This window comes from Blautia sp. MCC269, from assembly GCF_018785655.1.
Taxonomy (GTDB): Bacteria; Bacillota; Clostridia; order Lachnospirales; family Lachnospiraceae; genus Blautia_A.
Window position 1 is genome coordinate 1 of the sequence record NZ_WQQE01000021.1, and the last position, 115,343, is coordinate 115,343.

The following is a 115,343-nucleotide window of genomic DNA, read 5'->3' on the forward strand; positions in this document are numbered from 1 at the left end:
CCCTCCTAATGATATTTATTTTATCATAGAAGAACCTTCTAAACATTATTTTACAGAAAAAGTTTCATACTCTCGCATTTAATGCTCTCTGAACATCCAACGGTTTAATATCTTTCAACTTCATTGAACCAATATAAAAGCCAAATGTTCTTTTGAAATTATTTTTCATCGGTGCAATACTCGTTTCCTTCACCCGGTGTTGCTTTACCTCTGAAAACCATTCTTCAAACCACTCATTCAATGTGATTCTGGTTTTTCTATAATCCAATGTATCCCTGGCATTTTCTTTTGCCTTTTCAAATTCTTCCATCAGTTCATTTAGATCTGTTCCATATAAATTGATTCTAATTCCATTTACAACCGCTCTTGCTTCATATGAACCGTTCTTCTCTCTAACTCCTCTTGGTAATGCTTTTGCCATAATTATTTCCTCCTGAAAAAACTATTTATCTGTTGCTCCTTCAAATTACCATTCATAAACGTGCAAAACAAACATGCAAATTTTTATTTCGTATCCTTGACTTATTGTCTAACCTGTGCCAACAGCCATTTATCCAGTAAGAGCTTATGTGCATAATTGCGATTGCCAATTTTAACAACAAATATTTTTTCATTTTCCTTCATCAATTCTCTGGTTTTCGTCATCCCAAGATTCAAGTAAGCTGCCGTTTCTTCTACATTCAATAGTACCTTTTCTTGCTCCATATACTACCCTCACACTTTCTTCTTTCCTATATAATAGTCATATCCTTTTCTGACATTGCAAAACATACATATATCCTTATATCGCTGTTCTGGATTCACTCGCCGGATATAATGTCCCGGCACATCATAAAAATTGCCTGCACATACTCTGCACAGGCTCACGACTAACGGTATTTCAATTATCTTCGGTATCCCGGTACTTCTCCGGATTGCTTTATTGATTTTCTCCATTTCAGTGCGGTCTAAGGTACACACATAATTTTCCAACCGTCTTTTATCTAAAGTTCTAAGCTGCTCCAACAGCACTACAGAATCCTTTTCCAAACCTTCCATTTCCGGGACTGCAATGTGTGTCGGCAGTTTCATTTTTTCTTTACTAGTAATTGCTGCCACGATCACTGTCGGACTGTATTTATTTCCTATATTATTCTGAATCACCAGCACCGGACGATAACCGCCCTGTTCACTTCCAAATACAGGATCAAGGTCGGCGTGATAAATATCCCCACGCCTGACGTTTCTATCTTCCATCTTTGCTTTATCTCCTCTCGTCTTTCTAACTGTTGTTATCCCTAAATATGTAAAATACAAGCCTATTTGTCCCCGACGCCCCGACTTGTAATTGGGAAATCATCAGACGGCTGACTGCTAATCAGCTCCACAGGATTTTATCTAAAATAGATATATGGGATTAGGAGTTTTCCTCTCCAGGGATCTCCTGAAGCTGCCCTCACTTGTTGCGGTATCAAAGAAATATTTTGTATACACGACTTTATGACCGGACAGGAGTATCATTATGCCTGTTGTCTGTCATCGCCCTGCCAGAAGCAATCTGACAGTTATAACCAGATATTTTTCGCTCAACAGTCCGGGTAATACAAACTGAAACCAAAAGGAAGTATACGGGTGGGATTTCGCTGTCTTTACCCAATCCGTGTTATGGCGTATCTGTTAATGTGGCTTACGCTCATCACGATAACAACAGGAATGTGCCTGATGAATGTATATGAATTTGTCAAGGTTCTTCCCGCTCCCCAGTCTTTTCGTGACAAAAGAAGAAACAGGTGGATCAGAATATTTCTCTTTCCACCTGTTTCCTCACTTAAACGCTATTTTTCAACCCACTATCTCAAAATCTTTTTCAAATTTCTGATTGCTGCTTTTACAGACTTTGCTACCATCTGAAAAGAGCAGCCTTCTTCCTGTGCAATCTGCTCATAATTCTTATCTTCAAAATAATACTTCATCAATCGTCTTCTCTGAATTTCCGACAACTGCTGAATTGCACTATGTAAACGTTCCGCTTCCAGTTTATTCAGAACAGTATCCTCTACACCTTCCTCTTTCTGAAATACCCGTTCATATAAACTGGAATCCCAGATTTCTGACTGTTCCAAATGCCTGTCCACAATATTCATATGCGACACGTCCTGCAATTCAAACGTATTAAAAGCCTCATATACATTCTTTCCTATTTCCAAATCCTTGTACTCTTTTTCACCATTGCGAAATGAAACATAATATTTTCCGTCCTTCTCATAGATTTCATATGGGTTGTATTTATCTTTTCTTCTTTTTGGCTGTCTGCCTTCCATGTCCTTTCCTCCGATCTGAATTTTTTTGAATTCAGATCAGTAGGCGGGGCACGAATACGAACAATCGCCCTTATTTTGAATTGTTCATTCCCAATATTTAGGTAACAAAAAACGCCCTGACAGATTTCACTCCTATGGACGCATTTAATTCGATATTTTATTACCCTGGATTCATTATTGGCTCTTACCCTAGTTTCAATTCCAACATTTACTAATAAAATTGTTGAGATTTTTTTAATTGAATACCTTCTGTTGAACAGAATTTTTTAGCTGAACTCTTGCTAAGAACCATATTTTCTCCGGTTAGATTCCGGAAAAGAAAATAAGCATACAAATACTGCTCTTTCGGAATCTGTTTTTTTTAACCGAAAGAGATTTGTATGCTTTCTCATTCATTGGGTAATACCCTGTGTTTTTTCTAATGTTACACCCTTTTCACTTTTCAAATTTAGGGTAATACACTAAGTTTATGGAGGTATATAAACATGGATATTCCCAAAACATTATTTGCCACTTTAGTAAAACAAGGGCGTATGGAAATGCATTTAACACAAGAAGCTCTTGCTGAAAAACTCGGAATATCGGCGGCTTATCTTGGAGACCTCGAACGCCATAAAGGCGGTCCCAGTCTGGAATTATTTTGTAAAACCATGCAGACTTTAAATATTTCTGCTGATGACTACGTTTATCCAAATCAGAATAAAAATAATTCTACATATGATCAGATTCTTCGGCTCTTAAATCAGTGCAATGATTATCAGTTACAGGTAATTCTTGCAACTACGACAGCTCTGCTAGATTCTAATCCTTTTATTTCTAACGTAGACACTACTAATGATACAAAATAAAACTTGTAAAATACCGATAAATAGCTGATAATTACCGATATTTAAAATTAGTGGAATAAATACTATTACCATATGTTAAAAACAGTTATGCTATATCATTACAACTTGATATAACATAACTGTTTCTTCTTTACGAACATCCTTTTATCTATCAAATACTACATTTTCCTCCACGACACACTTAATTGCTTTTCATCTCGCTAATTATTTTTTCCATATCCGTCGATTTTTTCAAGAGTCCTAAACCAGCCAATAACTGAATACAATCTACATATCCTTGACAATATGCCCTTTGTTCTGACACAAACGCTTCTTCTTCCAAAATTTCTCCATATTGCTTCAACTTCTCCCTGTCCTCATAACTTATATGATCGAGAAGTTTATTCACCTTTTCTTTTTCCATTTTCTTCTTCAACTGAATATTTGCAAGTTCTTGGAAATAGATATAACTTTCTCTGTTTATATTCTCACAACGCAACTGGTTCAAAAAAGAGGATATTTCATTCCAAATATCATTTTCCATAAAAATTTCTCCTGCTTTTTTTGGTATCTTTACTTATTATGCCCAATTTTATATTCCATCATTTCATCAATTCACCATTAAATTTATATCCCATACCCCATACATTTAAAATGTATCTTGGTTTTGCAGAATCTGGCTCAATCTTTTTTCTGATTCTCCGAATTATGCCCATAACATTATCTTCTGCCCCATAATATGGTTCTTTCCACACCTGTGTATATATTTGTTCCTTTGAAAATATCCGTCCTGGATTTTTTGCCAGCAAATATAATATTTCAAATTCATAATTCGTCAATTGAACCAGCTCACCATTACTTTCTACAGAACGATATTCCGCATTTATTTTTAATGCTCCGTAATCAAGTACCCTATTTTGTTTACCAGGCATCTCAGAGTATTTTTTAGCAGACAGAAAATGTAATAATTCATTTAATTTTTCTTCCTCATTTTCATCAAATGTTACAACAACTACCCTTCCCATTTTATAAAAACCTTTCATATTTCAAATCTTACAAGTGTAATTTTTATCTATTATTACATCTGTAAGATTTAAAGTCAAGTTTTTATTTCGTTGACAGAATAACCTTTTAAGATATATAATATTTTTATTACATATGTAAGATTTGGAGGAATATCACATGAGCAATCTGCCTCAAATTTCAGAAGCTGAATTTGAAGTTATGAAAATCGTTTGGAAATACGCACCAATCAGCACCAATGAAATTACTGAAAAATTAACACAAATTTCCAGTTGGAGTCCTAAAACAATTCAGACATTGATTAAACGTCTCGTTTCTAAAAAAGCACTAACCTATGAAAAACAAAGCCGGGTTTTTGTCTATACTCCATTGGTCAAGGAAGACGAATATATTCGACAGGAAAGTAATTCTTTTTTAAAGCGATATTATAATGGTAATATCACTTCTATGCTTGCCTCTTACATTGAGGATGATAAATTGTCTGAAGAAGACATTGCCAGCTTACGGAATCTTCTTTCCAATCATTAACCATGGGAGGAGCATATTTTGATATATTTTAGTTTTCGATTTTTACTCTGTAATGCCATCATTTGTATTTTTTTAGGTAGTTTACTGGGATTAAAAAATTTATTGCAAAGGCAATTATCCGCACGTATGCAATATAATCTTTCGATTATATTTCTTGCCGTTCTAATTGTTCCCTTTTTACCAATAAGCTCTGCCCCATCTTCTATATCGTGGAGCCATTTGCTGACAGCCAGTTCAAGTACCAATGGTGACATTCAAACCACTTTTCTTTCTGGTAATGGTTATAATTTGGATAAAATAAATGATTTTGCTGTCTCTGTCAGCACCCAAATACCAACTTTTATTCACACATTACTTGTATTTTTCTGGAGTATCGGTATATTCATAATGTTTTTTCTTCTCTACCGCTCAGTAAAACAAGTAAAAGCCTTATATAGTTCTGCTTTACCTCTTCAAAATGAAGAACTAAACGCTCTTTATATAGAATGTTTAAACGAAGTGAACAGCAAGCATACCATTCCGATTTATAGTACAGCATTTTTGAAATCTCCTGTTTTGGCTGGTTTCCTGCATCCTCGCATTTATCTTCCAATTCACTTGATTTCAGATTTTAACGCTGGAACTATAAGCTCAACTGATATTCGATATATGCTTCTTCATGAACTGCAGCACTACAAGCATAAAGATATTCTAATTGGATATTTGATAAATACAGTAAATGTTTTCTACTGGTTCAATCCCCTAATCTGGTATTTTCTAAAAAGAATACGGCAGGAACGGGAACTTGCCTGCGACAGTGCTGTATTACAATTATTGAAAGAAACAGAATACAAGTCATATGGAAATACACTGATTAACTTTGCCGAAACAATAGCTCTGTCTCCATTCCCTCTTACTATGGGAATCAGTGGAAATATAAAACAGTTAAAAGGACGCATTTTAAATATTGCATCATTCCACCAACCTACTTTTAAACAAAAAATTCGTGGATATCTTATATGCATATTCGTCTCTACTATCATCATTGGATGCATTCCCATACTTTCTGTTTATGCTTCTGATCAGACTGGCTATCATTTTGACACAACCAAAAAGAATATTACTCAGCTAAATCTTTCTTCCAATTTTGGGGATTACACCGGAAGTTTTGTTTTATATAATCAATCTGCTGATAAATGGAATATTTATAATATGGATCATGCTTCCACACGTGTATCACCGAATTCGACTTATAAAATATATGATGCATTACTTGGCTTGGAATCTGGAATTATTACACCAGAACATTCCACTTTCACATGGAATGGAGAACCATATCCTTTTAATTCATGGGAGGCCGATCAAGATTTAACCTCGGCTATACATAATTCCGTAAACTGGTATTTTCAGGCAATTGATTCACAGGCAGGTTTTGAAGCCGTAAGAACATTTTTACAGACAATAAACTATGGGAATCAGAATACTGGAACAAATCTAAATCTCTATTGGACAGATTTCTCTCTGAAGATATCACCCATAGAACAGGTGGAATTGTTACAGGATTTCTATCAAAATAATTTTCATTTTGACAGTAAAAATATCCAGGCAGTAAAAAAAGCCCTGCTGCTTTCCACTACTTCTTCCGGTTCTCTTTACGGGAAAACAGGAACCGGGCGTGTCAATGGTAAAGATGTCAATGGCTGGTTTATCGGATACATTGAAACAGCGAATAATACTTACTACTTCGCAACAAATATTCAATCCTCTTCTGGTGCAACTGGAAGTCAGGCTACCGAAATAACAGAATCTGTACTTTCTAATCTTGGTATTTGGAAATAAATAAAGAGAACTGATAGCATAATTTCCTGTTATCAGTTCTCTTTATTTCATTCTTCTCTACTGATCAATTCTGCAAATTACCTAACCGGTACTGATACCTCGGTATATTATCAATACCATTATCTAAAATCCTGTTTCCAACATACTGAATCGTTCCATCATCCTGAATTTTCATCGTAAGTTCGTGTGTAATAACAGCATCATTACATACAACAGAATCACATACTGCATGAATTGTCAAAACAATGGTTCCATCTTCATTATGCCTGACTTCTGTTACTTCCGGTAAAGACAAGGCAAAATGTGTTGGTGAATAATTACCACATCCCAATCGTTCCCAGATAAACATATTACTTTGTTCATCGTAGACCGCCCATTCTTTCAATTCTTCTTTTGTAACAGGAAGATATGTCATAATTACATTTTCGAACTCTTCTGCTGGAATTCCCACAACCTCTTTTTCTGCAGTAAATTTTTCTCCATATTTCATTTGATAAAAATATTCATAAAGTCCATTATAATCCAACCCCTGCATATCCTCCGCATTCCAGTTTGAACATAACAGATTGTTTCCCTGATAGCCGAACGTACTCACATATTTTTTTGAATATTCCCGACACTCCTCACTCAAAGGCTTTACCCGGATAATACAACTTCCATCTACAATCTCTGTCACTTCCGGTGGTTCAGGTACGCATAATTCATAACAGAAATTCCCATTTTCAGTATATGCCCATTCTTTTATTTTTGATAGCGATATGTATGTAAGTACAGGCTCTGTATCCTCACTCCAGATCATTTTTGCGGACATCACACTCATTTCTTTTCCATCATAACTATATTCTTTTCTGGTAATTCCACCATCTGTATCTGCTTCATATAAAATTACACTTCCTTTTTCTTCTTGTTCTGCAGATTTAAAAAATTGTTCCATCTTCTGATAATTATCCATAACAGAATAATGATCGGAACCAATGACCGGATTCCCATTTTGTTTGATAATTTCTTTCATCCGATTCATCATTTGCTCAGCAGTATTCTGATCTGCTTCTTGTATTCCATTATATTCAGAATAAATATCTCGGATAATGCCCATAATTTCTTCACAATCGTTCACAGCTTCCTTTTTCTTGTCTTCATCGATTGGTAGATTATATCCCTTATCCGGATTTTCCATGGTAGTGTTTTTTTGATTCTTCTCATTTTTTACATCTGTGCTGTTTAACGATATCTTACTTTCACAGGAAGTCAGAATCATTCCTATACAAAGTACTAACAAAATACTTTTTCTTTTCATATTGCCCCCTAATTATTACTGTAATTCTCTTCCCACTCTTCTTCTGTTAACCTTGGCATATACCACCCTGCATTTGCATTTTGATCTGACCTGATTACCTTATTTGATAAATACTGGAAACTTCCGTCTTCCATAGGTTTTATCATCAATTCACTGGTGATTGCCTGATCTAACATTCTGATTTCCCATACTGCTTCTATCGTAAGTTTTAATGTTCCATCTTGTAATTTTTCATATGAGATAACTTCCGGATATGGCTCATATGGGAATTCACAATCATATAACCCTCGCGGTCTGTATCTAAAAGTTCTATTATCAGAGTTATAAAAAGTTCCTTTTTCAATCTCGCTATTACTAAATGGTAAATAGGTCTTTATAACCTCTTCAAACTCATCTTTTGGAACTTCATATTCTGCTCCACCATAATTTGCTTCATATGGAACTTGCTTTCCATATTTCATATAATACATTTTTTCATAAAGATCATAAAAATCAAGTTCCGTATAATTCTGGTTATCCCAATTTGTAATCAACAGATTATTAAGTGCATACCCCAACGGCATAACATATTTTCGATTCAATTCCCGGCATGTTTTATCTAATGGCTGCACTCTGAATCCAGTTTCACCCGGTGCTCCATCAAATCCCGGTGGGTGATATTCCTCCAGAAACAAGTATCCTTTTTCTGTATATTTCCACTCATATGCTTCATATTCATCATAATAATTAGCCTGTGGGCTATTATCCTTCCATTTAACCTGACATAATCGAACATTTATCTTTCCATTCATTGACTCTAAATGATATTGTATAATTTCCCCTTCATCAAATACAACAACAATATCTACTGCTGCCTGTTCTTCTTTCTCTGCTGTTTTGCAAAAATCTTCTACTTTTTCACGATTGACCATATCAATCTGATTATCACAATCTACTGCCGCATATCCTTTTTCTTCCAGACAATTGATAATTTTTCTTTTCACCTTTAATGTATTTAACTCCGACTTCTCCTTCATATAAACAGACCGAAAACTTTGCGCTGTTTTTTTTACTTCTGCATTCATTTCAGATTCTACGGTTTCTTTCTTTTCTTCTTTTTCCGTAATTCGATTTTGTCCGCACCCTGTAAAAACAATAAGAACTATCAATATCATCGCAAATATCTTACATGTGTAATAATTTCCCATAAAATTTTTTTTATTCTTCAAAATACTCATCCAATACTGTTGCATCTTTTTTAACAACATAACCACTTCCACCGATTCCTTTCACATTCTCAACCATACTGATAAGAAGAATTGGTTTGTCCACGCTTTTATCTGCCGTAAACACCGAAAACCACCCGATTTCTTTGCCAGAAGTATCTTCTTTCGTTGCCTTCAACTCGGCTGTCCCTGTTTTTCCAGCCAGCAAAATATCGTCACGATGTGCAGCATATCCGGTTCCTTCCGGATCATTTACAACACCTTCCACCCCTTGCATAATTTCTTCTACATTTTCTTTGCTAAACGCATTTTCTATCCATGTTTCACCGGATGCTTCTTCTTTGTATTTCAAATACGGTTTTATCATATTCCCTTCATTTAAAAATGAAGTATAAATACTTGCCAGATGTAATGGATTTACAAGAATCTGACCTTGCCCATAACCACTATCTGCCAATTGTATTTCTGTTTCTATTTTATCTGTATTGGAATATGTTGATTCCTGCATCGCAATCTCAAACGGCATATTCTGATTAAATCCTATTTCATTTAAAGTATTCATAAAATTCTCACTACCAATTTTAAGAGCTGCCTTTGCAAAATAAATATTATCAGAATAGATAATTGCATTTTTCATAATAACCGGTTCATATTCATGAAGTGTTGTCACTTGATAAGATCCCCAAGACGAATCTTTCTGCCATGCCAAACCTTCTTTTCCAAAATCTTCTTTTGGATCTATGCTTTCCGTTTTTAACCCAATTCCTGCCACAACTGGTTTAAATGTTGAGCCAGGACACCATATTTGACGAAAACGATTATATAATGGCTTCTTTTCATCTTCGTTTAATGATGTCCATTTCTCTGATGATAAGCCCCGTATAAATTCATTATTATCATAAGATGGGGTACTTACCAAAGCCAATACTTCTCCCGTATAAGGATTCATTGCGACAGAACACCCCGGATCTTCTTTAAACTGCTCGTATAATGATTTTTGCAAATCGGAATCTATCGTTAATCTTATATCCATACCATCTTCTTTAAAAATACTTGCAAGAACCTCTTTTACTTCCCCATCACTATCCAAAATCTTTATATCACAACCATCTTTTCCTTTTAATTGCTTTTCGTATAACTTTTCCACCCCAGATCTTCCGATCACACTTTCAACTGAATATCCTTCCCCTGGATGATTTTCCAAATCTTCTGCTGTTACAGACTGTACATAACCAATTAAATGAGCTGCTGCTTCCCCTAACTCATAGGTTCTAACTTCCACATCTGATAGCATAACCCCTGGAATTTCCAAAAGTTTATTCTGACAATCCTGCTCCTCAAGTGTCTTTTCTTCTGGCTGTATTTTCATTAAATCTATTTCTTCTACTTTCGGAATAGTTTCAATTGGTACAAAAGAATCTTCTTTTACCCACTTTGCTGTGAGTTTGTTATTTATTGTTTCTACATCTATCTCTAATAACTCCGCTATTTTTTTAATAGATACATTCCTGTCTTCCAGCTTTCCCGGTATAATGCCAACTGATGTTGCTACTCCTTTTCCTGCAAGCATTTTACCATCTCGGTCTAATATTTCTCCTCTCTCCGCTTTTGATGTAGTAACACTTATTTTATCATCACTCTCTAAATCTGGAAAAATCAGGCTATCCTGCCATACTAATTTATATCCCTGTTTCGTCTTCTTCAGTTCCGCCATATTGTCAAATTGTATTGTTCCGGCAATTGTATTACATGATGTTTCATACGAAAGCGTAACTGTATCTGCTTTTTTCTCTTTCACAGCTATATGACTGATTTTAATGTCACTGACCTCTATTCCTTCGTATATCTTAGAATTTCGTTGTATGTATTCTTCTTTTGTCAGATAAACTTTTTCATCTGAATCTATCATAGTATACATTACTTCATATTCCTTTTTTTCAATATGGTTCATATATTCCATAAGTGTGTCTTCTGGTGATTCCGTTATCGTCCTTTTTAATAAAACACCTCCTGAAACAGCAATTACTGTTATAGCTACTATCAGCCAAAAAATCTTACAAGTGTAAGATTTTTGGATATTTTGCTTTTTCCGTCTTCTTTTCATAGATATTCCTTTCTTCTAATTTTTTTGTTTCTTAAATCTTACACTTGTAATATTTAAAAGTCAAGTCTATTTTCAGGAATTGTATACTCCAGATTCACCATTAGACTATCACACTTTTTCTCCTGCCTTTTAATATGCCGGAACACCATATCCATAGATGTTACTGCTTCCAATACTGTAACTTCGTCTTGCCACTTTATCTCCACTGTTGCCTTCAATGGTATTTACGGTTCCTCCACTGACACTCTCTACAATTCCAACGTGGTCAATCGTTCCATTATTTCCCCAGTCAAAGAAAATAATATCTCCTGCCACCGGGGTATAACTTCCGTCACGGAACCTACCTTTGCTTTCAAACCACTTCACACCGTCCGAACAAAGAGAAAATTTCGGAATGACTCCACTCTGAATATAACCGCTCTGGTCTGCACACCAGGACACAAAGCAGGCACACCACTCTACCCTGCCTCCAAATCCATACCATCTCCAATAAGTCGTTCCGCCTTTTCCTTCCTGCGATGCTGCCACCTGAACGATTGCCTGATTGCCGATACCTGTCGGGATTCTTCCAAATGCATAATACTGAAGCACATGTGGTACATACTGCTTGTCCCCATAACTGCTCCACCCCATTCTCTGTGCCATCATATCAGAAAATTCTGCTGCATTGGCAAGGGTATATCCACCTCTAGCTTTCGCCCATTCCAGATATCCATTTCCATAATTGTAGCTTTGCAATGCCAGTTTAATATTTTCCATATCCAGAGGATTTTTTACTCCTGCACGTTCCAGACAGCTTTTTATTTCCTGCACTCCGCAAGAAATCGAATACTCCGGATCTGTGATTCCATTCGGCTGTTTGGGATATTTTGTATTAAAACTGCCCTCTGAACACTGCATCGGGTCAAGTCCTCTCCCACCGGATTCCTGCATCATAATCGCTTTAATCAATTCCACATATTCACCAATTCCATATTGGTTTGCATACTGCCGAATTAGTGGCTCATATGCTTCTACTTCTGCACTGACAGAAGAAACCGTACTGGAATTATCCCCGCCTGTCATGCAAAGAAATCCACCAAATAAAATGACGATAATCAATATCACCACTGCAATCCAACCGCCTGCGGTCAATCCACTTAACAATGCTTTTATAGCTTCCATCAACGCTTTTATTGCATGTGTTACTGCCTTTGCTGTCGTTTTCACTGCAATCTTTGTATTCTGTGCTGTCTGTCTTGCTGCCTGCACTGCTTTTTCTGCTTTTTTCATGGAATAATGCATTGCCCGGACAGAAACATTTGCTGTCTGCTCCGATGTCTTAATACTGGTCTTTGCCGTCTGTTCTGCAGTCTTGACCGCTTTTCCAGAGGTCTTGATAGTACCTTTTCCAGTATTCTTTACAACCTGTTCCGATGCTCTCCCGGTCTTGATGGTTCTTTTATCCCGTTCAATGGTCTTAATTTTTTTGACAGCAAGTTCTTTTCCCTGCTCCTGTGCCGTTTCTCCGCCTGAAGGCGGTACTGGTCGAATTTCTTCTTTCGGCTGGTAAACTGTTTCTTCGCCTGTCGAAGAAACAGAAGCTTTCTCTTTCTTCCGTTCAATAATCTTTCCTGCCTGTCTGCGTACCTGATGCCCTGTTTCGTGAAAGATGCGGTCAGCATACTTGCTGGCCGCATCTTCTGCATAACCTACCGGATTATTCTCTCTATCACTAGATTTCTCCGTCGATTGCATGATATTTTCTTTTGTTCTGACATAGGACTGCTTAACATGGTCTGTCACTGTAACTGTCTTATCTAATACTTTAATATCCTTATGGACTTGGCGTGTTTTTATCTTACGATCCATCGCTTTTCTCCATTTGAATCTTTATCTAGCGTTCATGATTAGTTTCTTTTTTGCTCACCTGTGGCAGTTCCCGGCAGTATTCCGGGTATTTCATGCGGATTGCTTCATAAAAATATGATGCATAGCCACAATCGAACATCTCGTATGGGGTAGACAGACTTTCTTCTCCCTTCTCCACATATCCATTCCACAAGTTGAAAGCCAGTCTGGTCAATCGTGCCGAACCGCCTGTCTGCCACCCTTCATGCAATGCTTCTGGTTTAATCAAACGCTCTTTAAAATCAAACATGCGATCAACATGATTTCTGGTATCTTCAGAAATTCCCACACAATAGAAAAATGAACTGTAATAACTGTCGTGCTTTCCGCATTTAGCTAACATCTGATAAAAAAACTTTTCGTGTTCCTTTGATGAAAATCTGATTTCTGACATATTTGGCTCCTTTTCCGGCACTAAAAAACGCCACAAATTGTGACGATTTTCAGTGCCTTGCTTTTCATTATTCAAAATATTTTTAATTTTACATTCTTCCCCGGTTGATACTGTCCTCTCCCGGCTTTGTGGTCATCAGTTTATACAACCTTGTATTGGTTGGGAATCTATTGACGAACGGTACAAGCGAACTTCCATATTTCACCAGACCACAACCGGCATCTGCATTTGTGATATATCCCATTTGCTCTGTAGAAATATTCAAAAGTGTCGCCAACTTTGCTCTGTCCGGCTCTGCCTGATTAAGCATCACGATATACTCACTGTTGGAAATCATCGTACTTGCAAGAACAGAATCTAACAGATATTCCACGTTCTGTGTGATTGCTGTCGGGAATGCATTACGCTTACGAAATCTTCGCCATGCAGAGTTAAAAAATGCTCCGGAATACTCATTTTCAAATACTACATGAAACTCGTCTAAAAAAATATGGGTTCGCTTTCCCTGTTTCCAGTTCTCCGTTACCCGGTTCAACATTGCATCAGTGATTACCAGAAGTCCCATGGTCTTTAACTGTTTTCCTAAATCCAGAATGTCGTATACCATGATACGGTTATTCACATCAACATTACTTTCATGTGCAAATGCGTCCAGACTTCCATTGGTAAATAATTCTGATACCAGTGCCAAATCCTGTGCTTCCGGTTCTTCCTGTTCTAAAAATTTTTCACGCAACACCCGCAAAGTCGGCACTGCTCCGCCATGCTGATATTCCTCATAAACTTCTCCCACACATCGGTCAATAATGGAACGTTCCTTTGCATTGATTCCTTTTTTATCCAACTGTTCAAACAGAGATAAAATAAACTGTGACTTCTCAATCACTGGATCACCGCCATCTCCATATCCGTCTACCATATCCATTGCATTGATATGGTCCCGGCTTCCTGCAGCAATGCGAACCACTTCTCCGCCCATTGCTTCAACTAATGATGCATACTCTCGCTCTGGATCACAAATCAGGATATCGTCCTGCGTTGCCAGTGCCAGGAATACAATCTGCATTTTTGCATTAAAGGATTTTCCACTTCCCGGCACACCCAAAAGAAATGAGTTTGGATTCAACAGTTTTTCTTTATTACACATGATTAAGTTATGGGAGATTGCATTTTCTCCACAATAGATACCTCCTGCGTCCATAATCTCCTGCACCCGGAATGGCATCAACACTGCTACACTCTCCGAAGTCAGTGTGCGGACTGCCGGAATCTTCCGGTGTCCGATGGGTAGTGCTGTATTCAGTCCGTCCATCTGCTGAAATTTCAGAACAGAAAACTGGCATAACTTTTTCCGTCCGATTGTCAGAAGTGTTTCCGTATCTGCATCAAGCTGTTTTTTCGATTCTGCCGTATGCACCATAGTCAGTATACCGAACATCATACGCTGGTCACGTGTGGTTAAATCGTCCATGAACTCTTTACTTTCTTTTCTCTGCTGTTCCAAATCATAAGGAATCACTGCGGAAAAGTTATTGTTGGCATTTTGGCGTCGTTGCCAGTTTGTTATATTAGTCTCCACACCTAACAAACGTTTTTCCACTTCCTGTACTGCTTCATCAGTCGGAACCGGAATCACATCAATGCTCAACATCAGATTTCGATTCATGTCGGTCAGTTCTGCTATCATATCGTCTTTGATGTAAGAAGCATACTCACGAAGAAAAAGTACTCTTCCATAACGATCTCCCATGCGGAAATAATCTTTTTCAAATTCAAAGGTATCCGGACAGATATAATCTTTGAAGCTGTGTCCTTTTCTCATATTCTCCTGAATATCAAAATGGAAACCAGATTCTTCTCCTGTACGGTAAAAATCATGCAGAATCCGTAACTTATCTTCTCCATTTATCTCTACACATTTGGAACCCAATCTTGCAAAATGACTGTTCAGCTCTGTTGTCACTCGTGCAAAATACGTTCTGGCTTCTTCGATTGTTTTCTTATAGCAGGATACTGTCACATATTTTTCCTGCACCATGCTGTTGGAACTGGTTGCCTTATCTAAAAGCATGTTGTTGTACTCTTTCCGATATAAATCCAGTCCGTCCTCCTGCATCGGAATCAGAATTGCTTTTTCAAAATCCACCTTATTCAAGCGGCGATTATTGATCGTTATTTTTGTTGTTCCACCGCAATCGAAAGAATTTAATAAATCCATATATTCCAGGAACATGGTTTCCTTATCTACTTTGCTTGCCACCGCATAGTTGATATCCGTAAATTTATAAGTACGTGCAAATTTATTTCTCCCGATTTTAAATATCCCATCAGACCAGATAGTCTCGATGGGAATTACCTGCTGTACGCTTCTTGGAATTACAAATTTTTCTTTATCCTGCTTGAAAATATTACTCAGCGTTTTTATCATTCTTCTTGCGTCCCTCCTTCTTCAGACTTTCTTTCTCATATTTTTTAATGATTGGTTCTACCGCATCAAAATAAAGATTTTCTGACCGGAACACCAGTTTTTTCGGCATCAGGATTTCTGATTTTATCCATGCCCAGATAAACTGCTCCGCTGTCATTCCATGATATTTTACAAACCCGAACACTACACATGGGGCAGCTCCCAGTACACAAATCCAACTCACTGTTTCCATACTCATGTATGGGTGAAGCAAAAAATAAAGCCCAACGGCAACCCCGCAGGCTAATCCTGAAAAGATAAACTGTCTCAGGGACAATCCGAAAAAGATTGCCTCTGTGTAATCCCTGATTTCCTTGTTAATTTTTACTTCCAAAACGATACACCTCCAAATCGCACATTTGTTATATTTTTCCTGTTCTGTTACACTTTGGGTAAATGAAAGGGGGACTGACCTATGCCAATCACTGTTATGATTTCACTTGTTGTTACCGTTGCTCTATTCCTGATTTCTCTGCTGTTTCGGATTGCTGCCAGATTAAATCTGACCTTACCGCTGTTATACTTCCTTGCTGTTTCCACGATTCTGAATCCATGGGCAGCAAGCCATGAGAAACTAGCATTTGCAATCCTCTATCTGCTGACTGCCTTTTCTGTTCTTAGCTGGATTTCTGCTCTACGACGCAAGTGGCAGGAACATCAATACTACAAAGCTATGAAAGACGATATGTCCTTCCAGATTTCTCGTGCCAGACAAAGAGGGATTCCTTTAGATTCTGTCCATTTTGATTCTCAGGGGAATATGCGGTATAACAATAGCAACAATATTGTAGAATAAATTTTAAGGATGCTTTCGGGCGTCCTTTTTACAATCCCATCATTTCCCTCACTACCCTGTCTGACATCTTCACCGCACCGACCAGTACCAACATATTAAAAATCAATTCTCCAATATAGCTCCACACCATAGTCACTGCCGCTGCATTTGGATCGACTACTGGCGGTGATGATGCAAATAGTGAAAAAATAATGCAGGCAAGTACCACGATTGCTCCCTCCAGACACACTGCTGCATAGGATTTCAAGAAACTTCTTCCAATATTTTGGCTCGGCTCTCCCGCAAAGGAAGATAACGGAATCGGTGCAATTGCTGTATATAGGAATAATCGAAAAAATCTTCCATATACACTCATAATCATAATGAAGCTCAGAACTGTAATAAAAAGTCCACCGATCAACGTCACCGCCCATAGAGGAATACTTTCAAAAAATCCACAATCTTCTACCGCTTCTATGATTTCGTCCGGTAAAACGGTATCTTCTGTACTTCCAAATCCTGCGGTCTGCATAATTGTACTGGTCACTCCTTGTATGATATTGAATAATGCCATCATCAGCTCCAGTCCATACGTGACTACGCCTTTTGCAATCGCAAAACGGATAAATATTTTTAATGCATGTTCCGGTCTTTTTACCTCTGTAAAACTTCCACAAGTCTTGACCACTCCGACTACAAAGAAAAGCACTAACAAAGCATAGCCGATTGCCTGCAATGCTCCATGGATCTGCACAATCACCTGCCAGATACCGCCACCTTTAAAAGTTTCCGGTGACTGTGTGAGTATCTGCCATATTTCCGCAAGTTTACTGTTCCAGGTATCCAGGGCATTTTGCAAGTTCTGTACTACCCAGTTATCTGACACTTTCTAAACACCTCCTGTCTTAGCCGGGTCGGTGCGGCTCCTTTCGGGCCTGCACCGTCCCATTTTCTTGTTTTCTTCTTAACCTGTAATCAGATTCAGGATTTCTTTTGCAAATGTAATGATTACACCGCCTGCTAACGTTAAAAATCCGTTTGCTCTCTGGCTTGGATCATGAGATTTCAGTGATAAACCAACCTGCACAATTCCAAATCCTAATAAAATCATTCCGATAGCACGAATCAATCCAAAAATAAATGTGGACAGATTATTGATAACGGTCAGTGGATCGTCTGCCGCAAATACGGTACTTGCTCCTGCTGTCATAAACAGTACCATTGCAATATACACTGCCATGGCACGTTTCATTTTTGCTGTCATTGGCAGCTTCTTCGTTACTTTTGTGGTTTCTTTCTTCTCCTGCTTCTTTCGCATATCTAACTTCATTTTTGATAGCCTCCTATATATTTTTCTTGGATTTACTGATATTTCTGTATGATTTCTTCCAGATCTCCATCGGATAATAATTCGTAATCTTCCGATTCCAGTGAATCGTCTGTAAGTTCACCTTCTAAACTGTCTCCCAATGAGATACTTGCCACCGCCCGGCCAACCATACCATGCAGATATGGTTTCCCGTTTCCGTCAGTCGTAAGTCCCACATTGGGATGCTTTAAAATATCGAATTTCTCGTCTAAAATTGGTCTTTCTCCACGAATAAAAAGAATCGCATATCGGTTATCCAACATGCGAACTTCATCGGGTGTCATCAGCTCCCGCCCTGTATTCTGATAATTGGTGGAATAGTTCCCGGAATGTCCTGTTGACTTTCCATAGGTGTTCGTGTCAATCGTTGCCTTGCCAAGAAGTTCGCTGACATATTTATGTGTTCCCTGCTCATTGCCGCCTAAATATAAAAATTCATCACAATTTCCCATAATGCTTTCCCACTGCTTTTCGAACAATGCCTTTAACTGTGCCAGATTCTGCAAAATAATACTGACTGACACTTCTCTGGAACGCATAACGGACAGAATCTTATCAAAGTCATCAGGCAGTGAAACATTTGCAAATTCGTCCATGAGGAAATGCACATGAACTGGAAGTCTTCCACCATATTTATGGTCTGCCAGATAGAACAACTGCTGAAATAACTGGGTATATAAAATTGACACCAGAAAGTTGTAACTGGTGTCGTTGTCCGGGATTAACGCAAATAAAGCCACTTTCCGCTCTCCCAGTGATGGCAGGTCTAAATCATCTGTTGCAGTCAGTGCTGCCAGACTGGATAAGTTGAATTTCTCAAGTCTTGCGGCTAATGTGATTTGAATGGATTTTAATGTCTTGGCACTACCAGAGTGATAATCTTTGTAATACTTTACTGCGATATGTTCCGGGTTCTTCATTTCCAACCGCTCAAACAATTCATCAAGCGGTGACTGGTACTGGTCATCGTCCTCTCTGACTTCTCCGGCACGAAGCATTTCCATTACCATCGGGAAATTCTGCTCCTCCTCTGGTGCTTCATATCTCAGATAGAAAATCAGTGCCAGTAACAACATGGAAGCTGCGGTATCCCAAAACGGATCGTTTGACTGACTGCCTTTTGGTGTAGTCGCTTTGAACAGGTTCGTCACCAGTCTCTGCACATCGTTATCATCCTTCAGATATACAAACGGGTTATAGCAATGGCTCTTTTCCATATTGATCAGGTCAAGCACTCTTACCTCATATCCTTTTTCTTCCAGAAGATACCCAGTGTCCCGCAAGTTCTCTCCTTTTGGATCTAAAACCACAAAAGAGGTATTCGCCTGCATCAGATTCGGCTTTGCAAAAAATCTGGTCTTTCCTGAACCGGAACCGCCAATCACAACCGTCAATACATTTCGCAAATGTTTCCGCATATTGTAGCTGATTCGTACATGCATGGTCAGCAACTTATTTTTTGTAAATCGCTTCTCCCTGTATCTGCGATTGATTTTTTTCACATTTCCCCATTTTGCAGACCCATGTTCTTCACCTCGTCGGTAATGTTTCTTGGTAGAAATATAAATCCCGATTCCCATGCCGTAAGACAGCAAAAAAATAAGGACAGTTTTTACACTGTCCCAACATAACTGAATCGAAAACGGATGATTCATTGCTCCCGGGACTCCTTCCAGAATCCCCATAAGACCAGACGAAAGATAAGGTGCGACAAGTAACGCAAACCAGATAACCGGGATAATTCCAATTACCGCCAGTATCAGACTGCTCTGCTCATCATCGTTCTTCATGGCTTCTGCGTCCTCGCTTTTCCTTCTCCGGCGGTACTTCGATTTTCTCAATGACTTTCATTAAAACATCATCGACAAGCTCCGTATCTTTTCCCTCTTTCAGCATCTGATTCCGCTTGTCCTTCAGGGAATGGAACACTACGCCGCTCTCATATTTGTCCAGTTCTAATGTAATCGTATCACTGCTCATTTTGCATTCTCCTTTCCCGAATTTTTCTAGCGTGCTTCTTTTCTATGTTCTCCTCTGGATTTCTGTTCTTTCTTTTCAGGCTCTGGATTTTCTTTCTTATCTTTCACCTTTTCAGAACTGTCTTGTCCGTTTTTTTCAGTCTCTGACTGTCGGTAAGTTGCATTCCGATTCTGATCCAGTACCTTTGCCATTCTTGCAGAAATTGCATTCGCTGCATCTCTGGCTCTGGAAAGTTCCACTCTCACTTCCTGAGTCTCCATTTTTTCAAAAAACTCTGGTGCATGTAAAAAATTATATCGACTGGTATCCATTCCATATTTTTTACACAACATATAAGACGCACACGATACATGAAATGCATCTTCATTTTTATCATAGTGTGGATTTCCATCCGCATATCCGGCAAATACCAATTCCGGCACAAGATTCTGAAAGATTTCCTGTGCACTCATCCCTTTTCTTACATAAATACAACCTTCTTCCGGTTTAAAAAATGCTCCTTTTTCATCCGGCATCTGTTCTGGTTCTGCTGCAACAATATTTACCGGAGGGGTACTGACTAACGCCCGGATTAAATCATGTTCTTCATATTCTGACTTTTGAATTGTTGTATCGGACATTGTAGTCTGAGAAATATCATATAGCTTTTTCGCATTATAATAATTTCCAACTGTACCATCTTCACGCTTATATGTTTTTCCTGGCTCTAAAATCAGAACTGGATTCTGTCGCTCCATACGTTTTAAATAAAATCCATGATCTCTCCAGTATCCATAGTCACCTAATTTCTGTGCATCTGGTCTTTGTGCCAGAATCAGAAGTGCATTATTGGTAGTATATCGATCAAAGGTACTCTGTACATCCAGATACTTCTGCAGCATTTTCCCATCCGTTGCCACTTGTGCGGTTACCTGCTCTGACAACTCATAGCAGCGATTCCTGTTAATTCTGCTTTCTGCAATAAATGCCTGTACCTTTTCATCCTGTGGTACAGCCGATGCATTTAATAAAGAATCAAAACTATTATCCATAAAATTTACCTCTCTTTCCCTTTCCTTGGTTTTCGTTTCTGTTGTGACTGCTGGTGGAGAATCTGATTCCGGTCTTTATTTCCCTGATTTCTCACCGGATCATTTCTATTCTCACGCTGCTCCGCTTCTTTCTTCCTTGCATTCTGTATTTCCCGAAGTTCCTTTCTGACCGATGGTTTCTCTGGTTTTTCCGGGGTAAATAACTTAGAAGTACCCTCTGCGGTTTTCTCTTGCTTCTTTGAGGTAGGCTCGGACAGACGGGATTTGGTCGTCTTTGCCAAAGAGGGGTTTTGCTCCTTCCCCTCTTTCTTTTCCGGCTCTCCCAAAAGCTCATCCATAAGCTGATCCTCCTTGGATTTCTGCGGATAATCTTTCTCCGGTTCTGCCTGTCCCTGTTTTTCCTGCTGAACCTGTACTTTTTCCGGCTTCTTTTCCTGCTTCTCTGATTTTCCGGCTTTTGCTTTTTCTGCACGTGTCCGCTCAATTTCCGTCTTAATCTTCGCTGCTTCTGTTACAGATGCAAACTGGAATCTATCTACGATACGGTTGATTCTTGGTGCATCTTCTTCCTTTACAATCACATCTACCAGTCCGTCACTGCTTCCTTTGGGATTTCGGACTGCACAGTACAACACACCATATCGTTTTGCTTCCTGAACAAATTGTTTCAGATCACTTTCTTTCACTGAAAATACCGTCAGTGGTCTACCTGATTTGACCAGTGTTTCAAGTCTTACTCTGCCTTTTGTCTTTTTCTTCTCTTTTAAGACTGCATACAGCATCACTGCCAGATGCTTCGCTCCTGTGCCACTGATCTTCAATGCTGCTTCACCGACTTCCAACGACATTCGTACCACCTGATCAGCGGCTTCGCCTGATGTGTTCATGGCTTTGTTCCTCCTTCTTCTCTTTTTCTTCCCGCACCATCTTAAATTTTTCTTCGATTACCTTGGAACGTGCGGCGATTCCATCACAAAGTGCTGCCTCCTTTCTGAGCGTTCCAATTTTCTCTGTCAGAACTTTTATCTGCTCCTTCATTTCCTGTATTTCTTCTTCCGGTCTGTCTGCCCGGATCTTATAACGCAGGTGCTTCCGCTCCTCCACACACTGCTCCATTTTCTTCTGCAAACTTTCTTTCAACAAAAAAAGCTGCTCCGCAGTATCAATGTGATAATGGCAGAGCAGCTTCGCCTCTTTTGAAATGGTATTCAGTTTTAACAAATCCTCCCGGAACAATACATGCACCTGTTTGGCAGATATTGACAGGCGGTTCTTCGGCAGGATTCCTAAAAGATAACAGTAGTGCAGATACAATCCCCGAAGCCCTCTGATTTTTCTTGTCTGCTTAAAGTTGCCGGATACCTGAATCCGGTAATACTTCCCAACTGAAATTTTCTTCTCGGCAGGTAATTCATTTTCTTCCAGAATCCGAACCCGGATTGCTTCCAGCGAATAATTCTCTCCAAAGTTCCGCTTTAGCTTCAGACCTCGCTCTCGCCCTTCCGGACGAATAGTGATGTCTTTTCCAAACTTAAACGAGTATCCTTTTTCCCGCAAATAAAAAAAGAACTGTTTTTCAGTCCTCGCTTTTCGGATTGCTTCATCAACATCTGCTTTTACCATACTATGATAACTTGGCTTCCCTTGCTGCTCCGCCTGCCACTCGGCATAATGTTTTCCTTTTCCCTGTTCCGGCTGCCCGACAACCGATAACTGATATTCTTTACATAAACGGTCCGACACCATTCGCATATCCCGGTAATCCTGATTTGTCCTGTGGTATCTTTTCCCGTCAAGGAATGAAACTGAGTTCACCACAAAATGATTGTGCAGATGGTTCGCCTTATCCAAATGAGTCGCAATCAATACCTGATACTGACTGCCCCACAATTCTTCTGCCATCTTCTTTCCAATCTCATGTGCCATTGCCGGACTACATTCTCCCGGTGCAAAAGACTGGTATCCATGGAACGCTACAATCCCGCCTTCCTTTCCAAAACGCTTTTTGACTGCAATCATTTCTTCTCTGGCGGTTGTCGGTGCACAATTAAGTCCCGATACATACTGTTCCATCAGTTCTTCCGCTTCTCCGACAAGTTCCATTTCCATTGATTTAGATTGTCTCAGTCTGGTCTTTTCTGCATTCACCGCATAGGTAATCACATCATTAAGTCCTTGTAATTGCCCAGTTTCACTTTCTGAAATCAGTTCTTGGCTCGTCTGTTCTTTGGTCTTATCTGGATTTTCCGCATAATTGATTACTTTTCCAATCCAACCTTTGATGCTCCAGATTGATGTCACTGCCATGATTCGTTTTTCTCCGGAAGTATTACTGCTTCTGTAATCTTACGGACCGCTTCATTGAACTTCCACACTTCCTGATCGTAACGCTGCACATCTACCACATTTAACACATGTGCTTTCTGTGCAATCTGATTTAAGTTATTTCCAATCTTATGAAGTTCCCGCATCATGGAATAATAATTTGGTGGCGGTGCGTCTCTTGGAACAACACCGGAAATCAACTGTCTCAGGTAAGCTTCCCGGTTCAGTCCACTTTTCTTTACTTTCTTATCCAATACCTCTGCTTCTTTTTTGTTCAATCGAAAAAGGATTGCTACATTACGTTTTCTCAACGCTCCATCTCCTTTACTTTCTGTATAGAATCTGGTTCCTGGCGAATCTGGTGTTTTTCTTTATCGTAGCTGTAAACTCTGTCTGAAAGGACTTCCTGCCGTTCCACTTCATTTTTATTTACTTCCCGTACCATTTCACCAAGCATTTTCGGTTCCATCTCTCCATTATCCGGAACGATCAGAACTTCATGCACAGATGACGGTAACACATAAAATCCTTCTGGAAAAAGCTGTTCCAATTTATTTAAAACTTCTGGCTACGTGATCATAGATGCCCCATATTGCTTTTCTACATTCGTAAGTGCATACAACATATCATGTGAACGAAATCCAAAATCAACATTTTCATCTAATAAATTCGTTGCATGTCCTTCTTCATTAAAAATACTCAACAACATTTCGTCCATTGACTGAAGAATCGGTATATTTACAGGCTGTGTATTTACTCTTGCCTGCCGAAATATTTCCTTTGCATCCACATTCCACATCTCAAGATCTTCATTTTTCACCTTCATAGTCGCTTTTCCATCGTTAGACTCTACCGGGAAATCCACATAACAGATAGCCGACAGATCTTCGATATTTTCATGAGGCATTTCCTGTAACATTCGTTTGTTTGCCTGGGTGTTTACAAGCATCACTGCCAGATGTTCCTTCACTGAATCATAATCCATTGGGTTGATACCGTTGTGCACAAACGGAGCATTGCCTGCTTCTTCCATGCATTTTGCAATTTCATTCATCACTTTCTCAACAGGTTCACCTAGACGTATTTCATTGAAAAACGGCTCTACATAAACAACTGGACACACATTTTCTTCCTGTAGTCTTACCTGTACTCCTACCATCTGGACTCCATTATTTTTATTCATCTGCATTACCTGAAATTCTGCATTCTCATATTTAGCTGGGAGAAAATTCCGAATGTCTTTTGCTACACCTTCCGCAAATACCTTTTCTGCTATCATCTCTTTTACAATCATTTCTTCTGTTCTCCCTTCTTCTTGTTCATTTTCTTTAAATATTCCTGATACCGTCTTTCTGCTTTCTTCTTGTCTTTCATTGATACTTCAACCTGCATCTTGTATCTCCTTTCTTTTTGTCTACCGAATCTTGTTAATCTGCAACAAGCACATCAACACTACTCCTATAATGCCACCTACTAATACTCCACAAATAAACTTCAACATTGTTACTTTCTCCTTTTTCATTTTCTGAGGGTTTCAGGGATTCTCCCTGACAAGCTGCCGCAGACTGCCAGACAGGAAACCTGTGTGGCAATCCAAAGGCGTTGCTTGCTGGTATTTTGTATTCTTCTGCACCCGTCTCACGGTTCCGGGTATCAGAAGATTTACTTGCCGAAAAAGCACTTGCTTTTTTTATTCTTTCAGTTCACAAATCCCGCAAGTTTCACACAAGTATTCACACTTTGTGCATCGTACATTTTCATCAGTTGCCATACATTCTTCACTTGCCGGACAATACTTTTGACAACTTTCACACTGCTCCGTACAGCTTTCTTCTGACACTTTTTCAGCAATAATTCCAAGTAATTCACTCTGTTCTTTTTCCTCTTTCAACTGTGTTTCCAGAAAAATCTTCAACAGATCTTCGCTGTCTACATCGTCTTCCATCATCAAAATCAGTTCTTTCTTATACACAACCTTCAGCTCATATCTTGCAATTTTCATATCTTTTTTCACCTTCTATCTCTCATATTTTTCATGACCAGACATACTCTTTTTCGTGTTTTTTTCTCGCTTTGTAATTGCCAGATTTAACTTGATGCAGAGCAGATCGTTGTAATCTTTTCCTTGTTTTGGCGGTATATCTTTTACCTGATATTGCTTCGGAAGGACTGTAGAAATTGCTTTTGTGGCAAGTCTTCCAATACGGTCATTGTCCAAATGCAGAACGATTGTCTTCACCTCTGGATGCATTTTTAATGTCCTGGCCAACGCTGCTGGTACTTTACTTTTTTCAATTTCTTTTGCTGGCTGATAGACACCTGCCAGTGACAATAAATGTTCTATTCTCCACTCCTTCCCATCCAATTTCAACAATGTCGCATAAGATAACAAATCAATGGCTGACTCAAATAGATGTACCGTATCACATGATTTTTCTGTGAAAATGGAAAAAGAATAGTTCTTATCACTTCCATTTGCTTCTCCGATAAAACTGGTTCCGATTCCCCTAATAGCTGCATATTTCGGATTATCTTTCTCATCCATCCCTACAAACACCGCGTTGTGATGAAATGCACTTTCATAAACTCTTCCGGACTCTAAGCAAAACTGAATGATTTCCTTATCAATCCCTCGTCCTGAAAGATACGCAATCACTTTTTGATCATCTTGATTTTTCTTTGGCAACAGTAACTGTTTCTCCATCGGAACATTCTCAGATACAGAAAGAGGCGGCTGAATATTTGCCCGTTCTGCAAGCAATTCAACCGCCTCTAAAAAACTGTATCCTCTTACTTTAATCAGATAATCCAGTGCTGATCTGCCACCGGTTCTCTGACTCCACCACATCCATTTCCCATTTGATATTTTCAAACTGTCGTGTGTTCTGGTAGTGTAGGTGTTACCGGAAAAGTGAACTAATTCGTATGGTTCATAATTTTTCAGGTATGTGAGCAAGTCCATCCGCTTGACCTCTTGCACAACTGATGGTGGTATATATGGCATAATTTTCATCTCCTTTCCTGCCTTGGATTGATATTATTGGGGATAATATCCGGGCATGAAAATAGCCAGGTGATTCCTTGGGGTGGAACCATCTGGCTATGTAATATTTTGTTTATAAGAATTTATTCAAATTCAATGTTACGAATTTCAACAAATTCATTGGAATTTTTTGTAAGTTCCATCCACTCAAGTACATTATTATTCCTCTCTCCCTTTTTATAATACTCACTGACAATCACACAAATTTCCCTTCTACAATTCAACTTATGTCGAGCTTCTTTTTCAAAATCTTCAACCCCAATTGTAGTATCCTTCATTAATCTTGGTAAATTTATAAATAACAGCTTAGTTTCCCTTTCTACAATAATGTTATTCACTACAAGCGCATATAATAACCATAACACTGGCATTACATTACTGATTTCGGTATTAATTATTCTATATATAGCCATTTGATAAACCATATTTGAAAAAGTACCAAATCTTTTCATTTGTTTTATGTTAATTTTTATTCTGCTTGTTTCTAAGTAGAAAATCTGTAATAAATTAATATCTTCTTCAGAATGGAGCCATAGTTTTTCTTCCATATTTGTATATATATCTTCCGAAAAATTAAATTTTTCAAGCAATAGTTTCTCTATAAATTCCAGAACATTTGAAGCATTATAATACTCTTGTAATGTCTTAAAATATTCTTCTATCACCTCTTTTTCTTCTATAGAAATTATTTCTTTCTTCTTTATTTTTAAAAGTAATAATCCTACTGCAATTCTATAACTTTGTTTGCTACGTTCTTCTATTTGAAACGCAATTTGTTGATCATTCTTCCGATCTATATTGGTTTTAATCAACTTAGTCATTACTGAAAAAATCTTCTTATAATCTATCGCATCTGATTGAACATCTGGAAGTATATCAATTAGCTCTCTATACGATCCGGTATGGCTAGAAAAATATTGTTTATTGCTATCTTGCTCCATTAATTGTAATGTACTTTTCAAAATCAGGTCATCATTTAATTTATACCGTTCTTTATTTAAATGATATAAAATATTTTGATGTTCACAAGTCTGTTTTTTCTCTAAGCATTGATACAAATATTCTTCATCATCCTGCTTCAAATAAATTAATTGTGCTAAAATAATCAACCGTTGCAACGCATCCGCTTTTTCTTGTGCCGTCCCAATCTCCATCAACTGTCGAATTTGAATTATAATATTATTATACAAATCATCATTAATTTTGTATTTTTCTTTTGGCCGTTTTAAATAATTTACTGGATCATAATATGTTCGTCTCTCATTCGTCTTCATCGGAAATCTCAAAATCTTTTCGATACGTTCACCCTGTTCTTTTTCTGTATACGCATTGCATACCCCTTCCAAAATTTTATTTATTCCTTTAAAATTATCACGCACATTACTGCTGCAGAGAATTAACATATAATCTAAAATCTGATCCAATATTTCAATTGAACATTTGTAACATAATCTTGATATAATTTGTGGAAGAATTTTTGCTGAATTATCATATACCGATGTAGACCAATTAGCATTTTCAGGTTTTATATTTTTACTCACTAGATCAAGTGCTTTTATATACTCTTGTATACAATTATCAACCTCCTCTTGTGTCATTCCGGAAAGCTTATTTCTTCCAAATAACATATCTAATTCTTTTTCATTCTGTGCAATCAATATCTGTATTAAACACCAATGTGGATAATATAAATATAATGTTTCTATTACCCTTTGAAAGCCTTTCGTATTCGTTACCATTTGTATTCTAAATGGATGCCCTGTTTGCTCTAAAAATCTCAAATAATCTAAAGCATAATAAATTTTACTATTACATCTACCCATATGAGATGTATATGTTATACTCAAATCATAATTTGTCTGCACTGATGTCTCAGGTTTTTTGTCTTCCTTTTCATTTAAATGAGAACAATATTCTTCATTTTCTCCCCACCAATTTACGTCCCCAGTTTGAATACAGGCTTCCATCTCCGCATCTAAATTTACCTGCCAGTCACCTTGCCGCATGAAATTGAGCAATGAAACAATACACTCTTCAATCGAGCACAAATATTCATCTTTGCTATTTTTCACTAGTTGTTGCCGGATTTTAGGAAGAATTTCACCAAGAATTTGTTCTCCTTTAACTTTTTCACCAGCTATTGCATACATACTACTTTTAATTATTGGCCAATACAAATCTCCCTGTGCTAAATCCCATTTATTTAATAAATCTATCAAATTTACATCTTTAAACCGATACATCTTCATCCACCAATCATTTGAATACAGAAATTGTTTTTCCTCGTATTTTAATGTTGATTCCAAAATCTTCGCTCTACATAAATCATATTTTTCCCAATCAGCCAATTCACGATATGCTCTCAGCAATTGTAAATATATATATTGTATTTTATATTCTGTTTTTTCTTCTTTTTCTTTACTGTTCTCCAATATATCCCAAAATTTTTCTGCTGTTTCTAATATAATCGGACGTCCCACAATATTTAAAAATTTTACATACTCATACATATATTCTATCTGCATACTAAATGAAATATCCACAAGTTTTTCTTTTTTTGCGAAAAAGTCCCATTCATCATCCAATTCTTCCAAAACACGATTTACCTTATATTTCATTTTCCATGGTAAAAAAATCCAGCCAGGGTAAGAGTTATTTAAAACTTTTAATTTTTTTGTTTTTTCTTCAAAACTATTTTTTGCTGATATCGCTATTTCACTTAAATCAAACCACTGATCTTTTTTGTCCTTCTCTTCAATCAATTTTCTTAAATTCTCAAAGAAACTCTTAAGTCTTTCCGGAATTTCTTTTTCTGGATATAATTCCTGTAAATCCACCACAATTATATTTTTATCAAATAACAATTTTTGTTTCGCTTCAGATATATGTTCTATAGAAATCATATATATTTTCTGAGAACTGCTTTTTCCCAAATTATCATGAATCCAGCCAATCCAGCTAAGAAAATTGGGATCTTCACAGGAAAACCCTATCATGCAAAACACATTTTCCAACAAAGCCTGTTGAACAGTATTTACCATTGCTGCAAATTTTATTGGATAAGTTCTATAATCTTCTTCTGTAATAATGAATGGCCGTTGAGACGGAAATGATCCATGAAGTTTTAAAATTCTAGGTGCATCATTACTGTTAACCAAATCCTCTTGATTCACCACTACATTATATCTTCTCTTAGAAACTTTATCGGCAGCTCGCTCTAAAAGAGTGTCATAATTTGTTGTAAATACGTCCCTCCATGGCAATTCCATTAATTTTGTATACACTTCTGAAGGGCCATAATCTTCATCTGGAACAGCCTCTTTTAAAATATTTTCCAATTTAGGACGTCCTATTGTAATTTCAACCTCTTGTGCTAATCGAAGTGAACTATTATATTCTTTTCCAGGTCCAGCATTCCCATATACCGTTTCATAAAACATATCAGACAATTCATTCCAGTTTTTAAACCATTTATCTGTTGAAGAAATTTTATCTGCGTTTTTAGAAAATCCAGCTCCAATCATCACGGCCGCATGATTGGCTGACATCGCTTCCGCTATTTCTTTTATGTAATCCACAAGTCTCTACCTCCATTAATTTCAACATGTATATTTATTCCTATACAATTAATTCGCAATCCTTCAATATCTTCTCGATAGCCTCCCATGCAGTCAATGAAGGATTCTCTTTATAATACTGATACCCTTTATATTGATACAACGTATATCCATTGTCTTGATTTCTCTGCATGATTTTTCTTGCCCGATCAACAGCCGCAATTACATTGGACAAGTCCATTTTCTTAAGACATCTCTTGAAATTATTCTCTTCTTTGAATTCGTCCATATTTTGAAATTTTTCTCCAAACGCCCGGTTAATCGGTGTAATATACTGTTTTCGATGTGAAAATGACGCATTACAGTTCGTCATATGAAGAATGATCCATAAATCAAAAGTAAAATTACTATATCCCGATTTATATTTTATCTGTTTTCCTATTTTTTCTGCCTTCTTCATATTGTCCAGAGCTTCTTGAAAGCCTTTGACATGAAGCGGTTCATCACTTTCGTAATCAAAAAAATGATAGATTTCAATCTTTCTGGTAACGGTCAATGATTTCGCATGCTTTAATGGATTTTTTCTTACCGGACAATCAATAGACACCTTGCATGCAGCTTTTTCAGTATTATTTATCGTATCCTGCAGCCATTTTAAGTACCACTGCTCCGTTTCTCCCTCAACACTGAAATAATATTTATTTGTTGGTTTTCTCTTTGCCATCCCTATCCCTCTTTTTCATCACATAAGATTTCTTCAAAGATTGGAGTAAAATCAATATCCTTTATTGCTCCATACTGGCTGATGAAATACTTGCTCATATAATCTTCGTGCTTACGAACACCCTTATCACCTGTTGTACCAAAATCAGATAATGCGTATAATACACTGTCATGGGTATCATCGTCACGCTCAACAAACTTAATCTCGTCTCTCCTAAAAAGGTTTGAATTCAAAAATATCGGATTATGAGTATTAAATATAAGCTGTGCATGATGGATGTTTACATCATCATTGTGAAATACATTGATAATACTCATCAATGCCATCGGATGAATGGATGCATCAAATTCATCCACCACCAATATTCCACCCGTTTGCATCGCTTTAATTACAAGAGGAAACATATTGATAAATCGAATCGTTCCATATGACTCAAAAATATCTGCTGCAACCGCTGTAGTCTTTTTGTTTTTCATATTTTTAAATACAGAATATAATTTTGCATCAGGCTCGTCATCGCTCACGACATATCCTACTGCATTTGAATTAATTCCAAATAATTTTGCAGCTTCATCTGTTGTTTTTTCAACATAGATTGCTTTCTTTTTTGGATCTGCAAATCTTTTAATCAGTTGCATCGAATCCGCACGATAAATCACCATAAACTTATTCGTAAACCAGTCAACAATCAGCTTTGTGAATTTAGGCGAAAAAATCAACTTAAAACCATTTGTTAAAAATAATTCTTCTTGATTCAAACTGTTTTTCGCAATTTCATTTACACTGTCTGCGTTCTGTTCTGTTATATCCGACAAATAATCTTTAATAACCTTTAAGTTCTCTATTTTCAGATCTTGCGTACGTTCAAATACTCTTTCTCCATTGACCTCCAGCACTTCTGCAAGGATTTTTCTTTGATGTTCCTCCTCAAGAAAGGTTCCAAGATCAACCTCTAATTCATAGTGTATTTTAAATTTATGATCTTCTCCATCTTCCTCATAAAATTCTATTTCAAAACATACCGGTTTTGATTCCATTTCATTATTATTTGGAATCAATTCTAATGCTGCTGCAGCTGGGTTTGGTGATGATTTTTCTTCAGAATTTCTGATATTTCCTCTCAAAACAATTGCCCGCAATACATCCATCGCACCAATAATATTAGTTTTTCCTGCCGCATTCGGTCCATAAATAACCGAAGAACTTAACCCTTTTATCTCTTTTCCTTTTATTTTTGTCTTCATAAGACTATAATCTAATCCCTTTTGTTTTGGCGCAGCTACCATTGAAAAGCTTGCCTCTTCTACAAAAGATTTATAATTTTTTGTTTTAAATTCAAGAAGCATTTTATTACCTCCATTCTGCTTGTTTTTAACAAAATCATATTTATATTATAGTCTTATTGTATGATAGAGTCAATTTTTTATTCTTATTTTGCACTTTTTCTTCAAAATCATTTTATTTTTGTTAAGTCAAGGAATCTTTATATCATAGATTCCTTAACTCTCCACCGCTTGCCCTATCTTTCCCAATCCATCCTTCCTGTCACATTCAACATCTTTTCTTCTCGGAAGCTGAGCATCTTTCCATTAGTTCCACCGACAATGATATGATCCAGCAATTCTATCCCCAGTAGCTGTCCGCACTTCTGCAGCTTTCTCGTAACAATCATATCCTCTTTTGACGGTTTCACATTGCCACTGGGATGATTATGAAGTCCAATGATTGCAGAAGCATTTGCCAGAATACTGCTCTTAAAAACTTCTCTGGGAATTACCAAAGATGCATTGATTGTTCCAACACTGACCAGATTCATATTGATTACCTGTCCATTATTTTTCATATTCAGGATGCAAAATACTTCTCTGTCATATTGCGATAACTCCTTCGCCATCAATTCTACAACAGCCTGTGGACTGTCCAACGTCTGCTCACTATAAAGAGACGGCTCTTTTACCAGACGGATATTCACAACTTCCAATTCATTCTCCATCCTTCTGATCTCCTTTTGGGAATTCTACAACCAGAAGGACATTACTATCTGAAGATTCCACATATGATTTCAATTGTGATAATGTCATTTCCAAACATTTATGTTGTTCCACCATAATCTGCTCCTTTCGTTTCTTCCCTTGCTTCTGTTTTTCCTGACAAATAGCTTATCACTTTGTTTGTCTTAATGCTTTTCTGTAACTCACTGATAATACACAAATCTGCTACATTCACTCCCAGCAAAGCAAGCATCTCATCCATCGTCATATTGACAATCTCTTTTTCCGTTCCATACCCAGCATCAAATAAACGCTGTAATACTTTTACTGCTTTCTGATTTTTTCCCATTTCATCATCAAAGGGCAGCTTATCGCCGCCCTTTGTTTTATTCCTCCTCTTCTTTCTTTTCTTCAATTCCTAATCTCTTAACCTGTTTCTTTTTATTCCAGATACGAACTCCCGTGATTCCGGCTGCCGATAATACCAGAATGGCTATCCATAAAGCTACATTTTCCGTATCTCCTGTTTTCGGAGGGTTACTGGTCTTTGTAGTAGTACCCGGTGTCTCTGGGGTTGGTGTTTCCGGTACTTCTTTGATGGTTACAGTCTGACCTTCATCGTTGATGTCCTTATGCTCTGTTACCTTTTTCGGTTCTTCCGGATTTGTCATATCATACAGTTCTTCAAAGGTTACAAGCTGCTTTCCTCCAAGAGTGCTGCCATCGAAAGTAAACTCAATCTGCACTTCCATGTTTTCCTTGTCCGCTGTAAATTGATAATCATTGGTAACTTCTTAGCCATCAATGAGCAGCTTTGCATTTTCTTCCTTAATCATCTGCCAACCAGACAACTTGTAGTTCGTACCAATTTCCAGTCCTTCTAAAGTAACCGTATCCACGATCGTCAGATCTTTTCCGGCTTCCATCTCCTTCTTGCCATTCTTATCAGTTGCTGTGGTATGAATCGAAATCTTTCGCTCCGTAATCAGGACTGTCTGACCTTCATCATCAATATCCTTATGCTCTACAACTTTTACAGGTTCTTCCGGATTCTTCAGGTCATATAATTCTTCAAATGTAACCAGATTCTGTCCACCAAGTTCTGATGCATCAAACGTATAAGAAATCTCTACTTTCATTTTCTCGCTGTCAGCAACAAAAGTGTAATCACTCTCCACACGCTTTCCATCAATGAGCAGTTCTGCATTTTCCTCTTTCAGCATCTGCCAGCCTTTTAACTGGTACTTTCTGCCTTCTTCCAAACCGTCCAGAGTAACTGTATCCACAATCGTTACTTTCTTTCCTGCAACAATTACCTTTTCGCCCGTTTTCTTGTCTGTTGCGGTTGTATGAATGCTAATCTCTTTTTCATACTCATCGGTCAATGTCCCAAGGCCGATGGTTACTTTATTTCTGCTGACAACAACTTCAAATGCAGGAATCAGCTTCATGCCTTTGTTGGATTCACAAGCTAACTCCTCAATCTCATAAGTATCATAAAGTAATGCACCTTTGCTGTCGTCTGGCTCAGAAGTTCCGAACCAGATACCGTCCTCACTGGATGTTCCGGCATTTGTATTTTTCTTATGAGACGCCCAATCGGAAGCAGTTGAAAACTGACCATTTTTATCTGTCACTATGATATGGCTCTCTCCGGTTGTTTTGCTCGTAATCTTAAAAGGAACATTGGCAAGTCTCTTATGTGTGCCTGCTCCAATCTTTACTCCCTCCAAATCTCCACGTTTAATCTGGTTGTAAATGGAATGGTTTTCGCCTGTTAAATCCACTATTTTTCCATTTTCCGTAATCGAAAATTCAATCGCTTTTGCCCCGTCAGTCAGATAACCTTCCGGTGCTTTGGTTTCTTCCAGTTTGTATTTACCATATGGAAGTAAATCTGCCGATGTTGTTGCTACTCCGTCAATTCCTGTCTGAATTGTCTTAACTGTTTCATTTTTCTTGTACAGTTTTCCTTCTACCAGAGCCGAATTTTCGTTCAAAGAAATAATTGCAAATGCAGTATCTTTTAATGTGGCACTTCCCTGTGCTTTGGTATCTTTTGTCTCTAAATCACGTTTCTGAATCTTCACACCACCTCGGATTACCTGGTCAGATACGGAATACTGGTTGCTTCCGGAAAGAACTGCAAGTTCTCCGTCCTCTGTGATCTGTGTCAGATACATTCCTTTTATCTGCTCTGTACTGTCTCCTGCCTGCATATAAGCTCCGCCCAGTAAATATCCGTCTGGTGCTTTTGTCTCCTCAACAGTCAGTGTTCCAAGTGGTAATACGCTTTTTTCATTCTGAGTGTAAAATGCATCTCCCGATACTTTGTAAGCATCTGACAGTTTTGTCACATAATGAACAGTTCCATTACTGTCTTTTTCAGCTACCGTCTTTGTAACCCAGGTACGTGTTGCTTTCTCTGGTAAATTGTCTTTTGTATAAAGTCCGTCATAATAGTGCCAGGTAAACTCTGCTCCTGCCAATGCAGCATCACCCTGTGCAGTTGCTTTTCCTGTCTCCATATCAATCTTGAATAGGTCTACCAATGTTTCTGTCACTTTCGGAACATCTGAAATATTTAATGTGGTTGTTTTTCCTGCTTCAACTTTCAGACTGCGTACTGTTGTATCCAGCTTATATCCCTTCGGTGCAGAGAGCTCTTTGATATAAACAGTCCCGGCAGTTACTTCCACCTCGTTCGTATCGCCATTTTCATTTGTTGTAAGTGTTCCAATCTGACTACTGCAATTCTGGTCTGAGAATATTCCAAAGGTTGCCCCTGCAATGGAATACATTGCATTCCCATTTGTGACAATCTCATTTGCGGTAGTCTTTTTTACCTTTGCATTTCCAACATTCAATTCTGCCCAAAACTGTCCGATGTCCTGCCCTTCTCCGGTGTAAATATAACCACCACATTTATAGCGTCCTTTATTCGCCTTCACAAAAGATTTTACTCCTGCATACACTTCATTCTGGATATCTTGAGAAATCTCGGAATATGCTGCTCGGACATTATCGCACTGCCATCCTAAATGCTCACTCAGTCTCTGCCACACCACACACTGCTCCAGCAAATATTTCTGATTTGCATTCAACCCACTGTGACTTTCTGTATACTGTTTTACGTATTCCAACGACAATGCCACATCTTCGATCTGCACTTCACTCATACTGGCACTGGCATCATGCCTGGTCTTATATCCATTTTTAAATCCGGTGTTAATATCTACGCAATAGGCTGTTTCTCCTTCTACTTTCATGTGACCTTCATTAAATGTGGAATGGATCGTTCCATCATTCATCACATGTTCAATATATCCGACTCTCTCTGCGGATTCCGTCCAATACTGTGTTTCTGCTGCCTGGACTGAAGTGATTGGCAATGCAGTTAAAATCGTGGACAAGGCAAGAATCCCTGTACACACTCGTTTCCATATCTTCTTCATTTTCTTCAATTCCTTTCTTTTCACTCACTAAAAAAGACGTCCATCCGGAACGCCTGTTATTGTGCTTTACACTATTCATTTTCTGCTGTCTCAGTTTTGGGAAATATCAACCTGCCGAAAGAAAATCCATCTCCCGGCTGCTTATTGTCTTTTCGGCTGGTAATCTGCTGGTAAACCAAAGGGGTAGGGTGTGGGGAGGGGAAAACAAGAATTTTCATTTTCCGGATATCCAGCAAAGGATAGACTTGTCCCTTGGTGTCAAATTTGCTATCGTTCTCTGATTTTTTCCCGCTTCCGATACAATTCCAAAGCCTTGACGATTGTTTCCTCCATTTTTTCCTGTGAAGTTCCAGACGGAAAATATTTTTTCAATCGGTTCTTAGGGATTTTCCATTGCTCTACCTGATTTGGCTTTTCTTCTGCCATAATCGACAGTAAAACATCTTCGTTCAATCTTCCTTCCGCTGAAAATTTACGAATTTTAATTGTCTGAGCATGACTTGGGGTACAAGCCTCCGATTCCATGGTGTCGTACAATATCTCTTGTTCCTCTTGCGGCAAATATGACAGCTCCACCGCCGGACGCATGGCAATTTTCTTTTCATCAACCATTTCAAGAATTTCAGGAATTAAGTTGGTTAATCGGATATATCTTCTGATCTGGTCTTTACTTTCACCAACTTGCTCACCTAATATTTCAGCAGATTCTTTTCCCTTCAACTTCCGAGCCAATGGCGTGGAAGTTAAATCTGTGCGGTTTCCCTGTCTTTTCATAGCGTCCAACTTCATCTTGTAGGCAAATGCTTTTTCGGATGGTAAGATTTCTTCTCGCTGTAGATTGCTGTCAACCATGACCACCACAGCTTCATCATCGCTAAGATTTCTTACGATACATGGCATCGTCTCTTTGCCCGCAAGTTCACTTGCCATCTTCCTACGATGTCCGGAAATCATTTCATATCCACCTGTTGGCTTCTCTCTGACAAGTGCCGGAACTAATACACCATGATCACGTACACTCTCAATTGTCTCCAGCATTTTGTCATCCATTTTCACTTTAAATGGATGATTGGGAAAATCTGTAATCTCATAAATAGAAATATTTTTGACATATTCCTGATTCTTCTGATCTCTTTCTTCCTGCGTTGTGAATAAATCATCTGCTGAGGGAAGATTCATGTTTATTTCTCTGCTTTTCGCCACACTGTATCACCTCCCGAGTAAATTCCGCATATGCCTGCGCTACGGTTCCGTCTTTGTCATAAGTATAAATACTCTTTCCTGCCGCACTGCTTTCTGCCGCTGTGGTAGCTACTGGAATAACCGTCTTGAAAATCCGGATATGCTTTCCATACGTTTCTCTAAGATTATATGCCGTTGCTCTGGCAATCCTGGTCCTCATATCTGCTAATGTTAACAAAGCTCCATCAATTTTCAATTCTGGGTTGAGCTGTCTTTGCACCTTACCGATTGTTTTCATAAGCTGTGTCATACCCTTTAATGGCAAATATTGAGCCTGTACCGGAACAATTACACTGTCTGCTGCAGCTAACGCATTGATAGTCAACATTCCTAAACTTGGCATACAGTCAATCAAGATATAATCATAATCCTTCTTCAAATCTGACAGATACAGCTTTAACGTCTGTTCTCTGCTCATTGCATTTACCAGCGAGATTTCCATGCCCGATAATTCAATATTAGTCGGAATAATGTCTACTCCTTCTTTGTGATGTAAAATTCCTTCATTATAAGTAAATGGTTCATCTTGTAAAACTTTTTGCATCTGTGTAGCCAATGTAACCGGAAGATTATCTGCATCAGTCCATCCTAATGCTGTGGTCAGATCTCCCTGTGGATCAGCATCCACCAGCAATACCTTTCGCCCCTGCTTTGCAAGACCAATTCCCAGATTTAATGTTGTAGTGGTCTTGGCTGTTCCTCCTTTCTGATTCGCAAGGGTGATTACTTTACACTTGGTCATCTATGGTTGCCTCCTTCCTTGAAAAATTTAATAGCCAATCCTTTTTACGGGACTGGCTATGTATAAAAATGGGCATGAAAAAACCGACTGACTCATATTGAACCAATCGGTTATGTATTTTACATTAATTTTTGAAATGCTTTATTTTTCACTTTTATTAGATGGCATACATCTTCTTCTAACATGTCAATATTCTTTTGAGTATCACTATCCTTCACTGTAATTCCTATAATTGTTTGACAATTCTTTCCTAGTTGAACTATACTATCTAAAAATTTTTTCATATCATTTGGTACAATACTATGTTGTACTGGTTCATCAAATATTAATACACCTGGATGGTTTCCCCCTTTACTCATGGAAACTTGCAATAAAGCTACTGTATATGCCCAGATTCCTCTAATATTATCACTTGCGGAAGAATCAAATTTCATATCAAATTGTTCAATAACTGGTAAATAATTATCTTCTGAAATGCTAATTTCTGTTTTATCTATAACACTCTTATAATTATAATTCTCTAAATTAAACACAAAATTATTTCGCAATAATTTGATTTTTTTATAGTCAACTACTGAAAATTTGTTTTGAGGTAATTCCTTTTTACTTTGTAAATATGTTTTCCATTTATTTGAAAGATTTTCAAAACTTTCCTTTTGTTTTTCCACATACTTTATTAAACCCTCTAAGTGATCAATCTTCGTCTGCAATTCTATTTTTTTATACACTAATGCTTCTGACAAATTATCATCTACTGCATACAAATCGCTTCTTAATGCCTTCGCTAATCTCCTTAAAGTAAATATTTTTCCTTGTAAAACTTGCAATTTTTCATCCATTTCTTTCTTATTTTGTATATGACTTTCTTTTGCATATTCCAACATTTCTTTTTGAGCGCTTAAATGCCTAATATTTTCATCAATACTCATAATATTAATTCCTTCAACTACAGGAAGTAATGAATCTGGTATATGTTGATGACAAACTGGACAAATATCTTTAGAGGTTAAACAATTTAGCTCTGAACCTAACTCTCTAAGTCTTGCCGCATCTTTATTATTACGCAAATCTGTATTAATTATTTCCAAATTACTATTTAAAACCTGTATAGATGCTTTTTCTTGCAGTATATGTTCCCGCAACCATTTCATGTCTGCTTCATATGAAACTATGTCATTCTCAGTTTCATTAAGTTCTTCTTGTAAGTCTTCAAAATTATCAACCACTTTAGGTTTTATACGTTCAATTTCACTATATTCTTTTTTTAATTTTATTATATAATCCTGTATATTTTCTTTGTTTTTCAGAATATGAATTCCTGTTAAGTCAATTTTAGTCAGTACACTGGGTTTTATTGGTATACCGACAAGATCACAGGTTTCTCTTGTGCATGCATTAATTATATCTCTTACCAATAATTCCCATTCTCTTCTTATTCTTGTTTCTTCAGATTTCAATCCTTCTTTTTTCTTTTCATTACTTAAAGTATCTAAATTCATAACAAATTCTAATACTCTTTTTTTAGAATCTTTGATTCCCAATATCGGCATACCTGAAAATAAATCTGCCCATCCATGCTTTTGTTCTATAAACATACATGAAAATATTAGCTGCAGATATAATTTTCTTTGTGTTCCATCTGTTGCTGGTACTTTCGGTAGTTCAAGGTGCATAAACTTTTCCAAAAATTGATGGAATCCTTGATTATTAACAGCTGAGTTCGGCATATGAACATAAGTATCCTCAATCAATATGGCTTCTCCAATCTTGTCCATCTCCGCATGATAAACAGAAATAAGCTTGCTATCTCTATTCTGCATTTTGGCAACCCGATAAAGAGTAACCACTTCATTCCCATTCGATATCTGTAAGTATATTTTAGATTCCAAAACCGCTAATTTTTTATCATCATGTTCAATATATGTTTTATATACCGATGTTAAAACTTTTTCCCCTTTTCCTCCAACTATTTCTTCAAATCCCAAACCGTAATAAATTGCCTCAAGTATAGAACTTTTTCCACAAGTATTATCTTCACTTGCCAATAAATTTAATCCTGATTCAAATTTTTCATCAACTCCATACAAACCATCTTCTGTTTGTATCTCTATCCTTACTCGATCAATTTTCAACATTTTTATACCTCCATAAGGACATTAACTGATCAATTTTTTCATTAGTTAATTTTGTTCCTAATTCATTCAAAAACTCTCTTTCTCGAATCATAATATCTTCTTTCTCAATTTTTTTAATAAGTTCTTTACCTTTATACGTAAGCCTAAATGTTCCATTTTTTAATTGGCATACTAATTTGTCCGCTATCGCATATTTTATTGCTCGATTAACCACTGGATCAAATCGCACAAGAATAAATCCCATTTTATCGTTCACATAATCTTGCAAAGATTTCATATATTCTTGCGCATTTAATGCATTTGAGATAATATGTAATTTAACTAATGAACAACCAGCTCTACCATTACAAGATTTAGATATAATCATACATATCTGTGCTATTTTATAGCTTATGCGATAATTATATGGTACAGCATCTGGTTTAGATTCAAAAATAATTTCATTCGTAAGCAAATAATTATCCATATTTTCCTCTACTTTCTAAATTTCATTGAACAATCTGCTAACCACATACTTATAATATCTATTTTCAGTTCTATAATTGACGCAGGATTAAAATATCCACACGACTCGCTTAATTTTTTTTCAAAATCTTCCAGTATCTCATTAAAAATCTGTGAGTTCATACTTTTATTTGTGTTCATACCGGTTTTTAACGAAACCTGTTTTTTATATGCTTGCTCTAAACTGTAAACGTCTTCATAAATAGCCGCATAAGACATTCTCAACATTCGCATAATTTCTAAACCTTTTATATATGACACAACGTATGTGTCTACTATTTGTTTAAAATCTTCATCCTCCTCATCTATGTCATTCATCACAGCTTTTACTTTTCGTTTAATATTACTAACTTTGTCTGACTCACATTTTTCCCAATCAGTTGCCTTAACACTCCGTACTGCTAAATTTAACTTTGTATCAGTTAAAGATTCTCGAATAGTTCTTGTAATCTCAAATTTAAAATCATCTGCTGTTTTTATTATAATATCAAAATCAGCTGCAAGATAATCATATTGTTCAGGATTCTCTTGCTTCGCTTTTAGTACTTCATTTTTCTTAGATTCTGCATGTTGAATAATCCTTGAATCTCTATATTCCGGAATAACAAAATGCCATTCGTGTATTAAAGGGACACCCAATTCTGCTAATCTTTTCTTATAATTTTTATCAAGTAATTTATTTATATCCTTTGTCATCTTTTTTCTCAAATGTTTATATAAATCATCATCTGAATAGTTTCGTTCTGGGCAATAACATTGATTAACTATTCCATTTCTTGTAAATCCCTCAATTCCTGCATCTCCCTCCTGCACTGCTGGAATTTCTGTATAATGTTGCTCCTGATATTTAATTCGATAACACGACTGGCATAGTTCTTCCCAAGTATCACCATCCAGTTTCCCTTCAAAAAAATCTAAAATCATCTTTCTTTACCACCCAACAATGTTATAGGTACTGAAATATCAAAGACCGGTACAGTTGATATGCCACTAATATCAACAACCTTTTCTTTTGTTGAATCAACAAATATCACCTTCGCCATATGAATTTCTTCAAAAATTTTAAGTACCACTATTTTTTCACTAAAATAATAAAAAATCGTATTGTATCTGGATTGAAGAATATTCACAAAAATTCCTCCATTCATTATTCCAAGTACATTTTTTATATTATAACATACTATTCTTTCTCTTAACAATTTTCTATAACAAATTACTAAATCAACAAATCTCACGCTAACACACAAAAAACAGGAGATATTGGGGAGTTACACTATTCCCCAACAAAATAAAACAAGCAATCTCCGCTCACTTATTTCAGAAGAATGAGGCGAAGTTTCATACGACAGTTGGGGAATTGAAATTCCCCAACTCACTCCCCAACTTTTACCCAATTCCATGCATAAATAGCGATAATTTACGATAAGTCAAAATTTATTCCCCAACACTAAAAAAGGTCCACCGGACCTTTTTGTCGCATGCTTGGCAACGCAAAAAAACCTTGAATCATCCCATTTTCATAGGAAATTCAAGGTTTTTCGTTGATTTACATGATAATCATACGGTTCAGATTCTTATGCGAACTGTAAGATTATGCGTTCATCTGTTTTGCAACTTCCTCAGCGAAGTTCTCTTCTTTCTTCTCAAGACCATCGCCTGTCTCGTAGCGAACGAAGCCTTTGATCTGGATCTTAGCGCCGTTCTCTTTTGCTACCTGCTCTACGTATTTGGCAACGGACTGTTTTCCGTCCTCTGCTTTTACGTATGTCTGGTCAAGAAGACAGATCTCTTTAAGCTCTTTCTTGATACGTCCTGTGATCATTCCCTCGATAACCTTAGCCGGTTTCTGGGACTCCTTCGGATCGTTCTGGATCTGAGCCATAAGGATCTCTTTCTCATGCTCGATGTAGTCAGCGCTTACTTCCTTGTCGCTTGTGTACTGCGGTTTCAGAGCTGCGATCTGCATAGCTACGTTCTTAGCCATCTCTTTAACAGCATCGTTAACAACATCTGTCTCAACGTCTACAAGAACGCCGATCTTTCCACCCATATGTGTGTAGGAAGCGATGAATCCGTTCTGCTCCTCAACCTGAGCAAATCTACGGATGTTCATGTTCTCGCCGATTACTGCGATCTGAGCTGCAAGAGCCTCTTTTACAGTCTTAGTTGTATCAAGTGCCCATGCCTCAGCAAGGAAAGCATCGATATCAGCTGCTGTTGTGTTAAGTGCCTGTGCTGCAACATCTGCAACATAGCCCTGGAACTTCTCGTTCTTTGCAACGAAGTCTGTCTCAGCATTAACCTCAACAACGACTGCTTTCTTTCCATCCTCTGTTACCAGAGTTTTGCAAAGACCCTCTGCTGCGATACGGCTTGCTTTCTTCTGTGCTGTAGCAAGACCCTTCTCACGCAGAAACTCAACTGCTTTATCCATATCACCATCTGTAGATGTAAGAGCTTTCTTACAATCCATCATTCCGGCGCCGGTCATCTCTCTTAACTCTTTTACCTGTGCTGCTGTAATAGCCATTGTTCGTTTCCTCCTGAAATATTCTGTTTATACGAATTATTCCTCTGTAGCTGCAAACTCCTCAGACTCAGCCTCGATCTCGCCATCTGCCTCAGCAGTTCCCTGCTTAGCCTCGATAACAGCGTCAGCCATCTTGGAAACGATGAGTTTTACTGCACGGATAGCATCGTCATTTCCCGGGATCACATAGTCAAGCTCTTCCGGATCACAGTTAGTATCGCAGATACCGATAAGCGGGATTCCAAGTGTATGAGCCTCCTGTACGCAGATTCTCTCTTTCTTAGGATCTACGATAAAGATAGCATCCGGGATTCTCTTCATCTCTTTGATTCCGCCAAGGTTCTTCTGAAGTTTAGCAAGCTCTTTGCGAAGCTCGATTACTTCTTTCTTAGGAAGTACGTCAAATGTTCCGTCAGCTTCCATTGTCTCGATCTCTTTCAGTCTTGCGATACGGCTCTGGATTGTCTTGAAGTTTGTAAGCATACCACCAAGCCATCTCTCATTTACATAGAACTCTCCACAACGCTCTGCCTCTGTACGGATAGCATCCTGAGCCTGTTTCTTAGTTCCTACGAAAAGGATGTGTCCACCGTTAGCTACGATGTCTGCTACTGCATTGTAAGCATCGTCAACCATTCCTACAGACTGCTGAAGATCGATAATATAGATACCATTTCTCTCTGTGTAGATGTACGGAGCCATTTTAGGGTTCCATCTTCTTGTCTGATGTCCGAAATGAACACCTGCCTCTAAAAGCTGCTTCATTGAAATAACGCTCATGTCTTTTCTCCTTTTTGGTTAAATTCTTCCGCACAGGTCGCCTTCCCTCTGGACCCATCCTCACACCGTAGGGCACCATCCTTATAGAATCGCCGTGCGTGCTTATTTTTGCAACTTCTGAATTATAGCATAGAAAATCCCCTTATGTAAAGGGGATTTTTCCAATTTTTTTCTGTTTTTCAGCGGTTTCCGGCAGATTTCAGAAGCTCCAGCTCTTTTTCGGTGAGCGGACGATATTTTCCTGTCGGAAGATCTGAAGGAAGCGCCAGCGGTCCCATGGATAGTCTTTTCAGATAAGTTACTTTTTTTCCCAGTGCCTCCATCATCCGTTTTACCTGATGGAATTTTCCCTCGTGGATGGTAAGTCGGATCTCAGATTCCCAGTTCTTACCGGCTTCTGCAGATTCTGTACCGGACTCCCAGGTGGAAAGGATCTCCATCCTTGCCGGACGTGTGAGATCCTTTTCCCCGATATCCACGCCTTCTGCAAGCCTCGCAACGTCTTCTTCTGTTACTTTCCCGGATACTTTTGCATAATAGGTTTTATCCACATGCTTTTTCGGAGAAAGAAGCTCATGTGCAAGAGGACCGTCGTCTGTGATCAGAAGGAATCCTTCTGTATCTTTATCCAGACGCCCTACCGGAAAAAGTCCCTTTCTTCTGTCTTTTTCTTCAATATAGTCGAGAACCGTTTTATCTCTGGAGTCCTCCGTTGCGCTGACACAGCCTGCCGGCTTGTTAAAAAGATAGTATACATATTCCGGTGCAGCATGGATCTCCTGCCCGTTCATAACCACCTGATCTTCTTCCGATACTTTCAGCTCCGGTTTTTTCGCAGTTTTTCCATTGACCTGCACCTGACCCTTCTGTATGTATTTTTTTACCTCGCTTCTTGTACCTGCGCCGGCATCTGCCAGAAATTTATCCAGCCGGACTGGTTTTTCCATTAATCATTTACCTCCCATTCTGTTACATGGGCTGCCTTTGCATCTGCTCTGATAAAATCCGGGATCTCACCGGCAAATGTCATATAAAGTCCGGAATCCCCGCCGGTGCTCTCCTGTCCTTCCAGAACCACTTCCATTGTGACATCTGCATTCCAGATAGTCCATCCGTTTACCAGCTGTGATGGACGGATACATTTTTTCAGAGCTTCCAGCTGTTCCTTTTTATCGTAACGGACTTTATAACCGTTCTCTGTTTCTTCAAGATCCGAAAGGGGCTCAGTGTCGGAAAAAGCTTCATCATCTTCGCCGGCAGCTTCGGAGCTGAAGTAATAAACATCAATATACTCAACAGACAGCTCATCCATGGAAAGAGGATATCCTGTTTCTTCCAAAATTGCAAGTGTTCTCTTATATGCCGGATACACCAGAACGGAGGTAGACACCCTCTCTCCTTCCTGAACAGCCGGTACATTCATTCCCCATTCATCCATGTATCCTTCTGACGGAATTCCCGCATAATCGAACATCAGCATTGCACATGGCTGGTCTTTTACTGTCTGACCGCCGTTTTCCAAAATGTCCTTTCTCAGCGCCTCTGCCAGTGCCTGACGCTTCTCTGCATTTTTCTCAAATAAGGAATGAATATCTCCGTCACAGAAAATACCGGTGACCTCTTTCAGATACTGTTTGTCCAGCTGGAAAAATGAATATCTGTCTTCTTTCCATGTCTGCTCGTCATACAAGGCTTCCATAAGATTCTGCGCCTGTGCAGAAGATACACTATAGCTTCTGCATACACTGAATCCTTGTTTATTTATGTAACGCACATACATGCGCCTTCCTGATTTTTTTCCTTTTTCATTCTGAAGCCTGATATCCTTCAGACTGTTATACAATGCTTTACTTTTCATCACCGGCTGATCCAGCAGACCGGAACTATTGTCTGAGGTAGCAGTATACCGGATCTTATAGATTCCATTTTCTTTTTTTTCCACATTGCAAAGCTGCTCAGTATATGAGAGATTGCATACATTTACCACAACTCCCTGAAGATTGTCATAAGCCGGAAAATATCTGTCATATCCCAGAAGATCTATTTTCATGGTCAGCGCACAGATCGCCACAACACCTCCAAAGATCATAAGCTGCACTTTTCTGCGGAAAAATCTGCGAAAATCCATTTCGTAGATCACTTCCAGAACTCCATGGACCAGGATCGTTCCCAGTATCATTCCGAAGATCCACCATGCTGTTTTGGATGAATCTTCCGGGATCATATAAAAGATCAGACCAATACCCAGTCCGGATGGTATTGTGATCAGAGCACTTAAGACCGGTTCCATCCAGGTATATACCAGTGCTTTTCCGGTATTCTCTGATTTTCGCCTGCAAAATGCCATCCAGGATAATACTGCCATAAGCAGCAGCACAAAGATCAGTATCAATAACTGTTTTCCATAGTTCCCGCTGCTGTATTTATCCATAAAGCTTACGATCACCATAAGGGGAGAGCCCAGGTCCCGCACTGCTGCCAGGATCCCGTAACTGCCTTCGTACCAGGTATCAAAGAATAAATGTCCGCTTATCTGCAGCATCGCTGCCAGAATGATACTGTAGGTAAACAGCCCTGCCCATGCAAGTGCTCCCATCAGCATGGTACCGGTGCAGGCGATCACCAGCGCTGTGGAGAAATATACCAGCAGATACATCAGGAGATGGATCACCAGCAGTATCAGCGCCTTTTTCATGATGGAAAGGCTGTAATATCCTCTGGCTGCCCCGATGCATACCGCAGCAAATTCCATGATCACATATGGTACCAGATAATAAAGAACAGCCAGGAATACTCTGTGCAGAAACAGTGCACTTCGCTTTACCGGAAGGCTGTGATAGAAATCCACTTTTCTCGGGGAATACAGATACCAGAAGCCGCTTACTGCTGCAAAAAATGCTGTTACCGCAGCCACAACTGCTCCCATTGTGAGAAAGTCACTGCTCCACAGGCTGGAATACAGATAGGAAAGCTGACTTTGAGTATAACTGCGCTCATTCCATTTTCCCATCAACATAAGTTCCGCTACCGGAAATGCCAGGAGAAATGCAATCATGGCAAATGCCGGGATCCACCTTTGTCCTTTAGAAGAAGATTTCATATATTCACTGGAATAAATTTTTGACTTCATAGCCTGCCACCTCCGTTTCGCTGATAAATATTTCTTCCAGAGTCAGTGGGAGCACTTCACAGAAAAGAGGATTTTTTGCCTGTATCTTCTCCATGATCTCTCTTCTTGTTCCCCTTGCAGTAATAAGCAGCAGGGAGCCCTGATGCTCTGTTTTCAAAACATCCAGCTCTTTCTTTAATTCTTCTTCTTTCTTTTTGTCAGTAAGTACACACTGGATCTTATGGATGTGGAATTTCATATCCTCCAGATCTCTGGAAAGGAGAATTCCTCCCTGATGAAGAAGCCCGATGTGATCGCAGATATCTTCCAGCTCACGGAGATTGTGGGAAGCGATCACCGGCGTAAATTCACGACTCATGATCTCCGATGCAAAAATGCTTTTTACTGCCTGGCGCATTACCGGGTCCAGACCGTCAAAGGTTTCATCACAGAACAGATATTTCGTTCCTGTACTGATTCCCAGGATCACCAGAAGCTGTTTCTTCATTCCTTTGGAAAAAGTGTTGATTTTTCGTTTTCCATCCAGATGAAACTGCTTCATCATTGTCTCAAAACGTGCCTGCTGAAATCCCGGATAAATACACCGGTAAAATTCTGCCATGTCCAGAGCATTGTAGTTTGCCGGAATATATGCATCATCAGGGATGTAGAAAAAATGCTCTTTGATCCGTTCATTTTCAAAAACCGTTTCTTCATCCATCAGCACTTCTCCTCTGTCCTGACGGATGATCCCGGCCATGATACGGAGCAGAGTACTTTTTCCCGCACCGTTGGAACCGATCAGTCCAAAAACCTCCCATTCCCCGATATCCATGGTTACCTTATTTACTGCCTGTATCTTGCCAAAAGCTTTGCTGCAGTTTTTTATTTCAATCATTGTTTCCCTCCTTATAGCATGAGCGGATCACACCGATCATTTCTTCCTCCCCTACTCCCAGAGCCATTCCCTTTTCTGCGATCTCTTTCAGCTCGCTTAAGGTTTCTTCCATACCAATCTGCCTGATCCTGCTGCTGTCTGTAACAAAACTGCCTTTTCCCTTCACCGGGCAGATCAGCCCCTGCTGCTCCAGTTCCATATATGCCCGTTGGATGGTATTGGGATTGATGGATAATTCCACGGCCAACTGTCGCACAGACGGCATCTTGGAAGATGGCTCCACAGCTCCTGACAGGATCAGCATCCGGAATTTTTCTACAATCTGTTCGTAGATGGGACGCCTGTCCTGATAGTCCAAGAATAACATACGACGCTCCTTTCTCTGTAATCCGTGTATTAAGTGTATTAAGTGTATTAATTCTTTTAATACACTTATGATAGCACGGGATAGAAACATGTACAAGAAATGGTTTCTTAAATAAATATAAAATCTGTATAAATTTCCCACCCGTCAGAAGTATTCCCGTATACTTTTTTATAAAAAAAGAACCTGCAATGGTATCACTATGTTGTGATCCCACTACAGATCCTCTGTAAAAAACAATTATTTACATTTCATCTTTCATTCCGCCCGATCCAGGGACAGACAGCTATCGAACATCTACAATCTACATCCGGTTAACAGTTAAACAGCCCGGTAACCTCTCTTTTCTCCCCGGCGTGCAAAATACTGGTATCCTCCGATCATCACCACTGCAAAGACACCATAGATTATCAGAAGACTTCCTGCTCCTGTTTTTTCTACCAGGGTCTGAGCATATTCGCTGAAAATAAGTATCCAGGTATTGGCTCCGATATGCATCAGCACACTGGTCCACTTATTGCCGCCCATCTCCAGGAACCACGCAAAAAGTCCTCCCAGGATAAACGCATATACAGCTTGCAGGACATTTCCATGGTAGATTCCAAAAAATGCAGCGGAGATCACAGCAGAAACCAGTACGGAAAAATGATCCCGAAGTCTCAGATAGACCAGCCAGCGAAAGATCATTTCTTCCGCAATTGGTGCTACGATTCCCATCCAGAAAATCATCATAAAAAGACTTTTCCCTGAAGTGATCTTCGTCATAGTCTCTCCATAGCTGGATGAGATCCAGTTCTGCAAGATCGCCACCAGCACATTGGCATACTGGGCAAATCCGGCTCCTGCCGCAAGAAGAAGCAGCATTTCCGGGACAGAAAGCCTCTGCTCTTCAATGGAAGTTAAACCACCGATCAGCCTTCCTATACAGTCTTTCCGGTAAAAATATACTGCCGGAAACATAACCAGCACTCCCGTAAGTCCTGTGATTACCAGAGTATAACTGTAATAAGATTCCTGTGCATTGCTGACATGATTCACCAGCCAGAGAAGCACGGCACTTCCAAGGATCTGTCCGATCAGATAATGGATTCCTACCGGATAAAGTTCCCTCCACACCATTTGAAAAATGTTCTGTCTGTGCAGAGGGGTCAGTCGAAAAAATTCAGAAGTTCATCTGCGGAAGCTACGATCTGAAGGGGCTGTGCCGCCTCCAGCTCTTCTCTGCTGCCATATCCGTAAGATACAGCCACACACTGGATCCCGCATCGTCTGGCGCCAAGAATGTCATGCTCCCGATCTCCCACCATGATCACCTGGTCACGATGATCGGAAAGGCTCATTCTTTCCAGCGCTTCCTCGATCACCTGGGATTTGGAAACTTTCGGACCGTTGAGGTCCGTTCCTGCGATCACCTCAAAATAACGGCTCAGATTAAAATGATCCATGATCTGTGTCACGTAAAAAGTAGGTTTCGCAGACGCCACAGCCAGCCGGTAGCCACGACGTTTCAGCTTCGCCAGGGCATTTTCCACACCCGGATAAACGGTGTTCTCATACATTCCTTTTTCTGAATACCGTTCTCTGTAATATTCGATTCCCTTCTGTGCTGTCTCTTTATCAAATCCTGCATATTTCATAAACTGATCCAGAAGCGGCGGTCCTACAAAAACTTTCAGCGGCTCCAGATCCGATGCTGAAACTCCAAGTTTCTCCAGTGCATACTGTACAGATTTCGTAATTCCCTCTCCGGATTCTGTCAGTGTTCCGTCCAGGTCAAAAAAGATTGCTTTATACATAAATTCCTCCTGTTGTGCAAAAAATCAGTAAGTATGCCTATTGTATCACTGTTTTTCTGTTAAGTCCATGCTTTCATGGTACAGCTTCCCGGATTTCACAAAACCAAGAAGTTCTGCTTTCCAGGGCTTTCTGGTTTTTTCCGGCAATTTCGCCAGGAGTTTTTTCCCATACCAGTAAAAATCACATTCTTTTCCGTTGATACGAAATGAAAGAATCTGGAAGGGAATATCCGGTCTGATCTCTATCTGAACCCTGTTACCGTCTATTTCTGCATGGATCGTCGGTGTTTGTTCTTTTTCCGCTTTCTTATCCGGCGTTTCTGCTGGTTCTGTCTGGTAGTAGGATAATGCCGGATTCTGGTCTTTCTTTTTCCTTGATGCGCCTGCTGTTGGCTTTTGAATTGATTTACGAACTGATTTTGGAACCGGCGTCGCAGATAGAATTGCTGACGATGTCTGTGTGGGAACCGGTGGTTTTGTTGGCATTGGTGTTTTTGTTGGTGCCGACGTTTCCGTAAGTCCTTCTGCCGGTGTGTTAACTGTATTTGCTTCCTCCTCAATGGTTGTCCCCGGATTTTCATTTTCCTGGATATCCGGTTCCTGAAATTCATATCTTTCTCCGTTACCACCGGAATTTTCTGATGCAGTATTTTCGTTTTCCATGGATTTTTCTTCCGGAGAATATACTTCTTCTGCCTGGAAATCCGGGTTCCATTGGTAAGAATCCTCCTGTTCATTTTCTGTCACTGTCCCGGTATTTGGATCTTCTCCCGTTTTTTCAGTATCCCGGTTACTGTTATCATTTTCTGTTCCTCCATAACTTCCTTCCCAGTCTTCCGGCAGCTGCCCGGCTCCTTCTCCCACATTCATATCAAATCCACCGGTATCAAAACTATCCATCCCTGACATATCAAATCCATAAACGATGATAGAGCTGACCATCCAGCTGCATAAGATCAACAGAGCTAATGCAGCCGAGCAGCATTTTTGCCGTTCATTCTTTCGTCTTTTTCTCATTGATCTCCTCCCAAAGTTTCAGATTCCTGCTTTCACCTTTCTCCAACAGCTCTGCTTTTTCTTTCTTTTTATAATCTTCCCACAGTTTTCTGCTGGCTTCTTTCTGACCGATCCGAAGTAAAAACATTCCATACTCTCCGTAGGCCACAGGATATTCCTCATCATACAGAAGAATATTTTCATAATACAAAGCCGCTTTCTCCGGTTCCTGCAAAAGCTCCGCATTCCATGCCAGCAACAGCTCAATACGGCGCTGCTGTTCTTTTTCCCTGTAATTTCTGTTTAAGTTCTGTAGTTTCTTTTCCGCTGTTATGCAGTACCTTTTCCGGCTCCTAGAGTCTTCCGGATACTGTCTGGCTTCGTAATACAGGTCTGTTACTTCTGAGAGCGCCACAGAAAACGCTTCCTGTTTCAGTAATCCCGCTGTCAAAAATAATACTCCTATCAGAACCCCGGCGGCAACCACTTCCAGAAAACGTTTTCGCCAGGTAACTGTCTGATATCGGTTTTCCAGTTTCCGGATCCTTTTCTGAACTGATGACATATCCGAATATCTGTATTTTTCCTGTTTTCTGGTACATCGAAACAGAAACCAGAAAAATTCCGGATATAAAAAGCACTGCCATTTCTTTTTTCCGCAAAGTTTTTCCATGGTTTTCCCCAGGGCATAAATATCGCTCCTCGGACTTAAGTAACCCTGATATTGCTCCGGTGCCGCATAGCCTTTCGTTCCTTCACAGATCTGTTTTCTTTTTCCACGATCAGACATGGCACTTCCCAGATCGACCAAATACAGATGTCCGGTTTCAGAGATCATCAGATTATCCGGTTTCAGATCTCCATAGCAGACCGGCGGTTTCCGGCTGTGGAGATAACCCAGTACTCTGGCAATCTCTTTTCCCCTTATAAGCGTTTCCTGTATGGAAAAAATTTTTCCTGAACAAAGAAGTTCTTCCAGTGACTGACCTTTGATATATTCCATGATCAGATAGCAATATTCTTCTGTTTCCATATAATCCACAATCTTTGGGATCGCAGGATGTTCCAGGCGTTGCATCAGCATGGCTTCTTTTTTCTTTGCGAGGGGGATTTCCTTCACAGCACGAAAAATGCCAAGTTCCATATCTTTCGCCAGATACAGGCTTCCGCCTCCGCCATGTCCAATCCGTTCTATAACGCAATAACGTTCTTTCAGGACAGTTCCAATCAGACAGATCACCTTCCTCTCATTTCTGCCAGATACTATTTGTAATTATATTTCTTATTTGTTTGGGATCATCCGGTGAATTCCGGTTTCAGAAAAAATAGAATCAGATAAATAACTGCAAACAAATATATAAGATCCATATTCGTTCAAGATGGATTTTATTATAGCATGTCACATTCCTTTTGCAAAGAGCTTTTGCCCAATAAAAACAGAGTAAAAAAACAACCCGCCGGATACCGCTGACAAAAAATTTCTTCCTGTCCCTGTATCCTGGCGAGTTGTCATTATTTATGATGCTTATACCTTAATCTTTAAAGCTGTACCTTACATACGGTCTGGTGCAGAGAATCCAAGAAGGTCGATGCTTGTCTCAAGCACTCTTCTTGTAAGCTGGAGAAGCTGAAGGAAAGATTCCTTCTGTGCCTGATCCTCTTCGCTTAAGATCTTTGTCTCATGGTAAAAGCTGTTAAATGCATTGGATACCTCGTAAATATATGCACAGATCTTATGTGGTGCTTTTTCTTCAAAGGCATTCTCAACCATTGCCGCAAAGCCGGAAAGCTGGAGCATCAGGTTCTTCTCGCTGTCATTGACTGCCGGAAGGATCTTGCCCGCGCTTAAATCTCCACCCTCCTGTACATAACGGTTCAGGATGGATTTGATACGTACGATGGTATAAAGGATGTACGGGCCTGTATTTCCCTCAAAGGAAGTAAATCGGTCAACATCAAAGATATAATCCTTAGTTGCCTGGTTGGAAAGATCTCCGTATTTGATTGCGGAAAGTCCTACGATCTTGGCAGTATCCTTGGCATCTTTATCTTTTACGCTGCGGTTCTCCACGATCTTGCGGTACATTTCTTCATCAATATCTGCGATCAGGTTCTCCAGACGCATAACACCGCCTTCTCTTGTCTTAAACGGTTTACCGTCTTTTCCGTTCATGGTACCGAAACCAAGGAAGGAAAGTTTGGTCTCCGGATTTACAAGACCGGTCTTTCTTGCACAGCGGAATACCTGGATAAAGTGAAGTTCCTGACGCTTATCAACAACGTAAAGGATCTCATCCGGCTGGAAGAGCTTCATACGCTCTACGATCGTAGCAAGGTCTGTGGTTGTATACAGGGAAGCTCCGTCAGATTTCAGAAGCATGCACGGAGGGATCTCCTTGGTATCGCTCTCTTCTTTTACATCTACAACAAGAGCTCCCTGATCCTCATAGGCGAACCCACGTTTCTTCATATCCTCTACCATATCCGGAATGTACGGCTGCGCGTCGGATTCTTTTTTCCAGAGGTCAAATTCTACGTTCAGATTTGCATAATTTCTCTTAAGGTCTGTTACAGATACGTTCATAATGTGATTCCAGAGAGCCATGTATCCAGGTTTGCCCTGCTGAAGAAGATGGGTTGCCTCCAGTGCTTCATTGCGGTAAGCCTCGTCCTCTTTGGACTTGCCGCTGGCACATGGATAGATCTCTTCCAGTTCGCTGATGGTAAACGGTGCTTCTGTGGGATATTCCCCGGTAAAGCTGTCATCAAAATATACCAGCTCCGGTTTCCGGTGTTTCAGCTCTGTGATGATCAGTCCCATCTGAAGGCCCCAGTCTCCAAGATGCACATCGCCGATCACCTTGTGTCCTACAAAACGTCCGATACGCTTGATGCTCTCGCCGATGATCGCAGAACGGAGATGTCCTACGTGAAGGGGTTTGGCAACGTTTGGTCCGCCGTAGTCGATGATGATCGTCTTCGGGTTCTTGGCAGTTTCAACGGAAAGCTTCTCATCTTCTGCCATCTTATTCATATATTCCGCAACGAATTCCGTCTTCACATCCAGGTTGATAAATCCAGGCTTTACAACTTCTGCTCTGGAAAAGATCTGGCTGTCTGAGAGCTGCGCTACCACATCATCCGCAATCATAAACGGAGCCTTGTGGTATGTTTTGGCTCCAGCCATGGCACCGTTACACTGATATTCGCATAAGTCCGGTCTGTTGGAAACAGTAACTTTACCGTAGGACGGATCGTAACCTGCTTTTTCAAATGCTGCGGAAAGTTCTTCCGCCATCTGTTCCATAATCTTCTTCATGTTTCAAACTCCTCATATCTTTGTTTCTGTATTTTATGCTTATAATGTCACTTTTCTTGAGCATGCAACTGCAAGGGCACCGTAACCGATATGGCAGGCAACACTTAAGGAAAGGGGATCCATATGTATCTCCACTCCCGGGAATACTTCCTGGATCTCTTTTTTAAATTCTTCTGCTTCTTCCAGATTACCTGTATAAGCAGCCTGCAGACACATCTCACCATTGGATACATATTCCTTAAAACGTGTCTCCCAGTCATTCTTCATGGCTTTCAGCATGGCACGTTTGGCCTGCTTCTTGCCACGAACCTTGGCATAGGCATCCAGTTTCTCTCCCTGGATCTGCAGTACCGGTTTCAGGTTCAGAACTGTTCCGATAGCTGCTGCCGCCGGTGTGATCCTTCCGCCCTTTTTCAGATATTTCAGGGTATCCAGTGTGATATAGATACTGGAATCAAATTTCTGGTCTGTAAGGATCTTCTTGATCTCTGCTGCGCTTTTTCCTGCCTCTGCGAGCATCTTTGCATCCATTACGGACTGTCTCTGTGTTACGGAAATCCTCTGATTATCTACTACCTGAACACGGCCGTTATAGTCAATGGCAAGTCCCATTGCGGTAGAACAGGATGCGCTCAGTCCGCTTGACATTGGGATGTGAACGATCTCTTCATAATCTCTCAGAAGCTTATCCCACAGATCACAAAGATCTGCCGGACTCGGCTGAGATGTAGAAATCGTTTCATCCTTTTTAAGCTTCTCATAAAACTCTTCCTGTGTGAGAGTTACACCTTCAAGGTACATTTTTTCATTAATATAAAACGGCATCGGAATCACATAAACGCCAAGCTCTTCGGCCTGGGCCTGTGTGATACCACTGTTGCTGTCTGTTACAATGGCGATTTTGCCCATTATCTATTCCCTCCTGGTTTGTTATCTCGGCGGTCTAAAGAATTAATACATCAGCCCCTGATGGACTAATTCTTTAAACCGCCCTAAAAAAGCCATAATTGTAGTGTATCATATTTTTTTCTATATCACAATTGGAAATTTTCCATGAGTATTTTCCATAAATATTCCGTAAAAAACAGCTGCCATACAGATTTTGATGTACAGCAGCTGTCACATTATTTATGGAAAATATCTTTATCCATTTATGATCTGTGTCTTATTCCATTTCTCTTACGATCTTTCTGACCGGAAGCACAAAGGTCGGAGATACAGAAAGCTCGTCCAGTCCCATTTCCACAAATCTCTCAGTAAGAGTGGTATCCGCACCAAGCTCACCACAGATTCCAGCCCAGATGCCTTCTTTGTGTGCATTGTCCACAACCATCTGGATCATACGGAGAACTGCCTCATGATGAGAATCATAAATGTTATCCAGTTTCGCGTTCTGACGGTCGATCGCCAATGTGTACTGGGTGAGGTCGTTGGTTCCGATACTGAAGAAGTCAACTTCTTTTGCAAGAAGGTCACTGATCATAACAGCAGCCGGAGTCTCGATCATGATACCCTGCTCCACATCATCGCGGAACGGAATGCCCTGCTCGGTAAGCTCTGCTTTCACCTCAGCTACGATGGCCTTGATCTGTTTTACTTCTGTTACGGAGATGATCATCGGATACATAATGGAAATATTTCCGAACATGCTTGCGCGGAAAAGTGCACGAAGCTGTGTCTTGAATACTTCCGGGCGGTCCAGACAGATACGGATCGCACGATATCCCATTGCAGGATTCTCCTCGTGTGCCATGTTGAAATAATCGATCTGCTTGTCTGCTCCGATATCCAGAGTACGGATAATGACTTTTTTGCCGGCCATGTTCTGTGCTACAGTCTTATAAACCTGGAACTGCTCTTCCTCTGTAGGGTAATCTTCTTTTTCCAGATATACAAACTCACTTCTGAAAAGTCCGATACCCTCTGCATCATTGGCAAGTACATTGGCAACATCACCGGTACTTCCGATGTTTGCGTAAAGGTGGAGTTTCCGTCCGCTCTTGGTAACAGTTTCTTTTCCTTTCAGTTCCTTGAGCATTGCACGCTGTGCAAGTTCATCTGCACGCAGGTCTTCGTATTTCTTAAGGGTCTCCGCATCCGGATCAACGATCAGATTTCCGCTCTTTCCGTCTACGACTGCCATTTTTCCGTCCATGGACTCGTCGTATTCGATATTGATCAGTGCCGGAATGTTCATAGTTCTTGCAAGGATCGCGGTATGTGAGTTGGAAGAACCTTTTCTTGTAACAAATGCAAGTACCTTGCTCTTGTCCATCTGCACGGTCTCACTTGGTGCAAGATCTTCCGCAACTACAATCACCGGTTCCGATGCCTCAAGATTTCCGTCACCGTGACCGGAAAGTACACGTACCAGACGGTCGGAAATATCCTTCACATCAGCAGCTCTTGCCTTCATGTAATCGTCGTCCATCTGTGCGAACATAGATGAGAAGTTGTCGCCAGTTGTTGCAACCGCATATTCTGCGTTTACAGACTCTGTACGGATAATGTTGTGGATGGAATCCAGATAGTCATCATCATCAAGCATCATCTGATGAACTTCAAAGATTGCCGCTCCGGACTCTCCAACTTCCTGAAGAGCCTTGTCATAAAGCTTCTGAAGCTGTGCCACAGCCTGCTCCTTGGCTGCCTCCACACGCTTTACCTCTTCTTCCGGATCCTCCACGTGAACACGTTTTACACTGGTGTCAACTTTCTGAAGAATTGAGATCTTACCGATCGCAATACCGGAAAATACAGATTTACCTTCCAAAACCTTCATGAAATTATCTCCTTCTGTTTTTATATTTGCCCACTTATGAGGTATTATAACACACAATCCGAAGATTCTGCCATGCTTTTTTCGTGATCTTTAAAAAACCTGTAAAAATTCTATTTATGCTTTCTTTTTTTGCCATATATACAGCAAAAGTGACAAAACAAACGCTGCCGTTCCGCGAAAAATGCCTTGTATCCGTTCTGCCTGGATGGCTGTCTTCGGAAATATCAGATACCACTGTATCTTTTTTCCGGAGTCTTATCAGAAAAAGGGATTCTTTCCAGCGGCATTTTCAGTTCCAAAAAGTTCCTCTGCCTTCATAAATCCTCCGTCCCAGTAAAAACAGATATCTGTCTTATTTTCCTGTTTCCGGACTGTTTTTAAAATTTCTTCTGCCCGATCCTGATCCGGATAACTTCCTTCCAGAAAAACGGAAAGAGAATTTTCCCCGGGTATAGATATAAATTCCCTTAATCCATACAGAAAACACAATCCGGCAAGCAGGCAGACGGCAAGCTCTGCTTTTCTGTTTCCGATAATGGTCCAGGCATTCCGAAAACTTCCAGAGAAGATGTTTTTCGCCGTTTCTACCGAATGGATTCTTCCAGAAAAGATAAACAACATTTTGGCCTTGGACTTTCCATCGCCCGGGAGATTGTTTCTCTTCATGGCGGAACTATTGCGGTTTCCGAAACTCCTGGCGGCGGCGCAACATTTACCATTGTTCTTCCCATAAGTTTTCCAGCATAAAAATACAGCACATGCAATCAAAAAAGATTTTTTTATGCATGTGCTGTATTTTTAATTCTCTGTATTATTCACTGCGAAGGGCATCAATAGGATTCAAATTGGCAGCTTTCACAGATGGAAGAAGTCCGAAGATCAGGCCGATCAGCATGGAAAATACTACTGAGCCGATAATAGCCGGAATACTGATAGCCGTCGGTGCCCCGGACACCTGGGCCACCACCTTTGACAGTATAATTCCAAGAACTACTCCTATAATTCCTCCGATACTGGTCAGCACCGAAGCCTCTGTCAAAAACTGTCCCAGAATGACTTTTTTCCTTGCCCCGATGGCTTTTTTCAATCCAATCTCACTGGTACGTTCTGTGACAGATACCAGCATAATATTCATAACACCGATGCCACCAACCAGAAGAGAAATACTTGCAATCCAGATCAGCTGCTGATTGGTACTCTCACTGAGTTTCTGGAGATTTTTAACTTTCTCCATGATATCTTCCGCTTTATATTTAAAATTGGAATTGCTTTTTTCATTCTGGATTCCTGTATTTAAGACATCCTCTGCAGCCTTTCCTACAGAACTCATATTATCCGTACTGTCTGCACGGACAGTTACATTCTGTGGCTGATCAAATTTGAACACAATAGGCCAGGTAGTATCCGGAATCATCACGCTTCCCATAATTGTCTGGGAATATTCCTCATATTCAGAAAGCGTATTGATCTTCGGCATGTTATCCTCGCTCTGAGTAATCACTCCTACAATAATATAAGGCTCTGATCCCACCTCAATGGTTTTTCCTATAGGATTCTCGCTTCCGAAAATATTCTGTGCGGCATTGGAATCCACAAGGGCAACCTTCCGGTAGCTGTCATAATCTTTCTGCACAAAACCCCGTCCGGACTGAACCAGATATCCCATCGTCTTCAGATAGCTGCTGTCGATCCCGTACACAGTTCCACCCTGAAAGCTTGTGTTCTTATAATAAACACTTGCAGACTGACTGCTGTAATAAAAAGTGGAACTGATCACATGATCCAGATCCGCAATCGCTGTTTTCTGAGAATCGGAAATCACCGGCGGAGTAGCGGAACTTCCGTACGATCCGTAATCCATATCGTAGGTGCTGTCTCCATCATAAAGCAATACCTGTACCGTATTATTTCCGGAACCAATCAGATCTTCTTTAATCTGTTCGCTGGTTCCCTTAATCGTAGATACAATTGCAATAATAGATGCAATACCAATAATAATACCAAGCATGGTCAGAAAGGATCTCATCTTATGTGACCATATTCCCTGAAAGGCCAGGCGTATATTTTCAAGCATGAAATTTCTCCTCTCCGTTATTGATTATACATATCATCCAATGTCACTTCTTTTGTTTTGGCACCTTCCGTAACTGCATCGCCATAAGGAAATGCCAGAAGATCATCCGATTTCAGTCCACCGGTTACCACTGCATAATATCCGCTGTTTACAATACTTCCTACGGTAATCTGCTGCTTTTTCAGAGTTCCCTTAACATCTTTGTAAACATAACTGTTTCCATTTTCCGTCCGGATAAAGGCTTTCATTACAACCAGACTTCCCTTGGCTAGTTTATTGGATTTCAGTGATACCGTTACATAATCCTGATCTGTAAACTGCAGTGACCGGTCTGTAATTTCTGCATTAAAAGTATAATAAGATACATTCGGGTTGGAATCTCCGCCATAGTAGAAATAACTGGATGATTCTACCGGATAATCCGATACATTCAACACTTTTGCCTCAAAGCTTCCCGAGTCATAACTGGTACACTGAAGAAGTGCTCCTTCCTGCATCTGATCCCTCATCAGCTCACTGACTGTTCCGGTTACATAGAAGCCATCTTTACTTTTTACTTTCAAAAAAGCATCTCCATTGTAGGAACCTGTCGCCTCATCCCCGATATAAGCTACGGTTCCGTCCAGCTTGCTCGTTACCAGCTTATTTTTTACTTTATTTTCAAGTTTGGTGATATTCAGATTATTTTCCTCGATATCCAGTTTCAGGCTTGCAATCTTGTTCTTCTGGATCTTGATGGCATCCTCTCTTGACATAGTTGAGCTATCTGTACTGTCGTCTCCATCGCTGCCGTCATCTGGAATTTCATCATCTGTGGTGTCATCATAAGTGGATGCTCCATCCAGCGTAAACTCTGTCTCTGCATACATATAAACTGGGTTTTCCAAAAGGCTTCCATCAATCAGATAATAGCCGGTACAGGAAAGTTTTCTATCCTGAAAATCAGCAATGGTATCATTTTCGTGAAATTCCAGCTGAAACCAGCTGCCACCTTCCTGCACTACTCTGGTTCCATCTGCACTGTAACCTGCCATCCGGTTAAAAAACGAACCCATAACTGTAACCTTGCCTTTTGCACTGCTTACAAGAAAAACATATGGATCCTCTTCTGTTCCTGTTCCTGTAAAAGGCTGTGATGTATCATCCAGTTTCTGATAAAACTCCGGTTCTCCGTCTGTAATTCCGGGAATTTCCTGTTCTGTTCCGTTCCCATTGGGATCAGGAAGTTCATCTGGTTCCAAAGTAGGTGTTGGTGTAGGGGTAGCTGATATTGCAGGTTCATCCGGATTTTCAGTCGGATTTTCTCCGTCTGTAATGTCATCTACCTCCGGATCCTGATAAGACGGCTCCATAATCAGCCCATCACCCAAACCGTCAGAACCGGATTCTGTACTTTCTGATTCCTGGTCTGCACTGCCGGCAGACGGAACCTCTTCTCCCTGAACATCTTCTATCTGCCCGGAAATATCCTCTGTAGAATCAGATTCTACATCTGTAAAAGCGCTGAGGAGCAATGGCTGAGTCGCAGCCGCCAGATAACTGCCAGTTCTATTCTCTGCTGCTGATCCTGTCGTAGACTGCATATCTTCATCTCCATTTCCGCTGGAAGAAGGATCTGTCGAAGACATTTCATCATCTCCGGCACTGCCGGTATCTCCTGTGGAAGCGTCCAGTTCATCGGTACTGTCTGTACTGTCCTCAATAGGCCCGCCATTCTGAAGACTTGTGAGACGATTCTGTGCTTTTGTAAGATCCTGTTCCTGTTTCTGGAGTTTCAGTTTTGCAATATTCAACTCCATTTCCACAAGTGTCATATCAAAAGAGATCAGATTGTCTCCTTTTTTTACATCGTCTCCCTGAGAAACATAAATTTTCTCAATGATCATATCTTTATCCATGTTTATATTCTGAGAAACATTTGTGGTGATGGTTCCATCCAGTGTTGTTTCCGAATACCAGTCCGTCAGGAGGTTGCTGACGCTGGTTACCGGCACTTCTGTCACCTTATTTTTTTTCACATGCTCAAGTCCTGTGTAAATTCCTCCGGCTGCCAGTGCCACAACCAATACGCCAACAATAACTCTTTTCACCACTTTCATGCTATCACCTCTTTTCCTGCAGCTCTCCATCCCGAATTGTGACAACTCTCTTGGCATGTGCCGCAATTTCCGGATCATGCGTGATCATCAGTACAGAAACTCCCTCATCATTCAGTTTCTGAAAAAGTTCCATAACCTGTGCACCGGATTTGGTATCCAGAGCACCGGTCGGTTCATCCGCAAGAAGAAGCTTCGGATTATTTACAATTGCTCTTGCAATGGCAACTCTCTGCATCTGTCCACCGGATAACTGATTAGGTTTAAAATTCACCCTGTCCGCAAGACCCACACGTTCCAGAGCTTTAAACGCCCATTCTCTCCGCTCTTTTTTGGGAATTTTCGCATAATTCAGCGGCAGTTCCACATTGGTCAGTGCGCTCTGTCTCGGAAGAAGATGAAAACTCTGAAATACAAATCCAATTGTTTTCAGACGTAGATCTGACATTTCATTTTCCGAACACTTCGCAATGTCTTCCCCATTCAGAAGAAACGAGCCTTTTGTTGGCTTATCCAGACATCCGATGATATTCATCAGAGTGGTTTTTCCGGAACCGGATGGTCCCATGATCGCCACATATTCTCCCTCTTCCATGGAAAAATTAACATCTTTTAATACGGGAACCGTCATTTTCCCCTGCTGGTAATCTTTATATATTCCCTTTAAATCCAAAATCATTCCGTCGGCGCTCCTTCCATCGGGACAAGATCATCTCCCGAAGAAATGTCATCTGTTACATCTGTCATATCGCTGTCCTCAATCATCTCCGGCTCAGCTCCGTCACTTTCCAGATCACTGTAATCTTCTCCGCTTTCATCCAGAGAATCTTCTTCATCCGAAGTATCCCACATGGCAGATGTTGTCTGATCAGCAGTTCCCTCCACAGCAGACATACCTTCTTTCAGTTCGTCTGTCGGAAATGCGATTTTATCTTTCTCAGTAAGTCCATCGGCAATTTCATATTCCGCAAGATTTTCGTCATACTGTCCAAGCACAACATCCCTCTTCACCAGTTTATTTCCAGCATCTGCAATCCACACATACGGACTGTCTGTATCTGCATCCACAATAAAATAATCATTCAGCCAGATACCTACTTTATTGTCATCCTGTCCTTCATCCAGCTCAATATAAACATGCTGTCCGAGCATCAGGCCGTCAGAGGAATCCAGATTCACATAGAACGGATATGTACTGGACGAAGTCTGATCATCGCTGGTACTGGACATTCCAAACATTGCCATATCCGAACTGTTATTACTTGCGGAATTATCCATATCCACAGAACCCATGGTTCCTTTCCATGTCTTGGACGAGTCAACTCTGGAGCGGATAATTACCGGCGTTCCCTCTATGATAGAATCCCGGTTCACCTCATTTACCGTTCCTTTCACACGATAGGCTCCCGTACTTAAAATTGTGATAAATGCATTACTGGAACTGTCTCCGGAACCGGAATCACCAGAATCAGAGGAGCCTTCTGTGAGCGTATCATCTACGCCATCTGAATCATCTCCGCCCATCTTCGAAGTATCAATCTTCTGAATCACACCATCAATTTCACTGCGAACCTCTGTATTCTGTGTGGCCTGGGAAAGTTTTTCAATTTCCGCCTGTTTACTCTTCTGATCATATTCATTCTTCTTGAGATTCATTTTCTGAGTTTCAATTTCTATTGTATAAGAAAGCTGATTGTCTGCTGTAGCTTTCTTTTTCTCAGCTTCCAGAGTTGTAATCTGATCTGAAATACTTAAAGCCTCATTTTTAAGCCGATCCAGTGCCAGCTGTGCTTCCTGAAGGCTCTGCTGGATGCTTCCCAGATCATACTGAAAAAGAAGCTGGCCTTTTTTTACTTCCTCACCGGTTTTTACCTGTACTTCTTTTACTTTCCGTCCGCTTTCAATTTTTACCTGAACGGTTTCCTGCGGTTCCACTACACCAGCGTAGCGATTTTCCACTCCGGAGTCCATTTCTGAAAGCTTACTTATCTTCGTTACATATACAGTATCACTGCCACTTTTGGATCCTGCATGGTGTGTATAATAATACCAGCCGCCAGCTCCAATCCCCGCTGCCAGTATCAGAATCCCAAAGGCAATTAAAATACGTTTCTTCATATCTGTCCCCTTTTCCCAGCATAATGTGGAAACTACAAGTTACCTAAGATATCATAGCAGATTGAACCGAAAAAGAAAAGTCTTTGCGGAAAACGATGCAAATTTCACAAATTTTTCACTGTTTTTTTATAAAAATCGTATAGTTTTAAGGGATTTTTGACTTTTGATGCGATATCTGATAAAATGAGATGTAAATTTTTTTGAAAGGAAAGAACGATATGAAGACAGTGAAATACCTGCTGGCTTTCTTTTTTGTTTTTCTGGCAGTTTCTGTATGTGGCTGCTCCTATTCGGCAAAAACATCCGCAGAGAAAGCAATCAAAAAAGATCTGGATCTTCTGAAAAATCTGGATTCTGAAACAACCATGAAATACATATCGTACCAGGAACTGTTCCCGGATTCTGATGATAATACAGAACTTTCTGATGATATAAAGGAAGTTTTTTCTCTTTTTTTTCAGAATTTTGATTATAAAATTCTGGATGTCTCTACAGATCAGAATCAGGAAACCGCTTCTGCCCAACTCCGGCTTACCACTCTGGACGCTCAGGCACTTGCCAGGGATTTTGTATCCCAGAGCCTTCAGGACGAAATACTAAAAGCCGCCTCTGGTGATAAAAACACAGAAGAAAATGAGAATTCCCTGGAACAGCGTTATCTCCGGCTCCATAAGCTTCTGAAAAACAATTCCTACAAAACCGTAGATCGTAACGCTTCCATTCAGCTGATTAATCATGGATCTCCCTCCAATCCAAACTGGGAGATCACACACAGCTATTCTCTTGAAAATGACCTGGTTGGTGGTCTGATCACTTATCTGTCCGATCCGGATCTTGTACCACCCGATGAAACTCTTGGCGTTTATCTGAAAACACTGCAGGAAATGGATGTGCAGCAGATGTCCAATTATCTTGGACTGGATTCCATTCTGAATACTTCAGATCCTGCCAAAAATGCAATTGCCTCCGCGCTTATGGAGCAGTTTCATTCCTGCTTCAATTATAAAATCACCGATACTTCTGTTTCCGGTTATCTTGCAGAAGTTCAGGCGGATCTGACTACTTTTGACAGTGATTCGATCCTCTCTCAGTACGAAGAAGAACTGAATACCTATCTTGCATCAGCAGACGCAGTTATAGACGGTTCTCAGAAACGGTATAATAAATCTCATGAACTGCTTCTTGACAGCATAAAAAACAATACAACTACAACTACGGCTAATGCAACTTTTCATCTGACAAATGACGGTGTCTCCTGGAAACTAGAGGATGCCGGCACAGAACTTGGAAATGCTATTTTCGGAACACTTACCGCTTCCCCGGTCCCGGAAGATGCTGCCGGAGATGAAAACGCTTCCGATTCTGATGATAATGAATAAAAATCTATTCTGCAAATAAAAATACCCGTTTGGATTTTGTTTCCGCCTGACAGGCAGCAAAATCCAAACGGGTATTTTTTATACTCCGGATATGATCTTTATAAAAAGCAGTGCAAGGACTATAAGGATAATCGGCCGGATGATCCGGCTTCCGTTTTTCATGACCATTCCCGCACCGGTATAATGTCCGGCAATAGAAAATACAGACGCTGCGATTCCAAGCATGATCACGATCTTTCCGCTGAGCAGAAATACGGTAAGGGCTGCTACATTGGAAGAAAGATTGGTGACCTTCATGGTACCGGACGCTTTTGCTACGCTCATTTTTCCAAGTCCTGTATACAGAAGCAGGAGAAAAGTTCCTGTTCCCGGGCCATAAAAACCATCATAACATCCCACCGCAAGAGAACATAAGGCACAGATCAGAATCTGCTTCTTTCTGGCGATCTCTCCGCCTTTTTCATCCATATTCTTCTTACGCAATACATAAAAAGCAACCACCGGAAGTACCGGGATCAGCATATAACGCAAGATTTTATCACTGGCAATAAGTGCTACATGTGCTCCCATTGTTGATCCCAGAAGCGCCATCGGGATACACGGAAGTACCAGAATCCAGTCTACAAACTTATTCTTACACAGACGTACCGTAGAGATCAGAGTTCCCGTTGCCGACGACAGTTTGTTAGTAGCAACAGCATTATGTATGGGAACTCCGGCCAAAAGATAAGCAGGCAGGGAGATCAGTCCTCCCCCGCCTGCTACAGCATCTACAAATCCGGCAAGAAATACAAGTGGACAAACGATCAGAAATGTATAGATTGTCGGCTGCATGATTTTTATTCTTCCTCTTCTTCCTTCGCAGGCTCAAGATCAAGTCCCAGCTCGTGAAGCTGTGCCTCACTTACCTGGCTTGGTGACTGAGTCATCAGGCAGGAAGCATCTTTTACCTTCGGGAATGCGATAACGTCACGGATGGTATCTGCCTTTGCCATAAGCATAACAAGTCTATCAAGGCCGTATGCCAGTCCAGCGTGAGGCGGAACTCCGTATTTGAAGGCGTCCAGAAGGAATCCGAACTGCTCATGTGCAGCTTCTTTTGTGAAACCAAGTGCCTCAAACATTCTTTCCTGGATATCATCCTGATGGATACGAACACTACCGCCACCGATCTCATTTCCGTTAAGAACGATATCGTATGCTTTTGCACGGACTTTTCCCGGATCTGTGTCAAGAAGCGGCAGATCCTCTTCCATAAGCATGGTGAACGGATGGTGCATTGCTGTGAAACGGTTCTCCTCCTCGCTCCACTCAAGAAGCGGGAACTCTGTTACCCATACAAAACGGTACTCGTTCTTGTCAAGAAGATCCATCTGTTTTGCAAGCTCAAGACGAAGGGCACCAAGTACATCGTATACCAGTTTTGTCTTGTCTGCTGCAAAAAGAAGCAGGTCTCCCGGCTTACCGTCCATAGCTTTTACAAGGGCATCCATCTCTTCATCCTTCATGAATTTGGCGAAGGATGATTTTCTGGTTCCGTCCTCTGCGATGGCAATGTATGCAAGGCCTTTTGCACCGTAGCCTTTTACGAACTCAACAAGTTTGTCGATCTTCTTTCTCGGCATTGCGCCCTGGCCTTCTGCGTTGATACCACGAACGCTTCCGCCGTTCTCAAGAGCACCTGTGAATACACCGAAACCGCAGTCTTTTACGATATCGCTGACATCATGAAGCTCCATGCCGAAACGCATATCCGGCTTATCAGAACCGAAACGGTCCATAGCTTCCTGCCAGGTAATTCTCTGGATCGGAAGTTTTACATCGATGTCCAGAACTTCTTTGAACAGGAATGCAAGATATCTCTCATTAACATCGATAACATCATCTACATCTACGAAAGAAAGCTCCATATCGATCTGTGTGAACTCCGGCTGACGGTCAGCACGAAGGTCCTCATCACGGAAGCATCTTGCAATCTGGATGTAACGGTCAAATCCGGAGCACATCAGAAGCTGTTTGTACAGCTGCGGAGACTGTGGAAGTCCGTAGAAGCTTCCCGGATGAACACGGGATGGTACCAGATAGTCTCTGGCTCCCTCCGGAGTACTCTTTCCAAGCATTGGTGTCTCGATCTCAAGAAATCCCTCGTTTGTGAAGAACTGTCTTGTAAGCTGAGCAACTTTACTCTTCATCATGATATTTCTCTGAAGATCCGGTCTTCTTAAGTCAAGATAACGGTATTTCAGACGGATCTCATCTTTTGTCTTGCTGTTCTCCTCGATCGGGAATGGCGGTACATCTGCCTCAGCAAGAACACGGAGAGATTTTACACGAAGCTCGATCTCACCGGTTGCAAGATTCTCGTTTACGGCTCCTCCACGTTTCTCTACAGTACCAGTTACAGCAATGACAAACTCACTGCGAAGTTTGCCGGCTTTTGTAAAGCCTTCCTCGTCAATGCTGCCATTTTCAAAAATCAGCTGCATGATTCCGGAACGGTCACGAAGGTCTACGAACACAAGACCTCCTTTATTTCTGGCTTTTGCCACCCATCCCATTAATGTTACTTCTTTTCCGACCATCTCTGTGGTCACTTCTGCACATCGGCAGGTTCTGTGCAGTCCCTGCATGCTTTCAGCCATCTCTTTATCCTCCTCAATTTCAGTCTCTATTGAAAAACTCTACAAATTCTGTATAACCATCTGCTGCCAGCTGGTCTTTCTGGAACTTTTTGTTCTTCTTCATAATGGAGATATTGATCTGTGTACCGGCACTTCTCTCCTCTGTTGCCTGTTTCAGGATGTTCAGAAGCTTGTCTGCCGGCATATTCTTCTCGATCAGGTATGCTTTCTTGCCATTCTTGGTCGGGATCTCATAACCTCTCTCAAGAAGCAGCATAACGATTCTCTCAAATCCGATGGAGAAACCGCAGGCACAGGTATTATTTCCTGTGAACTTGCCGATCATCTCATCGTAACGTCCGCCACCGCCGACGCTTCCACCGAACTCGTCCATGGAGATCTCGAAGATCGGACCTGTGTAATAGGACATTCCACGTACCAGTGTCGGATCAAAGGACATCTTGAAATCTGCTGTTTTTACAGATTCTACCGTATTGATGATGGTCTCAAGATCCTCTGCGATACCTGCATCCAGAACATCGGAAAGTTTCTCTTTAATATAACGGACACCCTCAACATCGTTGGTGATCTCACGGAAAAGTCCCAGATAAGTGTCAATACTCTCTTTTGCAAATCCTTCTTTCTCAAGCTCCTCAGCAACACCCTCGATGCCGATCTTATCCATCTTGTCAAGGATGATGAATACGGTGTCAAAGCTCTCTGCCGGGAATCCGCTGTACTGAGCCATTGCTTTCAGGATTCTTCTGTCATTGATACGGATGGTAAAGTTGTGGAAATCCAGTTTTCCAAGAAGTGTTGTTGTTGCAAGTACAAGCTCGATCTCAGCCAGGTAAGTCGGCTCACCTAAGATATCGATATCGCACTGCATAAACTGACGGAAACGACCTCTCTGCGGACGGTCAGCTCTCCATACATTTCCCATCTGAAGTGCCTTAAACGGAGCCGGAAGCTCATTGGCATTGTTGGAATAATATCTGGAAAGCGGTACAGTCAGGTCATAACGGAGACCGGAATCTGTCAGATCATTTTCTGTTTTTGCAGTATCCAGTTTCAGTTTCTCGCCTCTCTTCATGATCTTGAAGATCAGTTTCTCGTTTTCACCACCCTGCTTGCTGCAGAGATTCTCGATATGTTCTACACAGGGAGTCTCAATTGCGGAAAATCCAAATGTTCCGTATGTCTCTCTGATCATATTCATTACATAGTTACGGATTGCCATTTCCTTCGGTAAAATGTCCTTCATTCCTGTAACCGGTTTCTTCTTTAATGCCATAGTTTCCTCCTTTATGAATCACCCTCTGAAATGCAAGAAATACCTGCATATCAAAGTTTTTAATCTCATCGATCATAAGTTTTAAGACCTCATCGTTCTCAAGTGCTTTCCGGTAAGGTCTGTCCATGCTTAACGCTGCATATACATCACACACTCTCAGGATTCTGGCACCTATGGGAATTTCTTCGCCGCTTTTGTTACTGGGGTAACCACTGCCATCAAAATTCTCATGGTGGTAGAGAATACTTTCCAGAACGTAATCTGAATATCCCTGATCTTTCAGGATCTCATAACCCAAAGTAGAATGCATACGGACATACTTCAGTTCTTCAATGACCATCGGATTCTGTTCCTGTCCGTTGATATATCCTTCCAGCTTCAGCTTGCCGATATCATGGAGCATTCCGGCAATGGCCAGCTGATAACATTCTTCCTTACCAAGGCCAAGCTCCTTTGCCACATCATAGGCAAGATTGCTGACAACAACTCCATGTTTCAGTTCTGCGGAAAGATCCATTTCCAGAATCCGGTCCTGCGTAGTCTCATTTATCTTCTGTACGCTTTTCAAGGATCTGTCTCTCCTTTCCGTCTACAGCCATTTTTCAATGCCTGTGCGTTTTCTCTCGATCATCTCATCAATACGTGCGATATAATTGGTAACATCCTTTACGTTCTCCACACGCTCGATCCGCTGTCCGTGATCAAACACCAGCTTGGAGGAACCACCAGCACCCAGTGCGATGATCGGCTGCTTTTCCTCCATAATCAGTATATTGTAAATCCCTGCTTTGTCAACCTCAGAATAACCTACATTCTCGAAATTTCCCTTCATATTCTTCTGTCTATACAGATAATAAGGGCCCATTCCCATCTCATAGGCAGTTTTCATGGTCAGGTTCATGATCTCCTGATTATTTTCAAAAGTCATCTCCTGGTATTGATCGCGGAAAATATTCAGTCTTGCCGCACGCTTCACAGCAAGAGAATGTACCGTCAGGCTGTCCGGCCCGAGAGCTTTTACCTCATCCAGTGTATGCTGCACTTTCGTGATATCCTCACCTGGAAGGCCCACGATCAGATCCATGTTAATGTTGTCAAACCCGGCTTCTCTTGCCAGATGAAATGCATTTTTTGTCTGCTCTACCGTGTGACGTCTGCCGATAATATCCAGGGTTTCCTGATTCATGGTCTGTGGATTTACGGAAATTCTGGTAACCGGAAATTCCCGGATCGCCTGAAGTTTTTCCAGAGTGATACTGTCCGGTCTTCCTGCCTCAACCGTAAATTCCTCCAGTTCCTCACAGGGGAAATATTCCGTGATCGCGCCAAGAAGCCGCCGAAGCTGATCCGGTTCCAGTGTGGTCGGTGTTCCGCCGCCAATATAAACCGTGTCCAGTTTCCGGTTCTTCATCATCTTGGAAACCGCCTGGATCTCTTTGATCAGTGCATCCAGATAGTCTTCTACGTATTTACGCCATCTCTCAAGTGGATAGGAACTGAACGAACAGTACAGACAGATACTTGGACAGAAAGGAATTCCCACATAAAGGCTGTAACCGTTCTCATAATCAATATTTTTCAGGATGTCCCTCTCACGGTTGGCAATGGTAACTGCAAGTGCTGTTTTCTCCGGGCTTACCAGATACTGTTCCCTCATATATCTGGCGATCTCTGTATTTTTCATTCCAGACTCCAGCATACCCATGGCCATTTTTACAGGACGGATACCTGTAAGATTACCCCAGGGAAGCGTCTTTCCTGTAGCACTGGAAAGCATCTGATACAGGGCATATTTGATGGCGTCCTTATTTTTTCTGCGGGTATCATGGGCGTCATCGCAAGAAATAAGGGCATCCGAAGCTTCTCCACTGGATTGCCCTTCTGTCACAGCCCCATGGGCTGTTTTTTTCTCTATTCCGTTATCGTAACTGATGGTATAACCTTCTTCATCACGGGAAACCCGGAAGCGGATATCATAATCCGCATCATCTTCCTCATAAAGAGAAGTGATCTCATTTCCGGGGTAAAACGCTTTGATCAGCTCATACACATCATGTTCAAAATCTCTGTTCTGAAACAAAATGCCAATCTTATACAAATGGATTATACCTCTTTTCGTAACCAATGGTTGTGGATGTGTCATGTCCCGGAAATACTTCTGTATCTTCCGGCAATGTATCCACAAGCTTGTGAAGGCTTCTTACGATCTCCGCGGAACTTCCGCCTGGAAAATCGGTCCTTCCAACAGAGCCACAGAACAATGTATCTCCGCTGAAAAGCACGCCTTCGTCTTTAATATAGTAGCAACAGCTTCCCTTGGTATGTCCCGGTGTATGGAACATCTGGATGGAAAATCCGGCTGCTTCAAAAATCTGACCGTCATCCAGAAGAACATCCGGCTTAATGGAACAGGATCTTCCATAAACAGCAGTCATATTTACTGTGGGCTCAGCCAGCATCGCTTCTTCCTGTCTGCAGGCATAAACCGGGATCTGATATTTTTCCTTCGCTTCCTTCACAGCCATGATGTGGTCAAAATGGCCATGGGTCAGAAGGATTCCCACCGGTTTTCCCTGCATAAGAGCTACCTTCTGAAAAACCTTCTCCGCATAGTCTCCCGGATCTACGATCAGCAGCTCTCCGGTCTCCTTATTCTTCAGAAAATAACAGTTGGTAAACACCTGTCCCAGCACGCACTGCTGCATTTCAAGCTTACTCATAAAATTTCCTCCGTTTATCGGGTCAGCCCGTTGTTCTTTCTACATCAAGAACACTTTCAACCTGACGGATCTTCTCGATCAGGGAATTTAGTTCCTGTTTACTGCATACATTAAAGGACATGGAGATCGTCGCACGTTCCTGCTTGTTGGTACGGCTGTTGATGGAACGAAGATCGATCTTCCGCTCTGTAAAGATCTTGGAAATATCTACCAGAAGTCCGGTACGGTTGTTTGCGTAAACCTGGATCTCTGCCTCATATTTCTCAGAATCAGCCTTATCCGGCATCTGCCACTCTGCCTCAATGAGACGTTTCCTGTCGATCTCCGGCATATTGAGGACATTCACACAGTCCGTACGGTGAATGGTGATTCCTCTTCCTCTTGTGACAAATCCCACGATCTCATCTCCAGGGATTGGACTGCAGCATTTGGAAAAGCGGACTGCCACATCGTGGATACCTTTTACCACAATGCCACTCTTGCTCTTGGCAATGTGCAATTTCTCCTGTGACTCGGAAGCAGCTTCCAGAACCTGCTCATCTGTAAGATTTTTCTTGTGCTCCCGCTCATAGGCTTCTACCAGTTTATTGAACACCTGACCTTCCTTCAGGCCGCCATGTCCGATGGCTGCCAGCACGGAATCCCAGTCACGGAAACCGTATTTATGCATTACGGATTCCATATACTGCGGCTTAGTGTACAGGCCTGGTTTAAATCCTTTGGTCTTGGCATACTGGTTCAGCATGTCCTTACCTTTCAGGATGTTATCTTCTTTCAGTTCTTTCTTAAACCACTGGTTGATCTTGTTCTTGGCCTGTGTGCTCTTTACGATCTTCAGCCAGTCACGGCTTGGGCCTTGAGAATTCTGGGATGTGATGATCTCAATACGGTCGCCGTTTTTGATCTTGTACTCAATAGGAACCAGTTTACCATTGACTCTGGCGCCTACCATCTTATTTCCTACTGCACTGTGCACGCTGTATGCAAAATCGATTGGTGTGGAACCATTGGGGAGAGTTTTGACATCACCCTGGGGAGTGAAACAGTAAACACTGTCTGCAAAAAGATCCAGGTCGTTTTTCAGAAGGCTCATGAACTCCCGGTTATCGGACATGTCTCGCTGCCACTCCAGGATCTGGCGCAGCCAGTTCAGCTTCTCCTCCTCGCTCTTGCCAGGTTTCTTGCCATCGGAAGTTTCCTTATATTTCCAGTGGGCTGCAATACCATATTCTGCGGTTTTATGCATTTCGAATGTACGGATCTGGATCTCGAAAGGCTGTCCGTTGGGGCCAATCAGTGTTGTATGCAGAGACTGATACATGTTGGCTTTCGGCATTGCGATATAATCTTTAAATCTGCCCGGGATCGGCTTGTACATCTCATGGATAACACCAAGTGCTGCATAACAGTCTTTTACGGTGTCCACAATGATACGCACGGCAAACAGATCATAGATCTGGTCAATGGTCTTGTCCTGGTTGACCATTTTCTTATAAATACTGAAGAAATGTTTCACACGGCCATCCACCTGCGCCTTGATGTTGGCATCTTCCATGTGCTGCTTTACCTGCTTCACAATAGAATTGACAAACGCTTCACGGGCACTTTTACGAAGGGCTACTTTTTCTACAAGGTCATAATAAACATCTGGTTTCAGATATTTAAGTGAAAGATCATCCAGCTCTACCTTGATCTTGGAAATACCAAGACGCATGGCAATGGGAGCATAAATATCCATGGTCTCTCTTGCCTTCTCCTGCTGTTTCTCCGGTCTCATATACTGCAAGGTACGCATATTATGAAGACGGTCTGCAAGTTTGATCAGAATAACGCGGATATCTTTGGCCATTGCAAGGAACATCTTCCTTAAGTTCTCAGCCTGGACCTCTACCTTATCCTTGGAATAGGACAGCTGTCCCAGCTTGGTAACACCATCTACCAGAAGTGCTACCTCAGAACCGAATTCCTTTTCCACTTCTTCATAAGTCATCCAGGTATCTTCTACTGCATCATGAAGAAGACCTGCCACAATGGTCTCCTTATCCAGCTCAAGATCCGCAAGGATGATCGCTACACAGAGAGGATGAATGATATAGGGCTCACCGGATTTACGTTTCTGATCCTTGTGTGCCTCACTAGCCACTTTATAGGCCTTTTCGATCATGGAGATATCTGTAGACGGATGATATTTCTTCACGCTTTTTATCAGCTCCTGATAAAGAACCTCAGGGCTTGTAAAATCATGCATGGATTTTACCGCCGCATCTGCCTTCCGGACAGATTCCATTTTTTCTTTTTCTTCTTCCTTCTGTATTTCAATGTTCTGTTTTTCCGTATTTTTTGTCTCTGCCATTAAATCCCACCTGCCTGTGCACAATTTCATACTGCCGTATGACTACAACAGTTCACATCCCCTTCCACCGACAAAAATTACTTTCCGTCGTAACAGATCACAGATGCTACATCATAGCCTTTCAGACGCTCACGTCCTTTCAGGCCTGCAAGCTCCATGAGGAAAACAACTTTCACAACGATGCCGCCAAGCTCTTCCACAAGCTTAATAGCTGCTTCCACGCTTCCGCCTGTAGCGATCAGGTCATCTACGATTACAACCTTCTGTCCTGGCTTGATAGAATCCTTATGCATCTCGATCGTTGCACTTCCATATTCCAGATCGTAAGTTCTAGAAATGGTCTCACATGGGAGCTTTCCTGCTTTACGTACCAGAACGAATGGTTTATGGAGATTGTATGCGATCGGCATACCAAAGATAAATCCTCTGGATTCAAGGCCTGTGATCACATCGAAATCCACACCTTTCAGACAGTCCTGCATGGAATCGATCGCAAGCTGTAATCCATCCGCATCCTGGATGACACTGGTGACGTCACGGAAAATAATCCCTGGCTCTGGAAAGTCCGGGATACTTCTTACATATTCTTCTATTTTTTTCATAATAACCTCCAATGGTTTAATTTGTCAATCAGATGATAGATAGTATAGCACTTTTTCTGTAGGGAATCAATGTGCAACCCGACAGAACTCGCAGAATTCCGACAGGCTTTGGATTGCATATTGCCCAGTGTACAGCCGAATCTCCTTTTATTCCGTAAGATAATTTCGGATCGCAATCTGCAAAGTCTCTCTTCCCTGGTATCTGTTGATCTCCGGATAATAGGTTACCGCAATAGAGCTGCTGTTTTTTACCTGATTTACAAATTCATCTGCTTCTCCAAAATAGACCGCTTCCATCACACAGCCGGTGCTGTCTGAGAGCTGAAGTTTGGCCACATTCCTATTTTTACCAAGAACACGGCTGCTTAAAACACGAAGTCCTTTCTGAGCAAAAATCGGCTTGGTATTTCCTTTTCCAAAAGGTTCCAGCAGGGATATCTCTTCCACAAGTTCCTTATTAATATAGGAAACCGGCATCGGCACATCAATAATGATCTTTGGCATCAGATCTTTTTCTGTCAGTGTACAGTTTTCGTTTAACCGTCTGCGGAATTCTTCCACATTTTCTTCTTTGATAGATAATCCTGCAGCCATGGGATGACCGCCATACTGTTCCATCAGATCCCCACATTTTACCAGTTCTTCAAACATGGAGTAGCTTTCTATGGAACGGCCACTGCCCTTTACCATTGTTTCCCCTTTTGTCAGAACAAAGACCGGTTTATTGTACTTTTCCCGGATACGTCCTGCGATAATTCCGGCAAGGCTTTCGTGACAGTCCGGTAAATAGATCACAAGAACACGGTCCTGTCCGATTTCTGTCTCTTCCACAATACGGATCGCTTCTTCTTTTCCTTCTTCGGTAAGAGCTTTTCTGCTCTGATTCAACGCGGTCAGATCACCGGCAAGTTTTGCCGCTTCCTCTTCCGTCTCCGCACAGAGAAGTTTCAAAGAGCGTGCAGCGGTATCCAGTCTTCCGCTGGCATTGATACATGGCCCCAGCACAAATCCCACATGATAAGCAGTGATCGGCCCATCTTCCAGACCGTTGGCACGGATCAGTTCACTGAGACCTTTGTTGGAAGTGTGAGAAAGTCTTCTCAGCCCTTCTTTTACGAGGATACGGTTTTCCCCCTGAAGATCCATGACATCTCCTACTGTGGCAATGGCCCCCAGTTCCAGAAAGTCCTCCAGCTCTTTTGAGGGAATACCGCAGGCTTCATAGAGAGCTGTTACAAGCTTCAGGGCAACCACTGCCCCGCAGAGTCTTTTTTCCGGATAATTACAGTCCGGCTGTTTGGGATTTACAATGGCATCGGCTGGCGGAAGGATCAGCTCTCTGCCGGCTTCTGTTTCTTTATAGGGAATCTCATGATGATCGGTTATGATCACTGTTATTCCTTTTTCCTTTGCCATCGCAATCTCATTGTACGCCGCAATTCCGTTATCACAGGTAACAATTACGTCAATCCCATCGTTCACTGCTCTTTCGATCAGGTGCTCGTGGATCCCATATCCGTCAGCCACCCTGTCCGGAATATATGTATCTGCCAGTGCACCTACTCGCTTCAGTCCTTTAATGAGGATGAACGTGGACACTACACCATCAATATCATAATCTCCGATAATACGGATACGCTTTTTTTCTTTTATTTTATTTCGCAGGATTTCCACTGCTTTATCCACATCTTTCATTAAATGTGGGGAAGCCAGTTCTTCTACGGTTCCGTAAAGGTATCTGCGGATCTCCTCTCTGTCCTGTACATCCCGGTTCCGGATCAGTCTGGCGATTACCGGATCAATTCCAAACTCTTTCCCAATTGCCGTAAAATCCGCCCGTTTTGCGGCAACAACCCATCGTTCCATGTTGTTTCCTCCTCGATGCTTTGTCGCTTTCTTCCTTCAAAGCGACACAATAATAATATTGTAACCCATAATCCCGTCTGGCTGCAAGTTTTTTGTGACGCACAAGAAAACACCGCATAAAAAAAAACGTTCCGCCGGGAAATTATCTTTCCCGATACGGAACGTTTCTGTTATTTGGCAGTTTTACTCGGATTTCTCCTCGTCGCTCTGCTGTTTTGCTGCTTCCTGCGCCGCAAGACGCTCAGCAACTCTTTTACGGTTTTTCTTCTTTGGCTGCTGCGGGGCTGCCGGCTGTCCGGATGGCTGTTTTGCCTTTTTCTCAGAGGAAGTCTGAACGGACGCTGCTGCAGCTGCCGGTGCGGCAGTACGGTTCTTTCTGAAAGTCTTCATGGTGTACCACAGAGCACCTGTGATGCATACAGAAGAATATGCTCCGCCAATGATACCTACCATCAGAGGTGCTGCAAATTCTTTAATAGAAGAAACACCCATCACATAAAGAATTGCGACCATTACAAATGTTGTCAGAGATGTGTAAATGCTTCGTGTCAGAGTTTCTGTAACACTGGTGTTTACGATCTCTTTCAACTTCTCATCTTCGACTTTCTTTCTGCCCTTCATATTCTCACGGATACGGTCGAAGATGACGATGGTGGCATTGATAGAGTAACCTACGATCGTCAGCATACACGCGATAAATGTATTTCCTACAGATGTTCTGGAAATAACATAAAATGCAAGTACAACCAGGACATCATGAAGAAGTGCAAGTACCGCACTGCTTGCAAAGCGGATATCCTTGAAACGGAACCAGATGTAAAGAAGCATGAAGATCGCAGCTACGATAACGGCTACGATAGCATCTCTTCTCATCTCATTGCTAACGGTAGCGGAAATATTCTCAGATGTGATCAGGCTTGTGTCTACATCAAAGTTTTCTTCCAGTGCCTTGTTCAGTGCTTCACGTTCCTTAAGGTCCAGAGAACGTGTTTTGATCACTACCTGATTGGTTCCCTGAACTTTGGTCGGCTGTACGTTCTTATCTCCTGTCACGGCCTCAACAACCGGTGTTACCTCAGAGTCGATCTCCTTGATATCCATCTCTTTGTTGAAGGTTACATTGGTAGAAGTACCGCCGGAGAACTCCAGACTGTAATTCATGGCTTTATCACCGATCACATTGCTGTGGATCAGCATTCCCACAGGTCCGCAGAGGATCAGGATAATGGAAATGGTAAAGAAGATCTTTCTCTTTCCAACAAAATCCACAACCTTACGCTCTTTGGCAACGCCGTAGAATTTCGGATCACGGACACCAACTGCGTATACTGCATTGATCACAAATCTGGACACAACCAGTGCTGTAAACATGGAGATCACGATACCCATTGCCAGTGTATAAGCAAATCCCTTAACGGAACCGGAGCCCAGCCACATCAGCACGCAGGCTGCGATCAATGTTGTAATGTTTCCATCAAAAATAGCGGAAAACGCTTTGCTAAATCCACTCTTGATCGCTGCATGGACCGAAAGACCTGCCGCGATCTCCTCACGGATTCTGGCGTAGATGATAACGTTGGCATCCACCGCCATACCAATGCCCAGAATGATACCTGCAATACCCGGAAGCGTAAGGGTGATATCAAAGGCATTCAGTGTAATCAGCATTAAGGTTGTATAAAGAACCAGTGCAACAGATGCAACCAGTCCAGGAATACGGTATGCAATGATCATGATCAGCATAACGATTACAAGACCGATTGCTCCGGCTTTTACACTTGTAGCAATAGCTTCCTCACCAAGCTGTGCAGCTACTACGCTGGAACGAAGCTCAGTAAGCTCAAGGCTTAAGGAACCGATTCTTATGTAAGAAGCAAGGTTCTGTGCCTCTTCGGTACTTGCCATTCCGGTGATCTGTGCTTTTCCACCGGAGATCTCCTCATTTACATTCGGAGCACTTAAAACCTGATTGTCATATACGATTGCGATCTGCTTGCCAACATTTGCTTTGGTAGCTTCCGCAAATTTCTTTTTTCCATCTTTTGTAAGAGTCAGGCTGACTGCGTATTTCTGGGAGCTTGTGGATGAATCCTGATAAGCACCTCCCTCAGCATCTGCAACGTCTGTACCTTCCAGTACAACAGAGCCGGCCTTCTGGATATCCTCAATGCTTCTTGCAAGGACATATCCGCTCTCGCTGTTTCCTGTTGTAAAGTTCTGGTTTCCGTCTGCATCTGTCTGATCAATGAAATACAGGGAACCTGGTTTTCCAAGTTCCTCCAGGATCGCATTTGCATCTGATACTCCCGGAATCTCAATGGTAATACGGTTGGAACCTTCCTGATACGCCTGTGCCTCAGTACTGTACTGAGAAACACGCTGCTGCATCTTGTAAACAGTATCGGACATGTCTTCCTTGCTCGGATTGCTGTCCTTAGCCTGGTATGTGATGCTGACACCGCCGGCAAGATCAAGTCCGGTGTTGATGTTCTTAGCCGAACCTGTACCTGTAGGGCCAATGCCTACCGCAGCCACATAGCAGAAGAATACTGTGACAATTGCTGTCAGAAGCAGCACTGCAATTCCTCTACTTTTCTTCATTTTCTTTTTCCTCTCTTATTCCGCCAAAGCGGCTTTTATCATGATAGCGCACTCCACACGCTTCCTCTGGAGTTCGCATCCGATCTTATAATTTCCCCGGATATCTCCGCCGAAATGATAACCATTTGCCGCACAGCCGCCGCTGCAGTAGAATCTGGCAAAACAGTCTTTACAGTCCGGTTTTGTGTAGACGTTACATCTTCCGAAATCTTTTACGATTTCAGGTTTTGTGATTCCCTCGTCTACATTACCCATGAGGTACTGCTCCTCACCGACAAACTGGTGACATGGATAAAAATCTCCCCACGGTGTGACAGCCAGGTACTCGGTTCCTGAGCCACATCCGGAAAGACGTTTGTATACACACGGACCACCGGTAAGGTCGATCATAAAGTGGAAGAAGTTGAATCCTTTTCCCTCTTTTTCTCTTTTGATCATTTCTTTTGCAAGAATGTCATACTGTTCCAGGATCTGAGGAATATCCTCCTCACGGATGGCATACTCTTCTGTATCTGCTGCTACAACCGGCTCCACAGAGATCTGTTTGAAGCCAAGGTCAGCCAGATGAAGAACATCCTGGGAAAAATCAAGATTATGATGGGTAAAGGTTCCTCTTACATAATACTTGTCCTGATTTCTGGACTCCGCAAATTTCTCGAATTTCGGCATGATCAGATCATAACTTCCTGCACCTTTACGGAACGGGCGCATGTAATCATGGACTTCTTTTCTTCCGTCCACACTTAAAACTACATTTCCCATCTCTTTGTTACAGAATTCCATAACCTCATCATTTAAAAGAACGCCATTGGTTGTCAGTGTGAAACGGAATTTCTTATTATGAAGCTTCTCCTGCTCTCTTCCATATTTCACAAGATCCTTTACAACCTGCCAGTTCATAAGCGGCTCGCCACCAAAGAAATCCACTTCCAGATTCTTTCTGGAACCGGAATTGGCGATCAGGAAATCCAGTGCCTTCTTTCCAACTTCAAAGGACATCAGCGCACGTCTTCCATGATACTCTCCTTCTTCCGCAAAACAGTATCTGCATGCCAGATTACAGTCATGGGCAATATGAAGGCAGAGAGCCTTTACAACGGTCTGACGGTTCTTGGTAAATTCGTCAATGATATTCTCATAAATATCCTTTGTAAAAAGCATTCCCTGTTCCTTTAGCTTCTTACATTCAGTTACTGATGTTTCCACATCTTCTTTCTTAAAACGGTCGCCAAACTTATTGGCAATAGCATCCGCTTCCATGCCTTCTTCCAGATACGGCAGTACCTCGTAGGTTACTTCATCTACAAGGTGGATACAGCCGCTGTTGATGTCCAGCACGATATTATATCCATTACTCTGATAACGGTGAATCAGACTCATCTTCCCGCAATCCTTTCTAAAAATCTTTTATAACCCGACAAAACGCGCCCTCCGGCGCGTTTTGCTGGATACCTGTTACTTTCAGATAAAACAAGTGAAGCAGCGGGTCTCCCGCTGCTTTCCACTCATTCAACGGCTGCTTCTTATTTATGCTCGCAGCTCTGGTTTCCTACTGTACAGGAAGTCTTGCAAGCAGACTGACAGGATGTCTGACATTCGCCACATCCACCCTTCTTAACCGTGTTCTGAAGGTTCTTTGTATTTAATGTCTTGATATGTTCCATGATATATCCTCCTTTATGTATTCTATTCTCCGCCTAGTATAGCATAAAATTGTCGATTTTCAAAGCATTTTTTTGCAAGCTTTTACGACAGCATTCCCCCGATGGCCCCGCCGCCCAGGCACATAAAAAAAGTAGTCACTGCATGAGCAAAAGTCATATCCCATTTTCCCTGTGCCAGAAAAGATACTAAAAGCAGAAGAACATAATAAGAAAGCCCTGTAACGATTCCCCACAGGTAACGGTTCTTACGCATAATTTTACCGGCTGCCAAACCTCCGGCCAGGCAAGATGCCACATAAATAAAAACGGTTCCCGCAGCTGCCGCTCCCTCTCCCAGTTCAAACTGAAAAAGAAGAAAAGCCAGTAACAAAAGAAAAATTCCTGTCAGTCCGTAAGCCAGCAATAGTGACCATAACACTGTTTTTACACGCATAAAAAGCCCTCCCAGTCTCATTATACGGGAGGGCTTCTGCTCTTATTCTTGTTATTTATTTCTTTCTCTTTTTAAGAAATACCACCACGCCGGCTACAACTGCCGCTGCCACAAACAGGATCACAAACGGAAGAATCTGTGTCGTATCTCCGGTATTTACCTGTTTCTTGGATTTCGCCTGTGAAGACTGATCTTCGGACTCACTGCTCTCCGTATCGTTCTGTGAAGAAGAGTCTGTCAGCTCTGCAGTTCCGGAAGACAGATCTTGGGACGTATCCATTTCATCTGTACTTTCACTGCTGTCGCTGGAGGTATCCACAGAACTGCTTGCTCCTGTATCTGAGGATGAAGTATCCGCTGCCGGTGTCACTGTCACACTGCTGTCACTTCCAGCATCCGGTCCTACCAGAGATTTACTTCCTGCAATACCGAACGGGCTGAAGGAATGTGTACTAAATGTCATGGTATCTCCGTCAACACTTGGAATGATCGTTTCCATAGCGCCATTGTCAAGAAGGTGCTCAATAGAATATGTATAGCCTGCTTTTACCGGCACGGTTACGCTGATGTACTCACCATCCGGAATTTTATACTCTGTATTCTTCTGTGTATCCCAGAGCTCAAATTCATAGGATTTAAAAATAGCCGCATCTTCTTCGTTTGTGAACTGATAATCATCTCCGCCGGAAACACGGAACTGTACATACCATGGAAGATCTATACCGGATACTGTAATTCCATCACAGGTATGATTCTGCTGTGCAATCGCTTCCATCTCTGTCTCTGTAATGTCTGTAGCTGCATTCTGTGGACGTTTATCTTCCGGCTCATCTTTTCGGTCAAAGATATTATCTGTATTTTCATCCGGATTTTCCGTTATTTCCGGAATCTCTGTTATTTCAGAATTGTTCTCTTTTTTATTATTGTCAGTGTCCTCTGTATTATCGCCTGTATCACTGGCTGCCGGTGTCACAGTTGTCTCAGCAGTTTCTTCCTCTTTTTCTTCTGTGTTCTGGCTGTCATCTTTCTGAACCGGTGTTACCGTAATATCCGGAACTTCTGTTACCTCCGGATCTTCCTCATTCTTATCCTCCTCAGCCGGATCTTTCACATCTGTGGAAGAATCTGAATTTTTGTCTGTACTGCTGTCAGCGGAAGAACTGTCACTGGAAGAATCCTCCTGATCTGCATTCTCATCCTTACTGTCCTGCTGTGTCTCTTTGTCAGAAACATCTTTGCTGTCTTTATCACTGTTTTCTGTGTCATAAGATTCATCAGACTGAGAAGAATCTTTCTGTTCATCATTATCGGTATCTTCCGATGCGCTGTCCAGGCTGCTCACAACAACTGTCACATATCCGGTAAGAGTCCCGGACGCACTGTCCCACCCTGGAAGTCCGGAAAGATCTGCACCTGCGGAAGGTTTAAATACAACTTCACAGGACTGGACCCGTTTCTGTGGGACATAAGAACCATCAACCCAGGAAAGTGTTCCATATTCATTCGATGGAAGTGCGACATTCGCCAGAGCTGTAGGAGTGTCAATCGTAATATTATCCGGAATCATGGCTCCTGTCTCAATCCCGGAAGAACTGCCCGCATATGTCGGAAAAGCCTGTCCACCGATTAAAGTCATAGACAACGCCGCTGCCGCCAGTATTGAAAAGCTTCTGCCAAAAGTATTCTTTGTATTCTTTTTCATAATAATCTGCACCTCTATATTCAAAATCTTCATTTTATATCTGATTTTTTTCTGAAAATTCTTCTATATAAAATATCGAACGCATTTATCACGCGCCCGAATCAATATTTCTCCAAAAATTAATATCTTGTTAATCTTTCGTAACAGATATTTCGTTTTTTCGTCAAAAGCATTATAACACAATTCTTTTTTTTACGACACCCCCAAATTAATTTTTTTTAAGCATCAGTGAAAACTGTTTGATTATTCGTGTTATTTCCCCCATTACCTCATCAATTCCTTCATTTGTCTCACTCCATGTGCTTTTATCTATCGAATCCACACAACATGGAACTACAAAGAATTTTGTATCCGGATACAGCATTTTGTAATACATCAGCGCACGTCTTGCATGACAGGTTTTACAGCAGAGAATCGCCTTCTGAATATTCAGCTGTTCTCTGTCTGTTACCTGTCTGGAATAAATTGCATTTTCATACGTAAATGTAGCCTGATCTTCTTTCAGAATCATTTCTTCCGGTACTCCGTTTCTCATAAGAACATCCCTGAGAAATTCCCATTCCGTCCCGTATGTTCCTCCATAACATTCCTTTTTATCCAGCACCCCGGCAAATTTTCCCACAGTAATGCTGTATCTACCACTTGGCAAAATCTTCTGCGCCAGTCCTTTCCGGTACAGTTCGGCCGCTTTTTCTGCCATCTGCGGATATCCGTTTCCCGGAACAAAAATTATGTCCGCTTTTTCCGGCAGATCCTCCACAAATATAAAATCTTCGATCTGTTTCAGAAATTCCTCATACATTTTGTGCGTTTCCTTCCTTATTTGTGTATTTTTAACGGAATCCTAACGCCAAGCATTCATTCCGCTTTTTTCTCATACCATATCAGCTGTATCATAGCACTCTTTTTTATAATACGCACCAGCAGATTGTAAAACTCACATCTACGATCCTATTCCCGGCATTATTTTGTTACAATCACAGTACTATATCCACTGTCTCTGAGACGCTGTTCCATATTCACTGCATTTCCAAGCTGCATATATGCGCCTACCTGAACTTTATAGAGATCATTTTCTTTCAGAATAAAAGCCGGAAATCCCTGGTCCGTCAGCTGGTACAGCATCCGGTCCGCATTTTCACGATTACGAAAAGCGCCTGTCTGTACACGGTAATACAATGGTGCATCTACGGTTTCCTCATCCAGAGTCCCAAGAATTGCATCTGCAATACTTCTGGCGATTTCTTCGAATTTCTCATCAAAAAGCTGATTGTCTTTTTCTGAATTGATAAATCCGGTTTCTATCAGAAGTGCCGGCATTTTTGTTCTGCGAAGTACAACAAGTCCAGGACGTTCTTTTACTCCCAGTTCCTGAAATCCCAGTTCACCAAGAGCGCCTTCGATGTTCTGCGCCATCTGATACTTGATTCCTTTTTTATCATATACCAGAACCTCCACACCATTGTATTGCTCAGATTCCGGACTGCTGTTTCTGTGAAAAGAAATAAAATAATCCGCACCAGATTCATTTGCCAGCCTTGCTTTTTCAAAAGGAGTCTGATAAATATCAGTAGTTCTTGTATAAACTACATCCACTCCCTTATCCTCCAGGATTTTTCCCACAGCAAGCGTGAGTTTCAGATTATCGTCTTTTTCTTTACGCTCTTTATAAACAGCTCCCGGATCTTCCCCGCCATGACCGGCATCCAGAATAATCTTATACGCCATATTTTTCTCCTCGCAATACCTTCCGTCATAATAGGATATGAAAATATTTTTTCTCTGTGCACAATTTTTCTTATCAACGTATTTTCACGTTAATTCTTCTTGACTTTTAAGCGTTAAAGCGTTATACTAACACAATCAGTGTTGCATTTATAAAATTAAAAAATGCAAAAATGCAATTATATCGTGAGGAGGAAATGAATATGAAAAAGCGTGTTTTAACAGCTGTACTTACCGCAGCTCTCGTAACCGGAACCTGTGTTGCTACTGTAAGTGCAAAAGAAGAAAAGACTTATACCATCGGTATCTGCCAGCTGGTTCAGCATGACGCTCTGGATGCGGCAACCAAAGGTTTTGAGGATGCCATCACAGAAAAGATGGGGGATTCTGTAAAATTCGACGAGCAGAACGCACAGGGTGATTCCAATACCTGTTCTACTATTATCAACAGTTTTGTTTCTGAGGGAACCGATCTGATCCTTGCAAATGCAACTGCATCTCTTCAGGCTGCTGCTGCTGGAACTTCCGATATTCCGATCCTTGGAACAGCCGTTACTGAATATGGTGTAGCTCTCGGAATCGATGATTTTGACGGAACTGTAGGTGGAAATATTTCCGGTACTTCTGACCTCGCTCCACTTGATGAGCAGGCGGATATGCTTCATGAGCTTTTCCCGGATGCAAAAAATGTCGGTCTTCTCTACTGCTCCGCAGAGCCGAATTCCCAGTATCAGGTAGATACTGTTAAGGATGCTCTCGAAAAACTTGGATATACCTGTGAATATTATGCATTCTCTGATTCCAACGACCTTTCTTCTGTTGTTACTACTGCTGCCAATGACAGTGATGTAATCTATGTACCGACAGATAATACCGTTGCTTCCAACACAGAGATCATCAACAACATCTGCCTTCCGGCAAAAGTTCCGGTAATCGCAGGTGAGGAAGGTATCTGCCAGGGATGTGGTGTTGCAACCCTTTCCATTAGCTACTATGATCTTGGATACAAAACCGGTGAGATGGCAGTCAGCATCCTTCAGGATGGCGAGGATATCTCCAAGATGGCTATTGAGTATGCACCTAAATTCACAAAAGAATACAACAAAGATATCTGCGACGAGCTTGGCATTGAAGTTCCGGATGGATATGAAGCAATTGAGACAGAAGAAACAGCTGAATAATCGGTAAAAAACCTATTATACACTGATGCAGCGAGAAGGGTTCTCCCCTTCTCGCTGTTCGTGCATAAAAAAGAGGAGGATATTTAACATGCAGATTATGAGTTTATTCACTGCACTTCCCGGAGCAGCCGCACAGGGACTTATCTGGGGAATCATGGCAATCGGCGTATATATTACGTTCCGTATTCTTGATATTGCGGATCTTACCGTAGATGGAACTTTATGTACCGGCGGTGCTGTATGCATTATGATGATGCTTAGCGGACACAACGTATGGATATCCATGCTGGCTGCAACAGGTGCCGGACTTCTGGCAGGACTTGCCACCGGTATTTTTCACACTTTTATGGGGATCCCGGCCATCCTTGCCGGAATCCTGACACAGCTTTCCCTTTATTCCGTAAACTTAAAAATCATGGGAAAAGCAAACCAGGCGATCAATGTTGATAAATTTAATCTTCTGGTATCTCTTCGACGTGTTAAAGGTGTTTCCTTGACACAGAACACTCTTTTTATTGTAGCCATTATGATCGTTATTCTGATTGCGATTCTTTACTGGTTCTTTGGAACAGAGCTTGGCTGTTCCTTACGTGCTACCGGATGTAATCCAAGCATGTCCCGTGCACAGGGTATCAACACCGACCGTAACAAAGTCCTTGCTCTGATGCTTTCCAACGGACTGGTTGCTCTTTCCGGAGCTCTTCTTACACAGTACCAGGGATTTGCGGATATTAATATGGGACGTGGTTCCATCGTTATCGGTCTTGCTGCCGTTATCATCGGTGAAGCAATCTTCAGCCGTATTTTCCGCAACTTTGCACTGAAGCTCTTAAGTGTTGTATTTGGTTCCATTCTTTATTATCTGGTACTCCAGGTTGTTATCTGGATGGGAATTGATACGGACCTTCTGAAAATGCTTTCTGCCCTTGTTGTTGCACTGTTTCTTGCATTTCCATACTGGAAGGGCAAATATTTTACAAAAGCCAAACAGGGAGGTAAATAATCATGCTGAAATTGATTGATATACATAAAACATTTAATCCGGGTACTATCAATGAAAAAGTTGCCTTAAATGGCGTGGATCTCCATCTGAACGAGGGCGATTTTGTTACTGTTATCGGTGGAAACGGTGCCGGTAAATCCACTATGCTGAATGCAGTTGCAGGTGCCTGGCCTGTAGATTCCGGAAAGATCATCATCGGTGGAACTGATGTCACAAAACTTTCCGAATATAAAAGAGCTGCTTACCTTGGCCGTGTATTCCAGGATCCTATGACCGGAACCGCAGCTACTATGGGTATCGAAGAAAACCTTGCCCTTGCAAAACGCCGTGGAAAATCCCGTCTTCTCCGTCCAGGTATTACCCGTCAGGAACGGGAAGAGTATCACGAGCTTCTGAAGATTCTCGGTCTGGGCCTCGAAGACCGTCTTACTTCCAAAGTCGGCCTTCTCTCCGGCGGTCAGCGCCAGGCTCTGACTCTTCTGATGGCAACCTTAAAAAAGCCTCAGCTTCTTCTTCTGGATGAACATACCGCAGCTCTCGACCCAAAAACTGCTGCCAAAGTCCTTGAGATCACTGATATGATTGTAAACCGCGATCACCTGACAACCATGATGATTACTCATAACATGCGTGACGCTATCACTCATGGCAACCGCCTGATCATGATGTGGGAGGGAAAAATCATTCTGGATATCCAGGGTGAAGAAAAGAAAAAACTTACCGTTAAAGATCTTCTTGATAAATTCGAAGAAGCCAGCGGCGAAGAATTTTCCAATGATTCCGCTCTTCTCAGCTAACATTATATATTAAGAAAACCAGGTTGGAATTTTATTTCTGCAGTAAATTCCAGCCTGGCTTTTTTTATTCCAGTTCTACCGAAAACTCACCGGTTCTTCGGCTGTACCGATAAATAGAAGATGTCAGATAATCTTCCGGAGGCGTTGCTTTTTTGATTGTATCCATAAGAACATCCTTCAGGTCTTCCGGATAAACCATATCCGCACTATGTACCATCACTTCATGAACACTGGTAAATACAAGATACAGATCCGCTTCCATCAGCTCCGCAAGACGTCTCGCCACTCCCGGAAGAAAAATTGCAGCTGCACCATTGGTGCGTTTTTCCGTGCTGAGACAGTTTCCTGCAATTCCTTTATTTGGCTGATAAGTTTCCAGAAGGTCCATAAAATTATCTCCTGTATAGGTTTTATCAAACAGCATTTTTTCCCAGTGGTAGATTCTGGGCGGACTGATAAAATAGGTGTTTACAAGAGCCGCCTCAAAAACGGCATCCGGATCTTTTCCCCACTGTTCTGGAAAATGTTTCTTAATTTTCGTGCTCAGGATATAGCCGTCTTTTTCACCTGCCAGATAATACAGAACCAGTGCAATATCTCCGACCTGATGATAAATCGTGTCTTTTAATACTTCCCCGTTCCGCTCTGCGCTTAGAAGACGGATAAAAAGTTTTCCTTTGATTTTTTCATAGTCTTCCAGATCATTTATATCGCAGACCACACTGGTTTCATCTGCCTTTTTTATCTCACAGACACAGTCATGGACAATATTATTCAGGTTATGCTCCTGACAATATCGTTCATAAAGTTCTTCTGTATGCAGACCACATATCTTTTTTGCTTTCTCAATATGTCTGCATTCCACAAAAAGCCTGTCCCCTGTACATCCATATTTTTCCCCTTTTTTCGCAAAGTAAATCTCATCTTCTTCCAAATCCATAGCAGCAAGAAGAAGCTTTCTCAGTTCTGTGACAAAAGTTTCATAGCCTTTTTCCATATTAAATTTTCCTTTCTGTGAGACAATGCGGACGAATGTCCTGATTAGAATGAGTATTTTACTTAAAATACTCCCTGTAGAAAACAGATTTCTCTGCCAGATTTGAGTTGTCTGCTGTATGAAACAGTATAAAAGATGTTTCTGTATTTGTAAAGAAGTTTTCATCGACAGAAAAAGCAGCTTCCGCTGCTTTGTACTGTCAGATTTTTGATATCCTTTTGGATTTTATGTCTTTATTTCCGTATTCAGCGATAAATTTCTCCCTGTTCTGTCAGATATTTCAGAAATCCATCACAACCTTCCATTACATCCTCATAAGTCTCATCAAAATTTCCTGTATACCACGGATCTGCGATGTCTCTTCCAGTTCCCGCAAAAGTAAGAAATTTATAAATCTTTCCTTCCGGATCATTTCTCAGCATCCGGTTCAGATTCCTTATATTTGCAGTGTCCATACCAATAATATAGTCGAATTTATTATAATCCGCCCACGTGATCTGTTTCGCTCTGTGCGGAACCAGCGGGATTCCCACTTCACGAAGTTTCTTTACAGTTCCTCTGTGCGGCGGATTTCCAATCTCCTCGGTACTTGTCGCAAAACTATCAATTATAAACTGCTCTCCAAGACCAAGCTCCTTCACTTTGTAAGTAAAAACACTCTCGGCAAGAGTTGATCTGCATATGTTGCCGTGGCAGCAAAAGGCTACTTTTATCATAATTCCTATATTCCTCCATAAATTTCAAGTTTCAAAAAACTGATTAACATTTTTATAGCTGGTTATATTTACTAGATTTACCTTTTGCCTTATCTACAGGATATTTCTTTTCATTCTGTGTCATTTTCATATTAATGATCTCATCTGCGTCAAGTCCCAGTTTATCTAATAAATTCTGACTATAAACCATTACATCAGCAAGTTCTTCTTTCACATGTTGCAAATCATATTCTTCATCTGACCACTGAAAGCATTCCAGCAATTCTGCTGCCTCAATGACAATTGATTTTGCTAGATTTGCCGGTGAATGAAACTGATCCCAATCACGGTCTTCTGTAAATTTTCTTATTCTTTCTATTGTTTCCTGTTTCATAAATCCTCCACTTCTATGTACGGTCTTAAATATTCTCTTAAATTTTCATCGCATACATAAAGATATGTTCCTTTGATTCCACGGGTCATCAAAACATAATATATATTCGTTATGTATTCTAAAAGTTCTTCGTATCCAGCTGTTCTCTTTCCGTTTTGGTCAAAATAATACTCTGGCCGTACTATAATTTTTTCTGTTACTTTATCATAACCGATATCTTTACCAAGAATCACATATGCATAGTTCAAATCATATCCCTGAATCGAATGAATACACCCTACTTCGTTGATTGCCTCCTTCGTATGAACCCAGCCCTCCGTACAGTGATTCCATTTTTTCTTTATCCCCTGGATCTCTATATCTTTTAACTCATGTTTCTTCTTACTTATCCATGGCCATGCGTACCCGGCAAGCATTCGGGATAATCCAGTTTCTGCTTCTTTTTCATACATATCTTTTTCAAATTTGCTGAAATCGGAATATAGCTTAAAACTGTATTTGTCCGAAGTATACTTATGGGAACACTTTCCGGAAAGAATATCTTTGACAAAATCAATATAATCATTTCCACCTTTTACTCTCATCTGCGTCATCAGAGTAAAATAGACAATTGATCTTTCTTGAAATGATTCTCCCATTTTTTTATTGAATCTCTCAAAATTAATACCGGATGGTCCCACCACCTGCATACGGTCATAAAACAATACTGCACATTTCGATTGCTTCAAAACCCAGTCCAGTTCATCTGCATCTGTTGTAAAGCCAAGCCTTTCACAATTTTGTTTAAACGATCCCATATAAGAAATATTTCTGTACTGATGTAATCTGTGTGCTTCATCTACAAGTAAAATATCATATTTGTTTTTCGCAACATCTGATGGAGAAAGGATTTGTGACGGCGAGAGTCCGTAAACACTCTTAAATATCTGTTTCATTGTTTTTCTTAATGATGTCTGCGGAACAACAAATCCTATTTTCTTTCCGGCATATGCTTCACTGTCTGCAAGATACTTCATAAGATATACTGCAACAATAGTTTTCCCACTTCCTGGCATTCCATTTACTACAACACGGTGAACCAAACCTTCTTTAATTTTTATAAGAATTTCTTCCACCGCTTTTCTCTGACTGTCGTTTAATTCTTTATAAGGTGAATATTTAAATAAATCCGAATTTTCAATTTCTTCAAGAGAATGCTTTACCAGTTTTTGTTTCTGTAATTTTCTCCAGAGAGCTTCAAACTTTTTATCATACTCTTTTTTCTGATAATATTGTTTATCCGCTATTCCAAAATTCTTATTTGTAACCTGAAACAGTTCATCTGCAACAATATACTGAATCAATTTTGACTCATAATCAAACGTTACCGACTGATTAAACAATCTTGAGTATATAAAATGAACTTTCTCAAAAATACGTTTTTCTTCAGCTATTGCATGTTGTATCATTCGAGTTTTTACATGGGTTGACTCCCCAATATATGCCTGTTTTCCATTTTCAAGAATATAAAGCATTGGCCAATTGTCCAGATATTCTTCATCACTGTATTGACCTTTCTTAAAATTACCTTCTATAATCTTAAACATATTTCAATCACATTCTTTTGTTTTTGTATATTTCTTTTATCATTCCACTTCAAATCCAAATTCCACCCATCCATTTCCCCATTCTCCATGAATCAGGTAGATCATGTCTTTCTGTACATCTTTTATCGTATAGTTTCCATCTTTTTCTTCTACTTCCGCTTCTGCTCCTGCGCCTGGATCGCTTTCTCCGGAAAGTTCTGCCGGAAATGCGGTTGCTGTTACTTTTTCCGGCTTTGTATCAAAGTACAGTTCCATATCTGTAGTTCCATCCACATTCATAGCCGGAAGCTCTGTCCACTGAGTAACTGCCACACTGTCTGCGGTTTCATTCTGTTCAACTCCATCTTTGTCCGCATAGCTCCAGCTGTATCCACCTTGCATGGCAGAAGCACTGACTTCACCGTAAGATGCCCGATAACCGACATTCAGATATGGCAGTTCCCCGGGATCTTTTTCCGGCCAAAATTCATCGAGAATGTCCTGATACTGGTCGGCATCGGATGCTTTTCCTTCTTTGACAACTTTGATCTTTGTCACGCCTGGATACTGGCCAGGATAGGATTCCAGCATGATCCCGTCGCCGTAGATTGCTACGATATCGCCTCGGTTCAGATCATCCTCGGAGATTTTTTTCCCGGTTTTATCCTGGATATTTTCAGGCATTGTCACAGTAAAAACATTTCCGGTTCCCTCTCCTACCATCAGGTGACCGTCTTCTCCCGCCGGGATATACATGGCCTCTATGGGTTTCGCTGATGAAAATCCCTGACATCCCACAAGCATACTCCCCGCCGCGATCACAATCGCTGTTAAAAAACATTTCCATTTTTTCATAATTACACACTCCTATTTGTAGCTGATCTCTATCGCTGTTACTTACCATCCTTTAAATACTGAAACCTGATATGCCCCAATGTTTTCCGGATCTTCCAGCGCCTTTTTTCTCCAGGAATTTGGAGAAAGCCCGGTGATCTTTTTGAAATTCCTCATAAAAGTGGACAAAACCGTGTATCCGACTTGCTCGGATACGCTCTCCACCGAACAGTTTCCTTTCATCAGAAGTTCACAGGCTTTATTGATCCGCACCAGATTCAGATATTCAAGGGGCGTTGCATTCATATATTCTAGAAAGATCCGCCTCATATGCGTTTCACTTAACTCACAGCTTTTAGCAAGATCCTTCGCCATGATATTTTCCATATAGTGCAGTTCCATATAGTTGATCAGTTTCCGGATATAATCCATTGTATCCGAAAGGGGTTTTTCTTCAGTTTCTTTCTGATCCAGCCGGTCAAAAAACAGCAGCAAATTCAGCCCGAAAGTCAATATTGCATACTTATAGTTTGACCTTTTGCACTGTTCTTCCTCTATAATCATCTGCATCAGTTCTACTGCTCTTTTATTACTTTTTTGATCCAGCACAAAAACTTTCTGTTCCAGATCCTTTTTTAATTTTGTGTACTTCTCCGGCACATCTGCAAAACATTTTTTCAAAATAGTATCGGAATCAACAAACAGATATTCCCACTTTTGCTTTTCATCTGCCTTTTCAGGATCCGGACATGTCCTGTGCGGAATGTTACGGGGAATAAATGTAATCGTCCCTGCATCATAAGTAAGCTCTCTCTCCGCAAGCTGCACCGTTCCTTTTCCATAATGGCAGTAACCAATCTCCAGATAGTTATGAAAATGCATATTGTCCATCCCGTAAACGGTTTCCCATTTTTCCCCGGTAAGCACCAGAACAGGCATATCCTGTGAGATTTCATAGTAACGATATTCTGCTTTCTGCATTTATTGTCTCCATATTCTGTAAAAATTTTCTTATGTTTTCTTTTATTTTATTAGAAACCCTGCAGAATAGCAATAATATTTTGAACAGATGATCCTCTGCTCTTGAATCCCGTATATTTTCATGCTAATATATCCAATTAGACGAAAAAACTATAGAAACACAAAAACTGGAGGAAGTATGAATCAAAAAAGTACATCTGCTCCCATAGCAGAAAACAAAATGGGCACCATGCCTGTAGGGAAACTTGTATTGAACATGTCTCTGCCAATGATGATTTCCATGCTGGTACAGGCATTGTACAACATTGTAGACAGCGTTTTCGTTGCCATGCTCTCCGAAAACGCTCTGACTGCGGTTTCCATGGCCTTTCCGCTGCAGACTCTTCTGATCGCGGTAGGTGCCGGCACCGGAGTTGGTATGAATGCACTACTTTCCAAATCTCTCGGCGAAAAAAATTTTGAAAAAGCCAACCGTACAGCAAGCAATGCGGCATTTTTATATGGATTAAGTTATCTGGTATTTCTGATTCTTGGATTTACCGTAGTCAAACCGTTCTACGCCAGCCAGGTACATAACGCAGATCCTGAAATCCTTAAATTTGGAGTCGAATATCTCAGCACAGTCATGATGTTCTCCTTTGGCCTGCTCGGACAGTTTTTCTTTGAGCGTCTGCTCACATCTACGGGAAAAACCATCTTCAGCATGACTTCCCAGCTGTGCGGTGCCATCACCAACATCATCCTGGATCCGATCCTGATCTTTGGTCTTCTTGGTGCTCCGAAAATGGGTGTTACCGGAGCTGCCGTGGCTACTGTGATCGGACAGTGTGTAGCCTGCATCGTTGCCGGAACCTGCAACCATAAATTTAATCATGAAGTACAGCTCAGCTTCAAAGGTTTCCGTCCTAATCTTAAGATCATTGGCAATATTTATGCAGTAGGCATTCCATCTATCATCATGCAGTCTATCAGTTCCATCATGACCTACTGTATGAATCTGATTCTGGTACAGTTCACAGTTACTGCAACTGCAGTATTTGGCGTTTATTTCAAATTACAGAGCTTTTTCTTCATGCCTGTGTTTGGACTTAACAATGGTATTACACCGATCATCGCCTACAATTACGGGGCACGCCACAGAAAGCGTATGCTTAAAACTGTCAAAGTCAGTATGTTTATCGCATTCTGTTTTACATTTATTGGTTTCCTTGCCTTTGAATTTATTCCGAAAACATTGCTTGGACTGTTCAGTGCTTCCAGCGATATGCTCGCCATCGGTATCCCTGCCCTTCGGATCATCGGCATCCACTATCTGATCGCGTGGTTCTGTATCATTGCAGGAACTGTATTCCAGGCCCTTGGAAAAGCTATCTTCAGTATGATCGTATCCATCATGCGTCAGTTGTTCGTTCTGATACCGGCAGCCTATATTTTATCTTCGATTGGCGGACTTCATGCAGTATGGTGGGCCTTTCCCATTGCAGAAATTATTTCACTGATCGTATCTGTGGCCTTCCTGCTCGTTATAAACAAAACCATTATCCAGAAAATTCCGGAAGAGTAATCCAAAATTTTCTCAAATCTTCAAAAAATGCTCAGACCGTCGTGATCTGAGCATTTTTTATTTTCTTTTATGACAGTCTGTCAAGCAGTTCATAAACTCTTTCTTTGGTAATTTCTGCTACTTTTATCAATGTTTCTTCTGCTGATGGGTTTTCTGCGGAATTTATAATGTTCTCCTTGCCTGTAATCCAGTCCAGTTCTTCCTGTGTCAATGTATCCATATCTTCAGAAGAGAGTGCTTCCTGTAAATATGACCAAATCTCGTTCAGACAATTATCCCAAATTTCATACTGTTCACTTCCCGTTAACGCAGAAGATGCTTTCTGTTCCGCTGTTTTTACACTTTCTTCTGCCTGCTGTCTGTATGAGGAAGTCTCTGGCTGCGTTGTTTCAGCAACAGTCTGAGAGCCAATTTCGCTCAATGACACATAAGGTATATTCATATGTGAATATTTTCCCCTGATATTCTGTCCCTCTTCCTCAGAAATTGGTATGGAATAATCAGTACAATCTTCTGTTGTTGTATAAAACCATGGATTTTCCGGATGATCAAAACCATCTAGAAAAACATTTTCTTTTATCTGTAACTGTCCGGAAACAAAATCATAATATTTAAAGCTGGAACTCATTGCTCCTCCTGAAGCTTCATTTGCAATGGTATGATCCTCACATAAATAATATCTGTCACGTTCTCCACTGGAAATGACAAGCGACCTCTGTCCATTAACCATTGTATACAAATCAAAGAACATGGATGTATCTGCATCCGCATTAACAGATCCTATCATCAATTCCTCAATACCGTCACCATCAATATCCATAGTACAATATCCCAGGTCACTGCTGCTCATTTCATATCCGGCCAGATAACACAGATTTCTGTCACTGTAATCCGACATTGACCAGTTTGCATTTACTCCATTATAATACTGCCGGATTATTTCATCGTATTCCGGATAGCTGGTAATCGGACTGTCCTGTGAAGGATCGCTGTTTTCCGATGATCCTGGTGATAATACTTCCTGCAGAAATTCCAGAACCTGCTGTTTATCCATATGGGGAATCTCATCCTCTGCTTCTCTTTTTGTTTCTGCCACAGCCTCTGTCTCTATACAGCTGTTTTTCAAATTTTCCGTTTCATCACCATATTCCTGCATAGTCAGCTGGCGCTGACTGCCATCTGTATAAGCAGTATATGTGACCGTATCCTCCAATTGGCTGCCCTGCATTTCATACAGTATGGCAGCATTGTTCCAGTCCGCGTCATACAGACTCTCCCGGAGATGACAGTCTTCTTCTCCTTCTGTATTTCCTTCATAAATTACAAGTCCTGTCTTACCAGTTTGCGGATCTGTATATCTGCCAACTTCACTTCCCCAGCCATTAAACACACAGCTCACTTCTCCGTTGGAAATATCAAGAATTCCCGCAATATTATTTGCAGCCGCAGCTGGTCCCGTTACCCACACTTCTACACGGTTATCTCCGTCAAAATCCGCAACTTTAACTTTTTCCGCAAATATATCAGAGAAACTGATATCTCCGAAGATTCCGTCTCTGCCATCAAGATAATCACTTAATTCATGGCTTTCCACATACTGGCAGTACAGTTCCATATCATTTTCAAAATATGGATCTATATCTGCATTATAAATTTCATTTACCTCAGCTGCATAAACATTACTGCCCGGAAACACCGCAACACCTGCACCCAAAAAAGTTACCAGAACTGCCAACTCTAATCTTTTCTTTTTCATAGTATTTACCCCTTCTTCTGTTTTTTATTTCACATTCCTCTTCCTCTGCTTAATACTCTACGCATTTGAAACGGGAATGCTTATTTGTCTTCAAAATCAATCAGCTCTCTTATATCCGTTACTTCCAGAGCCTCTGCAATTTTGGAAAGATGCTCAAAATTAATAACTGTACGGGTGCCCCGCACAATGTCACTGATTGTAGATTCCCGGATCCCGGACATTTCCGCCAGTTTTTTCTGGCTGAGTTTTCTGCTTTCCAGCGCTTCTTTCACTTTTAGTTTTACGACAAATTTTTTTTCCATAATTAGTTCATCTCCTGCTGAAGTAATACCGTCATATATGCAAGATTCCAGATATTTGAATCCTTACCTACTGCATTTGGATTATCACCGATTGCAGATGCAAAATTCATAATCTGATTTGTCAGATTCTTTTTGCATTTATCCCATACAGTAATTGGATTTACTCCATTTTTCCATTCATATTTACCTGTCTGTTCATTCAGTATAACCAAAGACCGGAAAGCTGCAACTGTCGGATAAATCAGTCCATCCGGAATTTTGTAATAAATCTCATGAAGGCCAAACTTCGAACTGCCAATTACCTTTCCGTCTTTATATCCGGAATATTTTTTACGTCCGTATCTTCCACCGGTTTCATTAAATGCAGTCGCAAATTCCATCTCAATAGCATCATATAAATCAAAAATATCCGGCATAATATTTACATACCTGCGGTAAGATTCCGGATCTTCCAGATAAAGTTCCAGCATTTTGGCCTTGGAAGAATACGCCCTGATCGGATGTGTCATTGAATTAAACTTATCAATATTAAACATGTTGATAATTGAAACAATCTCACGTGCATCAATCATTTTCAGTCTTTTATTATTTTCTTCATCAAAAGCCTGCTGATTCTGTTTGAACGCAATCCGGCTGAAAAATGGCATTCCCTCAAGCCCCTCTTTAATCGGATCAAATTTCTGCTGAAGCTCGGCCATGGATTTTTCATCTACCTGAACCGATGTATTACGTGCCTCTGCCAGCTTTTCAATAATATCTTCCACACCTGTCATCACTTCAAACTGAACATACTGGTCAAGATCGGCATCTCGATGTTCACATACAATTTTGTAAGTATGTCCACCATCAATATTACCATGAAGCATACTGTCTGCAAAGTCAATTTTTACTTCTTTTGTCTGATTATTGTATGTACAGCTCTTTGCGGAAAGGACAATTCCCCGATTTTTCAGATGGAAATAGCCATCGTTACTTTCCAGGGATTCCTGAATTGCCTGTGCGACCCCGGATGTAAGTCTCTGGTCACGGGGATTGGTCGCCATTGGAATCCCACCCGGCACATCACAGATCTTTACATAAAACACATTTTTTTTCGCCAGACTATTAAATGGGTCATCCAGTTTACGAAATGAATTTTCTTTTACGTACATGGTTTTTGTCACAGACATTATGGTTCCTCCTTATAAAATACCGTTATTTACGTATATCGCTTTTTCAGAATATCGCAATATCGTTATTTTGTCAATATCATTTTTTGCATTTGAAACAAAAAATCTGCACCCTTCCATCTTACGATGAAAAAATACAGATTTTATGCTTTGGAATGTATTCAAACAGCTTCCCGGATCCAGTCAGCTGTTTTATTTATGTTGCATCATAGCATATTCAATAAGTCATACACTCTTTCTCTTGTAATTTCCGCTGCTTTTTTTAATGCCTCTTCTCCCGACTGCATTTTTATGGTATTTATAATATTCTCCTTATTCTGAATCTAGTCCATTTCCTCCTGTATCAGAGTTTCCATTTCTTCAGAAGAAAGAGCTTCCTGGAGATAGCCCCATACATCATTTAAACACCTGTCCCAGATTTCATACTGTTCATTTCCTGATTCCGCAACAGATGCCTGCTGCTCTGTTTCATTTACTTCCTGTTCTGCCTGCTGCCAGAAAGAAGATGTCCCGCTTTCTACAACAGCACTCTGATTATTAATATCAGCTAACGATATATATGGTATCGTCTCATAAGTATATTTGTTAATGATATTTTCTGCCTCTTCCTCAGAAATTGGATTGGAATAGTCTTCATAAAAAGTTGTTGTTGTATAAAAATACGGATTCTCCGGATGTTTATCTCCATCTGTAAAAATGCCTTCTTTTAACTGCAACTGACCGGAAACAAAATCATAATATCCCCAGATGGACAATGCAGCTCCGCTGGAACCTTCATTGGCAATGGTCTGATCCTGGCACAATAGCCGATCTGAGCCACGCCGGTCTCGTATCCTGCCAGGTAACAAAGATTATGTTCTCTGAAATCCTCCGTTGACCAGTTCAGCACCATTCCATTGTAATACTGATTTACAATTTCGTCATATTCCGGATAATCGGTGATGGAACAAGACGGGGACATGATTCTCTATTGAATTCACAGCAATACCTGTACTAATTGCCGCAATAAAAAAAGTTATTTTCAATATTTTCCTTTTCATAATTTTCCCTCTTGTAGTATTTTACCTGATTTTTAATAGATAATCTGATATAAAATTTCTCCATCTTTTGCATCTGCACGTATTTCATTTACTACATTTACTCCTGAAATTTGCAAATAATAATCATTTTTATCGGAAGTTACCCTTAATATTCTCGTTCTTTTTTCTTTCGAAATCAGTTCTGCATCTTCAAGCTTCTGACCTGTTACTTTTTCAAAAGTATCTGCGATTGCAACTGCATGGTCTTCATCACAGTTTAATATTTTCTGCAAAAAAACATATTCCCCTTCAAAGGTTAATTCCTGTTCTTTATTTTTGGAGATTTCTTTTTCTGCCTTTACTGGCATTACTTCATTTTTTCGAAATACACTTCCCAAAAATCCAAATACTCCCATACCTATCACCAAGCTTATTATTATATTTTTTTTCATATTATACTACCCAACCTGCAAATTTTCTGGCATCTCTTTCTATTGGCTGATCCCTGTATGCCTTAAAACCATCCGTTTCTATTCTTTTATAATTTTGAATATTATTGCGCCACTCTGTTACTGTGCCCGGATCGACCTGAAACGCATCCGGATTTTCAACCACTGCATGTTGATACCCATGCCGCATTTCATGGGCCATAGTGTCCATAATCTGTTTATAATTTCCTGCATCCGCAAGCAAATCCTCATTAATACACATAGATTTATTGTAATCCATATAATATCCATATGTAATATAACCTGGCTCAGCTTCAATTGGCTGAATTGTTATATCTGTCAGCTCTATTCCATAAATCCTCTGCATTTCTGCAAACAATTCCGTCAGAATCTGTTTTCTTTCCTCAACGGAAGCCTTTTTCCATGTCTTCTTACTGAATCGTTCAGATTTAAGCAGATCACGAAGTTCCTTCGCCATTGCCTTATCACGTTTTATCCGGGCAGCCTTGTCCGGATCATCCCACACACCTGTACTGGCCCATTCTTTAAAATTGCTCCACCAGCCACTTAATCCTTTTCTTCCACTGGATGAATTTGTATTATTATTCTGCTGTCCCAGGATATTTCGTTCACAGCTTAAATATAAATCTACCGCAACATCCAGGCCGTTTTCCAGAGATGCCAATTTTTCGATGAGTGCTTCCATATTATTCTGGGAGTTGCGAAGGGATGTCCGGATATTTGCTGTAGAAGCCGAATTTATACTTATATTTCTTCTGACCCGCCCGACTCCATCCTTTACACTTCTGACCTGCTGTATCATATTATCAAAATTGGAGCTGCAATCTTTTACAACATATGGCTTAATATCAAACTCCATCCTTCTTCACCTCTTCCATCCCCATAATAAGTTCACGATGTTTTTTCAGCATCCATCCACTTAATATCTGTATCAGCTGTATTTCATCCGCACATCCATATGTAAACTGCATATTTTCCTGTCTGTAATAGTATGCTTTCTGATCTTTGAAAACAACATATATAAAAAACTGATCTTCTTTACTGCTCCCATGTCCTTTCATCCATAATTCGTTTTTCCCGGATGAACTTAACAAAATATCTTTATATAAAGTTTCCGTTATCTGCTGCGGTAATATTTCTTTATAATTATCTTCTGTACAATACTCTGAAAAATCCCCTGTAAATTCTTCCTGTTTTTCTTTGATTTCAATATCCTTTAACAGATCTGCAAAAACACCGATAATATAATTTCCCGTTGGCAGCCAGAGAAATTCTCCACCCTCCTTATAGGCACTTACCATAGTAATCAGATCATCCACAAAATAAAATCCGTGAATCACATATTCTTTTTCTTCATGAAAATGCAGAATCACTCTGTTTTCGCTCATCAAGTACGCATTGAGAAGTTCCTCCGCCATGGCATCCATCTCAAGAGTTTCTTTGTCAATAATTCCTGCGTCAATAAAAGCGTCCTTAAGCATGCTCTCTTCTTCTGTCCCAAAAGTTTTTCGTCTCTTTTCATCTGAAAGCATATTCAAGATGTCCAATTTCAAATAAAACTTTTTCATAAAACCTCCCTCTGTATAATCAGGTATCCAGATTATCTGATTCGCAAAATATTGTTTCTCTGTTCTCAATGAAAGCATTTTCACTCTCGCCATTCTATGGCATTTTCCGTTTTTTTCCTTGGTCTGGCGCAGGGATTTTCCGCTGCATAGCCGATGGCCAGTGCTGCATAGAGTTCTCCATTCAGCCATTCGCTCAGCTCTTTCTGAGCAAAAAATGTATCACAGATCCATAAACTTCCAAGCCCAAGCTCCGTAGCGGTAAGTGTCATATTTTCAATGGCAGCACCTATGGACTGTGCATTGCAGATTTCCGATACACGCTCATCCATAGTCGGTGTCTTATCAAAAGAGGCCGCAATTTCATTCACAATAAAAATGATCACCGGAGCCTGCCTCATGATTTGAAGGGTATGCTCCGCACCGGTTATATATGGTCTGCTGTCCGGAATAAATGGGCTTATTTTTTCCCTTGAAATTCCTTTTTCCATCACATTGCAGACCTCTTCTTTTGCTGCGCCAGCAGCTACGATAAATCTCCACGGCTGCCGGTTTTTAGAAGACGGCGCCAGCATTCCTGCATGCAGGATCTCGCTGATCTGCTCTCTGGAAACCGGTGCGTTTTTGTATTTTCGGATACTTCTTCTGTTTTTGATCACTTCCAGCATTTTTTGCCTCCTGATTCGAGTTTTTATCTATACCATCTTCACATAACAAAATATTATCTCTGGTTATCTTCCCGTCTGATAAAATTCGTACATGCTTCTGTCTCTGTCGCAGGATAAGGCACCCCTTCTTTTTTTCCAAGAGCAAAACATCTCATCATCCATACCATGTTTCTGGCAAGATTTCTCATGGTCTGCATTCCTTCTTCATCCTGCGGTGCTTCTTCCCCGTACAAACCATGCACCATGTTCCAGTATGTAGAACCGGCAACCGGCATCTGTGCGATTCCGAAATATTTATTCAGACCATCCAGCGCCGCGGTCGTTCCGCCTCTTCTTGCAACAGCCACAGCTGCTCCCGGTTTGAATTTAAAAGCATCATAAACTTCATCACTCCCCGCACTGTAAAACGCACGGTCCAGGAAATCATAAATCCTTCCACTGGGATGTGCAAAATACACCGGTGTTGCAAAAACAAAACCATCTGCAGACTTCGCTTTTTCTACAAAATCATTCACACCGTCATCTTTAAACACACACTTTCCTGTTTTCTGACAGACATTACACTGCAGACAATCCGCGATCGGCTTTCCGCCCACCTGGATCACTTCGGTTTCTACATTTTCTGCGTGAAAAACTTTTTCCATTTCTTTGATTGCTGCCATTGTGGTTCCGTTGGGGTGGCTGCTGCCGTTTAGTAATAGTACTTTCATGTGAATGCTCTCCTCTTTATTTTATAAAAAATTTTACAGTTTCCCTTTTAATTCAATTGAGACATGTCCATGACCTCCGCCGGGGATATACGGCCCAAAACATACAAAAACTTTTTTTCCCTGCAACTACATCTTGAACCCCTAATTTCTTTCCATCTTTAAGACGATAAGTTAAACCATATTCTCTGGTTTCTCCAACTCCTCCAGCGTACCATTTAGAAATGAATCTAAAACATATATAACCATTCCGATTATAAGTCACACTACATTTGTTTGTATAATAAATGTTTTTATAAGAAGAATTCTTTAATTCTTCAAAATAATTAAATAAATTCTTTTTATATTGAAAAGTCGACTTATAATCTTGTATTAAAGATTTATTTATTTTTTGAATTGCTGAACTATTTCCTTTGATTTGCGGCAACTGGTAAAGATATTTCGCTGTTAATTTTTTAGATTTTTTAATTTGCTGTTTATTTTCAATTCTATATGTAATTTTTGTTGTAGCAGCCTCTGTCGGATATTCTGTAATTCTGGACGAAAAAACAATTGCACCAATAAGGCCTATTATTAATATCTGTTTATAAATATATTTACTCATACTTATATCACTCTTTCTTATTTTATTCTTCCATAAGATTATCGGAAGAAAACGCCGATAAATTTTATAATTTCATATGTTTTTCCATATCATATTTTCCCCATACACCACAAAAATCCCTTCCCGCATCGCACGTCCACATCCCGGAAGTGATTTCCCTCATTCCATTCCAGCACACACTCTATCTTCTCATTATTCCTGTACCAGCGATCCATTTCTCGAATATTCTGCCCGACCTGCCGCATTACAGCATTCCGGGTTTTCTCTTCACGGTCTCCCAGACTGAGATATACCTGTTTCGTTCGGATCTGTTTTGTTTTCGCATATTCCAGCCATCCGGGGAACCATACGGATGGCGATATTCCGGCTGCTGCCGCAAATTTGACAGTACTCTTTTCCTGGTAAGTGCTCCACAAGGCAAACAGTCCTGCAAGGGAATAACCTCCCAGAATTACTGGAATGTCTTTTATATCTTCTTCTAATTTATATCGTCTCATGATCTCCGGTATCAGCATTTTTTCTATAAATGCCAATGTTTCGCCTGCACCTTCTCCGAAGGATTCTTTTCCGAATACCGCCGGAGCGCACCAAGGTGACAGATCCTGGTTCCAGTCTTTTACCAGAAATGCAGCCACCAGAAAACTCTTTTCTGTGTGTTCTGTCATAAACCGGATCTGCCCGTCCAACATCTGTGCATGCGGTTCGTTAACTGGCTGAATCAGAAAATATTCCGGATTTTTATTTGCATAGACAAAGCAGGTGATTTTATTAATCTCAAAAATATTTTTTTCCATAATTATTTCTCACGACACATAATACCCAATCTTATCCCTTGCCATCCGATACTGTTCCAGCGACATAACTACCTTTCCTTTGCGGGTATCAATGAGTCCATCTTCTTTCAGTTTTGTAATGGTACGATTGATGGTTTTTACAGTCATTCCCAGTTCTTCCCGGATTCCTTCCCTTGTTTTCCGGAGGATAACTTCGCCCTTTTTCTCGATGTTGTGGGCGGAGGCAAATTTCAGCATGTAGTCCAGGAACAGGAACGTAGGAGGATAAAAAAGTCTGGCGCCCCGGTTGTAGGAGGAACGGTAAAGTTTGTATGCGATCTTGTGAGCTACCAGGCGCAGAAGATGGATATCCTGGGCAATCCACATCTCAAAATCTTCTCTGGAGATCATAAATACCACGCATTCTGTCAGTGTTTCGATAGATACGGATGTGAGAGGTTTTTCCGCAAGAATCGTAACTTCACCAATAAAATCAATGGGCTCGTTTTTTTCGATCATAAATACATTTCCATTTTCAAATTCATTGATTACCCGGTGATCTCCGCTGCATACGATCCCGAAATAATCCAGAGGATAGTCTTTCTGATGGATGATAGTTCCCGGTGGAAATTTCCGGATGGTGTAGCGGGTTTTCAGTTCTTCCGGCATATTTTTGAAATAAGTTTCTACCTCCGGATAGGTTTCGATCAGTTCTTCCAGTGTCATTTCTTTCCTCCAACAAAACAATAATAAATATTTCTTTCATTATACCATGAGTTATTCTATAAATTTATATTTTTTTCCAAAAAGTCCCTTTTGTCCTTTTTTTTACTTTTTCAAAAGTGTACAATCCTCGCCGTAAAGAGTTCAGACAGGCAACTGTATTTTATCTGCTTTGCCCGAAGCTCTGTACCGGATCGTTATAGAATACATCCGAATCACTTTACCAGCAGTTTTTTGCATCCAACCTTGTTGCTGATACACATGGGAGCCCCGAAAAACTGTCTGATACATTTTAGGGAGGTAAGAAATGAAGCAACAGGAGTTTATGTATTCAGGCCTTGGCGAGCGCCTGAAAAAAGAATGGAAAATCTATCTCGCCGCACTGATCTTTATCATAATTGCTGATTCCATAGGACAGATCAAGATTCCCCTGGGACCAGGAACTTTGATCTTGTTTCCTATTTTTTATTCTATTTTTCTTGGTATCCTTTCAGGACCTCAGATCCTGAAGATATTCAAAAAGCCTGAGGTAAAGGCTGCATCCAAACTGGTTATCGTATGTATCTGTCCTTTTATCGCCAAGCTCGGCATCAATGCAGGCGCAAGTATTGAGACTGTGATCTCCGCAGGTCCGGCACTTCTCCTTCAGGAGTTCGGAAACCTGGGAACCATCTTTTTGTCACTGCCTATCGCACTGCTCCTTGGCCTGAAACGTGAGGCTGTCGGTGCCTGCCACTCCATTAACCGCGAGACGAACCTGGCTTTGATGCAGGATGTATTCGGACCGGACTCCCCTGAAGCACGCGGAAGTCTTTCCATTTACATCATCGGCGGAATGGTCGGAACCATCTTCTTTGGTTTTATGGCAACCGTAATCGCTTCCACCGGCCTTTTTCATCCGTATTCACTTGGTATGGCTTCCGGTGTTGGCGCCGGCATCATGATGGCAACTGCCACCGCTACGTTATCAGAAATGTTCCCGGCAATGGCGGATCAGATTGGTGCACTTGCAAGTGCCAGTGAAACTATTTCAGGCATCGATGGAATTTACATGGCCCTCTTTGTAGGTATCCCGCTGTGTAATTGGCTTTACGGAAAACTGGAACCAAAGCTTGGTCCGATCCATGACAAACTGGCTGGAAAAGGAAAAGGAGAGAAATAACAATGAGATATATTGAGTGGGCTGTAATGTTTCTTGTGGCAGGTGTTGGAATCGCCCTTGCCAATTTTGTAGGATTTCAGGTAAACTTTATGGATTCTGTTCCAGGCATCCTGATCCTCCTTGCGATTTCTTTTGTATCGGTAGTGATCAGCAAACTGGTGCCTTTCAAGCTGCCGGTGATCGCTTACTGTTCTCTTATCGGACTTCTTGTTGCAAGCCCGTTATGCCCTGCCCGTGAGTTTGTGATCGAAGCTGCCGGAAAGATCAATTTCACCGCACCGCTGACCATGGTTGGTGCTTATGCCGGAATCTCCATCAGCGACCAGCTGAAAGAGTTTGCAAAACAGGGATGGAAAATGCTTCTCATCGCGGCTCTGGTCATGATCGGAACCTTTACCTGTTCTGCTATCATCGCCCAGATTGTTCTGTCTCTGACACATGTGATCTGATAAATTCATGGACTTTCTTCGGCCGGCTGGTGTCTTTTCACTGACCGGCTGTTTTTTCCTGTCACACAAAACAAAGATTTCAAAAATCAGCTTTAATCTGGGAGGTAAAAATGAACGAAAAAACAACTTGTGATATCTTAATCCGTAACACTTCCATCCTGGATGAAAACTTCCAAATCCGGCGCAGCATTTTCATTGCCATCCAGAACGGAACCATCCTTTCCATCACCTCTGAAGAGCCTTCCTGCCTTACAGCCACAGAAACCATCGATGGAAAAGATCTCCTGTGGATGCCAGGCCTTATAGACGGCCATATGCATACCGGGCAGCAGCTTCTCAAAGGTGCGGTACTGGATGAACTGCCCATGATCTGGACCAGGATCATGCTGCCTTTTGAAAGCACTCTGACTCCGGAAAAAATGCGTCTCAGTGCCAGCCTTGCCGCCCTTGAGATGATCAAAAACGGAACTACCGGATTTGTGGACGCAGGAAGTTATTTTATGGAAGAAGCTGCCAGAGTTTACCTGGCTTCAGGCCTTCGCGGCGCACTTTCCCATTCATCCATGGATCAGGGAAATTTTCCGGATTCCATACGACAGACTACGGAGGAAGTTCTTGCATCGGAGGACCGTCTTTTTGATGAATTTCACGGAAAGGGAAATCTGAAAGTATTCTATTCCTTACGTGCACTGATGAACTGCTCCCCTGCACTTATTAGAGCCACTGCCGGACGGGCCACAGAGCGGAATACTTTTTTTCAGGCTCATATGAATGAATATGCCGGAGAAGTAAATTATACTCTGGAAAAATTTCAGCTGCGTCCTGTGGAATATCTGGATTCTCTCGGGGTTCTGAATGCGGATTTCCTTTCTGCCCACAGCATTATGGTGTCTGCTCACGAACGTTCTCTTCTTGCAGAAAATCAGGTAAAAGTTGTTCATTGTCCCTTCAGTAACTGCGGAAAAGGTGTGCCGGATACTCCTTCTCTTCTGGAACAGGGAATCTGCACCGGTCTTGGCACAGACGGAACTGCACATGGAGGCTTAAGTCTCTGGAATGAAATGAAGATCTTCCGTTCTGTCATGAATTCTTTCTGGGGAGTAAAAAATGCAGATCCAGCTGTAATGCCCGCAAAAACCATCCTGAAAATGGCTACTGAAAACGGTGCTCACCTTCTTGGTGAAGAAAAATCCGGTGTATTAAAAGAAGGGTTCAAAGCCGATCTGATCTCCATCAACTGGCGCCAGCCACATCTTCTTGCCACAAACAATCCGGTAAATACACTTCTGGAATGTGTCTGCGGAAATGATGTGTCTGACAGCATTGTAAACGGAAAACTTCTGATGCGAAACCGCCAGGTACTGACCCTGGATGAGGAAAAGATCCTCTGGCAGGCAGAGAAATATTTTACTTCCGGGGAGGTGTCTGAATGAATTCTTTAACGATCCTGACTCTCGTGATCATCGCAGCCGCAAATATGGCAGTTGGCGGATGCATCGGAATCTGTGGAATTGCCGGTTTTCTGCTGCCTATGCTGTACACAGGCGGACTTGGCTTTGACGTAACTTATGCGCTGGCACTCAGTTTTCTTGCGTTTCTGGTATCCGGTATTATCGGTTCTTTTAATTATTACAAAGCCGGAAATCTGGATGTAAAAATGTCTCTGAAACTTGGTATCGGCAGCCTCATCGGTGCCATTGCCGGTGTATTCCTTCAGTCCATGATCGAGAAATCCACAGCCAAAACCATCCTTTATCTGGTGGTACTGTTTTCCGGTGCTTCCATTCTGGTCCGGATGTGGAATGAAAAAAGAAAAGCAGCTTCCGCTGCCTCAAATGAAAGCCCAGACTCTTCTGAGCCTGTACGTTCAAAATCCATTGCAGACCATATGGGATTCCTGATCTTCCTTGGGATCACTACCGGAGCGATCTGTTCTCTCTCCGGTGCAGGCGGCCCGGTCCTTGTGATGCCTCTTCTGGTAGCATGCGGAGTGTCCACAAGGATCGCCGTCGGTGTGGCACTTTTTGACTCCGTGTTTATTGCCATTCCTGCATGTATCGGCTATCTTTCCAGAATTACCTGGACAGAAGTCCTTGGACTTCTGGTACTGATCGTTCTGACTCATGGGATCGGTGTATGGCTGGGAAGCCGTTTCGCGGGAAAAGTTCCTGTTCAGGGGCTGAAGATATTTGTAGCTGTATTCTCTGTATGCATTGCCATTTATATGCTGATGTAAAATATTTTTTGTTGCATCATTCTGAAAATTCCTGTATAATCAACGTAATAATCACAACTAAAGAGCGTAACGTACAAGGGCGTACAGCACATGTTTCCTGTGTCTGTACGCTCTTGTTGGTATTTCTGCAGTCCTGCAGGGATTTCGCTTTGAGAAAGGGAGGAGATTTCTATGATGAATGCAATCGGAAATGTGATAAACCAGATCGACAGTCTGGTGTGGGGCTGGTGGATGATCATTTTGCTTCTGGGTACTCATATTTTTATGACCATCCGCACCGGGGTGATCCAGCGAAAGATTGGTACTGCCATCCGCCTGTCTGTCACCAAAGATCACGATGCAGAAGGTGAAGTCAGCCAGTTTGGAGCTCTGACAACGGCACTGGCTTCTACTATTGGAACCGGAAATATCATCGGTGTCGGTACTGCTATCGCTCTTGGCGGTCCCGGTGCAGTTCTCTGGTGCTGGCTTACCGGTGTTTTTGGAATCGCCACCAAATACAGCGAATCTCTCATCGCCGTAAAATACCGTGTCAAAACCAAAGACGGACGTATGCAGGGTGGTGCCATGTATGCTTTGGAACGTGGCTTAAATATGCGCTGGCTTGGTCTGATCTTCGCGTTTTTTGGCGGTTTTGCCTCCTTTGGGATCGGATGTGCCACCCAGGTCAATGCCATCGCAACGGTATGTAACGAGAACCTCCATATCCCGCCAGCAGTGATCGGCATTGCTGTGGCTGTTCTTACTGCTCTTGTTATTTTCGGCGGGATCAAATCCATTGCAACCGTATGTGAACGTCTTGTTCCGTTTATGGCATTTTTCTATGTGATCGGATGTATCGTCATCCTGGGGATCAATTTCGATTTTATCATTCCTGCCGTAAAAACCATCTGCAAACTTGCATTTACTCCTGGTGCCGCTGCAGGAGGTCTTGTGGGACGTGGTATCATGATGGCTATGCAGTATGGAATCGCAAGAGGACTTTTTTCCAATGAATCCGGTATGGGTTCCGCGCCTATCGCCGCAGCTGCAGCCCAGACAAGAAATCCGGTACGTCAGGCTCTTGTTTCCAGTACCGGTACATTCTGGGACACCGTTGTAGTATGTCTGATGACCGGTCTCGTTCTTGTCACCAGCATTATGAAAAATCCTTCCATAGACATGGGAAATATCACTGACGGTGGTGTCCTTACCACCCTCGCATTTCAGCAGATCCCGATCCTTGGCCCTGTGATCCTGGTGGTAGGTATCATTTCCTTCGCATATTCTACTGTCCTTGGGTGGGCATATTACGGGGAACGGTGCGTAGAGTATTTTTCCGGCAAAAAAGGCCTCATCCCTTATCGTGTGCTGTACATCGCGGTAGCTGCCATTGCTCCTGTTATTTCCCTGAACCTGGTATGGACCGTAGCCGACATCCTGAATGCGCTGATGGCCATTCCCAATCTGATCGCAGTACTGCTGCTTTCCAATGTGATCGTAAAAGAAACAAAGAAATACATCAATAATCTGGATGCACGGGACGATACTCCAGTAGAAGTGATTGATAAGTAAAACATTCATAGTTATAAAGTCGTATATAACAAAGTTACAGCTCCAACTGCTTCTGATCATTACGAGGCAGTTGGAGCTGTTATTTTACAACACATCCTGTTCTTTCATCTCTTCAGACACTGAAAGATATTCCTTACTGTTCTCCACGATTCCGAGTTTTTCTTCCCAGGTAAGGTTTCGTTTGATCCTGGCCGGGCTTCCCATTACCAGTGAACCATCCGGGATCACCGTATTTTTTGTCACAAGACTTCCGGCTCCTATGATGCAGTCATTTCCGATCTTTGCACCATCCAGGATCACCGCTCCCATTCCGATCAGTGTACGGTCTCCGATGATACATCCATGGATCACCGCATTATGCCCTACAGTAACATTGTTTCCGATATGGACCGGCATATTGTGGCTTACATGAATGGTACAGTTTTCTTGGATATTAGTCTCTTCTCCGATCACTACCGGAGCATCATCTCCACGGATCACTGCATAGTACAGCACACAGCTGTCACGGCCGATCGTCACATCCCCAAGGATCACAGACTGTTTTGCGATCCTGGCGCCTTCTGCGATTTTTACATTTTTATAATTCATTTTTCCTCCTGAATCTGCTTAACCCATATTATATTTCGTCCGGATCACAATATCTGTATACTGATATTCCTTTTCCGGTGTTTTGTTGTCAAAAAGGAGCTGGAACAGAATGGTCACCGGGGAATGCCCCTGTACGGCTGCATCCTGTCCGATAAGAAAATTGATGGTTCCTTCCTTCAGCCATTTCAGATTTTCTTCCAGGAAATCATTGGCGATCACATGCATGGTTTTGTCTTTTCCAAGCTTCTGCAAAGTCTGGCAGACGCCCTTTACGCCATGGCCCGTAATATAAATACCGGTCAGTTCCGGATAAAGTTCCAGAAGTTCTTCCACGATCTTGGATGCCACCCACTCATCATCATAGGAATATCTTGTATCCACAACCTCAATTCCCGGGAAACTTTCCTTGATCTCTGTTGAAAATCCCTTCTGCCTGCTGATCAGGCCAGGATTGGCAACCTGTCCGGAAATGATGGCAACCTGTCCGCTTCCGCCTGTCATTTCTCCCATCAGGCCTGCTGCTGTACGGCCGGCCTGAAACGTATCCTGTCCCACAAAACATAACCTCTTCGTATCTTCCAGATCTGCATTAAAAGTAACTACCGGAATCCCATACTCTTCCTGATACTGGTCAATCCTCGCTCTTAACAGCTGATCTTCCGATGGTGTCAGAGCAATCCCGTTAAACCCCTCTTCCCGTAGTTCTTCCATTGCAGCCATTACTTTTTCCGGTTCCACGCCCTCGATCTCATAGATCTTTACCGTTCCGCCGAAACTCTCCACTTCTTCTTTTGCTTCCAGGACACCCTTTAAAACCTGCTGCATAAAAGGGGTCTTCATATACTGAAGGATCACACCGATACGGATCTTCCGCTTTGCCATGGCAAGGGCACGTCCTGCGCGGCTGGGCTGATACCCCATCTCCTGTGCTATCTTTTTGATCTTTTCCTCTACTTCCGGGCGGATACGGCCTCTGTTGTTCAGTGCCCTGTCCACGGTGCCTCTTGAAACCCCGGCCGCTTCCGCGATCTGCTGTAACGTTACTGCCATATTTTACCCTCCAAAACATCTCCTGTGCTTTTCGTGTTCACGTGCACATGTTTTTATTTCATTATACACATTTACGTGTTCTCAGGCAATCCCTGATTTGATTATTTTTATAATTTCCAGGCAAGTCCCCACCCACTGCTTATCTCTTTTCGCACCCCCACAAGAGACTTACTTGATTTTGTAAAAAAATGCTTCCGAAAATTTTTCCGGAAGCATTCTTATTTATCATTCTAAAACAAATTTCTGCGTCAGTCCAGAAGCTCCTGTACCATCTCCGGGGTAAAGGTCACGGCTTTCACATGATCCACCTCGATCTGATACAGCGCATTGGCCGCGATATGCTCCGCAGCCTGCTCCAGATCACGGATTCCTGTGGTGTCCTCAAATTTCCTGATCACTGCATCCAGCGCCTCATCGGTTACAATACATTCTTCCGGCTTCAGGCTCATACGTTTCAGAACCTTCGGAAGTGCAAATCTGGAGAAGATGATCTTCTTTTCCTCCGGTGTGTAATCCGGAATGTCGATCACTGCAAAACGTGACATCAGAGGAGCACTGATCTGTGCCTTGTCATTGGCTGTGGCAATCGGATAGACACCAACGGTCGGAACCATACATTCCATATAGTTATCTGTGAAACCAAGGTTATCCAGAAGTGTCAGAAGCACATCTGCCGGATTTCCGTTGCCTTTCCCTGATGCAGCCTTGTCAAGCTCGTTGATGATAAATACCAGATTGGATTCTCCTGCCATGGAAAAAGCCTCCATGATGATTCCAGGCTTGGCATTTGCGTAGACACGGGAACTTCCGGTCAGCTGTTCCGGATCGTTAATGGAACTCATATCCAGAGTTGTCCACGGCATTTTCAGGATCCTTGCAACTGCATAGGCGATCTGAGATTTACCGGTACCTGCCGGTCCTACAAGAAGCAGTCCGTAAGCAGGAAGTGTATGGGTACGGTTGATCTGGATGATCGTTTCAATGATTCTCTGTTTTACACGTTCCATTCCATAAAGTTCCTCATCCAGGATACGACGTGCTTCCTTGGGATCAATAGACTCAAAATAATTATGTTTCCACTGAATGTTCATCATAATGGAGAGTGCTCTCTGAGCATGGCGTCTTTCCTCCTGGGAAACTTCATGGGAGCGGGCAACTGCCAGGTTTCTTCTCGCCCAGAGACGGATATTATCCGGCATGGTCTTTCCGGCACAGGTCATAAAGTCGGTGATACTCTGAATGCTGGTGAGCTTCATGTCATCACCGTCTTCTTCCTCCTCATCGTCCTCATTTACTTCTGCCGGCGCACTGCTTGCAAACAGACGCTCGATCATGAACTGAAGAAATCCATCCTCTGCAGAAAGCTTGGTACCGCCGCCAAAAGCGATCTCACGGATCTTGTAAACTGCATATCCCTCTTCTGTATTCTGTCCTGAAAGACGGATGTTGATATGATTTTCTCCGAGCCATTTGATCAGACTTGTAAAACGAGAATCGATCTTCAGGATATCTGCCGGAAAAACACCGTCCTCTTCCTTGAACTCAAATGCTGTCTGCTTTGCAGGGTTGGAAAAATATCCGCAGGAATGATGTTTCCACTCTCTTTTGCTGTTATCCAGGATCAGCACCGGTTTCTCCGGTGTGGCTTTTGTCTCATTGGAACGAAACGTTGTATATGTGCACTGGCTCTTTGTCTCATTTTTGTCTGCCGGTGCTGCACTGAAATCAAAAACTGGCATGTGCTTTACTCCTCTTTCTCTGAAAATATCTTTCGCAAGGCGGATTTTTCTATTCCACTTCGCTGTATGTTCATGAACACGATTGTTTCACGGTTTGCATTCAGTGTATCACGGATTGGAAATCTCAACAACTGGTGATCTGATTTTTTATGCATTTTTTTGCATAAAACCATGATGTTTCCTCTGCGGACTTGGCTTCGTCATTTTCCCATAAGTTGTTTAAACAATTTTGCAGTTTGCCGATTGACACTGCCTGTAAACTGTGTTATCGTGCAATTATGTTTGCTTTATATTTTTTACAAAAGCTGACACAATTACAGTACCTGTGGATTTCCTGTTTGTAAAACATGCACTCCCATTACTGTAGTTGTATTTTTTTGGAGGAGGAAATGAGAAATCAACTTTCACAGCGGGATGACTTTTATCCGCAGATCGTTAAGCTTGTCATCCCTATTATCATTCAGAACCTGCTCAGTGCAGCGGTCAATTCTGCTGACGTTATCATGCTGAACTTTGTAGGTCAGTCATCCATCTCCGCAGTTTCCCTGGCAGCGAACTATTCCAATGTCCTGTTTATGGTATACTACGGTCTTGGTACAGGTGCTACCCTGCTTTGTGCCCAGTATTATGGAAAAGGGGATTACAAAGCCATTCAGATCATTGAGGGAATTGCACTTCGTTTTTCCATGATCATCTCTATTCTTGTGGCTCTGGTTGCATTTACCATGCCGCAGATGATGATGAAACTGTTCACCAACGATCCAGAACTTCTGGCCATAGGTTCTTCTTATATACGCATTATGGGTATCACCTATATCTGCTGGGGTATGACGGAGGTTTATCTGGCCGTCCTTCGAAGTATCGGGCGGGTAACTGTCAGCATGGCCATGAATATGCTGGCTTTTGGATTGAATATCCTTTTAAACGCCACTTTTATCTTTGGCCTTTTCGGAGCTCCAAAACTTGGAGCCACCGGTGTTGCCATTGCTACCGCGCTTTCCAGAACCGTGGAACTGATCGCATGTTTTATCGTTTCCGCCTTCAGTAAAAATGTACGGCTGGATCTTCGATATATGTTTATTAAAAATAAGCTGTTGTTCAGCGATTTTGTACGGCTTTCCCTGCCGGCTCTTGGCAATGATATTTCCTGGAGTGTTGGCTTTTCCATGTATTCGGTAATCCTCGGGCATCTTGGTACGGATGCGGTTGCTGCCAATTCTCTGGTTGTAGTTGTCCGTAATATCGGTACGGTTTTCTGTTTTGGTATTGCAAGCGCAGGTGGTATCCTTCTTGGAAATGTGATGGGCCAGGGAGATCTGGAGCGTTCCAAGCGTTATGCTTCCAAAACTTTGAAACTTACAGTGATCGCCGGTGCTTTTGGCGGCCTGATCGTTCTTGCTATTACACCTTTTATTATGAAGTTTGCTTCTCTGACTCCTACGGCTATGCATTATTTGAAGTATATGCTTCTGATCAACTGTTATTACGTTATGGGAACTGCAGTAAATACAACCTTGATCGCCGGTGTATTCCGTGCAGGCGGTGATACGAAGTTTGGCCTGATCTGTGATACGATCGATATGTGGGTATATGCAGTGCCCCTTGGATTCTTCGCCGCGTTTGTACTGAAGCTGCCGGTTATGTGGGTGTATTTTCTGCTCTGTACAGATGAGTTTGTGAAGTGGCCTTGGGTTATTAAGAGGTATCTTAGTGGAAAATGGGCTAAGAATATTACCCGTGAGGATATATTTGAGAATAATAAATAGAATATTGGGTGGATGTGGAGTATTGACTTTTACTGACGAAGGGACGCAGGACAGAACGTTCACGTTCGCTTCCGTCCCCTTCCGGTTTGAAATGCCAGCCCCCGACGAAGCCGCAGAACCGGACAGATACTGTCTCCCGGGCGTCCGTTCATCCACCAAACTACCGTAACCTCTTAACTAACCGTTCCGTCAACTGCTCCACCGCCATCTGCACCTCACGGATCTCCTCCGCCGAAATCCCATCTTTATGAAATCCCCCAGTACAAACCACTCTCTTTCCAAGCTCCTTCGAAATCTTCTCCGCCATCCACCGGCAGACAACCTCATCCTTATGCCCCGGAAAATTCAAAACCGAAGAAGTCGCACTCACACTACCATCTCCTGAAAGGGATTCCCTTGGTTCCGTCTGCACCACACACCCCAGATGCGGCCTCTCTCCGCCCTGCAGACAAAGAAGCACATCCTCACCAATCAATGCAGCACT

The 115,343-nt window shown here is 41.2% G+C and carries 106 protein-coding genes and 2 pseudogenes (1 of these 108 running past the window's edge); 16 read left to right on the forward strand and 92 right to left on the reverse strand.

Annotated features, from left to right (window positions below; all coding sequences use genetic code 11):
* Positions 1 to 64: 64 nt before the first annotated feature.
* From GPK88_RS06910 to GPK88_RS06925, 4 genes are all read right to left on the reverse strand, one after another.
* Positions 65 to 421: an N-terminal phage integrase SAM-like domain-containing protein gene (locus tag GPK88_RS06910; RefSeq protein ID WP_215707627.1), complete on the reverse strand. Its 357-nt coding sequence runs from the start codon at positions 419 to 421 to the stop codon at positions 65 to 67.
* 101 nt (positions 422 to 522) lie between these two features.
* Positions 523 to 705 (reverse strand): helix-turn-helix domain-containing protein, encoded by a 183-nt coding sequence (locus tag GPK88_RS06915; RefSeq protein ID WP_215633818.1) that lies wholly within the window; start codon positions 703 to 705, stop codon positions 523 to 525.
* Positions 706 to 714: 9 nt separating this feature from the next.
* On the reverse strand, positions 715 to 1,236 hold the full coding sequence (locus tag GPK88_RS06920; protein ID WP_215707628.1) for a type II toxin-antitoxin system PemK/MazF family toxin: 522 nt from the start codon (positions 1,234 to 1,236) through the stop codon (positions 715 to 717).
* Between the two features lie 593 nt (positions 1,237 to 1,829).
* Positions 1,830 to 2,300: an RNA polymerase sigma factor gene (locus GPK88_RS06925; RefSeq protein WP_021739061.1), complete on the reverse strand. Its 471-nt coding sequence runs from the start codon at positions 2,298 to 2,300 to the stop codon at positions 1,830 to 1,832.
* Positions 2,301 to 2,785: 485 nt separating this feature from the next.
* Between GPK88_RS06925 and GPK88_RS06930 the strand changes: the two genes are divergently transcribed.
* On the forward strand, positions 2,786 to 3,148 hold the full coding sequence (locus GPK88_RS06930) for a helix-turn-helix domain-containing protein (RefSeq protein WP_006428642.1): 363 nt from the start codon (positions 2,786 to 2,788) through the stop codon (positions 3,146 to 3,148).
* A 181-nt stretch (positions 3,149 to 3,329) separates the two neighbouring features.
* Here GPK88_RS06930 and GPK88_RS06935 read toward each other — a convergent pair whose 3' ends face one another.
* Positions 3,330 to 3,671, reverse strand: a complete 342-nt coding sequence (locus GPK88_RS06935; protein ID WP_006428643.1) for a hypothetical protein — start codon at positions 3,669 to 3,671, stop codon at positions 3,330 to 3,332.
* A gap of 58 nt (positions 3,672 to 3,729) precedes the next feature.
* Entirely contained in the window at positions 3,730 to 4,152 is a 423-nt protein-coding gene (locus GPK88_RS06940; RefSeq protein WP_028087872.1) for a winged helix-turn-helix domain-containing protein, read from the reverse strand.
* 157 nt (positions 4,153 to 4,309) lie between these two features.
* Between GPK88_RS06940 and GPK88_RS06945 the strand changes: the two genes are divergently transcribed.
* Positions 4,310 to 4,678, forward strand: coding sequence for a BlaI/MecI/CopY family transcriptional regulator (locus GPK88_RS06945; RefSeq protein WP_005341664.1), 369 nt, complete (start codon positions 4,310 to 4,312; stop codon positions 4,676 to 4,678).
* Between the two features lie 18 nt (positions 4,679 to 4,696).
* The gene (locus tag GPK88_RS06950; protein ID WP_215707629.1) at positions 4,697 to 6,496 is read left to right on the forward strand and encodes a BlaR1 family beta-lactam sensor/signal transducer; all 1,800 of its coding nucleotides are present in this window, start codon (positions 4,697 to 4,699) and stop codon (positions 6,494 to 6,496) included.
* 64 nt (positions 6,497 to 6,560) lie between these two features.
* Here the strand turns inward: GPK88_RS06950 and GPK88_RS06955 are convergent, their stop codons facing one another.
* The 7 genes from GPK88_RS06955 to GPK88_RS06985 form a co-directional block, all read right to left on the reverse strand.
* The gene (locus GPK88_RS06955; RefSeq protein ID WP_215707630.1) at positions 6,561 to 7,793 is read right to left on the reverse strand and encodes a DUF6070 family protein; all 1,233 of its coding nucleotides are present in this window, start codon (positions 7,791 to 7,793) and stop codon (positions 6,561 to 6,563) included.
* Positions 7,794 to 7,801: 8 nt separating this feature from the next.
* The gene (locus GPK88_RS06960; RefSeq protein ID WP_252197703.1) at positions 7,802 to 9,040 is read right to left on the reverse strand and encodes a DUF6070 family protein; all 1,239 of its coding nucleotides are present in this window, start codon (positions 9,038 to 9,040) and stop codon (positions 7,802 to 7,804) included.
* Positions 8,991 to 11,102, reverse strand: coding sequence for a penicillin-binding transpeptidase domain-containing protein (locus GPK88_RS06965; RefSeq protein WP_215707631.1), 2,112 nt, complete (start codon positions 11,100 to 11,102; stop codon positions 8,991 to 8,993). The genes GPK88_RS06960 and GPK88_RS06965 overlap by 50 nt, the downstream gene beginning before the upstream one ends.
* A 129-nt stretch (positions 11,103 to 11,231) precedes the next feature.
* Complete coding sequence (locus GPK88_RS06970) at positions 11,232 to 12,953, reverse strand: lysozyme family protein (protein WP_215707632.1); 1,722 nt, start codon at positions 12,951 to 12,953, stop codon at positions 11,232 to 11,234.
* 25 nt (positions 12,954 to 12,978) lie between these two features.
* On the reverse strand, positions 12,979 to 13,461 hold the full coding sequence (locus tag GPK88_RS06975; protein WP_021740707.1) for a DUF6075 family protein: 483 nt from the start codon (positions 13,459 to 13,461) through the stop codon (positions 12,979 to 12,981).
* 13 nt (positions 13,462 to 13,474) lie between these two features.
* Positions 13,475 to 15,814: a VirB4-like conjugal transfer ATPase, CD1110 family gene (locus GPK88_RS06980; protein ID WP_021740708.1), complete on the reverse strand. Its 2,340-nt coding sequence runs from the start codon at positions 15,812 to 15,814 to the stop codon at positions 13,475 to 13,477.
* On the reverse strand, positions 15,795 to 16,187 hold the full coding sequence (locus tag GPK88_RS06985) for a PrgI family protein (RefSeq protein WP_215707633.1): 393 nt from the start codon (positions 16,185 to 16,187) through the stop codon (positions 15,795 to 15,797). Before GPK88_RS06985 ends, GPK88_RS06980 begins: the two co-directional genes overlap by 20 nt.
* An 81-nt stretch (positions 16,188 to 16,268) precedes the next feature.
* On the opposite strand from GPK88_RS06985, the gene GPK88_RS06990 reads away from it, so the two are divergent.
* On the forward strand, positions 16,269 to 16,649 hold the full coding sequence (locus GPK88_RS06990) for a hypothetical protein (RefSeq protein WP_029731817.1): 381 nt from the start codon (positions 16,269 to 16,271) through the stop codon (positions 16,647 to 16,649).
* Positions 16,650 to 16,677: 28 nt separating this feature from the next.
* On the opposite strand, the gene GPK88_RS06995 is transcribed toward GPK88_RS06990, so the two are convergent.
* The 37 genes and pseudogenes from GPK88_RS06995 to ptsP form a co-directional block, all read right to left on the reverse strand.
* Entirely contained in the window at positions 16,678 to 17,514 is an 837-nt protein-coding gene (locus tag GPK88_RS06995) for a VirB6/TrbL-like conjugal transfer protein, CD1112 family (RefSeq protein ID WP_005342786.1), read from the reverse strand.
* Between the two features lie 78 nt (positions 17,515 to 17,592).
* The gene (locus GPK88_RS07000) at positions 17,593 to 17,958 is read right to left on the reverse strand and encodes a glutamyl-tRNA amidotransferase (RefSeq protein ID WP_115624663.1); all 366 of its coding nucleotides are present in this window, start codon (positions 17,956 to 17,958) and stop codon (positions 17,593 to 17,595) included.
* Positions 17,959 to 17,990: 32 nt separating this feature from the next.
* Positions 17,991 to 19,787, reverse strand: a complete 1,797-nt coding sequence (locus GPK88_RS07005; RefSeq protein ID WP_215707634.1) for a VirD4-like conjugal transfer protein, CD1115 family — start codon at positions 19,785 to 19,787, stop codon at positions 17,991 to 17,993.
* A complete protein-coding gene (locus GPK88_RS07010) occupies positions 19,774 to 19,977 on the reverse strand; it encodes a hypothetical protein (protein ID WP_005342524.1) in 204 nt (67 codons plus the stop codon). Before GPK88_RS07010 ends, GPK88_RS07005 begins: the two co-directional genes overlap by 14 nt.
* A 26-nt stretch (positions 19,978 to 20,003) precedes the next feature.
* Positions 20,004 to 21,008, reverse strand: a complete 1,005-nt coding sequence (locus GPK88_RS07015) for a hypothetical protein (protein WP_215707635.1) — start codon at positions 21,006 to 21,008, stop codon at positions 20,004 to 20,006.
* 5 nt (positions 21,009 to 21,013) lie between these two features.
* Entirely contained in the window at positions 21,014 to 21,895 is an 882-nt protein-coding gene (locus GPK88_RS07020; protein WP_215707636.1) for a PcfB family protein, read from the reverse strand.
* The gene (locus GPK88_RS07025; protein WP_215707637.1) at positions 21,870 to 23,315 is read right to left on the reverse strand and encodes a relaxase/mobilization nuclease domain-containing protein; all 1,446 of its coding nucleotides are present in this window, start codon (positions 23,313 to 23,315) and stop codon (positions 21,870 to 21,872) included. Before GPK88_RS07025 ends, GPK88_RS07020 begins: the two co-directional genes overlap by 26 nt.
* On the reverse strand, positions 23,306 to 23,644 hold the full coding sequence (locus GPK88_RS07030; protein ID WP_215707638.1) for a plasmid mobilization protein: 339 nt from the start codon (positions 23,642 to 23,644) through the stop codon (positions 23,306 to 23,308). Before GPK88_RS07030 ends, GPK88_RS07025 begins: the two co-directional genes overlap by 10 nt.
* Positions 23,641 to 24,627 (reverse strand): annotated as a pseudogene (locus GPK88_RS07035) (DUF5688 family protein). The gene GPK88_RS07030 and the pseudogene GPK88_RS07035 overlap by 4 nt, the downstream one beginning before the upstream one ends.
* A 120-nt stretch (positions 24,628 to 24,747) precedes the next feature.
* Entirely contained in the window at positions 24,748 to 24,855 is a 108-nt protein-coding gene (locus tag GPK88_RS07040; protein WP_081695286.1) for a DUF3789 domain-containing protein, read from the reverse strand.
* 168 nt (positions 24,856 to 25,023) lie between these two features.
* Positions 25,024 to 25,335 (reverse strand): hypothetical protein, encoded by a 312-nt coding sequence (locus GPK88_RS07045; RefSeq protein WP_055171646.1) that lies wholly within the window; start codon positions 25,333 to 25,335, stop codon positions 25,024 to 25,026.
* Between the two features lie 15 nt (positions 25,336 to 25,350).
* Positions 25,351 to 26,337: a DUF3991 and TOPRIM domain-containing protein gene (locus GPK88_RS07050; protein ID WP_215707639.1), complete on the reverse strand. Its 987-nt coding sequence runs from the start codon at positions 26,335 to 26,337 to the stop codon at positions 25,351 to 25,353.
* 122 nt (positions 26,338 to 26,459) lie between these two features.
* Positions 26,460 to 29,954, reverse strand: a complete 3,495-nt coding sequence (locus GPK88_RS07055; RefSeq protein ID WP_330626633.1) for an SIR2 family NAD-dependent protein deacylase — start codon at positions 29,952 to 29,954, stop codon at positions 26,460 to 26,462.
* Between the two features lie 40 nt (positions 29,955 to 29,994).
* Entirely contained in the window at positions 29,995 to 30,657 is a 663-nt protein-coding gene (locus GPK88_RS07060; RefSeq protein ID WP_118218198.1) for an RloB family protein, read from the reverse strand.
* A 2-nt stretch (positions 30,658 to 30,659) separates the two neighbouring features.
* The gene (locus GPK88_RS07065) at positions 30,660 to 32,003 is read right to left on the reverse strand and encodes an AAA family ATPase (RefSeq protein WP_215707640.1); all 1,344 of its coding nucleotides are present in this window, start codon (positions 32,001 to 32,003) and stop codon (positions 30,660 to 30,662) included.
* A gap of 173 nt (positions 32,004 to 32,176) precedes the next feature.
* Entirely contained in the window at positions 32,177 to 32,650 is a 474-nt protein-coding gene (locus tag GPK88_RS07070) for a JAB domain-containing protein (protein WP_006426187.1), read from the reverse strand.
* Positions 32,651 to 32,748: 98 nt separating this feature from the next.
* The gene (locus GPK88_RS07075) at positions 32,749 to 33,063 is read right to left on the reverse strand and encodes a hypothetical protein (protein WP_330626634.1); all 315 of its coding nucleotides are present in this window, start codon (positions 33,061 to 33,063) and stop codon (positions 32,749 to 32,751) included.
* Positions 33,035 to 36,103 (reverse strand): annotated as a pseudogene (locus tag GPK88_RS07080) (MSCRAMM family protein). The gene GPK88_RS07075 and the pseudogene GPK88_RS07080 overlap by 29 nt, the downstream one beginning before the upstream one ends.
* A 267-nt stretch (positions 36,104 to 36,370) precedes the next feature.
* Positions 36,371 to 37,282 carry a ParB/RepB/Spo0J family partition protein gene (locus tag GPK88_RS07085; RefSeq protein ID WP_252197707.1) on the reverse strand — a complete coding sequence of 304 codons (912 nt, stop codon included), beginning with the start codon at positions 37,280 to 37,282 and terminating at the stop codon, positions 36,371 to 36,373.
* Positions 37,260 to 38,087 carry a ParA family protein gene (locus tag GPK88_RS07090; protein ID WP_215707642.1) on the reverse strand — a complete coding sequence of 276 codons (828 nt, stop codon included), beginning with the start codon at positions 38,085 to 38,087 and terminating at the stop codon, positions 37,260 to 37,262. Before GPK88_RS07090 ends, GPK88_RS07085 begins: the two co-directional genes overlap by 23 nt.
* A gap of 119 nt (positions 38,088 to 38,206) precedes the next feature.
* Positions 38,207 to 40,222: a coiled-coil domain-containing protein gene (locus tag GPK88_RS07095; RefSeq protein WP_173789920.1), complete on the reverse strand. Its 2,016-nt coding sequence runs from the start codon at positions 40,220 to 40,222 to the stop codon at positions 38,207 to 38,209.
* Positions 40,209 to 40,688, reverse strand: coding sequence for a hypothetical protein (locus GPK88_RS07100; protein WP_173789921.1), 480 nt, complete (start codon positions 40,686 to 40,688; stop codon positions 40,209 to 40,211). The genes GPK88_RS07095 and GPK88_RS07100 overlap by 14 nt, the downstream gene beginning before the upstream one ends.
* Positions 40,689 to 40,696: 8 nt before the next feature.
* Positions 40,697 to 41,650 (reverse strand): hypothetical protein, encoded by a 954-nt coding sequence (locus tag GPK88_RS07105; RefSeq protein WP_173789922.1) that lies wholly within the window; start codon positions 41,648 to 41,650, stop codon positions 40,697 to 40,699.
* Positions 41,647 to 41,925, reverse strand: coding sequence for a hypothetical protein (locus GPK88_RS07110; RefSeq protein ID WP_207718770.1), 279 nt, complete (start codon positions 41,923 to 41,925; stop codon positions 41,647 to 41,649). The genes GPK88_RS07105 and GPK88_RS07110 overlap by 4 nt, the downstream gene beginning before the upstream one ends.
* 392 nt (positions 41,926 to 42,317) lie before the next feature.
* Positions 42,318 to 43,256 carry a translation elongation factor Ts gene (gene tsf, locus GPK88_RS07115; protein ID WP_092068893.1) on the reverse strand — a complete coding sequence of 313 codons (939 nt, stop codon included), beginning with the start codon at positions 43,254 to 43,256 and terminating at the stop codon, positions 42,318 to 42,320.
* Positions 43,257 to 43,292: 36 nt separating this feature from the next.
* Positions 43,293 to 44,036, reverse strand: a complete 744-nt coding sequence (gene rpsB, locus GPK88_RS07120) for a 30S ribosomal protein S2 (protein WP_138277374.1) — start codon at positions 44,034 to 44,036, stop codon at positions 43,293 to 43,295.
* A gap of 179 nt (positions 44,037 to 44,215) precedes the next feature.
* Entirely contained in the window at positions 44,216 to 44,983 is a 768-nt protein-coding gene (locus GPK88_RS07125; RefSeq protein WP_173762313.1) for a pseudouridine synthase, read from the reverse strand.
* Entirely contained in the window at positions 44,983 to 47,166 is a 2,184-nt protein-coding gene (locus tag GPK88_RS07130; protein WP_148446479.1) for a DUF6449 domain-containing protein, read from the reverse strand. The genes GPK88_RS07125 and GPK88_RS07130 overlap by 1 nt, the downstream gene beginning before the upstream one ends.
* On the reverse strand, positions 47,141 to 48,043 hold the full coding sequence (locus tag GPK88_RS07135) for an ABC transporter ATP-binding protein (RefSeq protein ID WP_215707643.1): 903 nt from the start codon (positions 48,041 to 48,043) through the stop codon (positions 47,141 to 47,143). The genes GPK88_RS07130 and GPK88_RS07135 overlap by 26 nt, the downstream gene beginning before the upstream one ends.
* On the reverse strand, positions 48,036 to 48,410 hold the full coding sequence (locus GPK88_RS07140) for a GntR family transcriptional regulator (RefSeq protein WP_173762315.1): 375 nt from the start codon (positions 48,408 to 48,410) through the stop codon (positions 48,036 to 48,038). Before GPK88_RS07140 ends, GPK88_RS07135 begins: the two co-directional genes overlap by 8 nt.
* 318 nt (positions 48,411 to 48,728) lie before the next feature.
* On the reverse strand, positions 48,729 to 49,526 hold the full coding sequence (locus tag GPK88_RS07145; protein ID WP_243278898.1) for a CPBP family intramembrane glutamic endopeptidase: 798 nt from the start codon (positions 49,524 to 49,526) through the stop codon (positions 48,729 to 48,731).
* A 29-nt stretch (positions 49,527 to 49,555) separates the two neighbouring features.
* Positions 49,556 to 50,203 carry an HAD family hydrolase gene (locus tag GPK88_RS07150; protein WP_173771385.1) on the reverse strand — a complete coding sequence of 216 codons (648 nt, stop codon included), beginning with the start codon at positions 50,201 to 50,203 and terminating at the stop codon, positions 49,556 to 49,558.
* Between the two features lie 45 nt (positions 50,204 to 50,248).
* Positions 50,249 to 51,220, reverse strand: coding sequence for a hypothetical protein (locus GPK88_RS07155; protein ID WP_173771387.1), 972 nt, complete (start codon positions 51,218 to 51,220; stop codon positions 50,249 to 50,251).
* On the reverse strand, positions 51,198 to 52,439 hold the full coding sequence (locus tag GPK88_RS07160) for a protein kinase domain-containing protein (protein WP_173762316.1): 1,242 nt from the start codon (positions 52,437 to 52,439) through the stop codon (positions 51,198 to 51,200). Before GPK88_RS07160 ends, GPK88_RS07155 begins: the two co-directional genes overlap by 23 nt.
* A 312-nt stretch (positions 52,440 to 52,751) precedes the next feature.
* On the reverse strand, positions 52,752 to 54,518 hold the full coding sequence (argS, locus tag GPK88_RS07165) for an arginine--tRNA ligase (RefSeq protein WP_148446489.1): 1,767 nt from the start codon (positions 54,516 to 54,518) through the stop codon (positions 52,752 to 52,754).
* 39 nt (positions 54,519 to 54,557) lie between these two features.
* A complete protein-coding gene (locus GPK88_RS07170; protein ID WP_173762317.1) occupies positions 54,558 to 55,427 on the reverse strand; it encodes a DegV family protein in 870 nt (289 codons plus the stop codon).
* Between the two features lie 256 nt (positions 55,428 to 55,683).
* On the reverse strand, positions 55,684 to 57,300 hold the full coding sequence (gene ptsP / locus GPK88_RS07175) for a phosphoenolpyruvate--protein phosphotransferase (RefSeq protein ID WP_148446493.1): 1,617 nt from the start codon (positions 57,298 to 57,300) through the stop codon (positions 55,684 to 55,686).
* A 546-nt stretch (positions 57,301 to 57,846) separates the two neighbouring features.
* Between ptsP and GPK88_RS19760 the strand changes: the two genes are divergently transcribed.
* Positions 57,847 to 58,047, forward strand: coding sequence for a sensor histidine kinase (locus GPK88_RS19760; protein WP_442860213.1), 201 nt, complete (start codon positions 57,847 to 57,849; stop codon positions 58,045 to 58,047).
* Positions 58,048 to 58,111: 64 nt separating this feature from the next.
* Here the strand turns inward: GPK88_RS19760 and GPK88_RS07185 are convergent, their stop codons facing one another.
* The 4 genes from GPK88_RS07185 to GPK88_RS07200 are packed head-to-tail and all read right to left on the reverse strand — an operon-like array spanning position 58,112 to position 63,588.
* Positions 58,112 to 59,374: an ABC transporter permease gene (locus GPK88_RS07185; protein ID WP_173771389.1), complete on the reverse strand. Its 1,263-nt coding sequence runs from the start codon at positions 59,372 to 59,374 to the stop codon at positions 58,112 to 58,114.
* Between the two features lie 17 nt (positions 59,375 to 59,391).
* Positions 59,392 to 61,473, reverse strand: a complete 2,082-nt coding sequence (locus GPK88_RS07190; protein ID WP_173771391.1) for a hypothetical protein — start codon at positions 61,471 to 61,473, stop codon at positions 59,392 to 59,394.
* Positions 61,474 to 61,477: 4 nt separating this feature from the next.
* Entirely contained in the window at positions 61,478 to 62,149 is a 672-nt protein-coding gene (locus GPK88_RS07195) for an ABC transporter ATP-binding protein (RefSeq protein ID WP_173771393.1), read from the reverse strand.
* Entirely contained in the window at positions 62,146 to 63,588 is a 1,443-nt protein-coding gene (locus GPK88_RS07200) for an efflux RND transporter periplasmic adaptor subunit (protein ID WP_215707644.1), read from the reverse strand. The genes GPK88_RS07195 and GPK88_RS07200 overlap by 4 nt, the downstream gene beginning before the upstream one ends.
* A gap of 218 nt (positions 63,589 to 63,806) precedes the next feature.
* Here GPK88_RS07200 and GPK88_RS07205 point away from each other — a divergent pair, with 218 nt between their 5' ends.
* Positions 63,807 to 64,967, forward strand: coding sequence for a hypothetical protein (locus GPK88_RS07205; protein ID WP_148446505.1), 1,161 nt, complete (start codon positions 63,807 to 63,809; stop codon positions 64,965 to 64,967).
* A 78-nt stretch (positions 64,968 to 65,045) separates the two neighbouring features.
* Here the strand turns inward: GPK88_RS07205 and GPK88_RS07210 are convergent, their stop codons facing one another.
* The 16 genes from GPK88_RS07210 to GPK88_RS07285 all read right to left on the reverse strand — a co-directional run bounded on the left by GPK88_RS07210 (position 65,046) and on the right by GPK88_RS07285 (position 84,551).
* Positions 65,046 to 65,801 (reverse strand): TSUP family transporter, encoded by a 756-nt coding sequence (locus tag GPK88_RS07210; protein WP_173762318.1) that lies wholly within the window; start codon positions 65,799 to 65,801, stop codon positions 65,046 to 65,048.
* A gap of 5 nt (positions 65,802 to 65,806) precedes the next feature.
* Positions 65,807 to 67,609 carry an aspartate--tRNA ligase gene (aspS, locus tag GPK88_RS07215; RefSeq protein ID WP_021977283.1) on the reverse strand — a complete coding sequence of 601 codons (1,803 nt, stop codon included), beginning with the start codon at positions 67,607 to 67,609 and terminating at the stop codon, positions 65,807 to 65,809.
* Between the two features lie 19 nt (positions 67,610 to 67,628).
* The gene (hisS, locus tag GPK88_RS07220) at positions 67,629 to 68,882 is read right to left on the reverse strand and encodes a histidine--tRNA ligase (RefSeq protein WP_173762319.1); all 1,254 of its coding nucleotides are present in this window, start codon (positions 68,880 to 68,882) and stop codon (positions 67,629 to 67,631) included.
* Positions 68,815 to 69,450, reverse strand: coding sequence for an HD-GYP domain-containing protein (locus GPK88_RS07225; protein WP_256442558.1), 636 nt, complete (start codon positions 69,448 to 69,450; stop codon positions 68,815 to 68,817). Before GPK88_RS07225 ends, hisS begins: the two co-directional genes overlap by 68 nt.
* 21 nt (positions 69,451 to 69,471) lie before the next feature.
* Positions 69,472 to 71,025, reverse strand: a complete 1,554-nt coding sequence (hemZ, locus tag GPK88_RS07230) for a coproporphyrinogen dehydrogenase HemZ (protein WP_178003921.1) — start codon at positions 71,023 to 71,025, stop codon at positions 69,472 to 69,474.
* Positions 70,973 to 71,602 carry an MBL fold metallo-hydrolase gene (locus GPK88_RS07235; RefSeq protein ID WP_215707645.1) on the reverse strand — a complete coding sequence of 210 codons (630 nt, stop codon included), beginning with the start codon at positions 71,600 to 71,602 and terminating at the stop codon, positions 70,973 to 70,975. The genes hemZ and GPK88_RS07235 overlap by 53 nt, the downstream gene beginning before the upstream one ends.
* Positions 71,603 to 71,624: 22 nt before the next feature.
* Positions 71,625 to 73,955, reverse strand: a complete 2,331-nt coding sequence (locus GPK88_RS07240) for a RelA/SpoT family protein (protein WP_021977279.1) — start codon at positions 73,953 to 73,955, stop codon at positions 71,625 to 71,627.
* Positions 73,956 to 74,032: 77 nt separating this feature from the next.
* Complete coding sequence (locus tag GPK88_RS07245) at positions 74,033 to 74,557, reverse strand: adenine phosphoribosyltransferase (protein ID WP_021977278.1); 525 nt, start codon at positions 74,555 to 74,557, stop codon at positions 74,033 to 74,035.
* Positions 74,558 to 74,704: 147 nt separating this feature from the next.
* Positions 74,705 to 76,423 carry a single-stranded-DNA-specific exonuclease RecJ gene (recJ, locus tag GPK88_RS07250; RefSeq protein ID WP_215707646.1) on the reverse strand — a complete coding sequence of 573 codons (1,719 nt, stop codon included), beginning with the start codon at positions 76,421 to 76,423 and terminating at the stop codon, positions 74,705 to 74,707.
* 183 nt (positions 76,424 to 76,606) lie between these two features.
* On the reverse strand, positions 76,607 to 79,024 hold the full coding sequence (gene secD / locus GPK88_RS07255) for a protein translocase subunit SecD (protein WP_174096079.1): 2,418 nt from the start codon (positions 79,022 to 79,024) through the stop codon (positions 76,607 to 76,609).
* 15 nt (positions 79,025 to 79,039) lie between these two features.
* The gene (gene scfB / locus GPK88_RS07260) at positions 79,040 to 80,404 is read right to left on the reverse strand and encodes a thioether cross-link-forming SCIFF peptide maturase (protein WP_173762323.1); all 1,365 of its coding nucleotides are present in this window, start codon (positions 80,402 to 80,404) and stop codon (positions 79,040 to 79,042) included.
* A 143-nt stretch (positions 80,405 to 80,547) separates the two neighbouring features.
* Positions 80,548 to 80,688 (reverse strand): six-cysteine ranthipeptide SCIFF, encoded by a 141-nt coding sequence (gene scfA / locus GPK88_RS07265; protein ID WP_015524633.1) that lies wholly within the window; start codon positions 80,686 to 80,688, stop codon positions 80,548 to 80,550.
* An 82-nt stretch (positions 80,689 to 80,770) separates the two neighbouring features.
* On the reverse strand, positions 80,771 to 81,121 hold the full coding sequence (locus tag GPK88_RS07270) for a TIGR04086 family membrane protein (RefSeq protein WP_148446517.1): 351 nt from the start codon (positions 81,119 to 81,121) through the stop codon (positions 80,771 to 80,773).
* A gap of 55 nt (positions 81,122 to 81,176) precedes the next feature.
* A complete protein-coding gene (locus GPK88_RS07275; protein WP_173762324.1) occupies positions 81,177 to 82,823 on the reverse strand; it encodes a hypothetical protein in 1,647 nt (548 codons plus the stop codon).
* Positions 82,824 to 83,031: 208 nt separating this feature from the next.
* Positions 83,032 to 83,625 carry a YdcF family protein gene (locus GPK88_RS07280; protein WP_148446521.1) on the reverse strand — a complete coding sequence of 198 codons (594 nt, stop codon included), beginning with the start codon at positions 83,623 to 83,625 and terminating at the stop codon, positions 83,032 to 83,034.
* Between the two features lie 161 nt (positions 83,626 to 83,786).
* Complete coding sequence (locus GPK88_RS07285; protein ID WP_148446523.1) at positions 83,787 to 84,551, reverse strand: N-acetylmuramoyl-L-alanine amidase; 765 nt, start codon at positions 84,549 to 84,551, stop codon at positions 83,787 to 83,789.
* 200 nt (positions 84,552 to 84,751) lie between these two features.
* Between GPK88_RS07285 and GPK88_RS07290 the strand changes: the two genes are divergently transcribed.
* The 3 genes from GPK88_RS07290 (at position 84,752) to GPK88_RS07300 (ending at position 87,529) form a co-directional block, all read left to right on the forward strand.
* Positions 84,752 to 85,729, forward strand: a complete 978-nt coding sequence (locus tag GPK88_RS07290) for an ABC transporter substrate-binding protein (RefSeq protein ID WP_148446525.1) — start codon at positions 84,752 to 84,754, stop codon at positions 85,727 to 85,729.
* Positions 85,730 to 85,817: 88 nt separating this feature from the next.
* Positions 85,818 to 86,732, forward strand: coding sequence for an ABC transporter permease (locus tag GPK88_RS07295; RefSeq protein WP_148446527.1), 915 nt, complete (start codon positions 85,818 to 85,820; stop codon positions 86,730 to 86,732).
* Positions 86,733 to 86,734: 2 nt separating this feature from the next.
* The gene (locus tag GPK88_RS07300) at positions 86,735 to 87,529 is read left to right on the forward strand and encodes an ABC transporter ATP-binding protein (RefSeq protein ID WP_021977269.1); all 795 of its coding nucleotides are present in this window, start codon (positions 86,735 to 86,737) and stop codon (positions 87,527 to 87,529) included.
* 64 nt (positions 87,530 to 87,593) lie between these two features.
* On the opposite strand, the gene GPK88_RS07305 is transcribed toward GPK88_RS07300, so the two are convergent.
* From GPK88_RS07305 to GPK88_RS07330, 6 genes are all read right to left on the reverse strand, one after another.
* Entirely contained in the window at positions 87,594 to 88,526 is a 933-nt protein-coding gene (locus GPK88_RS07305; protein WP_148446531.1) for a DUF5688 family protein, read from the reverse strand.
* A gap of 245 nt (positions 88,527 to 88,771) precedes the next feature.
* Entirely contained in the window at positions 88,772 to 89,242 is a 471-nt protein-coding gene (locus GPK88_RS07310; RefSeq protein ID WP_215707647.1) for a low molecular weight protein-tyrosine-phosphatase, read from the reverse strand.
* A 52-nt stretch (positions 89,243 to 89,294) separates the two neighbouring features.
* On the reverse strand, positions 89,295 to 89,615 hold the full coding sequence (locus GPK88_RS07315; protein WP_148446569.1) for a nucleotide pyrophosphohydrolase: 321 nt from the start codon (positions 89,613 to 89,615) through the stop codon (positions 89,295 to 89,297).
* Positions 89,612 to 91,201, reverse strand: a complete 1,590-nt coding sequence (locus tag GPK88_RS07320; protein ID WP_148446571.1) for a DUF2075 domain-containing protein — start codon at positions 91,199 to 91,201, stop codon at positions 89,612 to 89,614. Before GPK88_RS07320 ends, GPK88_RS07315 begins: the two co-directional genes overlap by 4 nt.
* Positions 91,202 to 91,240: 39 nt before the next feature.
* Positions 91,241 to 92,035, reverse strand: a complete 795-nt coding sequence (locus GPK88_RS07325) for a hypothetical protein (protein WP_173761959.1) — start codon at positions 92,033 to 92,035, stop codon at positions 91,241 to 91,243.
* Positions 92,036 to 92,077: 42 nt separating this feature from the next.
* The gene (locus tag GPK88_RS07330; protein ID WP_215707648.1) at positions 92,078 to 92,995 is read right to left on the reverse strand and encodes an AraC family transcriptional regulator; all 918 of its coding nucleotides are present in this window, start codon (positions 92,993 to 92,995) and stop codon (positions 92,078 to 92,080) included.
* A 178-nt stretch (positions 92,996 to 93,173) separates the two neighbouring features.
* Here GPK88_RS07330 and GPK88_RS07335 point away from each other — a divergent pair, with 178 nt between their 5' ends.
* A complete protein-coding gene (locus GPK88_RS07335) occupies positions 93,174 to 94,559 on the forward strand; it encodes an MATE family efflux transporter (RefSeq protein WP_173761957.1) in 1,386 nt (461 codons plus the stop codon).
* Between the two features lie 67 nt (positions 94,560 to 94,626).
* On the opposite strand, the gene GPK88_RS07340 is transcribed toward GPK88_RS07335, so the two are convergent.
* The 12 genes from GPK88_RS07340 to GPK88_RS07395 form a co-directional block, all read right to left on the reverse strand.
* Positions 94,627 to 96,315, reverse strand: coding sequence for a lysozyme inhibitor LprI family protein (locus tag GPK88_RS07340; protein ID WP_173761956.1), 1,689 nt, complete (start codon positions 96,313 to 96,315; stop codon positions 94,627 to 94,629).
* A gap of 80 nt (positions 96,316 to 96,395) precedes the next feature.
* Positions 96,396 to 96,617 carry a helix-turn-helix domain-containing protein gene (locus tag GPK88_RS07345; RefSeq protein WP_148446583.1) on the reverse strand — a complete coding sequence of 74 codons (222 nt, stop codon included), beginning with the start codon at positions 96,615 to 96,617 and terminating at the stop codon, positions 96,396 to 96,398.
* Positions 96,618 to 96,619: 2 nt separating this feature from the next.
* On the reverse strand, positions 96,620 to 97,786 hold the full coding sequence (locus tag GPK88_RS07350; protein ID WP_215707649.1) for an AIPR family protein: 1,167 nt from the start codon (positions 97,784 to 97,786) through the stop codon (positions 96,620 to 96,622).
* Positions 97,787 to 98,109: 323 nt separating this feature from the next.
* Complete coding sequence (locus GPK88_RS07355) at positions 98,110 to 98,589, reverse strand: hypothetical protein (protein ID WP_173761954.1); 480 nt, start codon at positions 98,587 to 98,589, stop codon at positions 98,110 to 98,112.
* A gap of 269 nt (positions 98,590 to 98,858) precedes the next feature.
* Positions 98,859 to 99,257, reverse strand: coding sequence for a hypothetical protein (locus tag GPK88_RS07360; RefSeq protein WP_148446588.1), 399 nt, complete (start codon positions 99,255 to 99,257; stop codon positions 98,859 to 98,861).
* A gap of 1 nt (position 99,258) precedes the next feature.
* A complete protein-coding gene (locus GPK88_RS07365; protein WP_148446590.1) occupies positions 99,259 to 100,134 on the reverse strand; it encodes a hypothetical protein in 876 nt (291 codons plus the stop codon).
* Complete coding sequence (locus GPK88_RS07370) at positions 100,124 to 100,843, reverse strand: hypothetical protein (protein WP_148446592.1); 720 nt, start codon at positions 100,841 to 100,843, stop codon at positions 100,124 to 100,126. The genes GPK88_RS07365 and GPK88_RS07370 overlap by 11 nt, the downstream gene beginning before the upstream one ends.
* A gap of 80 nt (positions 100,844 to 100,923) precedes the next feature.
* Positions 100,924 to 101,508: a nitroreductase family protein gene (locus GPK88_RS07375; protein WP_148446593.1), complete on the reverse strand. Its 585-nt coding sequence runs from the start codon at positions 101,506 to 101,508 to the stop codon at positions 100,924 to 100,926.
* A 53-nt stretch (positions 101,509 to 101,561) separates the two neighbouring features.
* On the reverse strand, positions 101,562 to 102,218 hold the full coding sequence (locus GPK88_RS07380; RefSeq protein ID WP_148446595.1) for a flavodoxin family protein: 657 nt from the start codon (positions 102,216 to 102,218) through the stop codon (positions 101,562 to 101,564).
* Between the two features lie 52 nt (positions 102,219 to 102,270).
* The gene (locus GPK88_RS07385; RefSeq protein WP_173771473.1) at positions 102,271 to 102,819 is read right to left on the reverse strand and encodes a hypothetical protein; all 549 of its coding nucleotides are present in this window, start codon (positions 102,817 to 102,819) and stop codon (positions 102,271 to 102,273) included.
* Positions 102,820 to 102,908: 89 nt separating this feature from the next.
* Positions 102,909 to 103,613 carry an alpha/beta hydrolase gene (locus GPK88_RS07390; protein ID WP_148446599.1) on the reverse strand — a complete coding sequence of 235 codons (705 nt, stop codon included), beginning with the start codon at positions 103,611 to 103,613 and terminating at the stop codon, positions 102,909 to 102,911.
* A 9-nt stretch (positions 103,614 to 103,622) separates the two neighbouring features.
* Positions 103,623 to 104,318, reverse strand: a complete 696-nt coding sequence (locus GPK88_RS07395) for a Crp/Fnr family transcriptional regulator (RefSeq protein WP_148446600.1) — start codon at positions 104,316 to 104,318, stop codon at positions 103,623 to 103,625.
* A gap of 304 nt (positions 104,319 to 104,622) precedes the next feature.
* Between GPK88_RS07395 and GPK88_RS07400 the strand changes: the two genes are divergently transcribed.
* The 5 genes from GPK88_RS07400 (at position 104,623) to GPK88_RS07420 (ending at position 109,716) form a co-directional block, all read left to right on the forward strand.
* Complete coding sequence (locus GPK88_RS07400) at positions 104,623 to 105,477, forward strand: DUF3100 domain-containing protein (protein WP_173761951.1); 855 nt, start codon at positions 104,623 to 104,625, stop codon at positions 105,475 to 105,477.
* A gap of 2 nt (positions 105,478 to 105,479) precedes the next feature.
* Complete coding sequence (locus tag GPK88_RS07405) at positions 105,480 to 105,926, forward strand: hypothetical protein (RefSeq protein ID WP_148446604.1); 447 nt, start codon at positions 105,480 to 105,482, stop codon at positions 105,924 to 105,926.
* Between the two features lie 110 nt (positions 105,927 to 106,036).
* Positions 106,037 to 107,359 carry an amidohydrolase family protein gene (locus GPK88_RS07410; protein WP_173761950.1) on the forward strand — a complete coding sequence of 441 codons (1,323 nt, stop codon included), beginning with the start codon at positions 106,037 to 106,039 and terminating at the stop codon, positions 107,357 to 107,359.
* Positions 107,356 to 108,162, forward strand: coding sequence for a sulfite exporter TauE/SafE family protein (locus GPK88_RS07415; RefSeq protein ID WP_180215105.1), 807 nt, complete (start codon positions 107,356 to 107,358; stop codon positions 108,160 to 108,162). The genes GPK88_RS07410 and GPK88_RS07415 overlap by 4 nt, the downstream gene beginning before the upstream one ends.
* 174 nt (positions 108,163 to 108,336) lie before the next feature.
* Positions 108,337 to 109,716, forward strand: a complete 1,380-nt coding sequence (locus tag GPK88_RS07420) for an alanine/glycine:cation symporter family protein (protein WP_418408151.1) — start codon at positions 108,337 to 108,339, stop codon at positions 109,714 to 109,716.
* Positions 109,717 to 109,800: 84 nt separating this feature from the next.
* On the opposite strand, the gene GPK88_RS07425 is transcribed toward GPK88_RS07420, so the two are convergent.
* The 3 genes from GPK88_RS07425 to GPK88_RS07435 form a co-directional block, all read right to left on the reverse strand.
* Positions 109,801 to 110,304, reverse strand: a complete 504-nt coding sequence (locus tag GPK88_RS07425) for a gamma carbonic anhydrase family protein (RefSeq protein ID WP_173761949.1) — start codon at positions 110,302 to 110,304, stop codon at positions 109,801 to 109,803.
* A gap of 18 nt (positions 110,305 to 110,322) precedes the next feature.
* Positions 110,323 to 111,354, reverse strand: a complete 1,032-nt coding sequence (locus GPK88_RS07430; RefSeq protein ID WP_148446612.1) for a LacI family DNA-binding transcriptional regulator — start codon at positions 111,352 to 111,354, stop codon at positions 110,323 to 110,325.
* A gap of 248 nt (positions 111,355 to 111,602) precedes the next feature.
* Entirely contained in the window at positions 111,603 to 113,093 is a 1,491-nt protein-coding gene (locus GPK88_RS07435; RefSeq protein WP_173761948.1) for an AAA family ATPase, read from the reverse strand.
* A 389-nt stretch (positions 113,094 to 113,482) separates the two neighbouring features.
* Here GPK88_RS07435 and GPK88_RS07440 point away from each other — a divergent pair, with 389 nt between their 5' ends.
* Entirely contained in the window at positions 113,483 to 114,859 is a 1,377-nt protein-coding gene (locus GPK88_RS07440) for an MATE family efflux transporter (RefSeq protein ID WP_173761947.1), read from the forward strand.
* Between the two features lie 160 nt (positions 114,860 to 115,019).
* On the opposite strand, the gene lpdD is transcribed toward GPK88_RS07440, so the two are convergent.
* Positions 115,020 to 115,343: the 3' portion of a prenylated flavin chaperone LpdD gene (lpdD, locus tag GPK88_RS07445; RefSeq protein ID WP_173761946.1), read on the reverse strand. It continues 54 nt past the right edge of the window; the window shows 324 of its 378 coding nt (coding positions 55-378); its start codon lies beyond the right edge, outside the window; the stop codon is at positions 115,020 to 115,022.

What these genes read in the sequence shown, in the direction of transcription:
- GPK88_RS06910 (WP_215707627.1), bottom strand. Translation starts at nt 421, where the DNA reads ATGGCAAAAGCATTACCAAGAGGAGTTAGAGAGAAGAACGGTTCATAT.
- GPK88_RS06915 (WP_215633818.1), bottom strand. Translation starts at nt 705, where the DNA reads ATGGAGCAAGAAAAGGTACTATTGAATGTAGAAGAAACGGCAGCTTAC.
- GPK88_RS06920 (WP_215707628.1), bottom strand. Translation starts at nt 1,236, where the DNA reads ATGGAAGATAGAAACGTCAGGCGTGGGGATATTTATCACGCCGACCTT.
- GPK88_RS06925 (WP_021739061.1), bottom strand. Translation starts at nt 2,300, where the DNA reads ATGGAAGGCAGACAGCCAAAAAGAAGAAAAGATAAATACAACCCATAT.
- GPK88_RS06930 (WP_006428642.1), top strand. Translation starts at nt 2,786, where the DNA reads ATGGATATTCCCAAAACATTATTTGCCACTTTAGTAAAACAAGGGCGT.
- GPK88_RS06935 (WP_006428643.1), bottom strand. Translation starts at nt 3,671, where the DNA reads ATGGAAAATGATATTTGGAATGAAATATCCTCTTTTTTGAACCAGTTG.
- GPK88_RS06940 (WP_028087872.1), bottom strand. Translation starts at nt 4,152, where the DNA reads ATGGGAAGGGTAGTTGTTGTAACATTTGATGAAAATGAGGAAGAAAAA.
- GPK88_RS06945 (WP_005341664.1), top strand. Translation starts at nt 4,310, where the DNA reads ATGAGCAATCTGCCTCAAATTTCAGAAGCTGAATTTGAAGTTATGAAA.
- GPK88_RS06955 (WP_215707630.1), bottom strand. Translation starts at nt 7,793, where the DNA reads ATGAAAAGAAAAAGTATTTTGTTAGTACTTTGTATAGGAATGATTCTG.
- GPK88_RS06960 (WP_252197703.1), bottom strand. Translation starts at nt 9,040, where the DNA reads ATGTTGTTAAAAAAGATGCAACAGTATTGGATGAGTATTTTGAAGAAT.
- GPK88_RS06965 (WP_215707631.1), bottom strand. Translation starts at nt 11,102, where the DNA reads ATGAAAAGAAGACGGAAAAAGCAAAATATCCAAAAATCTTACACTTGT.
- GPK88_RS06970 (WP_215707632.1), bottom strand. Translation starts at nt 12,953, where the DNA reads ATGGATCGTAAGATAAAAACACGCCAAGTCCATAAGGATATTAAAGTA.
- GPK88_RS06980 (WP_021740708.1), bottom strand. Translation starts at nt 15,814, where the DNA reads ATGATAAAAACGCTGAGTAATATTTTCAAGCAGGATAAAGAAAAATTT.
- GPK88_RS06990 (WP_029731817.1), top strand. Translation starts at nt 16,269, where the DNA reads ATGCCAATCACTGTTATGATTTCACTTGTTGTTACCGTTGCTCTATTC.
- GPK88_RS07000 (WP_115624663.1), bottom strand. Translation starts at nt 17,958, where the DNA reads ATGAAGTTAGATATGCGAAAGAAGCAGGAGAAGAAAGAAACCACAAAA.
- GPK88_RS07005 (WP_215707634.1), bottom strand. Translation starts at nt 19,787, where the DNA reads ATGAAGAACGATGATGAGCAGAGCAGTCTGATACTGGCGGTAATTGGA.
- GPK88_RS07010 (WP_005342524.1), bottom strand. Translation starts at nt 19,977, where the DNA reads ATGAGCAGTGATACGATTACATTAGAACTGGACAAATATGAGAGCGGC.
- GPK88_RS07015 (WP_215707635.1), bottom strand. Translation starts at nt 21,008, where the DNA reads ATGGATAATAGTTTTGATTCTTTATTAAATGCATCGGCTGTACCACAG.
- GPK88_RS07020 (WP_215707636.1), bottom strand. Translation starts at nt 21,895, where the DNA reads ATGAACACATCAGGCGAAGCCGCTGATCAGGTGGTACGAATGTCGTTG.
- GPK88_RS07025 (WP_215707637.1), bottom strand. Translation starts at nt 23,315, where the DNA reads ATGGCAGTGACATCAATCTGGAGCATCAAAGGTTGGATTGGAAAAGTA.
- GPK88_RS07040 (WP_081695286.1), bottom strand. Translation starts at nt 24,855, where the DNA reads ATGAAAAAGGAGAAAGTAACAATGTTGAAGTTTATTTGTGGAGTATTA.
- GPK88_RS07045 (WP_055171646.1), bottom strand. Translation starts at nt 25,335, where the DNA reads ATGAAAATTGCAAGATATGAGCTGAAGGTTGTGTATAAGAAAGAACTG.
- GPK88_RS07050 (WP_215707639.1), bottom strand. Translation starts at nt 26,337, where the DNA reads ATGCCATATATACCACCATCAGTTGTGCAAGAGGTCAAGCGGATGGAC.
- GPK88_RS07060 (WP_118218198.1), bottom strand. Translation starts at nt 30,657, where the DNA reads ATGGCAAAGAGAAAACCAACAAATAAATATTATTTCAGTGTTGAGGGA.
- GPK88_RS07065 (WP_215707640.1), bottom strand. Translation starts at nt 32,003, where the DNA reads ATGCTTCTTGAATTTAAAACAAAAAATTATAAATCTTTTGTAGAAGAG.
- GPK88_RS07070 (WP_006426187.1), bottom strand. Translation starts at nt 32,650, where the DNA reads ATGGAGAATGAATTGGAAGTTGTGAATATCCGTCTGGTAAAAGAGCCG.
- GPK88_RS07085 (WP_252197707.1), bottom strand. Translation starts at nt 37,282, where the DNA reads ATGAATCTTCCCTCAGCAGATGATTTATTCACAACGCAGGAAGAAAGA.
- GPK88_RS07090 (WP_215707642.1), bottom strand. Translation starts at nt 38,087, where the DNA reads ATGACCAAGTGTAAAGTAATCACCCTTGCGAATCAGAAAGGAGGAACA.
- GPK88_RS07095 (WP_173789920.1), bottom strand. Translation starts at nt 40,222, where the DNA reads ATGTTGAAAATTGATCGAGTAAGGATAGAGATACAAACAGAAGATGGT.
- GPK88_RS07100 (WP_173789921.1), bottom strand. Translation starts at nt 40,688, where the DNA reads ATGGATAATTATTTGCTTACGAATGAAATTATTTTTGAATCTAAACCA.
- GPK88_RS07105 (WP_173789922.1), bottom strand. Translation starts at nt 41,650, where the DNA reads ATGATTTTAGATTTTTTTGAAGGGAAACTGGATGGTGATACTTGGGAA.
- tsf (WP_092068893.1), bottom strand. Translation starts at nt 43,256, where the DNA reads ATGGCTATTACAGCAGCACAGGTAAAAGAGTTAAGAGAGATGACCGGC.
- rpsB (WP_138277374.1), bottom strand. Translation starts at nt 44,036, where the DNA reads ATGAGCGTTATTTCAATGAAGCAGCTTTTAGAGGCAGGTGTTCATTTC.
- GPK88_RS07125 (WP_173762313.1), bottom strand. Translation starts at nt 44,983, where the DNA reads ATGGAAAAACCAGTCCGGCTGGATAAATTTCTGGCAGATGCCGGCGCA.
- GPK88_RS07130 (WP_148446479.1), bottom strand. Translation starts at nt 47,166, where the DNA reads ATGAAGTCAAAAATTTATTCCAGTGAATATATGAAATCTTCTTCTAAA.
- GPK88_RS07135 (WP_215707643.1), bottom strand. Translation starts at nt 48,043, where the DNA reads ATGATTGAAATAAAAAACTGCAGCAAAGCTTTTGGCAAGATACAGGCA.
- GPK88_RS07140 (WP_173762315.1), bottom strand. Translation starts at nt 48,410, where the DNA reads ATGTTATTCTTGGACTATCAGGACAGGCGTCCCATCTACGAACAGATT.
- GPK88_RS07145 (WP_243278898.1), bottom strand. Translation starts at nt 49,526, where the DNA reads ATGGTGTGGAGGGAACTTTATCCGGTAGGAATCCATTATCTGATCGGA.
- GPK88_RS07150 (WP_173771385.1), bottom strand. Translation starts at nt 50,203, where the DNA reads ATGTATAAAGCAATCTTTTTTGACCTGGACGGAACACTGACAGAATCC.
- GPK88_RS07155 (WP_173771387.1), bottom strand. Translation starts at nt 51,220, where the DNA reads ATGAGAAAAAGACGAAAGAATGAACGGCAAAAATGCTGCTCGGCTGCA.
- argS (WP_148446489.1), bottom strand. Translation starts at nt 54,518, where the DNA reads ATGAAGAAGATTATGGAACAGATGGCGGAAGAACTTTCCGCAGCATTT.
- GPK88_RS07170 (WP_173762317.1), bottom strand. Translation starts at nt 55,427, where the DNA reads ATGGGCAAAATCGCCATTGTAACAGACAGCAACAGTGGTATCACACAG.
- ptsP (WP_148446493.1), bottom strand. Translation starts at nt 57,300, where the DNA reads ATGAAGGTTTTGGAAGGTAAATCTGTATTTTCCGGTATTGCGATCGGT.
- GPK88_RS07185 (WP_173771389.1), bottom strand. Translation starts at nt 59,374, where the DNA reads ATGCTTGAAAATATACGCCTGGCCTTTCAGGGAATATGGTCACATAAG.
- GPK88_RS07190 (WP_173771391.1), bottom strand. Translation starts at nt 61,473, where the DNA reads ATGAAAGTGGTGAAAAGAGTTATTGTTGGCGTATTGGTTGTGGCACTG.
- GPK88_RS07195 (WP_173771393.1), bottom strand. Translation starts at nt 62,149, where the DNA reads ATGATTTTGGATTTAAAGGGAATATATAAAGATTACCAGCAGGGGAAA.
- GPK88_RS07200 (WP_215707644.1), bottom strand. Translation starts at nt 63,588, where the DNA reads ATGAAGAAACGTATTTTAATTGCCTTTGGGATTCTGATACTGGCAGCG.
- GPK88_RS07205 (WP_148446505.1), top strand. Translation starts at nt 63,807, where the DNA reads ATGAAGACAGTGAAATACCTGCTGGCTTTCTTTTTTGTTTTTCTGGCA.
- GPK88_RS07210 (WP_173762318.1), bottom strand. Translation starts at nt 65,801, where the DNA reads ATGCAGCCGACAATCTATACATTTCTGATCGTTTGTCCACTTGTATTT.
- aspS (WP_021977283.1), bottom strand. Translation starts at nt 67,609, where the DNA reads ATGGCTGAAAGCATGCAGGGACTGCACAGAACCTGCCGATGTGCAGAA.
- hisS (WP_173762319.1), bottom strand. Translation starts at nt 68,882, where the DNA reads ATGGCATTAAAGAAGAAACCGGTTACAGGAATGAAGGACATTTTACCG.
- hemZ (WP_178003921.1), bottom strand. Translation starts at nt 71,025, where the DNA reads ATGACACATCCACAACCATTGGTTACGAAAAGAGGTATAATCCATTTG.
- GPK88_RS07235 (WP_215707645.1), bottom strand. Translation starts at nt 71,602, where the DNA reads ATGAGTAAGCTTGAAATGCAGCAGTGCGTGCTGGGACAGGTGTTTACC.
- GPK88_RS07240 (WP_021977279.1), bottom strand. Translation starts at nt 73,955, where the DNA reads ATGGCAGAGACAAAAAATACGGAAAAACAGAACATTGAAATACAGAAG.
- GPK88_RS07245 (WP_021977278.1), bottom strand. Translation starts at nt 74,557, where the DNA reads ATGAAAAAAATAGAAGAATATGTAAGAAGTATCCCGGACTTTCCAGAG.
- recJ (WP_215707646.1), bottom strand. Translation starts at nt 76,423, where the DNA reads ATGGAACGATGGGTTGTTGCCGCAAAACGGGCGGATTTTACGGCAATT.
- secD (WP_174096079.1), bottom strand. Translation starts at nt 79,024, where the DNA reads ATGAAGAAAAGTAGAGGAATTGCAGTGCTGCTTCTGACAGCAATTGTC.
- scfB (WP_173762323.1), bottom strand. Translation starts at nt 80,404, where the DNA reads ATGAGTCTGATTCACCGTTATCAGAGTAATGGATATAATATCGTGCTG.
- scfA (WP_015524633.1), bottom strand. Translation starts at nt 80,688, where the DNA reads ATGGAACATATCAAGACATTAAATACAAAGAACCTTCAGAACACGGTT.
- GPK88_RS07270 (WP_148446517.1), bottom strand. Translation starts at nt 81,121, where the DNA reads ATGCGTGTAAAAACAGTGTTATGGTCACTATTGCTGGCTTACGGACTG.
- GPK88_RS07275 (WP_173762324.1), bottom strand. Translation starts at nt 82,823, where the DNA reads ATGAAAAAGAATACAAAGAATACTTTTGGCAGAAGCTTTTCAATACTG.
- GPK88_RS07280 (WP_148446521.1), bottom strand. Translation starts at nt 83,625, where the DNA reads ATGTATGAGGAATTTCTGAAACAGATCGAAGATTTTATATTTGTGGAG.
- GPK88_RS07285 (WP_148446523.1), bottom strand. Translation starts at nt 84,551, where the DNA reads ATGGCGTATAAGATTATTCTGGATGCCGGTCATGGCGGGGAAGATCCG.
- GPK88_RS07290 (WP_148446525.1), top strand. Translation starts at nt 84,752, where the DNA reads ATGAAAAAGCGTGTTTTAACAGCTGTACTTACCGCAGCTCTCGTAACC.
- GPK88_RS07295 (WP_148446527.1), top strand. Translation starts at nt 85,818, where the DNA reads ATGCAGATTATGAGTTTATTCACTGCACTTCCCGGAGCAGCCGCACAG.
- GPK88_RS07300 (WP_021977269.1), top strand. Translation starts at nt 86,735, where the DNA reads ATGCTGAAATTGATTGATATACATAAAACATTTAATCCGGGTACTATC.
- GPK88_RS07305 (WP_148446531.1), bottom strand. Translation starts at nt 88,526, where the DNA reads ATGGAAAAAGGCTATGAAACTTTTGTCACAGAACTGAGAAAGCTTCTT.
- GPK88_RS07310 (WP_215707647.1), bottom strand. Translation starts at nt 89,242, where the DNA reads ATGATAAAAGTAGCCTTTTGCTGCCACGGCAACATATGCAGATCAACT.
- GPK88_RS07315 (WP_148446569.1), bottom strand. Translation starts at nt 89,615, where the DNA reads ATGAAACAGGAAACAATAGAAAGAATAAGAAAATTTACAGAAGACCGT.
- GPK88_RS07320 (WP_148446571.1), bottom strand. Translation starts at nt 91,201, where the DNA reads ATGTTTAAGATTATAGAAGGTAATTTTAAGAAAGGTCAATACAGTGAT.
- GPK88_RS07325 (WP_173761959.1), bottom strand. Translation starts at nt 92,035, where the DNA reads ATGAAAAAATGGAAATGTTTTTTAACAGCGATTGTGATCGCGGCGGGG.
- GPK88_RS07330 (WP_215707648.1), bottom strand. Translation starts at nt 92,995, where the DNA reads ATGCAGAAAGCAGAATATCGTTACTATGAAATCTCACAGGATATGCCT.
- GPK88_RS07335 (WP_173761957.1), top strand. Translation starts at nt 93,174, where the DNA reads ATGAATCAAAAAAGTACATCTGCTCCCATAGCAGAAAACAAAATGGGC.
- GPK88_RS07340 (WP_173761956.1), bottom strand. Translation starts at nt 96,315, where the DNA reads ATGAAAAAGAAAAGATTAGAGTTGGCAGTTCTGGTAACTTTTTTGGGT.
- GPK88_RS07345 (WP_148446583.1), bottom strand. Translation starts at nt 96,617, where the DNA reads ATGGAAAAAAAATTTGTCGTAAAACTAAAAGTGAAAGAAGCGCTGGAA.
- GPK88_RS07350 (WP_215707649.1), bottom strand. Translation starts at nt 97,786, where the DNA reads ATGTCTGTGACAAAAACCATGTACGTAAAAGAAAATTCATTTCGTAAA.
- GPK88_RS07360 (WP_148446588.1), bottom strand. Translation starts at nt 99,257, where the DNA reads ATGAAAAAAAATATAATAATAAGCTTGGTGATAGGTATGGGAGTATTT.
- GPK88_RS07365 (WP_148446590.1), bottom strand. Translation starts at nt 100,134, where the DNA reads ATGGAGTTTGATATTAAGCCATATGTTGTAAAAGATTGCAGCTCCAAT.
- GPK88_RS07370 (WP_148446592.1), bottom strand. Translation starts at nt 100,843, where the DNA reads ATGAAAAAGTTTTATTTGAAATTGGACATCTTGAATATGCTTTCAGAT.
- GPK88_RS07375 (WP_148446593.1), bottom strand. Translation starts at nt 101,508, where the DNA reads ATGCTGGAAGTGATCAAAAACAGAAGAAGTATCCGAAAATACAAAAAC.
- GPK88_RS07380 (WP_148446595.1), bottom strand. Translation starts at nt 102,218, where the DNA reads ATGAAAGTACTATTACTAAACGGCAGCAGCCACCCCAACGGAACCACA.
- GPK88_RS07385 (WP_173771473.1), bottom strand. Translation starts at nt 102,819, where the DNA reads ATGAGTAAATATATTTATAAACAGATATTAATAATAGGCCTTATTGGT.
- GPK88_RS07390 (WP_148446599.1), bottom strand. Translation starts at nt 103,613, where the DNA reads ATGGAAAAAAATATTTTTGAGATTAATAAAATCACCTGCTTTGTCTAT.
- GPK88_RS07395 (WP_148446600.1), bottom strand. Translation starts at nt 104,318, where the DNA reads ATGACACTGGAAGAACTGATCGAAACCTATCCGGAGGTAGAAACTTAT.
- GPK88_RS07400 (WP_173761951.1), top strand. Translation starts at nt 104,623, where the DNA reads ATGAAGCAACAGGAGTTTATGTATTCAGGCCTTGGCGAGCGCCTGAAA.
- GPK88_RS07405 (WP_148446604.1), top strand. Translation starts at nt 105,480, where the DNA reads ATGAGATATATTGAGTGGGCTGTAATGTTTCTTGTGGCAGGTGTTGGA.
- GPK88_RS07410 (WP_173761950.1), top strand. Translation starts at nt 106,037, where the DNA reads ATGAACGAAAAAACAACTTGTGATATCTTAATCCGTAACACTTCCATC.
- GPK88_RS07415 (WP_180215105.1), top strand. Translation starts at nt 107,356, where the DNA reads ATGAATTCTTTAACGATCCTGACTCTCGTGATCATCGCAGCCGCAAAT.
- GPK88_RS07420 (WP_418408151.1), top strand. Translation starts at nt 108,337, where the DNA reads ATGAATGCAATCGGAAATGTGATAAACCAGATCGACAGTCTGGTGTGG.
- GPK88_RS07425 (WP_173761949.1), bottom strand. Translation starts at nt 110,304, where the DNA reads ATGAATTATAAAAATGTAAAAATCGCAGAAGGCGCCAGGATCGCAAAA.
- GPK88_RS07430 (WP_148446612.1), bottom strand. Translation starts at nt 111,354, where the DNA reads ATGGCAGTAACGTTACAGCAGATCGCGGAAGCGGCCGGGGTTTCAAGA.
- GPK88_RS07435 (WP_173761948.1), bottom strand. Translation starts at nt 113,093, where the DNA reads ATGCCAGTTTTTGATTTCAGTGCAGCACCGGCAGACAAAAATGAGACA.
- GPK88_RS07440 (WP_173761947.1), top strand. Translation starts at nt 113,483, where the DNA reads ATGAGAAATCAACTTTCACAGCGGGATGACTTTTATCCGCAGATCGTT.